This window comes from Paractinoplanes rishiriensis, assembly GCF_016862375.1.
Classification (GTDB): domain Bacteria; phylum Actinomycetota; class Actinomycetes; order Mycobacteriales; family Micromonosporaceae; genus Actinoplanes; species Actinoplanes rishiriensis.
In genome coordinates, this window is record NZ_BOMV01000083.1 from 1 (window position 1) to 113,314 (window position 113,314).

The 113,314-nt window shown below is 71.6% G+C and carries 105 protein-coding genes and 2 pseudogenes (1 of these 107 cut by a window edge); 62 read left to right on the plus strand and 45 right to left on the minus strand.

Annotated features, from left to right (window positions below; all coding sequences use genetic code 11):
• A pseudogene (locus Ari01nite_RS39220) lies at positions 1–477 on the minus strand (IS110 family transposase); the annotation flags it as partial.
• A gap of 64 nt (positions 478–541) precedes the next feature.
• On the opposite strand from Ari01nite_RS39220, the gene Ari01nite_RS39225 reads away from it, so the two are divergent.
• Entirely contained in the window at positions 542–916 is a 375-nt protein-coding gene (locus tag Ari01nite_RS39225; protein WP_275410918.1) for a DUF5372 family protein, read from the plus strand.
• Between the two features lie 47 nt (positions 917–963).
• A complete protein-coding gene (locus tag Ari01nite_RS39230; RefSeq protein ID WP_203788215.1) occupies positions 964–1,254 on the plus strand; it encodes a helix-turn-helix domain-containing protein in 291 nt (96 codons plus the stop codon).
• 91 nt (positions 1,255–1,345) lie between these two features.
• On the opposite strand, the gene Ari01nite_RS39235 is transcribed toward Ari01nite_RS39230, so the two are convergent.
• The 3 genes from Ari01nite_RS39235 to Ari01nite_RS39245 form a co-directional block, all read right to left on the minus strand.
• Entirely contained in the window at positions 1,346–2,131 is a 786-nt protein-coding gene (locus Ari01nite_RS39235; protein ID WP_203788217.1) for a MerR family transcriptional regulator, read from the minus strand.
• 102 nt (positions 2,132–2,233) lie between these two features.
• Positions 2,234–3,748 (minus strand): serine hydrolase domain-containing protein, encoded by a 1,515-nt coding sequence (locus tag Ari01nite_RS39240; protein WP_239163401.1) that lies wholly within the window; start codon positions 3,746–3,748, stop codon positions 2,234–2,236.
• 829 nt (positions 3,749–4,577) lie between these two features.
• Complete coding sequence (locus Ari01nite_RS39245; RefSeq protein ID WP_203788219.1) at positions 4,578–5,645, minus strand: hypothetical protein; 1,068 nt, start codon at positions 5,643–5,645, stop codon at positions 4,578–4,580.
• 68 nt (positions 5,646–5,713) lie between these two features.
• Here Ari01nite_RS39245 and Ari01nite_RS39250 point away from each other — a divergent pair, with 68 nt between their 5' ends.
• Genes Ari01nite_RS39250 through Ari01nite_RS39265 form a run of 4 tightly spaced genes read left to right on the plus strand, consistent with a single transcriptional unit; the run spans position 5,714 to position 8,691 of the window.
• The gene (locus Ari01nite_RS39250) at positions 5,714–6,424 is read left to right on the plus strand and encodes an LppX_LprAFG lipoprotein (protein WP_203788221.1); all 711 of its coding nucleotides are present in this window, start codon (positions 5,714–5,716) and stop codon (positions 6,422–6,424) included.
• The gene (locus tag Ari01nite_RS39255) at positions 6,414–7,988 is read left to right on the plus strand and encodes an MFS transporter (protein WP_203788223.1); all 1,575 of its coding nucleotides are present in this window, start codon (positions 6,414–6,416) and stop codon (positions 7,986–7,988) included. Before Ari01nite_RS39250 ends, Ari01nite_RS39255 begins: the two co-directional genes overlap by 11 nt.
• Positions 7,942–8,310: a DUF2255 family protein gene (locus Ari01nite_RS39260; RefSeq protein ID WP_203788225.1), complete on the plus strand. Its 369-nt coding sequence runs from the start codon at positions 7,942–7,944 to the stop codon at positions 8,308–8,310. The genes Ari01nite_RS39255 and Ari01nite_RS39260 overlap by 47 nt, the downstream gene beginning before the upstream one ends.
• Before the next feature lie 21 nt (positions 8,311–8,331).
• On the plus strand, positions 8,332–8,691 hold the full coding sequence (locus tag Ari01nite_RS39265) for a DUF2203 domain-containing protein (RefSeq protein WP_203788227.1): 360 nt from the start codon (positions 8,332–8,334) through the stop codon (positions 8,689–8,691).
• On the opposite strand, the gene Ari01nite_RS39270 is transcribed toward Ari01nite_RS39265, so the two are convergent.
• From Ari01nite_RS39270 to Ari01nite_RS39280, 3 genes are read right to left on the minus strand one after another with little or no spacing between them, the layout of a single operon-like run.
• On the minus strand, positions 8,688–9,068 hold the full coding sequence (locus tag Ari01nite_RS39270) for a VOC family protein (RefSeq protein WP_203788229.1): 381 nt from the start codon (positions 9,066–9,068) through the stop codon (positions 8,688–8,690). The two genes, Ari01nite_RS39265 and Ari01nite_RS39270, sit on opposite strands and share 4 nt — an antisense overlap.
• 9 nt (positions 9,069–9,077) lie before the next feature.
• On the minus strand, positions 9,078–10,064 hold the full coding sequence (locus Ari01nite_RS39275) for a sialidase family protein (protein WP_203788231.1): 987 nt from the start codon (positions 10,062–10,064) through the stop codon (positions 9,078–9,080).
• Positions 10,065–10,072: 8 nt separating this feature from the next.
• Positions 10,073–10,480, minus strand: coding sequence for a nitroreductase family deazaflavin-dependent oxidoreductase (locus tag Ari01nite_RS39280; RefSeq protein WP_239163402.1), 408 nt, complete (start codon positions 10,478–10,480; stop codon positions 10,073–10,075).
• 164 nt (positions 10,481–10,644) lie between these two features.
• On the opposite strand from Ari01nite_RS39280, the gene Ari01nite_RS39285 reads away from it, so the two are divergent.
• Positions 10,645–11,292 carry a polysaccharide deacetylase family protein gene (locus Ari01nite_RS39285; RefSeq protein WP_203788235.1) on the plus strand — a complete coding sequence of 216 codons (648 nt, stop codon included), beginning with the start codon at positions 10,645–10,647 and terminating at the stop codon, positions 11,290–11,292.
• A gap of 10 nt (positions 11,293–11,302) precedes the next feature.
• Here Ari01nite_RS39285 and Ari01nite_RS39290 read toward each other — a convergent pair whose 3' ends face one another.
• Complete coding sequence (locus Ari01nite_RS39290) at positions 11,303–13,525, minus strand: DUF5005 domain-containing protein (protein WP_203788237.1); 2,223 nt, start codon at positions 13,523–13,525, stop codon at positions 11,303–11,305.
• A 75-nt stretch (positions 13,526–13,600) separates the two neighbouring features.
• Positions 13,601–14,383, minus strand: a complete 783-nt coding sequence (locus Ari01nite_RS39295; RefSeq protein ID WP_203788239.1) for an RNA polymerase sigma factor SigF — start codon at positions 14,381–14,383, stop codon at positions 13,601–13,603.
• 149 nt (positions 14,384–14,532) lie between these two features.
• Between Ari01nite_RS39295 and Ari01nite_RS39300 the strand changes: the two genes are divergently transcribed.
• Positions 14,533–14,931, plus strand: a complete 399-nt coding sequence (locus Ari01nite_RS39300; protein WP_203788241.1) for an ATP-binding protein — start codon at positions 14,533–14,535, stop codon at positions 14,929–14,931.
• A gap of 59 nt (positions 14,932–14,990) precedes the next feature.
• Here Ari01nite_RS39300 and Ari01nite_RS39305 read toward each other — a convergent pair whose 3' ends face one another.
• Both Ari01nite_RS39305 and Ari01nite_RS39310 read right to left on the minus strand, forming a co-directional pair.
• Entirely contained in the window at positions 14,991–15,395 is a 405-nt protein-coding gene (locus Ari01nite_RS39305) for a hypothetical protein (RefSeq protein WP_239163403.1), read from the minus strand.
• Positions 15,392–15,823 (minus strand): DUF1707 SHOCT-like domain-containing protein, encoded by a 432-nt coding sequence (locus Ari01nite_RS39310; protein WP_203788243.1) that lies wholly within the window; start codon positions 15,821–15,823, stop codon positions 15,392–15,394. Before Ari01nite_RS39310 ends, Ari01nite_RS39305 begins: the two co-directional genes overlap by 4 nt.
• A gap of 169 nt (positions 15,824–15,992) precedes the next feature.
• Between Ari01nite_RS39310 and Ari01nite_RS39315 the strand changes: the two genes are divergently transcribed.
• The gene (locus Ari01nite_RS39315) at positions 15,993–17,234 is read left to right on the plus strand and encodes a fibronectin type III domain-containing protein (RefSeq protein WP_203788245.1); all 1,242 of its coding nucleotides are present in this window, start codon (positions 15,993–15,995) and stop codon (positions 17,232–17,234) included.
• 19 nt (positions 17,235–17,253) lie between these two features.
• Here the strand turns inward: Ari01nite_RS39315 and Ari01nite_RS39320 are convergent, their stop codons facing one another.
• Positions 17,254–17,907 (minus strand): response regulator, encoded by a 654-nt coding sequence (locus Ari01nite_RS39320; protein ID WP_203788247.1) that lies wholly within the window; start codon positions 17,905–17,907, stop codon positions 17,254–17,256.
• Entirely contained in the window at positions 17,904–19,046 is a 1,143-nt protein-coding gene (locus Ari01nite_RS39325; RefSeq protein ID WP_203788249.1) for a sensor histidine kinase, read from the minus strand. The genes Ari01nite_RS39320 and Ari01nite_RS39325 overlap by 4 nt, the downstream gene beginning before the upstream one ends.
• Positions 19,047–19,214: 168 nt before the next feature.
• On the opposite strand from Ari01nite_RS39325, the gene Ari01nite_RS39330 reads away from it, so the two are divergent.
• Positions 19,215–19,637 carry a DUF6326 family protein gene (locus Ari01nite_RS39330; RefSeq protein ID WP_203788251.1) on the plus strand — a complete coding sequence of 141 codons (423 nt, stop codon included), beginning with the start codon at positions 19,215–19,217 and terminating at the stop codon, positions 19,635–19,637.
• Position 19,638: 1 nt separating this feature from the next.
• Here the strand turns inward: Ari01nite_RS39330 and Ari01nite_RS39335 are convergent, their stop codons facing one another.
• The gene (locus Ari01nite_RS39335) at positions 19,639–20,202 is read right to left on the minus strand and encodes a GNAT family N-acetyltransferase (protein WP_203788253.1); all 564 of its coding nucleotides are present in this window, start codon (positions 20,200–20,202) and stop codon (positions 19,639–19,641) included.
• 234 nt (positions 20,203–20,436) lie between these two features.
• Between Ari01nite_RS39335 and Ari01nite_RS39340 the strand changes: the two genes are divergently transcribed.
• The 4 genes from Ari01nite_RS39340 (at position 20,437) to Ari01nite_RS39355 (ending at position 25,526) form a co-directional block, all read left to right on the plus strand.
• Entirely contained in the window at positions 20,437–21,282 is an 846-nt protein-coding gene (locus Ari01nite_RS39340; RefSeq protein ID WP_203788255.1) for a trypsin-like serine protease, read from the plus strand.
• A 194-nt stretch (positions 21,283–21,476) separates the two neighbouring features.
• Positions 21,477–21,986, plus strand: coding sequence for an ATP-binding protein (locus Ari01nite_RS51485; protein ID WP_369076780.1), 510 nt, complete (start codon positions 21,477–21,479; stop codon positions 21,984–21,986).
• Entirely contained in the window at positions 21,868–23,967 is a 2,100-nt protein-coding gene (locus Ari01nite_RS39350; RefSeq protein ID WP_203788259.1) for an HSP90 family protein, read from the plus strand. The genes Ari01nite_RS51485 and Ari01nite_RS39350 overlap by 119 nt, the downstream gene beginning before the upstream one ends.
• The gene (locus Ari01nite_RS39355; protein ID WP_203788261.1) at positions 23,964–25,526 is read left to right on the plus strand and encodes a bifunctional nuclease domain-containing protein; all 1,563 of its coding nucleotides are present in this window, start codon (positions 23,964–23,966) and stop codon (positions 25,524–25,526) included. The genes Ari01nite_RS39350 and Ari01nite_RS39355 overlap by 4 nt, the downstream gene beginning before the upstream one ends.
• An 18-nt stretch (positions 25,527–25,544) precedes the next feature.
• On the opposite strand, the gene Ari01nite_RS39360 is transcribed toward Ari01nite_RS39355, so the two are convergent.
• The 3 genes from Ari01nite_RS39360 to Ari01nite_RS39370 are packed head-to-tail and all read right to left on the minus strand — an operon-like array spanning position 25,545 to position 27,961.
• Entirely contained in the window at positions 25,545–26,000 is a 456-nt protein-coding gene (locus Ari01nite_RS39360) for a DUF6232 family protein (protein WP_203788263.1), read from the minus strand.
• The gene (locus Ari01nite_RS39365) at positions 25,976–27,112 is read right to left on the minus strand and encodes a hypothetical protein (RefSeq protein ID WP_203788265.1); all 1,137 of its coding nucleotides are present in this window, start codon (positions 27,110–27,112) and stop codon (positions 25,976–25,978) included. The genes Ari01nite_RS39360 and Ari01nite_RS39365 overlap by 25 nt, the downstream gene beginning before the upstream one ends.
• Positions 27,113–27,163: 51 nt before the next feature.
• Entirely contained in the window at positions 27,164–27,961 is a 798-nt protein-coding gene (locus Ari01nite_RS39370; RefSeq protein WP_203788267.1) for an isocitrate lyase/PEP mutase family protein, read from the minus strand.
• 73 nt (positions 27,962–28,034) lie between these two features.
• Between Ari01nite_RS39370 and Ari01nite_RS39375 the strand changes: the two genes are divergently transcribed.
• The gene (locus Ari01nite_RS39375; protein WP_203788269.1) at positions 28,035–28,367 is read left to right on the plus strand and encodes a TfoX/Sxy family protein; all 333 of its coding nucleotides are present in this window, start codon (positions 28,035–28,037) and stop codon (positions 28,365–28,367) included.
• 684 nt (positions 28,368–29,051) lie between these two features.
• Here the strand turns inward: Ari01nite_RS39375 and Ari01nite_RS39380 are convergent.
• Complete coding sequence (locus Ari01nite_RS39380; protein ID WP_203788271.1) at positions 29,052–29,891, minus strand: hypothetical protein; 840 nt, start codon at positions 29,889–29,891, stop codon at positions 29,052–29,054.
• 354 nt (positions 29,892–30,245) lie between these two features.
• On the opposite strand from Ari01nite_RS39380, the gene Ari01nite_RS39385 reads away from it, so the two are divergent.
• The 10 genes from Ari01nite_RS39385 to Ari01nite_RS39430 all read left to right on the plus strand — a co-directional run bounded on the left by Ari01nite_RS39385 (position 30,246) and on the right by Ari01nite_RS39430 (position 41,898).
• Positions 30,246–31,538, plus strand: a complete 1,293-nt coding sequence (locus Ari01nite_RS39385) for a tetratricopeptide repeat protein (protein ID WP_203788273.1) — start codon at positions 30,246–30,248, stop codon at positions 31,536–31,538.
• A gap of 58 nt (positions 31,539–31,596) precedes the next feature.
• Complete coding sequence (locus Ari01nite_RS39390; protein WP_203788275.1) at positions 31,597–32,601, plus strand: LacI family DNA-binding transcriptional regulator; 1,005 nt, start codon at positions 31,597–31,599, stop codon at positions 32,599–32,601.
• 14 nt (positions 32,602–32,615) lie between these two features.
• Positions 32,616–33,965: an ABC transporter substrate-binding protein gene (locus tag Ari01nite_RS39395; protein ID WP_203788277.1), complete on the plus strand. Its 1,350-nt coding sequence runs from the start codon at positions 32,616–32,618 to the stop codon at positions 33,963–33,965.
• Entirely contained in the window at positions 33,962–34,804 is an 843-nt protein-coding gene (locus Ari01nite_RS39400) for a carbohydrate ABC transporter permease (RefSeq protein ID WP_203788280.1), read from the plus strand. Before Ari01nite_RS39395 ends, Ari01nite_RS39400 begins: the two co-directional genes overlap by 4 nt.
• Entirely contained in the window at positions 34,801–35,655 is an 855-nt protein-coding gene (locus Ari01nite_RS39405; RefSeq protein WP_203788282.1) for a carbohydrate ABC transporter permease, read from the plus strand. The genes Ari01nite_RS39400 and Ari01nite_RS39405 overlap by 4 nt, the downstream gene beginning before the upstream one ends.
• 5 nt (positions 35,656–35,660) lie before the next feature.
• A complete protein-coding gene (locus tag Ari01nite_RS39410; RefSeq protein ID WP_203788284.1) occupies positions 35,661–37,685 on the plus strand; it encodes a beta-galactosidase in 2,025 nt (674 codons plus the stop codon).
• 17 nt (positions 37,686–37,702) lie between these two features.
• Positions 37,703–38,626, plus strand: coding sequence for a LysR family transcriptional regulator (locus tag Ari01nite_RS39415; RefSeq protein ID WP_203788286.1), 924 nt, complete (start codon positions 37,703–37,705; stop codon positions 38,624–38,626).
• Between the two features lie 87 nt (positions 38,627–38,713).
• Positions 38,714–39,952 carry a GAF domain-containing protein gene (locus Ari01nite_RS39420; RefSeq protein ID WP_239163405.1) on the plus strand — a complete coding sequence of 413 codons (1,239 nt, stop codon included), beginning with the start codon at positions 38,714–38,716 and terminating at the stop codon, positions 39,950–39,952.
• A gap of 95 nt (positions 39,953–40,047) precedes the next feature.
• On the plus strand, positions 40,048–40,377 hold the full coding sequence (locus Ari01nite_RS39425) for an STAS domain-containing protein (protein WP_203788290.1): 330 nt from the start codon (positions 40,048–40,050) through the stop codon (positions 40,375–40,377).
• 48 nt (positions 40,378–40,425) lie between these two features.
• The gene (locus Ari01nite_RS39430) at positions 40,426–41,898 is read left to right on the plus strand and encodes a GAF and ANTAR domain-containing protein (RefSeq protein ID WP_203788292.1); all 1,473 of its coding nucleotides are present in this window, start codon (positions 40,426–40,428) and stop codon (positions 41,896–41,898) included.
• A 20-nt stretch (positions 41,899–41,918) separates the two neighbouring features.
• On the opposite strand, the gene Ari01nite_RS39435 is transcribed toward Ari01nite_RS39430, so the two are convergent.
• From Ari01nite_RS39435 to Ari01nite_RS39460, 6 genes are all read right to left on the minus strand, one after another.
• On the minus strand, positions 41,919–44,006 hold the full coding sequence (locus Ari01nite_RS39435; protein WP_203788294.1) for a tetratricopeptide repeat protein: 2,088 nt from the start codon (positions 44,004–44,006) through the stop codon (positions 41,919–41,921).
• Positions 44,007–44,346: 340 nt separating this feature from the next.
• Positions 44,347–44,493, minus strand: coding sequence for a hypothetical protein (locus tag Ari01nite_RS39440; protein WP_203788296.1), 147 nt, complete (start codon positions 44,491–44,493; stop codon positions 44,347–44,349).
• Positions 44,494–45,078: 585 nt separating this feature from the next.
• Positions 45,079–46,200: a glycoside hydrolase family 3 C-terminal domain-containing protein gene (locus tag Ari01nite_RS39445; RefSeq protein WP_203788298.1), complete on the minus strand. Its 1,122-nt coding sequence runs from the start codon at positions 46,198–46,200 to the stop codon at positions 45,079–45,081.
• Positions 46,197–47,114: a glycoside hydrolase family 3 protein gene (locus Ari01nite_RS39450; RefSeq protein WP_203788299.1), complete on the minus strand. Its 918-nt coding sequence runs from the start codon at positions 47,112–47,114 to the stop codon at positions 46,197–46,199. The genes Ari01nite_RS39445 and Ari01nite_RS39450 overlap by 4 nt, the downstream gene beginning before the upstream one ends.
• A complete protein-coding gene (locus Ari01nite_RS39455; RefSeq protein ID WP_203788300.1) occupies positions 47,114–47,785 on the minus strand; it encodes an SDR family NAD(P)-dependent oxidoreductase in 672 nt (223 codons plus the stop codon). The genes Ari01nite_RS39450 and Ari01nite_RS39455 overlap by 1 nt, the downstream gene beginning before the upstream one ends.
• Entirely contained in the window at positions 47,785–49,512 is a 1,728-nt protein-coding gene (locus tag Ari01nite_RS39460) for a dihydroxy-acid dehydratase (RefSeq protein ID WP_239163406.1), read from the minus strand. Before Ari01nite_RS39460 ends, Ari01nite_RS39455 begins: the two co-directional genes overlap by 1 nt.
• Positions 49,513–49,552: 40 nt before the next feature.
• On the opposite strand from Ari01nite_RS39460, the gene Ari01nite_RS39465 reads away from it, so the two are divergent.
• The 6 genes from Ari01nite_RS39465 to Ari01nite_RS39490 are packed head-to-tail and all read left to right on the plus strand — an operon-like array spanning position 49,553 to position 56,478.
• Positions 49,553–50,314, plus strand: coding sequence for an IclR family transcriptional regulator (locus Ari01nite_RS39465; protein ID WP_203788301.1), 762 nt, complete (start codon positions 49,553–49,555; stop codon positions 50,312–50,314).
• On the plus strand, positions 50,311–51,174 hold the full coding sequence (locus Ari01nite_RS39470) for an SMP-30/gluconolactonase/LRE family protein (RefSeq protein ID WP_203788303.1): 864 nt from the start codon (positions 50,311–50,313) through the stop codon (positions 51,172–51,174). The genes Ari01nite_RS39465 and Ari01nite_RS39470 overlap by 4 nt, the downstream gene beginning before the upstream one ends.
• A 24-nt stretch (positions 51,175–51,198) precedes the next feature.
• Positions 51,199–52,050, plus strand: a complete 852-nt coding sequence (locus tag Ari01nite_RS39475) for a fumarylacetoacetate hydrolase family protein (RefSeq protein ID WP_438872278.1) — start codon at positions 51,199–51,201, stop codon at positions 52,048–52,050.
• The gene (locus Ari01nite_RS39480) at positions 52,050–53,042 is read left to right on the plus strand and encodes a zinc-dependent alcohol dehydrogenase (RefSeq protein WP_203788307.1); all 993 of its coding nucleotides are present in this window, start codon (positions 52,050–52,052) and stop codon (positions 53,040–53,042) included. Before Ari01nite_RS39475 ends, Ari01nite_RS39480 begins: the two co-directional genes overlap by 1 nt.
• Positions 53,039–55,732, plus strand: coding sequence for an FAD-binding and (Fe-S)-binding domain-containing protein (locus Ari01nite_RS39485; protein ID WP_203788309.1), 2,694 nt, complete (start codon positions 53,039–53,041; stop codon positions 55,730–55,732). The genes Ari01nite_RS39480 and Ari01nite_RS39485 overlap by 4 nt, the downstream gene beginning before the upstream one ends.
• Positions 55,733–55,734: 2 nt before the next feature.
• Positions 55,735–56,478 carry an SDR family NAD(P)-dependent oxidoreductase gene (locus tag Ari01nite_RS39490; protein ID WP_203788311.1) on the plus strand — a complete coding sequence of 248 codons (744 nt, stop codon included), beginning with the start codon at positions 55,735–55,737 and terminating at the stop codon, positions 56,476–56,478.
• Between the two features lie 10 nt (positions 56,479–56,488).
• Here the strand turns inward: Ari01nite_RS39490 and Ari01nite_RS39495 are convergent, their stop codons facing one another.
• Entirely contained in the window at positions 56,489–56,659 is a 171-nt protein-coding gene (locus tag Ari01nite_RS39495; RefSeq protein WP_203788313.1) for a hypothetical protein, read from the minus strand.
• Between the two features lie 108 nt (positions 56,660–56,767).
• On the opposite strand from Ari01nite_RS39495, the gene Ari01nite_RS39500 reads away from it, so the two are divergent.
• The 6 genes from Ari01nite_RS39500 to Ari01nite_RS39525 all read left to right on the plus strand — a co-directional run bounded on the left by Ari01nite_RS39500 (position 56,768) and on the right by Ari01nite_RS39525 (position 64,890).
• Complete coding sequence (locus tag Ari01nite_RS39500) at positions 56,768–59,089, plus strand: ATP-binding protein (RefSeq protein ID WP_203788315.1); 2,322 nt, start codon at positions 56,768–56,770, stop codon at positions 59,087–59,089.
• A 192-nt stretch (positions 59,090–59,281) separates the two neighbouring features.
• Positions 59,282–60,169 carry a hypothetical protein gene (locus tag Ari01nite_RS39505; protein WP_203788317.1) on the plus strand — a complete coding sequence of 296 codons (888 nt, stop codon included), beginning with the start codon at positions 59,282–59,284 and terminating at the stop codon, positions 60,167–60,169.
• Between the two features lie 5 nt (positions 60,170–60,174).
• The gene (locus tag Ari01nite_RS39510) at positions 60,175–61,371 is read left to right on the plus strand and encodes a serine hydrolase domain-containing protein (protein ID WP_203788320.1); all 1,197 of its coding nucleotides are present in this window, start codon (positions 60,175–60,177) and stop codon (positions 61,369–61,371) included.
• Between the two features lie 73 nt (positions 61,372–61,444).
• Complete coding sequence (locus Ari01nite_RS39515) at positions 61,445–62,548, plus strand: alpha/beta fold hydrolase (protein ID WP_203788322.1); 1,104 nt, start codon at positions 61,445–61,447, stop codon at positions 62,546–62,548.
• 581 nt (positions 62,549–63,129) lie between these two features.
• Positions 63,130–64,155: a hypothetical protein gene (locus tag Ari01nite_RS39520; RefSeq protein ID WP_203788324.1), complete on the plus strand. Its 1,026-nt coding sequence runs from the start codon at positions 63,130–63,132 to the stop codon at positions 64,153–64,155.
• An 87-nt stretch (positions 64,156–64,242) separates the two neighbouring features.
• Complete coding sequence (locus tag Ari01nite_RS39525; RefSeq protein WP_203788326.1) at positions 64,243–64,890, plus strand: G5 domain-containing protein; 648 nt, start codon at positions 64,243–64,245, stop codon at positions 64,888–64,890.
• On the opposite strand, the gene Ari01nite_RS39530 is transcribed toward Ari01nite_RS39525, so the two are convergent.
• A complete protein-coding gene (locus Ari01nite_RS39530; RefSeq protein WP_203788328.1) occupies positions 64,887–65,489 on the minus strand; it encodes a TetR/AcrR family transcriptional regulator in 603 nt (200 codons plus the stop codon). The genes Ari01nite_RS39525 and Ari01nite_RS39530 overlap by 4 nt on opposite strands.
• Before the next feature lie 64 nt (positions 65,490–65,553).
• On the opposite strand from Ari01nite_RS39530, the gene Ari01nite_RS39535 reads away from it, so the two are divergent.
• A complete protein-coding gene (locus tag Ari01nite_RS39535) occupies positions 65,554–66,723 on the plus strand; it encodes an FAD-dependent oxidoreductase (protein WP_203788330.1) in 1,170 nt (389 codons plus the stop codon).
• A gap of 141 nt (positions 66,724–66,864) precedes the next feature.
• Here Ari01nite_RS39535 and Ari01nite_RS39540 read toward each other — a convergent pair whose 3' ends face one another.
• The 5 genes and pseudogenes from Ari01nite_RS39540 to Ari01nite_RS39560 form a co-directional block, all read right to left on the minus strand.
• Positions 66,865–68,316: an alkaline phosphatase PhoX gene (locus Ari01nite_RS39540; protein WP_203788332.1), complete on the minus strand. Its 1,452-nt coding sequence runs from the start codon at positions 68,314–68,316 to the stop codon at positions 66,865–66,867.
• Between the two features lie 437 nt (positions 68,317–68,753).
• A pseudogene (locus tag Ari01nite_RS51320) lies at positions 68,754–68,807 on the minus strand (hypothetical protein); the annotation flags it as partial.
• A 233-nt stretch (positions 68,808–69,040) separates the two neighbouring features.
• Positions 69,041–69,670 carry a hypothetical protein gene (locus tag Ari01nite_RS39550; protein ID WP_203788334.1) on the minus strand — a complete coding sequence of 210 codons (630 nt, stop codon included), beginning with the start codon at positions 69,668–69,670 and terminating at the stop codon, positions 69,041–69,043.
• A 37-nt stretch (positions 69,671–69,707) separates the two neighbouring features.
• Positions 69,708–70,262, minus strand: coding sequence for a hypothetical protein (locus Ari01nite_RS39555; protein ID WP_203788336.1), 555 nt, complete (start codon positions 70,260–70,262; stop codon positions 69,708–69,710).
• Positions 70,263–70,537: 275 nt separating this feature from the next.
• Positions 70,538–70,969 carry a hypothetical protein gene (locus Ari01nite_RS39560; RefSeq protein ID WP_203788338.1) on the minus strand — a complete coding sequence of 144 codons (432 nt, stop codon included), beginning with the start codon at positions 70,967–70,969 and terminating at the stop codon, positions 70,538–70,540.
• 118 nt (positions 70,970–71,087) lie between these two features.
• Between Ari01nite_RS39560 and Ari01nite_RS39565 the strand changes: the two genes are divergently transcribed.
• The gene (locus tag Ari01nite_RS39565; RefSeq protein WP_203788340.1) at positions 71,088–72,149 is read left to right on the plus strand and encodes an ATP-binding protein; all 1,062 of its coding nucleotides are present in this window, start codon (positions 71,088–71,090) and stop codon (positions 72,147–72,149) included.
• Between the two features lie 2 nt (positions 72,150–72,151).
• The gene (locus Ari01nite_RS39570) at positions 72,152–73,924 is read left to right on the plus strand and encodes a vWA domain-containing protein (protein ID WP_203788342.1); all 1,773 of its coding nucleotides are present in this window, start codon (positions 72,152–72,154) and stop codon (positions 73,922–73,924) included.
• Here the strand turns inward: Ari01nite_RS39570 and Ari01nite_RS39575 are convergent.
• Positions 73,916–74,143 carry a hypothetical protein gene (locus Ari01nite_RS39575; protein ID WP_203788344.1) on the minus strand — a complete coding sequence of 76 codons (228 nt, stop codon included), beginning with the start codon at positions 74,141–74,143 and terminating at the stop codon, positions 73,916–73,918. The two genes, Ari01nite_RS39570 and Ari01nite_RS39575, sit on opposite strands and share 9 nt — an antisense overlap.
• Positions 74,128–74,664 (minus strand): 2'-5' RNA ligase family protein, encoded by a 537-nt coding sequence (locus Ari01nite_RS39580; protein ID WP_203788346.1) that lies wholly within the window; start codon positions 74,662–74,664, stop codon positions 74,128–74,130. Before Ari01nite_RS39580 ends, Ari01nite_RS39575 begins: the two co-directional genes overlap by 16 nt.
• 352 nt (positions 74,665–75,016) lie before the next feature.
• Between Ari01nite_RS39580 and Ari01nite_RS39585 the strand changes: the two genes are divergently transcribed.
• The 3 genes from Ari01nite_RS39585 to Ari01nite_RS39595 are packed head-to-tail and all read left to right on the plus strand — an operon-like array spanning position 75,017 to position 76,983.
• The gene (locus Ari01nite_RS39585; protein ID WP_203788348.1) at positions 75,017–76,051 is read left to right on the plus strand and encodes an NHL repeat-containing protein; all 1,035 of its coding nucleotides are present in this window, start codon (positions 75,017–75,019) and stop codon (positions 76,049–76,051) included.
• Positions 76,048–76,284, plus strand: a complete 237-nt coding sequence (locus tag Ari01nite_RS39590; protein ID WP_203788350.1) for a hypothetical protein — start codon at positions 76,048–76,050, stop codon at positions 76,282–76,284. The genes Ari01nite_RS39585 and Ari01nite_RS39590 overlap by 4 nt, the downstream gene beginning before the upstream one ends.
• A 9-nt stretch (positions 76,285–76,293) precedes the next feature.
• Positions 76,294–76,983 carry an FHA domain-containing protein gene (locus Ari01nite_RS39595; protein WP_203788352.1) on the plus strand — a complete coding sequence of 230 codons (690 nt, stop codon included), beginning with the start codon at positions 76,294–76,296 and terminating at the stop codon, positions 76,981–76,983.
• On the opposite strand, the gene Ari01nite_RS39600 is transcribed toward Ari01nite_RS39595, so the two are convergent.
• Positions 76,977–77,333, minus strand: a complete 357-nt coding sequence (locus Ari01nite_RS39600) for a VOC family protein (protein ID WP_203788354.1) — start codon at positions 77,331–77,333, stop codon at positions 76,977–76,979. The genes Ari01nite_RS39595 and Ari01nite_RS39600 overlap by 7 nt on opposite strands.
• Before the next feature lie 54 nt (positions 77,334–77,387).
• On the opposite strand from Ari01nite_RS39600, the gene Ari01nite_RS39605 reads away from it, so the two are divergent.
• From Ari01nite_RS39605 to Ari01nite_RS39625, 5 genes are all read left to right on the plus strand, one after another.
• Entirely contained in the window at positions 77,388–77,573 is a 186-nt protein-coding gene (locus tag Ari01nite_RS39605) for a hypothetical protein (protein ID WP_203788356.1), read from the plus strand.
• Between the two features lie 50 nt (positions 77,574–77,623).
• Positions 77,624–79,375, plus strand: coding sequence for a YncE family protein (locus Ari01nite_RS39610; protein WP_203788358.1), 1,752 nt, complete (start codon positions 77,624–77,626; stop codon positions 79,373–79,375).
• Complete coding sequence (locus Ari01nite_RS39615) at positions 79,372–79,854, plus strand: sigma factor-like helix-turn-helix DNA-binding protein (protein WP_203788360.1); 483 nt, start codon at positions 79,372–79,374, stop codon at positions 79,852–79,854. Before Ari01nite_RS39610 ends, Ari01nite_RS39615 begins: the two co-directional genes overlap by 4 nt.
• Positions 79,851–80,519: an anti-sigma factor gene (locus tag Ari01nite_RS39620; protein WP_203788362.1), complete on the plus strand. Its 669-nt coding sequence runs from the start codon at positions 79,851–79,853 to the stop codon at positions 80,517–80,519. The genes Ari01nite_RS39615 and Ari01nite_RS39620 overlap by 4 nt, the downstream gene beginning before the upstream one ends.
• A 65-nt stretch (positions 80,520–80,584) precedes the next feature.
• Complete coding sequence (locus Ari01nite_RS39625) at positions 80,585–81,898, plus strand: hypothetical protein (RefSeq protein ID WP_203788364.1); 1,314 nt, start codon at positions 80,585–80,587, stop codon at positions 81,896–81,898.
• 46 nt (positions 81,899–81,944) lie between these two features.
• Here Ari01nite_RS39625 and Ari01nite_RS39630 read toward each other — a convergent pair whose 3' ends face one another.
• Positions 81,945–83,366, minus strand: coding sequence for a nitroreductase family protein (locus Ari01nite_RS39630; protein WP_239163407.1), 1,422 nt, complete (start codon positions 83,364–83,366; stop codon positions 81,945–81,947).
• Positions 83,367–83,468: 102 nt separating this feature from the next.
• Between Ari01nite_RS39630 and Ari01nite_RS39635 the strand changes: the two genes are divergently transcribed.
• Entirely contained in the window at positions 83,469–85,136 is a 1,668-nt protein-coding gene (locus Ari01nite_RS39635; protein ID WP_203788366.1) for a glycoside hydrolase family 43 protein, read from the plus strand.
• 4 nt (positions 85,137–85,140) lie between these two features.
• Positions 85,141–86,202, plus strand: a complete 1,062-nt coding sequence (locus Ari01nite_RS39640) for an ABC transporter substrate-binding protein (RefSeq protein WP_203788368.1) — start codon at positions 85,141–85,143, stop codon at positions 86,200–86,202.
• A 133-nt stretch (positions 86,203–86,335) separates the two neighbouring features.
• Here Ari01nite_RS39640 and ptsP read toward each other — a convergent pair whose 3' ends face one another.
• From ptsP to dhaK, 3 genes are read right to left on the minus strand one after another with little or no spacing between them, the layout of a single operon-like run.
• The gene (ptsP, locus tag Ari01nite_RS39645) at positions 86,336–88,651 is read right to left on the minus strand and encodes a phosphoenolpyruvate--protein phosphotransferase (protein WP_203788370.1); all 2,316 of its coding nucleotides are present in this window, start codon (positions 88,649–88,651) and stop codon (positions 86,336–86,338) included.
• A 3-nt stretch (positions 88,652–88,654) separates the two neighbouring features.
• Positions 88,655–89,332 carry a dihydroxyacetone kinase subunit DhaL gene (dhaL, locus tag Ari01nite_RS39650; protein WP_239163408.1) on the minus strand — a complete coding sequence of 226 codons (678 nt, stop codon included), beginning with the start codon at positions 89,330–89,332 and terminating at the stop codon, positions 88,655–88,657.
• Positions 89,287–90,273 carry a dihydroxyacetone kinase subunit DhaK gene (dhaK, locus tag Ari01nite_RS39655; RefSeq protein WP_203788372.1) on the minus strand — a complete coding sequence of 329 codons (987 nt, stop codon included), beginning with the start codon at positions 90,271–90,273 and terminating at the stop codon, positions 89,287–89,289. The genes dhaL and dhaK overlap by 46 nt, the downstream gene beginning before the upstream one ends.
• Positions 90,274–90,634: 361 nt before the next feature.
• On the opposite strand from dhaK, the gene Ari01nite_RS39660 reads away from it, so the two are divergent.
• Genes Ari01nite_RS39660 through Ari01nite_RS39680 form a run of 5 tightly spaced genes read left to right on the plus strand, consistent with a single transcriptional unit; the run spans position 90,635 to position 96,872 of the window.
• A complete protein-coding gene (locus tag Ari01nite_RS39660; RefSeq protein WP_239163409.1) occupies positions 90,635–91,762 on the plus strand; it encodes a glycosyltransferase in 1,128 nt (375 codons plus the stop codon).
• Positions 91,749–92,849, plus strand: a complete 1,101-nt coding sequence (locus Ari01nite_RS39665; protein ID WP_203788374.1) for a glycosyltransferase — start codon at positions 91,749–91,751, stop codon at positions 92,847–92,849. The genes Ari01nite_RS39660 and Ari01nite_RS39665 overlap by 14 nt, the downstream gene beginning before the upstream one ends.
• An 11-nt stretch (positions 92,850–92,860) precedes the next feature.
• The gene (locus Ari01nite_RS39670; RefSeq protein ID WP_239163410.1) at positions 92,861–94,027 is read left to right on the plus strand and encodes a glycosyltransferase family 4 protein; all 1,167 of its coding nucleotides are present in this window, start codon (positions 92,861–92,863) and stop codon (positions 94,025–94,027) included.
• Positions 94,024–95,655, plus strand: a complete 1,632-nt coding sequence (locus tag Ari01nite_RS39675) for a hypothetical protein (RefSeq protein WP_203788375.1) — start codon at positions 94,024–94,026, stop codon at positions 95,653–95,655. The genes Ari01nite_RS39670 and Ari01nite_RS39675 overlap by 4 nt, the downstream gene beginning before the upstream one ends.
• Complete coding sequence (locus Ari01nite_RS39680; protein WP_239163411.1) at positions 95,652–96,872, plus strand: hypothetical protein; 1,221 nt, start codon at positions 95,652–95,654, stop codon at positions 96,870–96,872. The genes Ari01nite_RS39675 and Ari01nite_RS39680 overlap by 4 nt, the downstream gene beginning before the upstream one ends.
• A gap of 313 nt (positions 96,873–97,185) precedes the next feature.
• On the opposite strand, the gene Ari01nite_RS39685 is transcribed toward Ari01nite_RS39680, so the two are convergent.
• On the minus strand, positions 97,186–98,904 hold the full coding sequence (locus tag Ari01nite_RS39685; RefSeq protein WP_203788377.1) for a hypothetical protein: 1,719 nt from the start codon (positions 98,902–98,904) through the stop codon (positions 97,186–97,188).
• A 126-nt stretch (positions 98,905–99,030) separates the two neighbouring features.
• On the opposite strand from Ari01nite_RS39685, the gene Ari01nite_RS39690 reads away from it, so the two are divergent.
• The gene (locus Ari01nite_RS39690; RefSeq protein ID WP_203788379.1) at positions 99,031–100,080 is read left to right on the plus strand and encodes a hypothetical protein; all 1,050 of its coding nucleotides are present in this window, start codon (positions 99,031–99,033) and stop codon (positions 100,078–100,080) included.
• A 16-nt stretch (positions 100,081–100,096) separates the two neighbouring features.
• The gene (locus Ari01nite_RS39695) at positions 100,097–101,494 is read left to right on the plus strand and encodes a glycoside hydrolase family 55 protein (RefSeq protein WP_239163412.1); all 1,398 of its coding nucleotides are present in this window, start codon (positions 100,097–100,099) and stop codon (positions 101,492–101,494) included.
• Between the two features lie 10 nt (positions 101,495–101,504).
• Here the strand turns inward: Ari01nite_RS39695 and Ari01nite_RS39700 are convergent, their stop codons facing one another.
• Positions 101,505–102,602: an LCP family protein gene (locus Ari01nite_RS39700; protein ID WP_438872276.1), complete on the minus strand. Its 1,098-nt coding sequence runs from the start codon at positions 102,600–102,602 to the stop codon at positions 101,505–101,507.
• A 515-nt stretch (positions 102,603–103,117) separates the two neighbouring features.
• Between Ari01nite_RS39700 and Ari01nite_RS39705 the strand changes: the two genes are divergently transcribed.
• Together Ari01nite_RS39705 and Ari01nite_RS39710 are read left to right on the plus strand one after the other, a co-directional pair.
• On the plus strand, positions 103,118–104,428 hold the full coding sequence (locus Ari01nite_RS39705; protein ID WP_203788476.1) for a sugar transferase: 1,311 nt from the start codon (positions 103,118–103,120) through the stop codon (positions 104,426–104,428).
• Between the two features lie 15 nt (positions 104,429–104,443).
• Entirely contained in the window at positions 104,444–105,400 is a 957-nt protein-coding gene (locus Ari01nite_RS39710; RefSeq protein ID WP_203788381.1) for an ABC transporter substrate-binding protein, read from the plus strand.
• 2 nt (positions 105,401–105,402) lie between these two features.
• On the opposite strand, the gene Ari01nite_RS39715 is transcribed toward Ari01nite_RS39710, so the two are convergent.
• On the minus strand, positions 105,403–107,166 hold the full coding sequence (locus Ari01nite_RS39715; protein WP_203788383.1) for an FAD-binding dehydrogenase: 1,764 nt from the start codon (positions 107,164–107,166) through the stop codon (positions 105,403–105,405).
• 327 nt (positions 107,167–107,493) lie between these two features.
• Between Ari01nite_RS39715 and Ari01nite_RS39720 the strand changes: the two genes are divergently transcribed.
• On the plus strand, positions 107,494–108,429 hold the full coding sequence (locus Ari01nite_RS39720) for a hypothetical protein (protein ID WP_203788385.1): 936 nt from the start codon (positions 107,494–107,496) through the stop codon (positions 108,427–108,429).
• A 47-nt stretch (positions 108,430–108,476) separates the two neighbouring features.
• Here Ari01nite_RS39720 and Ari01nite_RS39725 read toward each other — a convergent pair whose 3' ends face one another.
• Positions 108,477–108,917 carry a MarR family winged helix-turn-helix transcriptional regulator gene (locus Ari01nite_RS39725; RefSeq protein ID WP_203788387.1) on the minus strand — a complete coding sequence of 147 codons (441 nt, stop codon included), beginning with the start codon at positions 108,915–108,917 and terminating at the stop codon, positions 108,477–108,479.
• A gap of 74 nt (positions 108,918–108,991) precedes the next feature.
• Here Ari01nite_RS39725 and Ari01nite_RS39730 point away from each other — a divergent pair, with 74 nt between their 5' ends.
• Entirely contained in the window at positions 108,992–109,639 is a 648-nt protein-coding gene (locus Ari01nite_RS39730; protein ID WP_203788389.1) for a maleylpyruvate isomerase family mycothiol-dependent enzyme, read from the plus strand.
• A 937-nt stretch (positions 109,640–110,576) separates the two neighbouring features.
• On the opposite strand, the gene Ari01nite_RS39735 is transcribed toward Ari01nite_RS39730, so the two are convergent.
• The 3 genes from Ari01nite_RS39735 to Ari01nite_RS39745 all read right to left on the minus strand — a co-directional run bounded on the left by Ari01nite_RS39735 (position 110,577) and on the right by Ari01nite_RS39745 (position 113,066).
• A complete protein-coding gene (locus Ari01nite_RS39735) occupies positions 110,577–111,023 on the minus strand; it encodes a hypothetical protein (RefSeq protein WP_203788391.1) in 447 nt (148 codons plus the stop codon).
• Between the two features lie 7 nt (positions 111,024–111,030).
• Positions 111,031–112,398: an erythromycin esterase family protein gene (locus tag Ari01nite_RS39740; RefSeq protein WP_203788393.1), complete on the minus strand. Its 1,368-nt coding sequence runs from the start codon at positions 112,396–112,398 to the stop codon at positions 111,031–111,033.
• Positions 112,399–112,628: 230 nt separating this feature from the next.
• Positions 112,629–113,066, minus strand: a complete 438-nt coding sequence (locus Ari01nite_RS39745) for a nitroreductase family deazaflavin-dependent oxidoreductase (protein ID WP_203788395.1) — start codon at positions 113,064–113,066, stop codon at positions 112,629–112,631.
• A 95-nt stretch (positions 113,067–113,161) separates the two neighbouring features.
• Here Ari01nite_RS39745 and Ari01nite_RS39750 point away from each other — a divergent pair, with 95 nt between their 5' ends.
• Positions 113,162–113,314 carry the 5' end (the start) of a nitronate monooxygenase gene (locus Ari01nite_RS39750; protein WP_203788397.1) on the plus strand. 861 nt of this gene lie beyond the right edge of the window, so the window shows 153 of its 1,014 coding nt (coding positions 1–153); it begins with the start codon at positions 113,162–113,164; its stop codon lies off the right edge, out of view.

Here is a 113,314-nt window from a genome sequence, read left to right on the forward strand (position 1 = left end):
GACCTGTCGGGTGGTGCTCAGGCCGCGTAGTTGCTCGCGGAGAGCGTCGTCGGCGGTCAGGACCAGGGATTTGAACAGATTGACGGTAGCGGTGCGGGTGTCGCTGTAGTGACGGCGGACTACGTGCAGGACGCGCAAAGTCTCGCGGTCACCATCGGCGCGGGGTACGGCGAGGTGGTCGGCGGCCAACACGGCACGGGCGGCGTGGACGGCGTCGAGGGCGTCGGACTTACCGCCACGGCGGCGCCTGCCCTTGGCGGGTTTCGGGGCTTCCAGCACTGTCTCACCGGCGTACAGGGTCCGGGACAGGCCCATCCCGTGAGCGCGGGTCCCGTCGATCGCCCAGGCCCGCCGGTCACCGAGCCGTACGGTGTGCCGGTCAGCCCAGGCCAGCAGACCGGCGACGCCTGCCGGGGTGGCCGGCACAGTGACCTCGGCCAGCACAGTACCGACCGGTGTCACCACCACTGCGGTATGCGTGTCAGTGTGGGAACCCGTGCCCTATACGGCTCGTCAGTCAAGGTACTCTTCGGACTCATTGGTGATCACTCACCCTTTCCATCCATTGAAAGGTCAGCGCTTGGCCGTGCTGTTTTCGCAGCGCAAGCGCACTGGACTGTTCTTCGTGTGCGAGGTCGAGGGGAGGTGGCGGGTCACCGTGGCTCAGGAGTGGACCGACCGCGGCGTACCGGCCTCGGCTGATCGCCTCGCGGTGGACGGCTTGACGGCGGCGCGGTCGCTGGTCGATGCGATCGACCCCAGCGCGGCGCCGGTGGAGGCGGACGGTGTCAGAGATAGCGGGGGCGACCGTCGGGAATCGGGAGCAGATGTCGGGGTGGGATCGTCGCCAGGCGGTGATGGCGGTGGCGAACATGGTCGAGTCGTTGCTGCGCGGCAGCGGCCGGGCCGGCGGTGAACCCGACCGCGAAGATCAGCAGCTCTCATCTGTCGAGGCTGGCGATCGTGTATGTGCGGCAGTCGACGGTGGCGCAGGTGCGGTTCAACACCGAGTCGACCCAGCGGCAGTACGGCCTGGTCGGCACCGCCGCGGAGTTCGGCTGGAGCGTCAAACAGGCCGCCGCCGAACTCGGTATCCCCGCCGACGCCGTCTACAACTGGCTGCGACACGGGCAGGTACCCGCCCGCCGCGGCCCCAGCGGACGATGGTGCATCCCCTGGGATCCCGCCACCCGTGAGATCTACCAGGAGAAGGTCGCCCGCTCGTTCCGTCTCAAGCCGATGCCATCTGCGTAGCGGTTCCCGGCTTCTTTTGGATGCCATCGAATGCCAAGCCAAGATCGACGTCTTGTTTCGGCGCCACTTGCTGGACACGGAGGCGGTGCGGTCAGTGGGAGTCTGGTCTGGGGATGTGGATGCCGGCGTCGCGGAGCTTGGTTTCGAAGAGCGCGGTTAGGCGCGCCGCGGCGGGCGTCTGCTGTTCGCCGTGGTGGGCGATCAGCGTGTACCGGGTCGCGGCGTCGGTGCGGGCTTGGAGGCCGGTCACGGTCTTCAGCAGTGCGGGGTTGGCGAGGTAGTGCTCGGCCGCGGCGGTGGCGAGTTCGGCGATGCGGGGGTCGTCCGGTTCCCAGGTCGCGGCTTCGGCTGTGCGCCTGGCCAGGGCTAGGAGCTGGGTGTCTTGCAGGGCGTGTTCGAAATGGGTGAGGTAGTCGTCGAAGCCTTGCGGGACCAGGGCCTTGGCCAGGACCCAGCCGTCCCTGGTGGCGGCCACCTCGTCCGCGGTGTAGCCGAGGTCGGGCATCCGCTCCAGCAGCGCCACGGCGTGGTCGGGCAGCAGGGTCCGGTCGCCGTCGGCGAGGCGGTGCAGCGTGTCCCGTCGCGCGGTCAGCTCGTCGATCCGTTCGGTGAGCTGCCGCTCGACGTCGGCGAGCGCGGTGGCGAATCGCGCGGCATCGGCGTCGAGCATCGGCCTGATCTCGGCCAGTGGTACCCCCGCCTCGGCCAGTGTCCGGATCTGCACGAGCCGCAACAGGTCGGCGGAGCCGTACCGTCGGTAGCCGGAGCTGTCGCGTTCCGGCTCTTCGACCAGGCGGAGCTTGTGGTAGTGCCGCACTGTCTTGACGGTGACGCCGACGAACGCCGCCGCCTGCCCGATCGTGACTCCGTTCCTCATCCGCTTACCCTGCCTTGTGTTCCAGGTCGGCGACCACGCCGGGCTCAACGAGCTCAGCGTGGTCACGGCTCGTGTACGGGTCACAGGTGCTCAGTTCGTCGGCTAGGCCGGATCGGCCTGCCCGCCGCCGAAGACCTCGTTGACGAGCCGTTGTTGGGCGTTCTGGAACGCTGCCCCGATGGTCAGGTTGGCGTCGTCGACGCAGTTCAGTGCGGCGGTCAGGGTCTTGCGGCCGTCGGGTGTGCTGTACATCAGCGCCGCGTGGCCTACGGCGGCTCCGTTGTGGGAGATGACGGTGCCGCCCCCGTCCGTGGTCACCACGAACACTCCAAGGCCGTAGTCCATGTTCGGGATGCCGGTAGGGTGCGGGGTGCACATCTCGGTCAGCAGCGGTGCCGGCAGGAGCTTGCCGCCCAGCAGCGCGGAGATGAACGTGTGCAGGTCCTGGGTGGTCGAGATCATGTCGCCGCCGGTGGAGGTCCAGGACGGGTTCTGGCGGGTGACGTCGACGGTCGTGTCGCCGTGGCGGTAGTAGGCGTGCGCGTGCGGCTCGGGAAGCTCCGGCGAGGCGTCCGGCACAACTGTGCCGGACAACCCGAGCGGCCCCAGGATCAGCCGCTGCATCTCCTCGGCGTACGAGCAGCCGGTGACCTTCTCGATCAGCAGCCGAGCGAGGACATAGTTGGTGTTGGAGTAGCTCCAGCCCGTTCCCGGCTCGAACCGCGCCGGCTTGGCCAACGCCAGCTCCACCAGTTCCTGCGGCCGGTAGGTCTTGAACCGGTTGTCCAGCCATTCTTGGCCCGTGGTGCCGTAGGGGATGGGGATCCCCGGCGCGATCGTCCCGTCCTCGTAGACCTCGCCGGTGAAGTTGAACACCCCGCTGGTGTGCTGCAACAGCATCCGCACCGTGATCCGCTCGTCCAGCCCAAACTCGGGCAGGTGCTTGACGACCGGGTCGTCCAGCCCGAACCTGCCTTCGGCCACCAACTGCAGCACCAGGGTCGCGGTGAACGTCTTGGTGTTGCTGCCGATGCGGTGATGCCCGTTGGTCGGCGGCTTCGCGGCCCCGCCCAGCTCGGCCGTCCCGGCGCTGCCGACCCACTCGCCTCGCTCGTCGTGCACGCGCAGCGAGACCCCGACGAACCCGGAATCGACTATCTCCTCGATCGCCTTCTGCAACTCCGGGCGATCCGGCCCGGCGGCAGCAGCGGCCGGCGCTACCCCGGCATCGAGGGCAGCGGTAATCTTGCGGGCCATCTCGGCCGCGATGGCGTTGGCCTTGTCCGGATGGATCTGAGCCGCTTCGATGGCGAGAAGGATGGTGCCGTGGAAGTTGCCGGCCTCGGCCGGAGCTTGCTCACCGAGCAGCTTCATGGCTGCGGTCAGGGCCGGCAATACCCGGTCGGCGAGTTCGGCGACGGTCTTGCCCTTCAGCTCGATGTCCTTAGCGTTCGCGGCAAGCACATGCCCGACCAGACCGGTCGCCGACCTCAGGGCGATCGCGGCATTCGTGGCGGCCTTCTGGGGCGAGCCCGTAGCGGCGGCCATCAGCGACACCGCGCCGTACGCGGCGGCCCGCAGGGTGCTCTTGTCCTGATCGGAAAGAACGATGGACATGCTGGTTACTCCTTGAGTCAGTGTTATCTGGTCGGCGTCGCGCCGCTGCGACGAGCTTCGACCCTGACCCAAGGTCAACCTCAACCATGACGTAGATCACACCCACCTCGGAGCCTGAGACAGATCCGAGAGCGGTGCGCCCGAACAGCACACCGCGTTCACCGACGCCGAAACAAGCTGCCGATCTCGAGAACCGCTTGGCACGGCCCACCGGGAGGCGACCCTGACTCCGGTCTCAGCCTTTCCTCGCCGCCGCAGCCGTCCCAGCCTCGTACAACCCAAACAACAACCGCAGAGAAGGCAGTATGAAGCGCCCGTCGGTATCCACACCGATGACCGCATCGACGCGGTCAGCCAAACGTTGCCAGGATGGACGACACGGACGGCTCTCCCTTACACGGGACGACGTCCGGACGGCGTCGGCCCGGGAGAAGGTCACCCGGCGGCACATCTGTGATGAGTCACGCGTCAACACGCGGACAGGCTTCTGATCAGGCCAGCAAGGTGGGCCGGGCCGACGCCTGCAACCCACGAGGACAGGTCCGGCAAAGGCACACCACAACAGCGGCCAGATCTTGGCTGTGTACTCACAGATCACCGGCGACGGACCCTACCGGTATCAATCCCTCCCAGAACCGGCCCACCCATAGAAGCGTCTGGCAACGCGACCCCAAGCGGCGCCCAGCTAAGTAGTGCATATCGGATATGTCGCAGGGTGATCTGCGGGGCAGAGGATTTCAGGCCGGAATCGGGCCCGTACCCGGAACGGCCGCCGAACCGTCTCCAATGCGGAGCTGTCCAGGCCGGTGCGTCCGGCGCCTTCGGCCCGCTAGGTGCCCACCGGCCCGTCCGCCGCCGGCCCGCCTGATGCCACCGACCCGCCTGCCGCTGCCGGCCCACCCGATGCCACCGACCCACCCGACACCGTCGGCCCGTCTGGCGGGTCCGGTGGGTCGGGTAGCCGCCGGATTCGCAGCCCGGCCAGGCTCCCGGCGAGCAGCGTCAGGCCGGCCACCAGCATGACGCCGCTGGCGCCCAGCGAACCGTCGGTCACGTCGTAGAGGAACTCCGGCACCACCAGCGTGGCACCGGCGACGCCGCCGGCCAGGACCACCCACTCCCGGATGCGGATGTAGGCGGTGAAGCACGCGGCGGCCACCAGCGTGGTCAGCACGTAGCCGAGGTAGTTCTCGGCGTCGGTGCCGTCGATGATGGTGAACTGGGCGCCGAACAGCGCCAGCACCACCGCGATCGCCAGCGCGAGCCGCCGTTCGGTGACCAGCCTGCGCCACGCCAGCACGGCCCAGACCACGCCGAGCCCCAGCGAGCCGAGCCCGAACGGCACCGTGTCGAAAACGTCAAGGGCTTCAAGCAGGTTTCCGTACGCGACCAGCGCCGCGACGGCGACGCCGAGTTGACCGAGCGCGCTGCGCGACAGGACATATCCCGCCAGCACCACGACCAGTCCGGTCAGCGCGGAGGCCAGCCGGGCAAACGAGTCGTCGGTGTCTCCCTCGAGCAGCGCGAGGACGGCGAACGCGGCGGCCGCTGCCGAGGCGGTCAGCAGTGTGCTGGACAACCTGCGGCGTACATCGTCTCCCGCGGCCTGGCGCAACCGTACCACCAGGCCGGCGCCGAAGAGGACCGCCGCCATGCCGGCGAGGATCGCGACCACGCCGGCCGTGCCTAGGCTGTCCCACTGCTCGCCCAGGAACAGCAGCGTCGCCCCGACCACGAAGGACGCGCCGAGATAGCCGGCGATCTCGCCGAGCAGCCGCCGCGCGCCCTTCGGCGCGGCGGCCGGCGCGGCCATCTCGGCCAGCACGGCACCGGCCTGCCCGCGGTCGAGGACACCCCGCTCCACCAGGCGATCGAGGGCGGCACTCAATGCGTCCATGCCCCGTACCGTAACGGAACAGAGTCGTGTTCCCAGGAATGTCCGAGGCAGGGTCTAGCATCCGCGGTATGTTCCGCATCCGCGCCGCGACGCTCCCCACGATGCTGGCCGGCCTGGCCATGCTGGCCGGCCTGGCCGCCTGCACCGACGACAAACCGGCGGCCGACCAGCCGGCCGCCAACCTGCCGGCCGGGGACGCCCTGCTCAAAGAGTCCGCCGCGGCGATGCGTGAGATCAAGACGACCAAGTTCCTGATCACCGCGGACGGCGCGATCGCCGGGCTCAGCCTGCGCCGCGCCGAGGGCGTCCTGACCAAGGAGGGCAGTGCCGAGGGCACCGCCCAGGTCGAGCAGGCCGGGCAAAATGTCGAGCTGACCTTCGTGATCGTGGGCGACAAGATCTACCTGAAGGGCGCCACCGGCGGCTACCAGGAACTCCCCCTCGCCCTGGCCGCCAGCGTCTACGACCCGTCCGCCATCCTCGACCCCGACCGCGGCATCGCCCAGGTGCTCAATACTGCCGTCGGCGCCAGGACCGAGGCCGCCGAGTCCGTCGAGGGCACCGACACATACCGGGTCGCCGCCACCGCCGCGGGGGCCGACCTCAAGACGATCATCCCGGGCGTCACCGGCGACGTGCCCGGCAAGCTGTGGATCGGCAGCACCGACAAGCGCCTGCACAAGGCCGCCTTCACACTGCCCGCGGCCGGCGGCGCCACCGGCACGGTCACCGTCACGTTCACGGAGTTCGACGCCCCGGCGACGATCAGTGCTCCCTAGTCCCACCGCGGCACCGCCCGTCCCGCGGCGCCGCCTGGCGATCGGCGTCGGCGGAGCCACCGTGCTGCTGGCCGCGCTGGACGCGTACGTCGTGGTCACCGTCCTCACCGAGATCGTCCGCGACGTCAACATCCCGCTGAACCGCCTGGAACGCGCCACCCCGATCGTCACCGGCTTCCTGCTCGGCTACGTGGCCGGCATGCCGCTGCTCGGCTCGCTCTCCGACCGCCTGGGCCGCCGCTGGGTGATCGTCGCCTGCCTGGCCGGTTTCGCCGCCGGCTCGGCCCTGACCGCCGCGTCCGGCGAGTCGCTGTGGCTGCTGGTGGCCGGTCGCGCGGTGCAGGGTCTGGCCGGCGGCGCGCTGCTGCCGGTGACGATGGCGCTGGCCGGCGACCTGTGGCCGGCCGGCCGGAAACGCGGCGTCGCGCTGGGCGCCGTCGGCACCGCGCAGGAGCTGGGCAGCGTCCTCGGTCCGCTGTACGGCGGCGCGGTGGCGGCCCTGATCGGCTGGCGCGGCATCTTCTGGATCAACGTCCCGCTGGCCGTCCTGGCCGCGGTCGCGGTTCTCGCCGCCCTGCCGCCCGCCGCCGTCCCGCGGCCACGCCCGAAGGTCGACGTGGTCGGCGGCGTACTGCTCGCCCTCGGCCTCGGCCTGCTGGTGGTGGGCCTCTACAACCCTGATCCGGAACGGTCCGTCCTGCCCTCGTGGGGCCCGGTCGTGCTTACGCTGGCCGCCGGGGCGCTCGTGCTGTTCGCCCTGTGGGAGCGCCGGGCAAAAACCAAACTGCTAAACCCGGCGGGCGTACGCATGACGCCGTTCCTGGCCGTGCTGGGCGCCAGCTTCTGCGCCGGCGCCGCCCTGATGGTCACCCTGGTCGACATCCAGCTGATCGCCCAGACGATGCTCGGCAAGGACGCGTTCGGCGGCACCCTGCTGCTCTCCCGTTTCCTCATCGCACTGCCGGTCGGCGCCGCCGCCGGCGGCTGGCTCCTCGCCCGCTGGGGCGAGCGGTGGCTCACCCTGACCGGCCTGCTGATCGCCGCTTGCGGGTACGCACTGATCGCGTTCTGGCCCCTGAACGTGCTCGCCGTCCGCTACGCCGGCGTCCTCCCCCGCCTGGACACCGATCTCGCGATCGCCGGCTTCGGCCTGGGCCTGGTGATCGCCCCGCTGGCCGGCGCCGCGCTGCGAGCCACGCCGCCGGCAGAGCACGGCGTCGCTTCGGCCGCGGTCGTGGTGGCCCGGATGGTCGGCATGCTGATCGGCGTCGCGGCCCTGACCGCATGGGGCCTGCACCGCTTCCAGGCGTTGACGGCCAACCTGAACACCCCCCTGCCCTTCGGCGTCGAACCCGCCGAATACGAACGCCGGATGGCCACCTACCAGCTGGCCCTGAAGGCGGCCCTGCAAACCGAGTACCGGGAGATCTTCATCGCCGCCGCCGGTGTCTGCGTGGCGGGCGCGCTCCTCGGCCTGCTGTTGACCGAACGCGAGGAACAGCTGACAGAATCGGGCCATGGCCTGGGATGCGCAGACCCTGGACGGGCTGGCGGACGCTCGTGAGATCGACCTGATCGTGCCGGCGCCGGGACGGCCGGTGGTGCGCGTGCCGGTCTGGGTGGTGGCCGTCGGCGGCGAACTCTACGTGCGGTCCTGGAAGGGCGACGCTGGCCTCTGGTACCGCCGCGCGCGGCGCCACGGCGCCGGGTCGGTCGCCGCGGACGGCCGGGAACACCCGGTGCGCTTCGTCGGGTCCAGCGACCCCGCCCTGGACGCCGCCGTCGACAAGGTCTTTCTCACCAAGTACGCCGACTCCGAGACCGCGGTGGCGATGACCAGGCCGCCGGCGGCCGGCACCACCCTGCGCCTCGAACCGCTGACCTGACCGGGTGGCAGACTGGCCGGCATGGGTTTGTTCACGGTGGACGAGGCCCGGGCCGAGCTGGCCAAGCTGCTGCCCGTGCTGCACGAACTGGTCGAGGTGCGGGCCGACATGGTGGAGCTGACCGCGGCGCTGGCCACCGGTGAAGCGCCCGGCCCGCTCGGCGGGCTGGCCGAGCGCAAGGCGGCCGAGGCCCGGCTCAACGAGCTGATGACGACCGTGCAGGAGACCGGCGCCGAGTTCAAGGGCATCGCACCGCTGCTCGTCGACTTCCCGGCCGAGCTGGGCGGCGTGTCCGTGCTGCTCTGCTGGCTGGAGGGCGAGACCGAGCTCGGCTGGTACCACCGTGCCGAACTGGGGTTCGCCGGCCGGCGCCGGCTCTAGTCCCAGACGCGGGCGAGGCGTTCGAACTCGGTGGGGTCGCTGTGCAGGGGAATCACGCACAGCAGGTGGCCGCCCGGAGCGCGCAGGATGCGGCAGTCCAGCCAGCGGTCGATCTCGAGGGCGCCCAGCGCGATCAGGCGGGCGGTCTCGGCGTCCAGGTCGTCGGTTTCGAAGTCGACGTGGAAGCGGGCCTGGTCATCGACCGCCTGCACGGCCAGGGTGAGGCCGGGCAGGGCGCCGCGCAGCGAGGTGAACTGGGGCTCGTCGGGGACCTGCCTGGCGGGCACGCCGAGGGCCGCGGACCAGAAGGCGGCGACCTCGGCGGCGGCGTCGGTCGGTGCGTCGATCAGGATGGTGGACAACCGGCTTCGATGCATGATCCGAAACTAGCCCGGGTAGTCGGCGCGGGAGCTGAACACGCCGGTCACGGTCGCCGCGCGTACGTCGAAACCCAGGGTGAGAAAGACGCCTGGCCGGACCTCCGCGCTCGACGGGTTGGCCTGGTCGGGGTGACCGGAGTCGTAGAGCTGCACGTCCTGATACCCGTCCCAGGTGTCGTGCGGGCGGCGCACCAGACGGGCCACGGTTTCCCGGAGCTGCGAAAACCTTTCCGACAAATCGCCGTACGCGACCAGGACCTCACCGCTGCTCAGCCGGAGCGCGTGGTGCGAGGACGCCGGCATGTCGGTCGGCTGCGGCGGGCTCCACGTTCGGCCACCGTCGGCGGAGCGGCAGAGGTACGCCTGCGTCGCCGTGCTGCGGATCAGGGCCACCACCTGGTCGTCGAGCACGGTCAGGGTCGGCTCCTGGAAGTGCACGCCGTCGCCGGCCGCCAGCACCACCTCGGTGTCCGCAGGCCAGGTGCGGCCGCCGTCGGTGCTGCGGACGACCGTGGCCCGCTCCCACTCGTCGCCGGACCGCTTGCCGTAGAGCGGCAGCAGCAGGTCACCGGTGGGCAGCGCGGTCGCGGCACCGTGCGAGGCGGCCCAGCCGGACAGCATGGTGCCTACCGCGACCGCCGCCGACCAGGTCTGCCCGCCGTCGTCGCTGCGCCGGACATAGGTGCCGTGCACGGTGTGCCGCGGCCGGGTCGCCCAGTCGATCACGAAGTAGCTGAGCAGCACCGTCCCGTCCGGCAGCACCGCCAGTTTCGGGTCGCGGTCGTCATGGGCGCCGTCGACCGCGACCCGCGGAGCCGTCCAGGTGCGGCCGCCGTCGTCGCTGTCCACCAGGCAGATCCGGCCGTCCGAGCGCACGTGGCCGGCGCCCTCCCGGTAGGCCGCCAGCAGCCGGCCGCCGGGCAACGCGACCAGGTCGGGAAAGTGGGCGAGCAGGCCCGGCCCGGCCCGCGCCACGACGATCGGCTCCGACACGCGACCCCCTACGACCGGCGGTGCAGCACGACCACCGGGATGCGCCGGGTGGTCCCCTTCTGGTACTCACCGTAGCCCGGCTCGATCGCGCTCACCTTGGCGAACATCTCGTCGCGCTCGGCGCCGGACAGGATTTCGGCCGTCGCCTCGTACGTCTCTGTCTTGATCTCGACGGTGACCGCGGGATCCTGGCGGATGTTGTGGTACCAGGCCGGATGGCGGGGCCCGCCGCCGGCCGAGCCGATCACGACGGCCCGCCCGTCGATCTCCAGGTAGCCGAGCGGGACGGTGTGCGGCCGGCCGCTGCGGGCCCCGGTGGTGGTGATCAGGACGAGAGTGGAGCCCTCGAACATGCCGCCGACCCGGCCCTCGTTGTGGCGGAACTCGTCGATGATTGCGGTGTTGAAATCGGACACGCGTTGCACTCCCGGTTGTCGTGAGGAGAACCGGCGGACCGACGAGCACGAAAAAACCCCGGATGCCGTACGCACGTCGATCCGAACCGGATCGGGGAAAGAAAAAACCTCCGTGCGTAGGCCCATACGGGGCGCACCGCCAAAGTAGCACATACCCTTCGGACATGGGCTGGGCTTGGCAGGACCCCGCGGTGCGGGCTGTCGCCCGGCTCATTCCAGGCGACGTGCTCTGGTACGTCCGGACGCCGGAGCCGGTGTTCGCGCTGACCTTCGACGACGGCCCGCATCCGGCCACCACGCCGGGCCTGCTGCCGGTGCTGGCGCGGCACGGTGCCCGGGCGACCTTCTTCCTGATCGGCTCGCGGGTGGCCGCGCATCCGGAGCTGGTGGCCGCGATCGCCGCCGCCGGGCACGAGATCGGCAACCACCTGATGCGCGACGAACCTTCGGTGCGGCTCTCGGACGCCCGGTTCCGATCGGATCTCGCCGAGACCAATGCGCTGCTCGCGCCGTACGGGGAGGTGCGGTGGTTCCGGCCGGGGTCGGGGTGGTTCACGCCGCGGATGCTGCGGGCCGCCGGCGAGATGGGGTTGCGGGCGGTGCTGGGCACGGTTGCGGCGGCGCATCGTGGTGAGCCGTCGGATGCGCAGATCGCGTCGCGGATCGGTGCGACGGTGCGGCCGGGGTCGATCGTGGTCCTCCACGAGGGGACGGAACCTCGGCGCGGAGTGGTGGAGACGGTCGATCAGCTGCTGTCCGCGCTGGCCGGTCGCGGTCTCGCCGCGGTGACGGTGTCCGATCTGGCCCGGTGAGCCGCCCCGATCACCCGGTGACCGTTACGCGCACCGGGGTGGCGCTGCTCCCCTCGCCCGCGGCGTTGGCGGCGCTCACCGTCACCTCGTAGTCGTGGCCGGGCACCAGTCCCGGCTGCAGGGCCGGTGGGCTGATCGTGGGGAAGGCCGCCTTCGTCAGGTCGCGATCGCCGGCGGTCAGGTCGCGGTAGTACACCCAGTAGTGGACGCCCGGACCCAGCGGCTTCCAGGTCAGGGTCAGGGTGCCGGGGGCGGTCGCGGTTGCCTTCAGGTCCGGCGGTGCGGGTGGCCGCGGCGGTGCGGGGGTCGCGCGGACGGTGCCGCTCGGCGGGCCCTCGGCGCCGTGGCGGACCGTGGCCACGCGGAACTCGTACGCGTGCCCGTTTTTGAGCATGCCCACGACGGCCTGCGGGCGGTCGACCAGGAATGCGCCCCGGGTGAAGCGCCGCTCCCCCGCGGTCAGGTCGCGGTGATACACCCAGAAGGCGGCCTCGCCGTTCCCCGCGGACCAGGTCAGCGACACCTGGCCGTCGCCGGGGGTGACCCGCAGGCCGGTGGGTGCGGACGGTGCGGCGTAACGCGCGGTCGCGCGGGCCACGGCGGACGGCCCGGACTCGCCGGCCGGGCCGATCGCGGCGATCCGGAACTCGTACGTGTGCCCGTGCAGCAGCGGCACCGTGGTGAAGCCGCGCGGCCGGTCGATCGGGAAGTCGTGCCGCCGCCACGGTCCGCCGGTGGAGGCGTCGCGCTGGTCGAGCCAGTACCAGAGGTGCGCGCCCGGGTCGGACCAGGTCAGCGCGATCCGGCCGGACGGCAGCGCGCGGGCGGCAAGACCCTCCGGCACCACCGGGCGGGTGCGGGTCGCGGTCACCGCCGGGGACGGCGGCGATTCCGTGCCGGCCCGCTCGGCGGTGACCCGGAACTCGTACGCGTGCCCCTCCTTGAGCAGCCCGGCGTCGGCGCGCGTGCCGCTGACCGGCTCGGGACGCCGCGCCGGATGGGTTTGCCCCGCCGTCACGTCGCGCTCGTGGATCCAGTAGCGGCTCGCCCCCGGCACGGCCTGCCAGCGCAGCGTGGGCTGAGCGTCGTTGACGGCCGCGACCAGCCCGGCCGGCGCCGCGACGTCCACCGTGGCGGGTGCGGGCGGCCAGGGCACCTCGACGAACCGGGGACGATAGATCCGGGCGTCGGCGTACGCGGAGTTCTCGTCCAGGCTGTTGACGTTGTACGAGATCAACAGCTGGCCGGCGCGGGCCAGCGCCGGGTGCAGCCGCGCGTCGTACGACACCCGGCCGGACTCCCCGGTCACCTCGGCCGGCGTGTGCAGGTGCAGCGGCCCGGTCCACGGCCCGGTCGGCGCGGGCCCCGTGTAGGCCACGATCGACGGGTTGAACGGCAGGTTGCCCTCGGTGGTCACCAGCAGGTAGCCGTCGCCGGCCCGCTGGACGGAAAACCCGGTGGCGACTCCGCTGAGCATCCGCGCCGACCGCTGCGCCGCGCCGGTCCACCCCTGGCCGTCCCAGAACTCCCAGGCCCCGGCCAGATCGCGGGCGCGCGCCACGTGCCCGAACCGCAGCGCGTCGGCGGTCCGCTCGGCGCCGTAGACATACGTGTGACCCTGGTCGGACAGGATCGCCGAGCCCCACGCGATCGTGTCCCCGAGCGGCAGGTCGGCAACCTTCCGCAGATCGAGCCCCGGCAGCCCGAAAACGGCCAGCGCGGAACCGGTCAGCGTGAAGTCCCACAGCCCGGTGCCGTCCCGCCGGTAACGGTTGTAGAACACCTGAAGCGTGTCCCCGGCCACTACCCCGTCCTGCGCCCAGTAGTAGACCTTTCCGACCGGCCCGACCAGCGGCTCCGGTCGGCCGGGAGCGCCACCGTGCAGCGTCCGGAGACCGGCGCCGTCCTGCACCACGATCGTGTTGTGCACGAACGGCGCATCCCGCGGCCGGGTGTGGTCGGCCTGCACGGCCCCGAGGTAGGTGTCCGAGAACAGCCACGCCACCCGGCCGTCCGGCAGCGCCACCGACGCCGTGTTGTCGCCGCCGGTCCACTGTCCACCGGTGTCGCCGTACCGCTCGAACATGCCGGTGAGGTCGGCGGCCGCAAGTCGCGGCACCGGGCGGACAGCGGGCGTGGCCGCGTCGCCGTCGCGGTCGGGCAGCGCCACCAGAGCCAGCGCGCCCAGCGCAACCAGCCCGGCCGCCCCCGCGAGCCACCGCCCGGCCCTCATCGGTCCAACCTAGCGCTTGCTAGGGCGCGGTACCAGGCCCCACCACAGCCAGGCGGCGGGTCGGCCGGCGGCGGATCAGGCGGCGTCGATCTGCTTGCGCAGCTTGGCCAGCGCCCGGGTCAGCAGCCGCGACACGTGCATCTGGGAGATGCCGATCTGCTGCGCGATCTCGGACTGGGTCAGGTTGCCGTAGAAACGCAGGCTGATGATCTTCTGCTCGCGCTCGTCCAGGCTGGCCAGCGCGGGCCCGAGGGCGACGCGCAGTTCGGCGATCTCGAAGCCGGCGTCCTCACCGCCGAGCGTGTCGCCGAGGGTGGCGATGCTGTCGTCGCCGGCCGGCACCGACAGGCTGGTGGCGGTGTAGGCGCGGGCGCCCTCCAGTCCCTCGAGGACATCCTCCTCGCTGACCCCGAGGTGCGCGGCGATGTCGGCCACGGTGGGCGAGCGGCCCAGGGTGTGCGTCAGGGTGCTGTTGGCCGCGGTGATGGCCAGCCGGAGTTCCTGGAGCCGGCGGGGCACCCGGATCGACCAGGTGCGGTCCCGGAAGTGCCGCTTCAGCTCGCCGACGATCGTGGGGATCGCGAAGCCGGCGAAGTCCACGCCACGCTCGGCGTCGAACCGGTCCACCGCCTTGATCAGGCCCATCACGGCCACCTGGCACAGGTCGTCGACCGGCTCGCCGCGGCCCGAGTATCGGTTCGCGAGGTGGCGGGCCAGCGGCAGCCACGCCTCGATCGCGCGGTCCCTTAGGTCCGCCCGGGACGGGTGTCCGGCCGGCAGGGCGGACAGCGCCGTGATCAGTTCGCTGGCCGGATCCGAAAGGCCGGTGCTGGAGGGCGAAGAGGCGACGGAGATCATGCGCCTCCTTTGCCCATCGGCACCCGCTGCCTAAACTCACTCGATCGGGCGGTTGGCCGGAGTGGGCGAACGGTGCATAGTCGGGGCGTGGAGCGGGCAATGCGCCCTTCGTGTCACGTCTGGAAGCGTCCTGGCCTCCCCCGAAAACCATGCCCGTGGGGTCCTGGACCCTGGACAGCTACGGGCAGCTGAAACTCCTGCGCGCCGAGTTACGCGCCGCCCTGCTCGGCGAACCGCTGCCGCCCGGCCGCGACCTCGACGAGGTGCCCGAGAAGATGGTCCTGGTCGCCACGGAACTGGCCACCAACGCGCTGACGCACGCGCACCCGCCCACCGTGGTCGAGCTGCGGCGTACCGAGCAGACCTTCATCCTCGACGTCACCGACGACGAGCCGGACACCCCGCCGGAGATCGCCGACTCCCGCCCGCTCGGCGCCGGCGGCCGCGGCCTGAGGATGGCCCGGGAACTGGCCCTCGACATCGGCTGGTACTCCGAACGGGGCGTCAAGCACGTCTGGACGGAGTTCTCGCTACCGCGGCCGAGCTGAGCCGCACCGGTGGCGCCGCCGTGATCCGCCGCTTCAGGGCGGAGTGAGCAGGTATGAGGTCAGCCGGTCGGCGAGTTGTTGCGGGTGGCTGAGCGCAACCGAGTGGCCGCCCTCGATCTCGTCCGGCACGACGCCCGGTCGGCGGCCACCCGGCGCTGGAAGTCCGCGAGGAAGAACTGGTCGTCGCGGGCGACGAGCACCCCGGTGGGCACGTCCGGCCAGGCGTCCGGCGGCCACGGCTCGTTCCACTCTGCGCTGACCTGCTCGCGGCCGTGCGCCGCGGCCTGCGCGACGATCTCGGCCGGCACGCCGTTGTAGAAATGCTGCAACTCGCTGAGTCCCTCCGCGCCCTGGTAACCGGTGTCGTCCCACCAGTCCGCCGACTTTTCGCCCGGCGCACCGGCCACCGTTGCGCGGAACTCGGCAAACCCCGCCGACTTGTCCTCGATCGGCGGCCCTGTCACGCACCCGGCTTGCGCAGATGCTCCCCGTACGCCATCGCCACCGTGGCCACCACCGGAACGGCGAGCGCCCACCAGGCCCCGTACGCGAAGCCCAGCACCACCGCGACCGGCAACCCGAGAGCGAGCGTCAGGCAGCCGGCGACGGCAAGTGGCGGCGGGCTCTCGTCCGCTTCGTCCGCCGGCGGAGCCGCAGCGCTCGGCAGCGACGGATGGGGCAACGGCAGATCCGCGAAGATCTGCAACAGCTCCGACCGGGTGCGCGCCAGCTTCGACGCCTCCACCCGCCGCTCATACTCGGACGGGTCGAGCCGCTTCGCGACGAGGTGCTCCTCCAGCGCTTCCTGCGCCGAGTCACGCTCGGGAGTGCCGACCAGAAAGTCAGGTGCCGAACCGCTGACCTCGGGCTCACCGTCGTCGGAGGCGCTCACGGGCGACAGCCTAGCCATCGACAGCGAGCCCGGCGACCGAGAACCGGCTTATGGCTGGACACGTCGGACCGAACCGTGATCACGCGATTACGCAGATGCTGGCTAAACCTGCGGCCCCCGACCGGCGCTTTGCATTGTTGCCTGTCAATGCGATGTCTATCGTGACGGCATGCGTCGCTTGTGGACACTTCTCGCCTCCGCGCTGCTCGCCGCAGCCGTCCTCACCGTGCCGGGCAGCGCCTCGGCGGCCGTCGTCTTCACGGACGACTTCGAGGGCGGCACGGTCGGCGCATGGCAACTGACCGGCGGGCAATGGGGGTTGTCCACCGACGGCTCGCGGGTGCTGCGCCAGTCCCGCAGCGGCGCCGCCGCGACCCAGGCGACCGGAGGCGACCCGGCGTGGTCCGGCTACACGCTCACCGCCCGGGTCAAGCCCACATCGCTGTCCCGGCCGCAGGCCGCCGCGGGCATCGCCGTCCGCGCCGGCACCGACAGCGGATACCAACTGGTGCTGCGCCCGGGTAACCGGGCGGAACTCGTCCGGGTCTCGGCCGGGCAGCCCACCCGGCTGGCCGAGGCGCTCATCACCGTGCGCCCCAGCCGATGGTACGACCTGCGCCTGCGCGTCGAGGGCGATCAACTCCACGGCACCGTCACCAGCCCCTCCGAGACGGTGACGCTCACCGCCACCGACACCACCCTGAGCACCGGGGCCATCGCGATGGTCACCCAGCAGGCGGCAGCCAGCTTCGACGACGTCACCGTGGACACCGTCGCGCCGGCACCGGACACCCAGCCGCCGTCCGCACCGGGCCGCCCGGAGCTGCTCGAAGTCACCCCGACCACCGCCACGATCACCTGGCCCGCGGCGACCGACAACGTCGGCGTGACAAGCTACCTGATCTACCTCGGCGGGCAGTTCTACGAGGACTACTTCGTACGCCAGGTAACGACCAACGCACCGGTCACCGTCCCGCTCGGCGGCAACACCGGCGCCACGCTGCACGTCTCGGTGCGAGCCGTGGACGCGGCCGGCAACCAGTCCTGGTTCGGCCCGCGGGTGACGTTCGGGCAGCCGCCGAGCTTCCCGAAGGTGCCCGGCGACACCGTGGCCCCGACGCCCCCCGGCGCGCCGGTCATCACCTCCGGCAGCGCCGGCGGCGCGATCATCACCTGGGCACCGGCCACCGACGACACCGGCGTGGTGGAATACCACGTGGTCCACGCGTTCAACATCGACGAGGTCCGGGTGCGGCACAAGGTGCCCGGCAACGTGACCAGCGCCGTCGTGCCGCCCGCGTCGACCCCGAACCGGGTCTGGGTGATCGCGTACGACGCGGCATGGAACGCCTCCTACAGCCCGTCGGTCACGCTCACCAACCCGACACCGCCGCCGACCCCGCCGTCCTGAACCGGCCGCGCCACCGCCGTCAGGTGACGCGGTTGGTCTGGTAAGCCCACAGTGCCAGTTCGACGCGGTTGCGGGCCCCGAGTTTGGTCATGAGACCGGTGAGATGGAACTTGACCGTACTCATGCTGATGTGCAGGTCCCGCGCGATCTCGGCGTTGGTCCGGCCCCGGGCGACCCGGCACAGAACGTCTTCCTCCCGGTCGGTCAGGGCGTCGACCGGCTGGGCCGGTGTGGTGGCCGGGCCGCCGGTGGCGAAGGTGGCGAGCAGCCGGCCGGTGACGGCCGGGTCGATGAGCGCGTCACCCTGCACGGCGGCGTGGATCGCCTGGACCAGCTGGTCCGGTTCGGCGCCCTTGAGCAGGAAACCGCGGGCGCCCGCCTGGAGAGCGCCGTAGATGTACTCGTCGGTGTCGAACGTGGTGATCACGACGACGGCGATCGGATCGGGGATGTCCGGTCCGGCGAGCAGACGCGTGGCCTCGATGCCGTCCAGGACGGGCATCCGGATGTCGAACAGGCACACGTCCGGGCGCAGGCGGCGGGCGAGCACGACGGCCGCACGCCCGTCGGCCGCCTGCCCGACCACCTCGATGCCAGCCTGGCCGTCGAGGATCGTCGACAGTCCCGCCCGGACGATGCCCTGGTCGTCGGCGATGAGGACACGGATGGTCATGTCGCGGCGCCCCGGCGGGGAAGGACGGCCCGGACGATCCAGCCGCGGTCCGGATTCGGCCCGGCGTTGAGCGTGCCACCCAGGAGCGTGATCCGTTCGGTCATGCCGGCCAGACCGAATCCGGGCGGACCGGCGGCAGACGCGATGCGGGCGCCGTCGTCGCTGACCGTCAGCTGGACATCGGTGGCGCTGCCGGTCACCTCGACCCGGACTCGGGTCGCGTGCTGGGCGTGGCGCTGGGCATTCGTGATCGACTCCTGCGTCACGCGGTAGAGGGCACCCTCGACGGCCGGCGGAAGGTCGGTCAGGTCACCGCGCAGCTCGACACCGATGCGCAGCGCCTCGGTGCTGTCGGCGGCGAGACCTTCGATGTCGGCGATGCGACGCTGGGGAACCAACGAGGGCTGCTGCCGGCGGTCGCGCAGTGCGCTGACCATCGCGCGCATCTCCGCCAGCGTCCGGGCTGCCTCACGGTTGATCGTCTCGAGTGCCTCCGTCGCTCCGCTCAGCGACGACGACCGGGCGAGGAACAAGCCTGCCTGCGCCTGGATCGCGATCGCCGAGACGTGGTGAGCCACGGTGTCGTGCAACTCCCGGGCCAGCTGTTCGCGTTCCTGCAGTTTGGCCTGCACGATCAGTTGTCCGCGGGCGATGGTCCGGTAGCGCACGGACGCCCCGAGGGCCGCGGCCAACAGCACCATGGCGATCCCGGCGGTCGTCTCGGCCAGCCCGGGAAAGTCGACGCTGACGATGGCAGTCAGTGCCACCGCCGTGACCGCCATCCCGATGGCCACCTCGCGGCCGGCCCGCCACCGCAGAAGCGCATAGAGCAATACGAGCACCACCCATCCGCTGTGCAGGTCCACCGGTTCGGTGCCCACCACGAACGCGGCGACGTCGAGGACCGCGAACCCTCCGAAGGCGTAAACCACCGCGGCCAGCGGATGGGCCCGCCGGACCAGGACCGCGAGCGCCAGCCCACATCCGAAGGCGACGGCTGCCGGCCGCCAGACCAGGTCGCGGAAGGCCACATCGAACACGAGCACGGTCAGCACCAGCGCGGCGAGGGCCCAGTCGCGCCAGGTGTACGGCAGCGGGCGCCGCGCCGCGGCCCGCAACGTCGTCGCAGCGTTCGGCACGACTGCCACAGTAGCGATCCGGCGTTCGCCACGACCCCGTCGCGCGACCAGTCGCCACCCTGGCCGATGGGCCAGGGAAACGTCGGCCAGAGGACTCGGGCGCCCCGCCGCCGACCCGGCCGAGACTGAGGACCGACCAACGGTACGGGCTACCAGGAGGAGCCGAGCATGAAGCAAACGAGCGACCTTGTTGACAATGCGGTCGACGTCAAGGTCGTGCTGTCCGGCCTATGGGTCACCACGCTGTTCGTGTTCGCCTACGTCGACATCTTCGGCTTCTACCGCGCTGATGTGATCGATGGAGTGCTCGCCGGCGAGGTGTCCGGCACCGGATTCCCGATCGACCAGACGTTCCTGATCCTCACGACGCTGTACATCGTGGTCGCGGCGTTGATGGTGGTGGTCTCCCTGCTCGCCAGGGCACGGGTCAACCGGATCGCCAACATCGTCGTCAGCCTGCTCTACGTGGTCACCGCTTCGGCCACGCTCATCGGTGAGAGCTGGGTCTACTACATCGTCGGGACCCTGATCGAGGTAGCGCTCCTGCTGGTCATCACCCGGATCGCCTGGGTGTGGCCGAAAAGAACCTGAGCTACTGCTCTTCCCACTGCTTCTTGGTGATCTCGTACCGCACACCGCCGTGCTCGGAACCCTCGACCATCAGCATGTCTGGAGGAGTGTCGAGGGTGCCGGCCATCGTCATCCCGAGCTTTTTCATCACCTTCTGGGAACGGTCGTTCATGGACATCGTCTCGGCCCAGACCAGGCGCACGCCAAGCTCCGTGAACGCTTTGCTCAGCACCGCCCTCGAGCCCTCGGTGGCGTACCCCTTGCCCCACTCCGCCTGGCGCAGCCGGTAGCCGAGTTCGACCTCGTCCAGCGGGCCTCCCCGTTCGGGACGCAGGAGGAACCAGCCGACGAACGCACCGCGGTCCTTGTCCTGTGCTGCGAAGAGCCCGAAGTCACCGCCCCACCTCTCGTAGCCGGCGAGGATGTTCGGCAGGATGCGCTGGTGGACGTCCTCCGGTGCGGTGGGCTCACCGCCGGACAGGTAGCGCATGACCGCCGGGTCGCTGTCCAGTTCGATCAACAGGTCAGCGTCGTCGCTGGTGAAGCGGCGCAGGGTCAGGCGTTCGGTGTCCAGGTAAGCGTTCACGAGCGCATCCTGGTCCACCCGGGCGGGAAAGGCCACCGCTTTAACGGCCTGCTGCCCTCGTCGCGGCCGGTCTCGCCTGCGCTGTACCGCGCGGGCGTCCGGATTCGTGCGGACTCCGCCCGAGCCGCGAAGCGCCGCCCGACACTCATGAAATCGCAGCGCTCCGGCAATACACGGGGATGTGCCGGAGCGATCGCCCCAGAGGAGGCTCAGGTGATATCAGCTACCAGAAAGGTGCGGCCCGGCCGACGATTCGGCAGCCGTCAGCTTGTCACAGGTCTGCTCGTCGCCGCGGCGTGCATCGTCGTTCCGGCGGCACCGGCCAACGCCGTCGCCTACAACTATTACGCGGGCCACCCGGCGAACCCTTTGCCCGCGACGTGCACGGGCGGGTACGCCGTCGCCGGCGCGTCCGGTGTCTTCGTTGTCACGGCCGGTCATTGCGCGACCAACGCCGGTGGCGCCGGCGTCACCGGCCGGCGGATCTCCGGCACGGACGAGCAGTTCGGCACGGTCATTCGCAACGACTGGATCGGTGACTTCTACACGACCAACTCGTTCGACGGCGCGTTGATCCGGCTCGATCCCGACGACACTGCTTACCAGATTGTGGAGGATCCGATCACCCACACCCGGCCAGGCAACGGCCGGGTCCGTGGCTGGTACGCGAACTCCGCCCTGTACGCCGGGATGCGGATCGGCAAGATGGGGATCACGACCGGCTGGCGCGAGGGCACCATCACCGAGTGGCGCGACGTCGTGTATCCCAACGGCTGGCGCTTCTACACGTTGTGCAGCACCGCCGACAGCCGGCCCGGCGACAGCGGTGGCCCGGTTTGGCGCAACGATGGCAACGGCCTGATGGCGATCGGTATCTCCATCGGCGGCAATTGGGGGACCGCCTGTTTCATCCCGATCCAGAACGTGCTCAACCGCTTCGGAGCGACCCTACCCGTCTTCACCAGCTTGGCGGCTGGCGCACGCCCCAACCTCGATGTTGACGCCGCGCGGGTGGTGACCGAACGATCAGGCCCACCGATCCCCTACAACCCGGAACCGTTGGTGCTTGACTCCTGGTAGGTATCCGGCAGATTGGCGTTTGCCCATCGCTCAGAACGTCGATTCCCGGCCGGGAACTGGACCGCTACCCTTTTGACGTCGTCGAGAGGAGCCGGGTGGTGGGCGAGGAGCACAGCTTCCAGATCCAACTGGAAGGTCTTATTCAGCTTCTGGCCCAGAATCTGTACGCGGATCCCGACGTGTTCCTGCGCGAGATGATCCAGAACGCGCATGATTCGATCAAGCGCCGGGCCGAGGTGGCACGGGAACGTCTGGAAGCCGAGCTGCCCGCCCCGCGGATTCAGGTGGCGATCAACCGTCCAGCTCGCATGGTGGAGATACTCGACAACGGATCCGGGATGACCCGCGATGAGATCGATGGTTACCTTTCGACGATCGGCCGTTCGGGAACTGACGAGCTTCGGCAGCGCATTCGGGAGGCGGACCGCGGTCGTACGGTTGATCTGATCGGGCAGTTCGGCATCGGCTTGCTCAGCGCATTCATCGTCGCGGAGCGGGTGGTCCTGGTCACCAAGGCGTCCGGCATTGCGGTGGGAGAGCCGGGGTGGGCAGCGATATGTTGTCGAGCCGGCCGAGCGCCAGCTCGTGGGTACGACCGTCACGTTGCACATCGGGCCTGCTCACACCCGCTATCTGGACCGCGACCGGCTCCGGGCGATCATCCGCACCTACGCCGACTTCATCGGCGTGCCCGTCTATCTTGACGACGATGCGGAGCCGGCGAACGCGGTGACTCCCCCGTGGCATCGTGGCTACGTCTCCGAACGGGAACGCCGAGCCGCGTACACCGACTTCTGGCAGCGGAAATTCACTCAGGAGAGCTCTCTGCACGTCTTCGCCGTCGACGAGCCCGTCGAGTGGGACGATATCGCCCAGGCCGACGGGAAAGGGCGCGGCCGGGTGCGCGGCGTCCTGGCGGTGACCGATCGAAGGTCGGACTTCAACGCTCGCGGTGTGGTGGATCTGTACGTGCATCGGATGTTCGTCAATGCCGGCAACCGCGACGTGCTGCCGCCCTGGGCGAAGTTCGTCCAGGGCGTCATCGAATGCAACGACCTGACGCCCAACGCCGCACGGGACAACGTGGTACGCAACACCGCCCTGACCGCCGTACAGCAGGCTCTCGGCTGGTTGATCGTGCGGGAGCTGAGCGACCTTTCCAGCCGCGATCACCAGCGGTTCGTGGAGATCATGCGGTGGCACTCATACGACGTGCTGGCGATGTCGGTGCAGGACGAGTACGAGGATTTCTTCCGAGCCGTCGCCGATCTGATACCGCTGGAAAGCGACCCGGAACCGATCACGGTCGCGGAGTATCTCAAGACTGCGCCGGTCCGCACCGATCACTCCCAGGTGGTCTTCTACATCACCGAACCCGGTTCGGCGAACCAGTACTTCCTGCTGGCCCGGGCGCGCAGTATGCGCGTATTCAACTGCGCAGAGCCGTTCGCCGAGCGGTTCCTGCGGCGGTACGCCGAGACCTGGCCGGAACGGGTGCACCTGAGCCGCCTTGACGTCGCGGGTTCCGAGACGATTTTCGAGCCGCTGCGCAGCGACGAACGGGATCGGTTCGCCCAGCTTGAGACGGCGTACAACGTCTTGTTCCCGGAGCTGCGGGCCCTGCCGCGGATCAGTCGCTTCCGGCCGGTCATGATCCCCGCCGTGCTCACCGAAACCCGGGAAACGAGGACGCGTCGCGAAATGGAGGATGTGACGCAGGACCTGGCGCTGCCCACCTTCATCCGGGACCTGGTAAAAGACTTCCTCAGCGTTGAGAAAGAGCCGCTGACCCTGCACCTGAACGCCGACAACCCCGCTGTTCAACGACTTGCCGACCGGCTCGATCTGCGCGATGAGGTCAGCCAGAACGCACTGGTCGCCCTCCACCACAACGCGTTGATGCTGCTGGCCAGAACCTTGCGGGTCCAGGACGTACAGCTCATGTTCGTGCATTTCAACCAGGTCATCGAGCTGATGCTTGCGCTCGACGCCGAGCGTGCCGACCTGCAACGCGCGCTCGACGCCCGGCACAGCGAGATCGTCGAGCTACGGACTTCGCGGACCGACCGGGAGGAAATCCTGGATCCGTACGTCTCCTGCTTTGTGGCAATGCCTTTCGGGGATCCCCGCGCGGAAGAGATCTACGAGGCCGTGCGCGATGTTCTGGAGGTTCGCCCGTATTACTGGGCAGTGGTCCGGGCCGATGACACCGTTGAGCAGCCGGGCCTATGGGGAAACCTCAAGGCGAAACTGCTGCGAGCGCATTGCTATGTCGCCGTCTTCACCCGGGAACTCAATCCCAACGTGATGATCGAGGTCGGCCGCATGGAGGCGCTCGAACGACCAGTCGTGCTGCTCCGGGACGCGGCCGCACCCGAGCTGCCAGCCGATCTCAGCGGCCGCCTCTACGCCGAACTTTCCGGCACCCGCGAGACGCTCATCCAGGAGATCCGGGAGGCTTTCGCCCGTCAGGAACCGTTCCAAGCCCTCGCCGGCGAGCGATACCTGAGTGAGACGGTGCTGCGCCGGGAGGCCAACCTCAACGAGGAGGTGAGCCGCGAAATCAGTCGCCTGTACCGCACCTGGAGCGCCTTCCTCCAGGCTGATCCCCACGAGGTCGCGCGCCGGATCAACGTCCGGCCCAGACTCATCGAGGCCGCCCAGGAAGCGCTGACGGAGCCGTGACCGAGCCGGCCGTTCGCGCGATCGAGACGCTGATCGAACACGCCCGTGATCTTTTCCACGAGGGGCGGCACCGGCCGGCCGCCGAAGCGGCGGCGCGGGCAGCGCAGGCCGCCGACCAGATCGAGAATCCGGCACTGCTGGTGCGCGCGCTGGAGACCGAGGCAAACGTTCTGCGCATGCAGGGCGAGCACGGGGCAGCACTCACGCGCTACACCCGAGTCCTGGCAGTGGCCGAGGACACCGGCACCCGGATCCGGCTGGAGCAGCCGGCCGCCCTGATGGCGGTGGCCGGGGCATTCTTGGGCTGGGTGACGTGCGCACGGTCTGTTCGCGGTATCCAGACCCGGCAGCTCCTGGACGTGCTGGAAGCCGGGGAGCGATATCTCCATCCGATCGGACGCACCCCGTGGCGTGCCGCGCTGCTGCTCCAGCGGGCATCCATCCACGACGAGCTCGGTGACTTCGACACCGCCGTCGCCCTCGGCGAAGAGGCGCTCGCGGCTCACGAGCCCGGCCCCGGCGGGTACAGCCTGGCCGGCCACCGCCGGGTGCTGGGCCAACTGCTGCGCCGCGCCGGGCGACCGGAAGAGGCAGAGCCGTTGTACCAGGCGGCTCTGGAAGACCACGGGGCGCTCCCGGACGACCGGGTCGCCGCACTGGAAGGCCTGGCCAGGTGCGCCCTTGACCGTGGTGACGCCATCGCTGCGCAACGACATGCCGCCGCGGCGCTGGAGGAGGCCGAACCATTCGGTGACGAGTACGTGCGTACGCCGCTGTCCGCGCTCGTCCAGGCGCACCAGGACGCCGGTGACCTTGACGCTGCTGCGCCTGCTGCCGCGCGATACCTCGATGTGGCCCGCCGGCTTGGCAGTTACGCCGTGCTGTTCAGCGCCATCCGATCGGTGGTCACCGTGGCACTCGACCGCGGTCAAATCGACAACGTCGCGCAACTGCTCAGCGAAATGGCGGAGCACGCCGCCGTTCTTGACCGGAACTCCGATGATTCTTTCCACGCCGAGCAGGTGGTGCGGTACAGCCAGCGGTTCGACAGTCTCCGAGCCGCCGGCCAGATCCAGGCTCTGGGTGTTCCTGCCCTGACCCACCTGAGTCCCGACCTGCCCGATCGGCCCGGACCGGCAACCGCGACCCGCCCTCCGGGCCGGACGATGACGGTTGTCGGTGTCCGGGTTGAGCAGCCGTCAGACGAGCCGATCGTCCTGCTGAAGGAGACAGACGGCAACACGTACCTCCCGATACGGATCGGCGCCACCGAAGCCGCCGCCATCTCCCACGCTCAGCAGGGAACAACGGATGCGGTGTCGCGGACGCACGACCTGCTCTGCGATGTGCTCACGGCAGCCGGCTTACGCCTCGAGATGGCGACCATCGACCACATCGAAGAGAACGCCTTCATTGCTTCCATCACCGTCAACGGAAAGCAGATCGACTCGCGCCCCTCGGACGCGATCGTTCTCACCCTCAAGACGGGCGCACCGCTGATCGTTGCGCAGGACGTCCTCGATACGTGTGGCCTGTCGATCCCCGACGAGGAACCCTGAACCCTCGGGCCGATGTCGCTAGCAGCCGCTCTCCAGGGCCTCCCGCACCGCGTACCAGATCCGGAAGGTTTTTGCTTCGCTGGCGGACTTGTACAGAAGCACCTGGACTCCTCGGTGCACTCCCCTGAGGACATAAACGGTGTCGTCTCGGCGTAGCACAAACGGGATGAAGGTGGCCAGGAAAAGCCCACCGGCGACGGCGATCCCACCGAGGCCGATCCACCAGTTCTTCTCCAGGATGCCGAACGTGGTGCCCAGACAGCCCAGCACGCCGGTTACGGCGGCTATGCCGAAGTAGATTGTGGCGGTGGAATAGAAATCGGATTCCGTGGAGATGTGCAGCTGATCCGGGTCGAGGTCACCCAGGGCGAAGCTCGGCCCGGAAGGTGGATTCACCGTGAGGGAGGCATCGGTGACGACCGCGTCGGGTCCGGAGTAATAGGTCCGCATCAGGTTTTGTCCGCCAGCGCCCACACGTAGTACCACTTGTTCTCGCGCACCACCCGGGTCGAGCCGTCACTCATGGCATTGATGAACCCCCAGATGCCGCCGCTGGCGCCGAGCGCGGTGATGGCCGTGGCCAGGGCCGGGCCGTACACCGCGAGCAGCACCGTGCCGACCGTGCCGAGCACCGCACCGCCGGCGGACAGGGCCCGCTTGCGGTGCGCCTTCAGCATTTCGGCGCGCATCAGGCGTACCTCATCATTGATTTTGAGACCGATCTTGAGCATCTCCCGGTCCGAGTGCACGTCGTCGAGAGCGTCGTCGAGGTTGAGCAGGGTCAGCCGCAGGAAGTCGCGAAAGGCGGTGAAGGAGTTGAACTCCTCGACGGTGATCCGGCTGAAGTCGCGCAGGCTCACGCCCTGCAGGAACGGCAGTTCGGTCTGCAGCACCGGGCGGACGAGCTTGCTCTTGAGCGGATCGGCGCCGGACGCGTCCACCGCCCGGCCGTCCCTGATCAGGTAATCCAGGAGCGGGACGGGCTCCGGGGCGGTGTCGAGCGGGTTGTGCCGGATCCCGTCGACCAGGGTGTAGTCGGTCGAGGAATAGCTGGGCAGATACCAGGAGAGTCCCGAGACGAGCAGCGGTTCGGCATCGAGCAGCCAGGTGCCGAGGGCGCGCAGGTCCGGGCAGTGCATGCCGTGGGCGCGGTTCAGGCTGTTGCGGTTCTCCTGATTCCGGCGGGCCAGGGTCTGCCCGGCGTCGATGCCCGCGACCGAACTCGGATCCATGCCGAGCGGCACCTCGGATGACGGCTCGAAGGTCGTGCCCCGAGCGTGGACGTCGAGCTCGTGATAGCGGGTGCTCCGGTCGTGCGCCAGCAGAAGAGTGTCGGACACGAGGACGGCACGCTTGGTCAGGTCGGCGAAGCTGTGGGCACCGTCCCCGACGGAGAGGCCGACGTAGAACCGCGAGCGCGAGACCTCCTCGGACATGAGTTCGCGCCGGTTCCCGTACATGTACCTGCCGTAGCGGTGAGCCACGTATTCGGGCACTTCCCGGTCGTCGGCGGTCAGGCCGTCGAAGAAGCGGCGCATCGCAGCGGCGACACCCGGATCCTGCACCACCCGCTTCCGAGCGAACATTGACACAGGATAAGAGGCGGGCGCGGACATCGGTCACCGCCTGATCCGGGGTCAGGCGCCGAAGGCGGCGTCGCGTATCGGGCGGGGCAGCGCCCGGTCGAGGTAGGTGCTGGTTCCGGTCTCGCGCAGTTCTGTGGCGGCGTCCGCGAGTGCGCCGTAGGCGGCCCAGGCCAGGCTGCCGCCGGTGGACACCCGGCGCACGCCGGCGCCGGCCAGCTGCGGCACGCTCGGGCCGGTGCGCATCGCCAGCACGTTTACCGGGGCGCCGACCTCGGCGACCACCCGCGCGATGTCACCGAGGTCGGTCAGGCCCGGCGCATAAAGGCAGGACGCGCCGGCCTCCCGGTAGGCGGACAGGCGGGCGATGGTGTCCGGCAGGTCGGCGATGCCGTAGAGGTGGTTTTCCGCGCGGCCGGTGAGCACCAGGCCGTGCTGCCGGCACACGCTCGCCGCGGCGGCAATCCGCTCGGCGGCGGCCTCGACCGGTTCGATGTGCCCGGCGTCGGGGTCGTAATCTTCGATCGACACCCCGCTGGCCCCTGCCTCGGCGAGCAGCCGCACCGTCTCGGCCACGCCCGCCGGGTCGGCGGCGTAACCGCGTTCGGCGTCCACCGAGATCGGCACTCGCACCGCCGCGGCCAGCAGGGCGACGTGCCCGACCAGTTCGTCGCGGGTGACGTGCTGGTCGGCCCGGCCCAGCGAGGCGGCGAAGCCCGAACTGGTCGTCGCCAGGGCGGGGAAGCCGAGGTGCTCCAGCAGCTTGGCCGAGGGCACATCCCAGGGGTTCGGCAGCACGAAAGTGCCGCTGGCATGCAGCCGCCGGAAGGTGCCGCGAATGTCCTCGATCATGCTCCGGAGCCTCACACACGGGTACGACACTTTCGGCCGGACGCGCGCCGGTTGCCGGTGCCACACTGTCGTGGTGGCGTACGACGAAGACCTGGCCGACCGCATCCGGGAGATCGTGCAGGCCGAGGCGGGGCTGACCGAGAAGCGGATGTTCGGCGGGCTGGCGTTCCTGATCAACGGCAACATGGCGGCAAGCGCGAGCAGCAAGGGCGGTCTGCTGCTGCGGGTCGACCCGGCCGACACACCGGGTCTCCTGCAACAGCCCGAGGCCGCCCGGTTCCAGATGCGCGGGCGCGAGATGGACGGCTGGCTACGGGTGGATCCGGCCGGCCTGGCCACGAAACCCCAGCTCGAATCCTGGGTGTCCCGCGGCGTCAGCTATGCCCGGACGCTGCCGGCCAAGTGACCGGCAGGACCCTGCGCAGCGGAAGTCGGCGCGGTAGGTGCGGCTGGGTCAGTCATTACGCGCTGTCAGGTCCCGTTTGTTTTCCGCCGGTGTCCGTCGTGCGGCGAGCGCAACATCGTCCGCGAAGGCGACTTCACCTGCGCCTCCACCACGGCGCCCTCAGGCTTGGGCAACATGTCGCGCTCCCATGTCGTGGGGCAGAACCGCGCGGGGACGGGCCAGCTGTTGCGGTTTCGCCGGCAAGGCTGAGAGTTGACCGGCGACAGGCGTCGCCCGCGATTATGGAGCTGCTGTTGCTCATCCGACACGCCCGTCGTTGAACCGAGCCACCACACACGCCGATCCTGCGCACCTCGCGCAATCGTGGACTGGCAGAACCGGCGAACCGTCCGCCGCCCGCCTCCTGTTGGCCGGCCTGCCGGTGCGGTTCCAGCGAGCCCTTGGCCCGCACCACCGCGAGACGCTGCGAGTCCGCGCCCGCCTAGCACACCGGGTCGCACTCGCATATTGGAACGCCTGCGCCGGACGGCCACGTCGTCCGCCGCGGGCCACATTGCTCGGTAGGTCCGCCGGGCGGACCGCCGCGAAAGCCAACGAGTTGGGCGCCGCCCGCGCAGCACGAACGTGCCAGTCTCGTGCAGCCGGCGGAACGCGGCCCGGGCGTATCGGTCACGCTGCCCGATCCTATTCGCGCACTGGTGGGCGGTCCGGCACGCAGAACTCGACCTCGTAGCCCTCCAGCGACTCGTGTCCGGCCAGGTAGCAGCCCGGCGGGTCGCCGGGGAGAGCGCGCAACTCCCAGACGCCGAAGCCGCGGCCGTCCATCCGCACCGGGTGGGAGGTCAGGTAGTCCACCATCGTGACGCCGCCGGGCTCGTCGCGCGGGTTGCCGTAGATGTGCAGGCGTACCAGCGCGTGCGGCGGAAAACCGCCCACCGCGATGCGGAACCGGCGGCTCCCCTCCGGGAACGTGTCCACGGGCGTTCCGTTCGCGTCCTCGGCGTCCGCGATGAGCCACGGCGAGCGCACCCACCGCAGCCTCGCGGTGGTCGTGGCCGTGCGGCCGCCCTGCACCGCCCGGAATCGGTAGACGCCGGGCTCGTCGTCGGCGAGCCGGCGGAAGAGCAGGTCGATGGGGCCGCGTTCGAGGACACCCTCGGACCAGGTCTGGACGACACGGCCGGAGGGGGCGGTCACGGTCACCCGGACCGGGCTGCCCGGACGCACATCGTACAGGCAGATCACGTTGAAGGCGGGTGCGGCCAGGCCGAGTTTGACCCGATGGTCCTCCACCGAGATGCCGAATCGCGGACGGTCGGCACACGCATCGGGGTCCACCCCGCCCATGAAGTAGGTGAGTTGGGCCTGCACGCCGGCCGGAACGGGGTCCCGGCGGCCCAGGATCCCGGCCCGGGTGCCGTGATCGTCGGGTTCCTCAGCCGGCGGAGGGGCGCTGTGCCGGGTGGGCCACCATCCGTGCGGGCGCGGCGAGCGCCGCGAACCCACGGCGGGAGCCGCCGCCATGGTGGGAGCGGTCCTTTCCGGAACGGTCGTTTCCGGAACGGTCGGGTCGGCGGAGACCACGGGCGACGGGGCCGCGGGCGAGGGCGACGGCGAGGGCGACAGCGAGGGCGACGGCGAGGGCGACGCGAGAACCCCGGGCCGGGACGGCGGCGGTCCCGACGTACAGCCACCGGCGGCAACGGCCAGCACCACGACCATCGTGGCCCGGCACGACGACCGGATACCCACCCTCGTTCTCCCCGCGTTCGTACGAATCTGCCGAGGGCATATCGATTCACCGGCGGCCGCAGTTAGGCCTTTTGTGACGGACGTGGCGAAATCCAGCCCGCCGGGTGACTGCGGGACGCGGCCCGGATGACCGATTCGCCGGAACCCGCCGGCCGGTGGGCGGCGCGCCTGCGGGGGTGGCAGGCACGCTGGTTGGTGGCGCTGACCGCGCTGGCCGTGCTCACCGGCACCATCGGGCTGCAGGCCGACCTGCTGAGCCTGTGGCCGAACCGCCCCTGCTGGCTGCGCGCCGAGAGCGAACTCACGGCTCCCTACAACATCGTGGTCGCGAACCCCGCGGTCGCCGGCCGGGCCGGGCACAACCTGGCCCGGGAGATCCGGCACACCCTGGAACGCCAGATCGCCACGGCCGTCGAGCCGGACGGTGCGCTGGTGCAGGTGGGCGCCCCCTGCCGGGCCGGGGTCTCGGCCGCGGGCGGGGACCGGGCCGCCGAACTCGACCGGGCCAGGCGGAGCCAGAACGGCGACATCGCGGTCTCGTTCGTGTTGTATCCGCGCACCCACCACACGGGCGTCCGCCTGGAGTTCAGCATCGGCGGCCCGCGGCTGCGGGAGGCGGCCGAACTGGCCGGGTACACGGTCTTCGACGAACTGGACATCGGGAACCTCGACGGCGGCACGGCGAGCCGCGACCTGCTCAGCACCGCCGCGGAACAGGCCGGGACGCACGTTCGCCTGCTTCGGGCCGTCGCCCAGTACTCGTCAGACCAGTACCCGGCCGCGGCGCGGACCCTCACCGCGCTGCTGGACGAGTCGCTGGGCCGGCTCACCCGTCGCCTGGTCCTGGTGCTGCTCGGAAACGCGCACGGCCGTCTCGCCGCCGGCCGCGACTTCGCCGCGGCCGAGCGTTACTACCGGGCCGCCCTGCGGGTGGACCCCGGCTATCCGCGGGCCCGGCTCGGCCTCGCCGAAATCGCCTATCAGGCCGGCGCGACGGATTGCCGCCGCCTCGCGCCGGCCGCGCGCCGGGCGCTCACCGACGCCTACCGGGAGTACGAGACGGTCGGCGCCGGCCCGGTCAGCGCGGATCTGCCCGACCTGGAGGCACGCGCCCGGGCCGGACTCGGCCGGGTGGCCACCTGCCGGCTGCTGTCCGGCGATCGGCGCTGGCTCGCCGCCGCGCTGGAGCACCTCCGGTTCGTGGTGGGCCGGTACGAGGCGAACCCGGCTCATCATTGGCTGCGGACCCCCGCATCCGAGGCGTACGGCCAGCTCGGCGCGATCCACGCCTACGTGTTGGGCAACCGCCCCGGCGCCGGCGCCTGTTACCGCCGGGCGGCCGAGATCGCCTTCGCGGACCGTTCGCGGTTGTTCCGCACGATGGCCCACGAATCGCCGGGCGACGACGCCGCCTGTTGACATCCCGTCTGACTACGTAGACAGTGATGGGCATCACCCCGTAAGAAGCGAGGCCAGTGTGACCCGACCGCCCGGCAGCACCGACGTCGCCAAGCTGGCCGGCGTCTCGCAGAAGACGGTGTCGCGGGTCTTCAACGGGGAGCGGTACGTCACGGCCGAGGTCCGGGAACGGGTGCTCGACGCGGCGGCGCGGCTGGGTTACCGGCCCAACCGGGCGGCCCGGGCGCTCAAGCTCGAACGCCACCACCGGATCGGCGTGGTGTCGCTGGGCAGCGCGCTGTTCGGGCCGTCGACGCTGCTGGTGGCGCTGGAGCGGGCGGCCCGCGAAACCGGGTACGCGCTCAGCATCGTGCACACCCTGGAGGGCGCCCGCGGCAGCGTCGCCGAGGCCGTCCAGCGGCTGCTCGCCGAGGGGGTCGACGCGATCGTGCTGTCCGAGCCGATCGACGAGGGCGAGGCGCCGCTGCGGGTGGACGTGCCGGTGCTGACGATCGGGCGGGCCCCGTCCGTCACCGCGCCGGCCGTGCTCACCGTGCTCGAGGAGGAGGGCGGCGACCTGATCGCGCCCGCGGTCCGGCACCTGCTCGCGCTCGGGCACCACACCGTCCACCATGTCGCCGGGCCGCAGCGCTGGTGGGCCGCCCAGCAACGGCTCCGGTCGTGGCGGCAGGCGCTCGAGGCCGCCGGGAGGCCCGTCCCGGAGCCGGTCGAGGGCGACTGGACGCCGGAGTCGGGCTACCGGATCGGTACCCGGCTCGGCGACGACGTGACCGCGGTTCTGGCCGCCAACGACGACATGGCCATCGGGGTGATCCGCGCGCTGGCCGACGCCGGTCGCCGGGTGCCCGAGGACGTCAGCGTGGTGGGTTTCGACGACATCCCGGTGGCGGCCTACGTCTCGCCGCCGCTGACCACCGTGCGCACCGACAACGCGCTGCTCGCGGGCGTGGGCCTGCAGCGGCTCATCGATCACCTGAAGGACCCGCAGGCGACGCCGCGGCCCTTCCCGTCCCCGATGTTCGAGCTGATCGCGCGGGGCTCCAGCGGACCGCCCCGCCGTTGACAGGAGGTTCCGACATGGCCCCCCGAACCGTCCGACTCCTCGCCGTCTGCGTTCTCGCCCTGGCCGCCGGCTGCACGCCCGGCAGCACCAAGACCGCCGAAGCACCGGCCAACACCGCGGTCAGCCAGGCCGACATCGACGCCGCGATGCAGACCCCGACCACCCTGACGTTCTGGACCTGGGTGCCGGACATCGCCAAGGAGGTCGCCGTCTTCCAGCAGAAATACCCGGCGATCAAGGTGAACGTGGTCAACGCCGGCCAGGGCACCCCGGAGTACACGAAGCTGCGTACCGCCCTCAAGGCCGGCACCGGCGCACCCGACGTGGTGCAGATGGAGTTCCAGTACATCCCGACCTTCTCGCTCACCAAGAGCCTGGTCGACCTGCGGCCGTACGGCGCCGGGGCACTCAAGCCGAAGTTCGTCGACTGGACCTGGTCGCAGGTCACCGGCGCGGGCGGCGAGATCTGGGCGATCCCGCAGGACACCGGGCCGATGGGCCTGCTCTACCGGGCCGACATCTTTGACAGGTACGGCATTGCGGTGCCGAAGACCTGGGACGAGTTCGCGGCCGCCGCCGAAAAGCTGCACACCGCCGCGCCCGGCGTCTACCTCACCAACCTGGCCGCCAACCAGGCCGGCACCTGGCACGGCCTGCAATGGCAGGCGGGCGCCAAGCCGTACCGCCTGAACGGGACCACGGTCGGCCTCGCGGTGAACGACGAGGCCTCCAAGAAGCTCTCCGGCTACTGGGGTGATCTCGTGAAGCGCGATCTTGTCTCCACCGATCCCGACTTCACCGACAACTGGTTCCAGGGCCTCAACCGGGGCCGGTACGCCACCTGGATCACCGCCGCCTGGGGCCCGGTCTTCCTGAGTGGCAGCGCCAAGTCGACGGCCGGCAAGTGGCGCGCCGCCCCGCTGCCGCAGTGGACCGCCGGCGCCGAGGTCTCGGGCAACTGGGGCGGCTCGACCACCGCGGTCGTGCAGGGCACCAAGAACCCGATCGCGGCCGCCAAATTCGCCGAGTTCCTCAACACCGACCCGGCCACCACCAAGATGTTCAACACCGAGCAGAACTTCTTCCCGGCCACCAACGACCTGCTCGCCGACCCGTCGTTCACCGGCCGCACCGACCCCTTCTACGGCGGCCAGGAGGTCAACAAGATGTTCGCCGGGATCAGCGCGACGGTCGACACCGGGTTCCAGTGGCCGCCGTTCCTCGACCAGTCGGTGACGGACTGGACCGACACCGTGGGCAAGGCGCTCGCCGACAAGGGCGACGTGGTGGCGGCCAGCGACCAGTGGCAGCAACGGCTCGTGAAGTACGCGAAGGATCAGGGCTTCGAGGTCCAGGGCCAATGAACCACGCGAACCGCGGCTACCTGTTCGTCGCCCCGTTCCTGCTCTGCTTCGCGGTGCTGTTCCTGCTGCCGCTGGTGTACGCCGGTTACCTGAGCCTGTTCAAGGAGCAGCTGGTCGGCGGGGTGGTCTGGGCCGGCCTGGAGAACTACGCCCGCGCGTTCGGCGACGACCGGCTGCTCGGCGGCATCCTGCGGGTGGCCCGGTTCTTCCTGATCCAGGTGCCGGTCATGCTGGCCCTGGCACTGGCCGCCGCGCTGGCCATCGACAGCGGTTTGTTGCGCCTGGCCAAGATGTTCCGGCTGGGGGTCTTTATTCCGTACGCGGTGCCGAGCGTGGTCGCCGCCCTCATGTGGGGTTACCTGTACGGCCCCGCGTACGGACCGCTGGCCGACCTGGCCCCGTTCCTCAGCGCGGAGTGGATGCTCGCGTCGCTGGCGAACATCGTGACCTGGGAGTTCACCGGCTACAACATGATCATCCTGTACGCGGCGCTGCGCGCGGTCCCGCATGAGCTGTACGAGGCGGCCGCGGTCGACGGGGCCGGGCCGTGGCGGATCGCGTGGCGCATCAAGATCCCGGCCCTGCGCCCCGCGCTGCTGCTCTGCCTGCTGTTCTCGGTGATCGGCAGCTTCCAGTTGTTCGCCGAGCCCAACCTGCTCCAGCGCCTCGCCCCGAACGTCATCGACAGCGCCTACACCCCCAACCTGTACGCCTACAGCCTCGCCTTCACCAGCCAGGACGTGAACTACGCGGCAGCCGTGTCGTTCCTGCTCGGACTGGTGATCGTGATCGCCTCGTACGCCGTCCTCTTCGTCTCCGGCCGCAGGCAGAAGTCATGACGGCGCGGCGCAGCAACCTCCTGTTCCTCGGCATGGCGGCCGTGCTCATCTACTTCATGCTGCCGCTCTTCTGGCTGTTCGTGGCCGCCACCAAGACCACCGGCGACCTGTTCGCCACGTTCGGGCTCTGGTTCGGCGACACCTTCGCGCTGTTCGCCAACATCGGCGAGACGTTCGCGCACAACGACGGCGAGTACGGCCGCTGGCTGCTGAACACGCTGGTCTACTCGGTGATCAGCGCGGCCGGCGCGGCGTTCCTGGCGGCCCTGGGCGGCTACGGCTTCGCCAAGTACCCGTTCCGGGGCAACGGCGCCCTGTTCGGGGTGGTGCTCGGCTCGGTCATGGTGCCGACCACCGCGCTGGCCATCCCCACGTACGTGCTCTTCGCCCAGGTCGGCCTGGTCAACACGCCGTGGGCGATCATCCTGCCGTCCCTGGTCAGCCCGTTCGGGCTGTACCTCATGCGGATCTACGCGGCCGACGCGGTGGCGGACAGCCTGATCGAGGCGGCCCGGATCGACGGGGCCGGCGAGTTCCGGATCTTCTTCCGGGTCGCGTTGCGCAGCCTGGCCCCGGGCATCGTCACGGTCCTGCTGTTCACCCTGGTGGCGACGTGGAACAACTACTTCCTCCCGCTGATCATGCTGAACGACCCGCGGCTCTACCCGATCACGGTCGGTCTCAGTGCCTGGTCGGCGCAGGCCGCGGGCGGCGGCAGCGGCTCCAACTCGGACCTGCTCGCGCTCGTCGTCACCGGTTCGCTGCTGTCCGTCGTACCCCTGATCGCTGCTTTTCTGCTTTTGCAGCGGTATTGGCAGTCCGGCCTGACCGCCGGCTCGATCAAGGAGTGAGGATCATGACCGAGCTGCCCCGGCGCGTCCTGTTCGGCGCCGCCTACTACCACGAGTACCAGCCGTACGAGCGCCTGGAAGAAGATCTTGATCTGATGGCCGAGGCCCGGTTCACGGTGATCCGGGTGGGTGAATCGGTGTGGTCCACCTGGGAGCCGGAGAACGGGCAGTTCGCGCTGGACTGGCTGCAACCGGTGCTGGACGGGGCACACGAGCGCGGCATCGCGGTCATCCTCGGCACCCCCACCTATGCGGTGCCGCCCTGGCTGGCCCGGCTCTACCCGGAGATCACCGGCGAGCGGCGCACCGGCGAGCGGATCGGCTGGGGCGCCCGGCAGGAGGTCGACTTCACCCATCCCGCCTTCCGGTTCCACGCCGAGCGGATCGTCCGGCGGATCGCCGGGCGCTACGCCGCGCACCCCGCGGTGATCGGCTTCCAGGTCGACAACGAGCCCGGCAACGAGTTGCTGCACAACCGCGGCGTCTTCCAGCGCTTCACCGACGACCTGCGGCACCGCTACGGCGACGTGGCCACGCTGAACCGGGAGTGGGGCCTGGTCTACTGGTCGCACCGGCTGAGCACCTGGGCCGACCTGTGGACGCCGGACGGCAACGTCCAGCCGCAGTACGACGTCGCGTGGCGCCGCTTCCAGGCCGCGCAGACCACCGAGTTCATCGCCTGGCAGGCCGATCTCATCCGGGAGTACCGCCGGCCCGGGCAGTTCGTGACAACCTGCATCGCGTACGAGCGGCCCGCCGTCGACGACGACCGGCTCACCGACCACCTGGACGTCACCGCCGGCAATCCGTACTACCGCATGCAGGACGCGCTCGAACTGCCCGACCGGCGGTCCGCCGACCAGCACTGGACCAGCAGCGGCGTCTGGGCCCTGCAGCTGAGCGCCGACCGCATGTACGCCTCCCGCCAGGAGCCGTTCCTGGTCACCGAGACCAACGCGGGCAGCATCGGCGGGCCGTGGGACAACCGCCCCGCGTACGACGGCCAGTGGCGCCAGGCCGCCTGGCTGCTGGTGTCCCGCGGCGCCCGCATGATCGAGTACTGGCACTGGCACACCCTGCACTTCGGCACCGAGACCTATTGGGGCGGCGTGCTGCCGCACAGCGGAAAACCCGGCCGCACCTGGCACGAGCTGGCCCGCCTCGGCGCCGAGTTCGACCGGGCCGGCGACCTGGTGGCCGGCCTCACCCCGGATGCCGACGTCACGTTCCTCTTCTCGCTGCCCAGCAAGTGGCTGATGCAGAAGTACCCACCGCTCGCGACGCCGGACGGCGGCCCCGACGCGCGCGCCTACCACGGCCTGTTCGACCCGTTCTACCGGGGCGCTTTCGACGCCGGCCTGCAGTCCCGGATCGTGTCCCGGCCGGCCGACGTCGACACCCCCGTCCTGGTGGTCCCCGGTCTCTACCTGGCCGACGACGACACCCTCGATCAATTGCGGGGGTACGCCGAGGCCGGCGGCCACCTCGTGCTCGGCCCCCGCACCGGATACGCCGACCCGGAGGGCCGCGCCCGCACCGACCGGATGCCCGCGCGGCTCGCCGAGGCGGCCGGCGCCTGGTACGACGAGTTCAGCAACCTGAGCACGGAGGTGCCCGTCGACGGCCTGGACGGCCGGGCGACCCGCTGGGTGGACGGCCTCACGGTCACCGACGCGACCGTGGTGGCCCGCTACGACCACCCGCACTTCGGCCGCTGGCCGGCGATCACCACGCGCCGGGTGGGCGCGGGCCGGATCACCGTGGTCGGCACGGTGCCCGACGTCGACCTGGCGAAGGCCCTGTTCCGGTGGCTGGTCCCGCAGCATGGGGAGGTGCCGCCGAGCGTCACGGTCACCGGGGCCACCGCACCGGACGGCCGGGTCGTGCGATTCGTCCACAACTGGTCGTTCACCCCGGCTGTGGTCCGGCTGGAATCCCACGTCGCCGACGTCCTGGGCGACGACGTCTACCCGGCCGGCGCCGAGATCGCGCTGGGGCCCTGGGACGTCCGGGTCCTCAACGTCACCTGAACCCGTATGGTGGCCGGGTGGCCACCGATCGCCTGCTGGTCAACCTCGACCTGAACCTGCTGGTCACCCTCGACGTGCTGCTGCGCGAGCGCAACGTCACCCGGACCGCCGAACACCTGGGCACCAGCCAGCCCGCGGTGAGCGCCGCCCTGGCCCGCCTGCGCCGGCACTTCGGCGACGAGTTGCTGCACCGCACCGGCAACCGCTACGAGCTGACCCCGCTGGCCACCGAGCTGTCCGCCCGCACCGCACCCGCGCTGGCCGGCGTGCGCCGGGTCTTCGACCTCAGCACCGAGTTCGACCCCGCCTCGGTGGACCGCGAACTGACCATCGTGACCTCCGACTACGCCGCCGCGGTGCTGGGCCCGATCGTCGCGTCGCTGCTGGCCGAGCGGGCCCCCAACGTCCGCCTGCGGCTGCGGCAGACCAGCCCTGACCTGGTCGACCACGCCGTCGACACGCTCCGCACGGTCGACGGCCTGATCCTGCCGCACGGCTTCATCACCGACCTGCCGCACACCGACCTGCACGAGGACCGCTGGGTGTGCATCGTGGACGGCAACACCCGGGGCGACCTGACCCTGCAACGCCTGCGCGAGATGCCGTGGGTCGCGCTCTATCACCTGCCCACCGCGTTCGCCCCGGCCGCCCAGCAACTGCGCATGCTGGGCGTGGAGCCGCGGGTCGAGGTGGTGGTGGACGGATTCCTCGCCATGCCGTTCCTGGTGGCCGGCACCGGCCGGGTGGCGCTGATGCAGGAACACCTGGCCCGCCGGATCGCCGCGGTGGCCGACATCCGGGTGAGCCCGTGCCCGTTCGAGGTGGTGCCCCTGGCCGAGGCGTTCTGGTGGCACCCGATGTATCGCAGCGACCCGGCCCACATCTGGCTGCGGGGCCTGCTGGCCGAGGCGGCCCGCACCCTGACCGCCGGACGCGGATGACCGGCCTGCCGGTGCGGCGGGTAGGCTCCGGCCGATAGTTGCTGGTAGACAACAATGTGGCCGGCGGCAGTGAGAGGTGGTCCATCCATGACGGCGGTACCGGCGGCAGACGAGGATCACCGCGCCCTGTTCGGGCAGTCCACCGCCGTCTTCGCCGCCCTGGCCGGGCCGGACCACCTGGTGGAGACCGCGAACCCGGCATTCTTCACGGCCATCGGCGCGGAAGGCGCGACCACCGGTGTCGCGCTCGCCGGCCTGACCGGTCCGGAGCACATCGACCGGCTGGACCAGGTCTTCCGGACCGGCGAGCCGCAAACCGCCCGCGATGTCCGGGTCGCGATGGGCGCCGGCCCGCAGGCACGGGAGGCGTTCTTCGACTTCACCTACGAGCCGCGCCGCGCCGCCGCCGGCACCGTGCTCGGGACCCACCTGATCGGCGTGGAAACCACCCAGGTCCGGCATGCCCAGCAGCTGATGTCCGAACACCGGGCGCTGCTGGAGCAGATCGCCCGGCAGGCACCCCTGACCGAGGTCCTCGACGGCATGGCCCGCTGCATCGAGAAACTCGCCCCGCACGAGGTTCTCGTCTCCGTACTGCTCGCCGACCCGGACGGGCGCCACCTGCGGCACGGTGCCGCGCCCAGCCTGCCCGACTTCTACAACCAGGCCATCGACGGGATCGCCACCGGTGACGGCGTCGGCTCCTGCGGCACCGCCGCGCACCGGCGCGCACCGGTCATCGTCACCGACATCGCCACCGACCCGTTCTGGACCGACTTCCTGGACCTGGCCGGCCGGGCCGGCCTGGCCGCCTGCTGGTCCACGCCGATCCTGGCCCGCGACGGCGGCCTGCTGGGCACCTTCGCCATGTACCACCGCACCCCGCGGGTGCCGCAGGACGCCGACCTCGCCCTCGCCCGGGTCTTCGCCGGCACCGCGGCCCTGGCCATCGAACGCCACCACGACGAGCAGGCGCGCCGAGCCGCCGAAGCGCGCGCCCGGTCCGCCCACGACGACCTGGCCAAGGTGCTGGCCGCGGAGCGGGAACTCCGCGCCGAAGCCGAGCAGCGGGCCGCCGCCGCCGCGGAACTCGCCGCCCGGATGCGTACCGCCGCGGCCGTGCAGGCCACCGTGCCGCACCCGGACCGCTGCCAGCTCGGCGGCACCGCGGGGTGCACCGCCCCGGCCGAGATCAAGATCGCCGATTCATGGGGGGACGCCGCGTGGGGCTGCTCCGCCCACGTCGAGGAGGCGATCATCAACGTCCGGTCGGTTTTCATCGCCAGTGCGGAACTCGGCGGCCTGGCCGCCTACCTCAGCCGCTGAAACGGACAACGCGCCACCGGCGGATGGCCGGATGACCGGGTGGGTAGTATGGGCGAGGTTGAGGACCCAGCCGATGCTCCTGCGAGGAGGCGGATGTGTCCAAAATTCCTTATTTCGACGCGCAGCCCGCACCCCCGGAAGCGGGCCGTTTCGGCTGGTCGCACCGCCACGTCGGCAACGCCGACGTGATCTGTCTGGCGGGCGAGCTCGATCATGACGCGGCGGCGGAACTGCGCCGGCGGTTGATGAGCGTGGCCGCCTCGAGCGCGGCCGTCACCATCGTGCTGGACCTGGCCGAGGTCAGTTTCATCGATGCCGGCTGCATCCGGGTGATCGTGGAGCTCCGGACGCGCGGTGACAAAAAATTAGAGGTCGACGGGCTGCACGGTATACCGGAGAAGGTCTTCCAGATACTCGGGTTGTAGCCGCTGCTGGCGCGGCAGGCCGAGACCCATGACGGCGGGAGGGGTGCCGTGGCCGAGTCGGACGGACGGGCGGCGTCGCGCGACGACGTGGTGCCGCCGGAGCGCCAGTGGCGAGCAGACCTGTGGGAGTCCGGCGCCGACGAGCGCGAGCGGTTGGCCGACGAGCGGGAACGGCTGGCCGACGAACGGGAGGCACTCGCCGACCAGCGGGAACGCCTGGCCGACCGCCAGGAGCAGACGCTGGACCGGCGAGCAGCCGACCGGGCGACGCGCGCCGCCACAACCGGCGAGGCGGACGACGCCGACGAGGCGGCCGGGAGCGCGGCGGCGGTGCGCCGGGCCGAGGCCGCGGTGCAGCGGGCGGAGGCGGAACTGGCCCGGACACGGCAGGCGGCCGCCCGGGTCGGTGCCCGCGCCGGGGTTCGCGCCGCGCACGCCGAACGCGCCGCGAGGGCCCGGGAGGAGCACGAGTCCGTCGATGCCGGGGAATCGGCGTGGCTGGCCGACCGGCGCGACTTCGTCGCCGTCGAGCGCGACGCCCTGGCCACCGACCGCGATGAGGTCGCTGACGACCGCGACGAGACGGCCGCGCTGCGCGAGCGGCTGGCCGACGAGCGGGAACGCGGGTTGCTGGACCGCGAACCGCGCTTGGCCCGGCCCGTACCCCGGCTCCGGGGCGCCCGGCTCGGCGCCGATCCGGCAGCGGACCCGAAAGCCCGCGCCGCCGGTGAGCGCGAGCGGGCCGCGGCCGCCCGGCGGGCCGCGGCGCACGATCGGGTCCGGGCCGCCGCGGCGTGGGGCCCGCAACCGTACGGCCCGATGCTGCTGGCCGGTTTCGCCCCACTGGCGCGGCAGTTGTTCGACAGCGACGACCTGTCCGCCATGCTCGCACCGGTCCTGAAATTCACCGCGGAGGCGGTGGCGGGATGTCACTGTGCCAGCGTCACGCTGGTCCAGCACGGACGCGTCGCCGACACCGTGACCAGCGACGCGTCCGCCGCCGAACTCGACGAGGTCCAGTTCGCGACCGGCACCGGCCCGGCCCTGGAGGCGATGTACGGCGAGCAGCCGGTGCACGTGCCCGACCTGCCCGCCGCGCGACACTGGCCGGTCCTGGCCGCCACCGCCGCCGAGCTGGGCGTGGCCGGCGCCCTGAGCTACGGCCTGTATGTCCGCCGGCCGGCCCAGTGGTCGGCGCTCGGCGCCTTCACCCTCTACGCGGCGACACCCGATGCGTTCAGCGACGACGACCACGACTTCGGATCCATCCTGGCCGCCTACCTGGCGGTCGCCATCGCCACCGCACGGCGCCAGGACGCGGTGGATCGCCGCGAAGCCGCGCTGCACCGCGCGCTGAGCACCCGCGACATCATCGGGCAGGCCAAGGGAATCCTGATGGAACGCCAGCGCCTGTCCCCCGGCGAAGCCTTCGACCAGCTACGCCGGGCCTCCCAGCGGCTCAACCGCAAACTCATCGACGTCGCCCAGCAGCTGACCGAAACCGGGGAGATACCGGCGTGATCCGCCGGCTCAGCCATCGGTCACCGAAGACTGTTGAACACACGTTTGGCGTGGCGGTCGCCGTTGTCTGCCCGGCGCTTCAGCTCGTCGAGATCACCGGAACCGGCCAGTGCCTTCGCCAGGCGTCGCGCAGCGTGTGAGTCTCCGTTGTCCGCACGCCGGCGCAGCTCACCGATCCGGCCGTACTCGGCGAGGAGAAAAGCAAGGTAGCGCGCTGCTTCCTGGTCTCCCTCGTCCGCTCGCTGGGACAACTCGGCGGTCCGCCCCAGACGGGGCAGCAGGAAGGCGAGTTGGCGGGCCGCCGTCCGGTCGCCGTCGTCGGCCAGCCGCCGCAACTCATCGGTGTCCGGTGGTGCCATGGGCTCCCATTGAGCGGCGACCTCCGTTCCCCGGGATGGCTGGTACTCGGCTGAGAGATACCACGAAGCGGACTGGTCACCGGCGTTGGCCAGAACTTTCAACTCGTCGAACCGGCCGAACTCGGCGAGCACGGCGAACAACTGGCGAGCCGCGGGCCGGTTGCCGGCGTCGACCTCGGCCCGGAGCACCTCGATCGCGTCGTCCACCCGGCCGCGGTCGACGAGCAGGGCGGCGTGCCGGCGGGCGGCATAGCGGTCCCCGGCGACGGCGCGCTCCCGGAGCTCGTCGAGTTGACCGTCCTCGGCGAGCAGCGCGGCCAGACGCCACCTGGCGTGGCTATGACCGGTTCGGGCCAGTCGACGGTAGAGCGATACGGCGTGCTGTTTCTTTCCGTTCCGATCGGCGTGCTCGGCGATCCGGCTGGTGTCTCCGGGCTGGTGGTGATCGACGAGGGCCAGCCAGACAGCGTCCGGCAACGGGCCGGCGCCGAGGACGCCGGCCGCGCGTTGAAACAGATAGTCCGCGGTCACGTATCCGGCGATCTGGCCCATTCCGCCGGCTACCGGGGCGAGACAACTCGCCGCGCCGGATACCGGCATGACGGCGTACCCGAGACCAAGTTCCAGCCAGTTCGCCGGTGCGGTGGCCCGCTGGCCGCTGGTCAGGTAGACAGGTGCCGCCAGACGCAGAAACTCCGTGGTCAACGGCGACTGCGCGCCCATCCGGCGGGCCTCCAGCGCCGCCGTGATGATCGCCTTCCCGTAAGGTTGTTCGGCGAATTCCCAGTGCCGGACGAGTTCCGGGCCGGCCGCCAGTACCTGAGTGACCCCGATGCCGCCATCGGTCTCCAGCGCCACCTGGATGCGCGGGTCCCGGGTGAGCGCTCCGGCACGGCGCCGTTCGCCCGAGGTGAAGGCCGCCGGGACGGAGATGACCTGGGCCATGCTGAGCACTTCGCGGCACGCCGAAGGCCCGGCGTACTCCTCCGGCCACAGTGTTCCCACGACGACGAGCCCGGCGTCGATGAGCCTGCGGACGGTGGCCGCCGCGGACGCGGGCGGGTCGAGGTAACGCCGGAGCTCGTCCAGCCAGACCACCGTCCGGGAAGCGGGTCCCCGGGACAGGCCCTCCAGGACCGACGAGTCCACCGGGTCCAGCAGCCACCAATCCGGAAGAACCGTCCGCACCGCCTCGACGAGGGTCCGGGTCTTGCCCGTTGACGTGCCACCCACCAGGACCAGGAACCCGCCGCCCGCGGCGGCCGAGTGCAGCGCCGCCTGCACAGCGGCGTCCAGGTCACGCGGCACGTAGGTCGGCAGGTCGTCGGCTCCCGGGGCAACCTGGATCGATGCGCGGACGCCGAGGCGCCGCGGTGATGCGTCACGGACCCGGATCGAGCCCACCGGGCGGCGCAGATGGACGGTCTTGACTCTCTCCCACACACCCAGCCATGCGTCCTGGTCCCGTTCGCTGACCCCACAGGCGGCCAGAAAGGTGATCAAGGTTTCGCGGTTGGGCACCGATCTGCCCATCAGCAGATCGCTGATCGTGCTTCGCGGGAGAACCCGGAAGCGGAAGTCGGGATGTGCCCGCGCCCCGCGCGACAGCTCGGTGTAACTCCGCGTTCCGCGCAGCCGGTTGAGGGCGCCGCTCAGCTCGGACAGCGTGGTGACAGCCTCCGGCAGGGGCGTTTCGAAAGCGGCCCGGAAGATCTGATCCGGCCGGGACCCACCCCGTTCGGAAAGCACCTCCGGATCGAACGAAGGGGAAATATCCTCGGAAAGTGGCGTCACCACCCCCGCATCGTGCCGGAAGGATCCCGCCGCAGCCCGCTTGGCAAGCCATTCCTCCGGTGCTGCGCCGCATGCCTGCGCGTAGGCCCGGGTCAGGTCGGCGGAGGGCAGATGCCAACCGTCCGTCGCCTCGGAAATCGACGTTCTCGAGTACGAAAGTTTCTGAGCCAGTTTGGTCACGGTGAATCCGGCCTTGAGGCGCAACCCGACCAGCCCGTTCGCTAATTCCGCGTACGGGCTGGCCGGATCAATATGCCGGGGTGGCCTACCCCTGCTGAGGGGCATGCTCGGCTCGTCAGGAGATACGAGGCTGGTAGACGGGGATCGCCAACCGGCTCAGCATCTCGACGGCTCGGAGCAGGGTCGCCGACGCTCCGGCGAGCACGACCGCCGCCGGCCATCCCTCGTAAGGAAGCCCGCTGACCAGGACCGAAACGATCACGATGACCGTGACGCGAACCCGGACGACACGGGCCGGGACGGTGAGCCGGCATGACCTCCCGGCTGAGCCGGGGGCGTCGTGCTCGATGTGGAGCCGAGCCGGGGTCGAACGAGATCTTCGGGGCACGGTGGGCACCTCTCTATGCGTCATTTAGCCCGGACTACCGCCGGCCTCGCGAATCGGTTTACGACGTTGGCCCGTCCCGATCCTCGGCGCCGAAGCGGTATGGTGCCTAATGTTGCCCGCGAGCACCGCGATGCACCAGACCACTCGACGAAGAGCGAATAACCGAAATAATCGCCGGGTCCACCCGCAAGATTTATTCGCTTGTTCGCCGATCTTCGTCCGGCGCCGCTTGGCGCAACCGGGTGCCGAATAAACGAATAAGTCCGCCCCGCGCAGGCTGAGCTGCACATTCTCCGTCCGGTGCCGTCGGCATCCTCCGGAGTTGTACGGCCCTGCTGCTGGACCCGGCAGTTCCTGCTCTACTCGTTATCAAGTGGCGGCGTCTGTTAGCCCGGACACGCACTTCACGCTGTGTGGAGGGGTCTCTCGTTGGCCCGAGGACCCCTCCGCATGGGCGTCTCAACGCGACGACGGGTCGCGCATGCTGTGCGGGGCCGCCACGAACCGTGGCGAGCCGGGGCGCGGGTGCCAGGTGCGGGTGCCGGGGTCGCGGAACAGGGTCGGGGTGAGGTCGAGGTCGACGTCCACGGTCGTGGCGGCACCGGCGTCCAGTGCGACGCGGCGGAAACCGACCAGTTGCGGCACCTCGCCGACCGCGTAGACCTGCACCACCGTGGAGCCCGGCCGGCCGCCGGTGTTGGCGACGTCCACCGTGGCCACCGCGCCGTGCACCGACACCAGGGACATGTCGAACGTCGTGTAGCCGAGCCCGAAGCCGAACGGGTACGCCGCCGGGTGGCCGTCGCGGTCGAGTTTGCGCTGGCCCCACCAGGCGTCGTACTCGATGCGATCGGCAGCAGCGTCGAAGAACGGCAGGTGGCCGGCGCTGGTGGGGATGGCGAACGGCAGCCGGCCGCCGGGCTCCTCGGCGCCGGTCAGCACGTCGGCCACCGCCCGGCCGCCCTCCATGCCGGGATACCAGGCCATCAGGATCGCCGGGACCTTCGTGCGCCACGCCTCCATCAGGATGGCGCTGCCGCCGATCAGCACCACGATCGTGCGCGGGTGGGCGGCCGCCACGGTCGCGATCAGTTCCTCATCGCGCGGCGACAGGGTGAGCCGGACCCGGTCGCCGCCCCGGCCGAACCGGGTCAGCACCCTCATCAGCCTGCCGACCAGCCAGCGGCCGGGGCGGGTGTTCAGCGGGAAGCCGAGGAAGCTGAGGTCCTCGTTCATGATCCGCTCGCCCTCGTCGTTGTGGCTCATGCCCACGACGACCACCGCGGCGTCGGCCGGCTCGGCCGGGCCGACCAGGGAAACGCCGGGCAGGGCGGAGCGCAGGCCCGCCCGGATCGTGCAGGTGGCGGGCGGATACACCCGGGAGGAGCCGTGGTCGCCCAGGTTCGGCGCGTCGGCCAGCGCCCCGGCCAGCGCCAGCCGGGTGACAGTGGCCGGCAGCGGTAGGGCGGCCTGCTCGTTGCGCAGCAGGACCATCCCCTGCACGGCCGCTCGCCGGGCCAGTTCCCGATGCCCCGCGCAGGCGACGACCGCCCGAGCCGGCTCGACCGGGTCGCGGCTCACCGCGTACCGCAAAATGGTGGTGAGAATGCGCCGCGCCGAGCGCAAGATGATCGCCCGGTTTCCTCGATGGCGCCGGGCAGAGCCCGCGCCCGATGCATCCGCAGCGGCATCTCGATGTCGAGACCCGCCTCGAGGCTGACGATCGGGTCGTGCGTGCCCCACACCCAGTCGCTGGTGACGAAGCCCTGGAAACCCCACTCATCGCGCAGGATGTCGGTGAGCAGCACCCGGTTCTCGTCGGCGTGGAAGCCGTTGACCTTGTTGTAGGACGTCATCACCGAGTCGGCCCCGGCGTCCACGACCGTCTTGAAGTGCGGCAGCCACACCTCGTGCAGAGCGTGCGGCGAGGCCAGCACGTCGATGGTGAAGCGGGCGTTCTCCATCGAGTTGAGCGCGAAATGCTTCACGCAGGCCATCACGTGGTGCCGCAGCCCGCGGGTGAGCGCCGCGCCCATCCGGCCGGTGAGCACCGGGTCCTCGCCGTAACACTCCTGCGCCCGGCCCCAGGCGGGGTGCCGCAGCAGGTTGACGCAGACCGCGCCGGAATAGTTGGCGCCCTGCGCGCGGGCCTCCCGGCCGATCGCCAGGCCCACCTCGAACTCCAGCGACGGGTCCCAGCCGGCCGCCCGCGCCATGGTGACCGGGAACGACGTGGACCGGCCCATGACCACGCCGCGCGGCCCGTCGCTGAACCGGATGCCGGGGATGCCGAGCCGGGGCACCGCTCCCCCGGAGATCGGACCGGCCCGCATCATGGCCGGCAGCCGGGCCACCCGCCAGACCGGGACGTCGCCGTCCAGCAGCCCCAGCAGTTCCGCGTCGGTGAGCTCGCCGATCAGCCGCTCGGCGGCGTCCGCGGCGGTGAGCGAGCCGGCGCGCAGGCCGCGCACGCCGTCGGCGAAGGTGAACGTCATCAGAACGTGGCCCGGCCGCCGCTGATGTCGTACACCGCGCCGGTGGAGAAGCTGACCCGGTCGGACGCCAGCCAGGCGATCAGTTCGGCCACCTCCTCGGCCCGGCCCGGCCGCTTCATCGGGATGAGGCCGGTGATGTGGGCGAGCGCCTCCGGCTCGGTGTCCGCGTTCATCGGCGTGGCGATCACCGCGGGCGCGATCGCGTTGACCAGCACGCCGGTGGTGGCCAGTTCCTTGCCGAGCGACTTGGTGAGCCCGATGACGGCCGCCTTGGAGGCCGAGTACGGCGACATGTTCGGGTTGCCGTCCTTGCCGGCGATGCTGGCCAGGTTGACGATCCGGCCCCAGCCCCGCTCGATCATCGGAGGCAGGAACGCCTGGCAGGTGTGGAAGGTGCCGTGCACGTTGACCGCGAAGGTGCGTTCCCAGCCGGCGAACGGGATCTCCCAGAGCGGCGCGTTCGGCCCGACCACGCCGGCGGAGTTGACCAGGATGTCCACCCGGCCGGCTTCGTCAGCGGCCCGGCGCACCGCCTGCGGGTCGGTGACGTCGGCGACCAGATCCGCGCCATGAGCAACGTCCAGGGTGAGCACCTCGACGCCGTCGGCCCGCAGCCGGGTCGCCGCGGCCGCGCCGATGCCGCTCATCCCGCCGGTAACCACGGCCCGCATCAGTGCGACTCCCGGGCGACCCGGTCGCCGCTCGAGCCGATCAGGAAGTCGCAGTCGGCGCCGGTGTTGGCCTGCAGCACGGTGTCCACGTACAGCTTCTCCCAGCCGCGGCGCGGTGCCGCATAGGCCGCGGCGGCGGCCGGCGAGGGTTCGCGGGCGGCCAGGTCGGCGTCCGGTATGTCGACCGCCAGCAGCCGGCGCTCGACGTCCAGCACGATCATGTCACCCGTGCGGACCTTCGCGAGCGGTCCGCCGGCGGCGGCCTCGGGGGCCACGTGCAACACCACGGTCCCGTACGCGGTGCCGCTCATCCGCCCGTCGCAGATCCGCACCATGTCTCTTACGCCGAGAGCCAGCAGCTTCGCCGGCAGCGGCAGGTTGGACACCTCGGGCATGCCGGGGTAGCCCCGGGGGCCGCAGCCGCGCAGGATCAGCACCGAGTCGGCGGTCACGGGCAGGTCCGGGTCGTCGAGCCTGGCGTGCAGGTCCTCCACCGAGTCGAAGACGACCGCCGGCCCGCGGTGCGACAGCAGTTCCGGCGTGGCGGCGGCCGGTTTGATCACGGCGCCGTCCGGGGCCAGGTTGCCGTACAGCACCGCGATACCGGCCTCGGCCCGCAGCGGCGCGTCGCGGGGCCGGATCACCTCACGGTCATAGATCAAAACCTGGTCCAGGTACGCGACCAGCGGCCGGCCGGTGACCGTCAGCGCGGCCGGGTCGAGCAGGTCCCGGACCTCGGCCAGCACCGCGTGCAGCCCGCCGGCCCGGTACAGGTCGTCCATCAGGAAGCGCCCGGCCGGCTGCAGATCGACCAGCAGCGGCACGCCGGACCCGGCACGGTCGAAGTCGTCCTGGGTCAGGTCGACGCCGAGCCGCCCCGCGATGGCCAGCAGGTGCACCACCGCGTTCGTCGACCCGCCCAGCGCGGCCAGCGCCACGATCGCGTTCAGGAACGAGGCCCGGGTCATCACCGCGCCCGGCCGCAGCCCCGAGTCGGCCAGTTCGACCGCGAGTATGCCGGTGGCGTGCGCGGCCTCCAGCAGCCGGCTGTCCGGTGCCGGGGTGCCCGCGATGCCGGGCAGCGTCATGCCGAGCACCTCGGCCAGCAGCCCCATGGTCGAGGCGGTGCCCATCGTGTTGCAGTGCCCGCGGCTGCGGATCATCGAGGACTCGGAGCGCTGGAACTCGGCCTCGGCCAGCGTGCCGGCCCGCACCTCCTCGCTCAGCTTCCACACGTCGGTGCCGCAGCCCAGCGGCACCCCGCGGAAGGTGCCGGTGAGCATCGGCCCGCCGGGCACCACCACGGCCGGCAGGTCGACCGAGGCGGCCGCCATGAGCAGCGCCGGGATGGTCTTGTCGCAGCCGCCGAGCAGCACCACGGCGTCGATCGGGTTGGCCCGCAGCATCTCCTCGATGGCCATCGCGGCCATGTTGCGCCACAGCATCGCGGTGGGCCGCACCTGCGTCTCGCCGATCGACACCACCGGCAGGTGCAGCGCCACGCCACCGGCCGCGTGCACGCCGTCGGCCACGCTGCGGGCCACCTCGGTCAGGTGGCTGTTGCACGGGGTCAGGTCGGACGCGGTGTTGGCCAGCGCGATGTGCGGGCGGGTGCCGCCGAACGCGTCCGCGGGCAGGCCGCGGCGCATCCAGGCGCGGTGGATGTAGCTGTTGCGGTCGTCGCCGCCGTACCACTGCTGACTACGCCTCGGCTCCATACCGCTCATAGTTTCATCATGGCGGAACTCTGGTCTACGATCCGGAATCATGGAGCTGGAGAGCGAACGGCTGGTCGGCGCCGACCGGGTGCTGGCCGTGCTCGCCGCACTCGCCGGCCGTCCCGAGGGCGTCGGGCTGGAGGAGATGGCCCGCGCCATGGCCAGTCCCAAACCGACCGTGCACCGGGCGCTCGCGGCGCTGCGCCGGGCCGGGTTCGCGAGCCAGGACGGCTACGGGCGCTACGTGCTCGGCGACGAGTTCCTCCGGCTCGCCTTCGCCCACCATGAGGCACGGCCGGATCACGTACGCGTCCTGCCGATCCTGCGGCGGCTGTGCGAGCGCTACGGCGAGACCGTGCACTACGCCACCCTCGACGGCCGCTCGGTCGTCTACCGCTCGAAACTCGATCCGGCCTCCGGCGCCGTCCGGCTCTCCTCGGTGGTCGGCGGCCGCAACCCCGCGCACACCACGGCGGTCGGCAAGCTGCTGCTGTCCGGGTTGCTGCACACCGAGGACGAGGTACGCGCCTGGATCGGCGACGTGCCGCTGAGCGCACCCACCGAACGCTCCATCCGCACCGCCGCCGGCCTGCACACTGAGCTGGTGCGGGTCCGCGAGTGCGGCTTCGGCACCGACGACCAGGAGAGCGAGGCCGGCGTGAACTGTCTGGCCGTACCGGCGTACCTGACCTCACCGAGCGCGCCCAGCGGGGCGATCAGCATCAGCGGGCTGGCCTACCGCACGCCGCTGGCCGCGCTGGTCGCCGACGCGCCCGCCATCCGGGCCATCGTGACGGAGCCGGGCCGGTGACCCGGGAGTACACCGCCACCGCGGTCAGCCCGGAGGCGTACGAGCTCGGCGAGGGCCCCGTCTGGGACCCGGAGAACGAGCGGGTGTACTGGGTCGACATCCCGGCCGGCACCGTCTACGCCGGAAGGCTCGACCCGTTCACCGTCACCGACATCTGGGAGTTCGGCTCGACCGTCGGCGCGGTGGCCGTGGCCGCGGGCGGCGACCTGCTGGTCGCCGAGCGGGAGACCCTGACGCACGTCGACCCGGCCGGCCGGCGCACCGAACTGGCCCGGGTGCTACCGGCCGGCGGCGGCAGCCGGCTCAACGACGGCGCCGTCGACCCGGCCGGCCGGTTCCTGATCGGCAGCATGGCCCTGGACGGCCGCCGCGGCCAGGACCGCCTGGTCCGGCTCGACCGCGACGGCCTCACCACGCTGGACACCGACCTGACGCTGTCCAACGGCCTGGCCTGGACGCCGGACGGCAGCCGGATGTACAGCGTCGACTCGGTGCCCGGCGAGATCCGGGTCCGCGACTACCCGGACGGCGAACGCCACGACCTGTTCCCGGTGCGCGACGGCCTGCCGGACGGCCTCTGTGCGGACGCCGACGGCAACCTGTGGCTGGCCGTCTGGGGCCGCGGCCGGATCGAGTGCCGGTCCCCGGCCGGCGAGCTGCTGGCCACCGTCGCGGTCGCCGCGCCGCACATCACCAGCTGCGCGTTCGCCGGCCCCGGCCGCGACGTGCTGGTCATCACCACCGCCACGGCCGACCTCAGCGCCGACGATCTGGCCGCCCACCCCGACTCGGGCCGCATCTTCACCGCCCAGGTCGAAGCGACCGGCGCGCCCACCCCGTACTGGAATCCCGTCCTCTAGCCCCTCGGAGCTCTCGTGTTGCTCATGCGCATCGGCGCCCCCGGCGCCGAAAAGCCCGTCGTCCGCGTCGACGACACCCGCTACGTCGACGTGTCCGACCTGGTCACCGACTTCGACGAGCGGTTCTTCGCGGCCGGCGGCCCGGCCGCGCTGGCCGCCCCGGTGGCCCAGCGGGTCGCGGCCGGCGAGACCCGGCCGTTCGGCACCGAGCGGATCGGCGCACCGATCGCCCGGCCGCACCAGATCCTGTGCATCGGCCTCAACTACCGCGACCACGCCGCCGAGACCGGCGCCGCGGTGCCGGACGAGCCGATCCTGTTCACCAAGTCGCCGAACACCCTGGTCGGCCCGTTCGACGACATCCGGATCCCGCGCAACTCCACCAAGACCGACTGGGAGGTGGAGCTTGGCATCGTGATCGGCACCCGCACCTCCTATCTGGACTCGCCCGCCGACGCGGCCGCCGCGATCGCCGGGTACGTGCTGGTCAACGACGTCAGCGAGCGCGAGTTCCAGATCGAGCGCGGCGGCCAGTGGAGCAAGGGCAAGTCGGCCGAGACGTTCAACCCGGCCGGGCCCTGGCTGGCCACCCCCGACGAGATCGCCGACGTGCTCGACCTGACCATGACGCTCGACGTCAACGGGGTGCGGCGGCAGACCGGCAACACCAAGACGATGATCTTCGACCCGTACTTCGTCGTGCACTACCTGAGCCAGTTCCTGGTGCTGGAGCCGGGCGACCTGATCAACACGGGCACCCCGCCGGGCGTCGGCATGGGCCACAATCCGCAGATCTGGCTGCAGCCCGGCGACGTCGTCGAGCTCAGCATCGACCGGCTCGGCACGGCCCGGCAGAACGTCGCCGGCCCACGCTGATGCGCGCCCTGGTGCTCACCGGGCCCGGCGCGGCCGAGGTGCAGGAGGTGGACCCGCCGGTTGCGGCCGGCGGGCAGGTCGTGGTGGACGTCGAGCGGGCCGGCTTGTGCGGCACCGATTTCGAGCTGTTCAGCGGCCACATGAGCTACCTGCACACCGGCGCGTCGTCGTACCCGCTGCGCCCCGGGCACGAGTGGTGCGGCGCGGTCCGCGAGATCGGTCCGGGCGTCGACCCGGCCTGGCTCGGCCGCCGCGTCACCGGCGACACCATGATCGGTTGCGGTCACTGCCACCGCTGCCGGCAGGGCCGGCACCACGTCTGCGAACAGCGGCACGAGCTGGGCATCCGGGACGGCCTGCCGGGAGCGCTCGCCGAGCGGGTCGCGTTCCCGGCCGATCACCTGTACGCACTGCCCGACAGGGTGGACGCCACCCGCGGCGCAATGGTCGAACCCGGCGGGAACGCGCTGCGCTGCGTCGAGGCCGCCGGCCTGGCCGCCGGCGAGCGCCTGCTGGTCCTCGGCACCGGCACGATCGGGCTGCTCACCGCCATGTTCGCCCGGGCCCGCGGCGCCGAGGTGCACCTGCTCGGCGAGGACGAGGAGCACCTGTCACTGCCGTGCTCGCTGGGTTTCCCGAACGCCTGGACCCGCGCGACGCTGCCCGGCCTGCCCTGGGACGGGGTCGTCGACGCGTCCGCCGCGGCCGGACTGCCCGCGCTCGCCGCCGAGCTGGTCGAACCGGGCCGCCGGGTGGTGTACATCGGGCTGTCCGGCACGCCGAGCACGGTCGACACCCGCGACCTGGTGCTCAAGGACGTCACCGCGGTCGGCATCCTGGGCGCCTCGGCGGGACTGGCCGGGGCCGTCGCCGCCTACGCGGACGGCTCGGTCGACCCGGCCCCACTGGTCGCCGCCACGGTCGGCCTGGCCGAGGCGCCGGCCGCCCTCGCCGGTGGCGGCCCCAAGGTGCACGTCGATCCCCGGCGGTGAGCGCGGTGCACGCGCGGCTGGTCCGGGCTCTCGAGAACGCCGCGCCCGGCAGCGTCCGGACCCGGGCCACCGACCGGCTCGGGCTGGCGCATGACGCCTCGCACTACCTGCTCGCGCCGCAGGCGGTGCTGGTGCCCCGGGGCGCGACCGAGGTGGCCGCGCTGATCCGGGCGGCCGCGGCGGTCGGCCTCGGTGTCACGTTCCGCTCCGGCGGTACCAGCCTCAGCGGTCAGGCCGGTACAGATCAACTGCTGATGGACGTACGCCGGCACTTCCGGCAGATCGAGGTGCTGGACGGCGGCGCGCGGGTGCGGGTACAGCCGGGTGCGGTGCTGCGCCAGGTCAACGCCCGGCTGGCTCCGCACGGCCGCCGGCTCGGTCCGGACCCGGCCAGCGAGTCGGCCTGCACGGTCGGCGGCGTGATCGCCAACAACTCCAGCGGGATGACCTGCGGGACGCATGCCAACACGTACCAGACCCTGGAATCTTTGACGCTCGTGCTGGCCAGCGGCACCGTGCTGGACACCGGCGCACCGGACGCCGATGCCGTGCTGCGCCATCACGAGCCCTCGCTGGCCGCTGCTTTGCTCTCGCTGCGCGACCGGGTGCGCGGAAACCTCGACTCCGTGCGACGGATCGAGCAGCAGTTCGCCATGAAGAACACCATGGGGTACGGGCTGAACAGCCTGCTCGACCACGACTCGCCCGCGCAGATCCTGGCCCACCTGCTGATCGGCTCGGAGGGCACGCTCGGCTTCGTGGCCTCGGCCGTGTTCCGCACCGTGCCGCTGGCCCGGCACGCCAGCACCGGCCTGGTCGTGTTCCCCACGCTGCGCGAGGCGGTGGCCGCCATGCCGGAACTGGTCGCCGCCGGCCCGGCCGCGGTGGAACTGCTGGACGCGGAGTCGCTGCGGGTTTCCGGCCGCTCTGCGGATATGGAAGCCGCCCTGCTGGTGGAGTGGCAGGAAGAAGACCTCTCATTGCTCGCCGAACGGGAGGCGGCCGCGCACCGGTTGCTCGGAACTTCGCTGAGCCGCGACGCCGCCGGGCGGGCCGCGCTCTGGCACACCCGGAAGGGCTTGTATGCCGCCGTGGCCGGTGCCCGCCCGGCCGGCACGGTGGCGCTGCTCGAGGACGTGGCGGTCCCGGTGCCGGTGCTGGCCGATCTGTGCGACGACCTCACCGCGCTGTTCGACCGGCACGGCTACGAGCGCAGCGTCATTTTCGGCCACGCCAAGGACGGCAACCTGCACTTCATGCTCACCGAGCGGTTCGGCGACGGGGACAGCCGCCGGTATGCCGCATTCACCGAGGACATGGTGGACGCGGTGCTGGGCCGCGGCGGCACGCTCAAGGCCGAGCACGGCACCGGCCGGGTGATGGCCCCGTTCGTCCGCCGGCAGTACGGCGACGAACTGTTCGACGTGATGGTGGCGATCAAGCGGGCCTGCGACCCGGCCGGCACGCTGAACCCCGGTGTGCTGCTCACCGACGACCCGGCGGCGCACCTCAAGCACCTCAAGCCGGTGGTCGCGGTCGAGTCCGAGGTGGACCGGTGCGTCGAGTGCGGCTACTGCGAGCCGGTGTGCCCGAGCCGCGACCTCACCACGACACCCCGGCAGCGCATCGTGCTGCGCCGCGAACTGGCCGCCGCGACGGCGGCCGGTGATCTCCCGCTGGCCGAGGAACTGGCCCGCGAGTACCAGTACGACGCGGTGGACACGTGCGCGGTGGACGGCATGTGCGCGACCGCCTGCCCGGTCCTGATCAACACGGGCGACCTGACGAAGCGGCTGCGCGCTTCCACAGTCTCCCCCGCCCAGCAGCGCGCCTGGGGCAGCGCCGCCCGCCACTGGGACGGGGTTTCCCGCGCCATGAAGCTGGCACTGAACACCGCCGCCGCCGGACCCTTTGTCGCTCGGGCCGCCACCCGTCTCCCCGGTCTGCCGCGGTGGTCGCCCGACCTGCCCCGCGGTGGTGCCCGCCGCCGGCCCGCGCCTGTCTCCTCCCCCGACGCGCTCTACCTGCCGTCCTGCCTCTCCACCCTCTTCGCGCCGGCCGACGGCGGGGCCGGGGTGCCGGCCGCCGTGCGGCGCCTCGCCGCCCGGGCCGGTCTGCGCCTGTCGGTGCCGGCCGGCATCGGCGACCTGTGCTGCGGCACGCCCTGGTCGTCGAAGGGCCTGCCGGACGGCTACGAGATCATGCGGCAGCGGGTGCGGGCCGCGGTCGGCGATCCCGCGGTGCCGGTCATCACCGACGCGGCCTCCTGCACCGAAGGTTTCGAGCGGCTGTTGCCCGGCGTGCCGGTGGTCGACGCGGTGGCCTGGGTGGCCTCGGAGGTGCTCCCCCGGCTGCGGGTCACCCGGCGGCTGCCCTCGCTGGCCCTGCACCCCACCTGCTCGTCCGTGCGGCTCGGCCTGGACGGCGCGATCGCCGCCGTCGCCGGGGCGATCGCCGACCGGGTCGACATCCCGGAGGGCTGGCAGTGCTGCGCGTTCGCCGGTGACCGCGGCCTGCTGCACCCGGAGCTCACCGCGTCCGCGACCCGCGCCGAGGCGGAGTCCGTGCGGCGCGGGGTTTACGCGGCGCACGCCTCGGTCAACCGCACCTGCGAGATCGGCCTGACCCGGTCCACCGGCGAGACGTACCACCACCTGCTCGAACTGCTCGACCAAGCCACGGAGGAATGACCATGTCCGACTTCACCGGTCTGCGCGCGATCGTCACCGGCGGCGCCTCCGGACTCGGCCTGGCGACCGCCACCCTGCTCGCCGAGCGCGGCTGCCGGGTGGCCTGCCTGGACCTCAACCCCGAGGTGGACGCGCCGCTGCTGGGCATCCGCGCGGACGTCACCGACGACGCCTCGGTGCGGGCCGCGGTGGCCGAGACGGTGGCGGCGTTCGGCGGGCTGGACATCCTGGTCAACAACGCCGGGATCGGCGCGCAGGGCACGGTCGAGGACAACGACGACGACGAGTGGCGGCACGTCTTCGACGTGAACGTGCAGGGCATGGTCCGGGCGAGCCGGACCTGCCTGCCGCACCTGCGCGAGTCGCCGGCCGCCGCGATCGTCAACGTCTGTTCGATCGCGGCCACCGCGGGACTGCCGCAGCGGGCGCTCTACGCCGCCACCAAGGGCGCGATCCTGTCGATGACCCTCGCGATGGCCGCCGACCACGTGCGCGAGGGCATCCGGGTCAACTGCGTGAACCCCGGCACCGCGGACACGCCGTGGATCGGCCGGCTGCTGGCCAAGGCCGCCGACCCGGCGGCCGAGCGGGCCGCCCTGGAGGCGCGCCAGCCGACCGGCCGGATGGTCGCCCCGGCCGAGGTGGCCGGGGCGATCGCGTACCTGGCGAGCCCGCTGTCCTCGGCCACCACCGGCACGTCGCTGGCGGTGGACGGCGGCATGCAGGGCCTGCGCATGCGCAAGTAGTTTTGCTTGCCTAGGCCGGTTCGGGCACGCCGTCGGGCTCCGGGGCCGGGTCCGGCACCACCACCGGCTCGACCGGTGGGGGCGGCAGTTTCTCCGGCGCGTCCGGCTCCAACTCACCCGGGTCGTCGGGAATCGGGGCGCCCGGGTCGATCGGCGGGTAACGATCGGGGTCGATCCGCATGACTGTGCTCCTCTCCGATCCTCCAAGATCGCGACTTACCCCGGTGTGCTGTTCGCAAACGGCCACACCCCCGGTACGGTGACCGCGACAACCGGACGGAGGGCGCAGGTGCGACTCGTTCCCACCGCGGTGGCGTCGGTCCTGCTCTCGGTGCTGCTCGCCGTGGCGGTCAACGTGGCCACCGGCGGCACCCTGCCCGGGCCGCTGTCCGGCGTCGCGGGGCTGGCCTGGCCCGCGGTCGCGGTGCTGGCCGTGGTGACCGGGTGGCTGGCGATCCGGCAGCAGCGATCCGGCCCGGCGCCGTCCCCGGTGCCGGCCGAACTGCCCGCCGCACCGGCCGCCTTCGCCGGCCGCGCTGCCGACCTGGCCGCGGTCCGCGACCTGGCCGCCGGCGGCCCGGTGGTGGCCCTGGTCGGCCCGCCCGGTGTCGGCAAGACCGCGCTGGCCCTGCGGTTCGCCCACGACCGCCGGTCCCACTACCCGGACGGCCAGCTGTTCGCCCTGCTGCGCGGCGCCGACCCGGACCCGGTGGCGCCCGGCGCCGTGCTGGCCCGCTTCCTGCGTGTGCTGGGCGTGCCCGACGACGACCGCGGCGGCTCGGTGGACGACCTCGCGGCCCGGCTGCGCTCGGCGCTGGACGGCCGCCGGGTGCTGGTCCTGCTGGACGACGCGCGGGACGCCGGCCAGGTCCGGCCGCTGCTGCCCGGCGGCTCCGGCTGCCTGGTCGTGGTGACCAGCCGCCGGCAGTTGCCCGGCCTGCCCCAGCACGACGTGGGCGCGCTGACCGACGAGGAGAGCCGGGCGCTGCTGAGCGCGGCCGCGCCGCAGCACCTGACGGCCGACCCGCGCGGCACGGCCGACCTGCTGCGCTATTGCGCCGGCTTCCCGCTGGCGCTGGGCATCGCGGCGGCCCGCCTGCGCAGCCGCCCGGCGTGGTCGGTGGCCGAACTGGCCCGGCGCCTCGCCGACGAGCACCGCCGCCTCGACGAGCTGCACCTGGGCGACCTCACCGTCCGGTCCGCGTTCGCCAGCGCCTACGCCGACCTGCCGGTGCCCGACCGGCGGGTGTTCCGGCGGGCCGGCTCGCATCCCGGCCGGCAGTTCGGCACGGCCGACGCGGCGGCGCTGGCCGACGTGTCCGAGGCGGAGGCCGCGGCCGCCCTGGAACGCCTGGTCGACGCCCATCTGGTCGAGTCGCCGGCGGCCGGGCGGTATCGGCTGCACGACCTGCTGCGGCTGTTCGCCACCGAGCGGGTGGCGGCCGAGGAGACGGCGGCCGAGCGCAAGGTCGGCCTGGTGCGCCTGCTCGACCGCATCACAGCGCAGGCGATCACGCACTCGTCGGCAGTGTCCTCGGCCTCCGATTGGCTCTCCAGAGAAAGAGACAACATTCTGGCCGCCGTCCACCAGGGGGTTGCGGCCGGCTCCTACGAGGCCGTCTGGACCGTGGTCGCGACCGTGGGGCCGTTGTTCCGGTCGGCCGGTGACCAGCCCGACCTGCTCGCGCTCTGGACCGACGCGCTCGCCGCCGCCACCGCGCTCGGCGACGACCACCGCCGGGTGCGGGCGCTGCGCCCGGTCTCGCACGGCCAGCTGACGGGCGGCGACACCGCGGCCGCGCTGGCCACCGCCGAGCAGGCGGTGACCGTGGCCCGGCGGCTCGGCGACCCCGCGGCCCTCGCGCACGCCCTCTTCGGCCGCGGGCGGGCGCTGCGCCACCGGTTCCGCTACGCCGAGGCCGAGAGCGACCTCACCGGCGCCCTGGACCGGTTCACCGCCCTCGGCGACACCGAGCAGCAGATCGAGGTGCTGGACACGCTCGGCACCATGTACCAGGTCGCCGGCCGCTACGCCGAGGCCGTGCCGGTGCTGGAACGGGCACTGGCCATGCTGCCCGAGCAGACCGAGCACGCCTGGACCATGCAGGCACTCTCCGCGGCGTACCAGCGCACCGGGCGGACCGCCGAGGCCACCGGTCTCAACCGGCAGGTCCTCGACCTGACCCGCCGCACCGGCGACGACCTCGCCCACGCGTACGCCCTCCAGCAGCGCGGGTGGCTCGCCACCGACGCCAGCCGGCACTCCGACGCGTCCGCCGACATGCGTGCCTCGCTCGCGGTCTTCGAACGCATCCGGAACCCGGGCGGGGTGGCCTCGGCGCACGAGGCGATCGGGATCGTAGCCGTCTCGTTCGGCCGGTTCGCCGACGCGCTGACCGCTTTTGACACCTCGGCGGCCCTGTTCGAGCGGCTGGCCAGCCCGATCGAGGTGGGCCGCAGCCGGCTCTACCGGGCGCACGCGCTGGCCGAACTGGGCCGGCTCGGCGAGGCACGGCGGCAGGCGGCCGACGCGGAACGCCTGATCGGCGACGCGGCCGTGCCGGACCTGGGCTGGGTCCGGGAGCGGCTGACCACATTGACGGCGGGCTAATTCTCCGATTTGCCGGTAGTCATGGATCCGTGGGCGTTTTGTGATCGACAACCCCGGAACCACCCTCTCCGGGCGGTTGAATCCTTACTCAGCGTGACATTCATCCGGCGTGCGGAGTGCATCGCGCACTAGCCTCCGAGTACTACGCACGTGCGCACTTGATGCTGCGCCGAATCGGACAAGAATCACCTCATGACGTACGGCAAGAAAGACCTGCCATACCCCTACAGCCAGGACTTTTCCGGCATCGTCACCCGCGTGAAGGGTGTCCGGGAGTCCACCAGGGCCGCACTCGTCAACTCGCTGAAGGTCGCGTCGTACCTGAAGGCGGGGGCGAATCTCGTCGAGCGCAACCTGGGCGCACCGTCCGAGCCGGCCCCCGGCGCGGACGGTTGCAAGGCGTACTGGTCTGGTTTGAACTTTTTGTCGGAGCGTGCGCTCAGCCGGGAGGTGGCCGAGCTCGAACCGCCCTTCCTGCGTCAGAAGGGCACCGGCCCGTACCGCTCGACCTGGGCCAGCCACGACGACTACCTGAACGACCTGCTCGCCTTCCTGTTCCACGCGATGAACTACGACCCCCAGTACGGCGCCGGCCTGGAGACGCGTGGTGACTGGCTGGTCACCGACCCGAGCTTCGTCGACGCCATCGACCGGGCGGCCTTCCACGAGCTGCAGGCGATCACCCGGATGCCGCTGTTCCGGCTCCAGCTGGTGGTCTGCGCGACGGCCGACCGCAACGACGGCATCCACGACGCGATCGCCAACAACTACGCCGGCGCCCTCGACCCGTGGATGAAGGTCTACGAGGCCACCATCGCGGCCCGGGGTTACCGGCTGCGCAAGGGCATCACCCTGGAACAGTTCACCAACATCCTCGCCGCGATCATGGAGGGTTTCGCCATCCGGCAGCTGGGTGACCCGGCCGTCGGCGTGGTCGGCGAGGACCCGCACAACAACCTGGTCGCGATGGCCGTGCTCGGCATCATGAACAGCTACCTCGAACCTGCGGGTGAACCAAGTGGCCGGAGCCTACGTGAGGAGATCGAGAACGCTTCGCAGCCGATCGAGGACGGCAGGTAACCGACATGACGAGCACGACCCAGCGGCCAGCGACCCTCGCGCCGCCCGCCAAGGCTCCCTCGTGGTGGGACCGGCAGGGCGACCTGATCATGCGACGGCCGTTCAACGAGTGGACCTTCACTCACATGAACTGGCTGATGCCCGTCGAGCGGGTACCCCACGGCGGCATCCACCGGCCCCTTCCGGTGGACCCCTGCCCGCTCGACCTCACCTACCGGTTCGACGGCGGCGACCACACCATCGCCGAGCTCCACCGTCGCACCTTCACCACCGCCTTCGTGGTGCTGCACCACGGCCGGATCGTGCACGAGGCATACCCTGGGGCGTTTGCCGGCCCGCGGACCCGGATGCAGCTGTTCTCCGTGTCCAAGTCGGTCACCTCGATCCTGATCGGGATCGCGCTGGCCGAGGGTGCTATCGGGGACGTGCACGACCGCGTGACCGACTACCGGCCTGACTTCGCCGGCACCGCCTTCCACGAGACCACCATCGCCGAGCTTCTCACCATGACCAGCGGCGTCGGTGACCTCGAGGCCTGGGACGTGCCGGACAGCGGCATCAAACGCTTCGAACAGGCCGTCATGGGAGGAGGTGATGTCACACAGGTGGTCCGGGCGGCGCCGAGGCTGGCCGAGCCGGGCACGCGCTTCAACTATTCGACGTTCGACGCGCAGTTGCTCGGCTGGGTCCTGGAGTCCGCGACCGGTATGTCGCTGGCGGCATACGCGGCCGATCGACTTTGGCGGCACCTCGGCGCCGACCGGGACGCCTACTACTGGCTCACCCGGGCCCACCCGCGCACCGCGATCGGGGCCGGCTCGTTCAACGCCACGGCCCGCGACGTGGCCCGGCTCGGGTTGCTGATGGCCGACAACGGCGTGGTGGCCGGCCGGCAGATCGTGCCGCGGGACTGGGTACGCCTCAGCCGCGGCAACGACGATCCCGCCACCGCGGTCGGTGCGCTCGGCCCAAGCGGGTACGACCACTACGGATACGCCAACCAGTGGTGGACCCTGGGCAGCGCGAGCTTCGACGCGTTCACCGCCCTCGGCGTCCACGGCCAGTACCTCTACATCGACCCGTCCGCGCACGTCGTGATCGTGAAGTGCAGCGCCTGGCCGACGCAGGACGACCCGCGCCGCGACCTGGAAACCATTACCGCGCTGCGCCGCATAGCCGATCATTTCGCCTGCGCCCGCTGATTCTTTTCCCTTTTCCGCATTCTTTCCCGGGTACCGCCATGCCCGGGACCGTCCGACAGAAAGGAAGTCATTAATGTATCCAGCAGTCCGGGGGAAATCCGCTGTGGCCCTGCTCGGCGTGCTGCTCCTTCTGCTCTCGGGCACGCCGGCCGCCGCCGCGGTGACCCCCGGCCTGGTTCTCACCAGCGCGGTCGCCACGCTGCCGGCCGAGTTGTCCGGCCTGGCCACCGCCAAGCGGATCACCTATGTGACCACCGCGGTGGACGGCGCCACGATCACCGCGACCGGCCTGGTCCTCACTCCGAAGAATGGCCGGACTAACCGCACCGTGGTGTGGGGACACGGCACCACCGGGCTCGCCGACAAATGCGCTCCGTCGACCAATCAGTCGGTATTCTGGCCGGAGGCGCGCGCTGCGATCGCCGCGCTTCTCGCCCGCGGCTGGACGGTGACGGCGCCGGACTATCCCGGGCTCGGCACGCTGGCCCCGCACCCCTATCTGATCGGCGCGACTGCGGCCCGCTCGATGATCGACAGCGTCAAGGCGGCCCGCCGCCTCGACGCGGCGCTGACCGCCCAGTACGTGGTCGACGGCCACTCCCAGGGCGGCCAGGGTGCCCTGTTCGCCGGCGAACTCGCCCCCGCCTACGACGGCGCGCTCGACCTGCGCGGCGTGGCCGCCATCGCCCCGGTGTCCAACGCCGACCTGTTCGCGCCGCTGGTGCCCGGCACGCCCGGCCAGGGCTACCTGGTGATGGGCCTGTTCGGCCTGCAGGCGGTGGACCCGGGCGTCAACGCGACCGCCCTGCTGGCCAACCCCGCCAAGCTGCGGCTGCCGGTGCTGCTCTCCGGTTGCCTGTACGAGATCCTGGACGCATACGCCAACCTGACCCCGCAGCAGTTGCTGGCCGGCGGCGCCCTGCCGGACACCGTGGTGGCCAAACTGGCGCAGCACGTGAACCCCGGCCAGTCCCCGCCGAGCGCCCCCATCCTGCTGATCCAGGGCACCGCCGACGAGTCCGTCCCGTACGACCTGACCGCCGGCGCCCTGGTCCCCGAACTCGACGCCTACGACCAGCCGATGCTCTTCGTCCCGGTCGAGGGCGCCAACCCCGACAGCGCGGTAACCGAAACCACCGGCCTGGTGGCCGATTGGATCGCCACCCGCTTCGCCTAGCCCTCTTGCTCGCCCCGACTTTGCTCGCTCACCGCTGCCGGCGGCGTCCCACGTACGCGACCCCCTGCGTGGGATGCCGCCGGCACCTCTCGCCCACCGCCTCGCCGATGAAGCGATGTGACAACGCCCGGCTTTGCCGCGCGACCTCCGCCGATGACGCACCACCATCGCAACCTCGACACCCAACCGCCCAGCAACGAGCCACCCCGCCGCCCGTCGCCCGCCACCCGATGCGCGGCCGGACGTCCGGGCCGCTGAGCGGCCGGGCCAGTGCGCAGCCGGGCCAGGTGGGCGGCCGGTGCGCGGCCGGACCAGAGGCGTCGGTGGCCGACTATTCAGCGGTGCAAATGCATGCGGCATTTCGTCCTTCCTTTTCGGGCTTGGCGCCGCGCTGGTCAATTTCACCGGGATGTGCGGTGCAACCTGCCCGGCCTCGAATTCCGGGCCGGCAAGCCGGACCGGGAGCGCCCTTTCCCGGGTGAGCGGAGCGGCGGGGACGATCGCCGATGACATGGACGGGCGGGTTGTACCATTGCGGGCTCGCGTCAGAGATCATGCGTGGCAACCGAGAGGCTCGCGACGTGGCCGGAGATCAAGAACGATCGGAATTCTTTGCGGAGCTCGACAAGGTTGTCGGGCAGTCCGGGCGGTCGGCGGACGACATCGGCCGGGCCACGCAGATCGCCCGGTCCCGCCTTTCGGAAATGCTCGGCGGGAAACTGACGCGCGTTCCCGCCAAGGCCGTGCTGGCCGCCATTCTGGAGGCCTGCGGCCTCGGCACCACCGAGATCGGCGAATGGGAGGTGCGGCGGCTCGCGCTGGCCGATTTTCCGAGCACGTACGCCGAAGTAGCGCACCTGACCAGAGAACTGGACCGGGCGACCGAAAACCTGGACGCCCGGCGCGCCGACGAGCAGCGGCTGCGGGACCGGCTGGCCGACACCACCGGGCAGCGCGACGGGCTCCGCGCGTCCGCGGCCCCCTCCCCTACTCAGCGCGGCAAACTGGCCGCCGCGGGCCGGCACATCGAGGCGCTCGCCGCCCGCCTGGCCGAGGCCGTCGAGCGCGCCCGGGCCGCCGAGATCGCCGTGGCCGGCCTGCGCTCCGACCTGAGCCGCGCCGAGTTCGACCTGCTCTACGAGGACTGCCGCCGGCCGCCGGAGGCCGACGGTACGCACGGCGACCTCGGCGAGGCGCAGGGCCTGATGGCCGCCGCGCTGAGCCACCTGCGGGGCGCCACCCAGCAGGTGCACGAACAGTTCAGCGGCCGGGCCGGCGGCATTCGGCACGAGGTCGTCGCCTATCTGCATTCGTCGTGTGCGGAATTGGAGAATTCGCTGCGCGCCCTGGACGAATTCACCCTCCGGTCCACTCAGCATCTGCACACCGCCACCGGCGCGATCGCCGTCCTCTCCGAGCGGCTACGGCAAACTTCGGCCGAGATGGCGGAATGCCTGCGGACGCTGACCGATTGCCGGCAGAAAATCGAGGCGCTCGACGACTTCGGCTGCTCCGAACTCGGTGAACTCGCCCACCGGGCCGCCGCCACGTTGGAGAGTTCGCAGGGCACCGCCGCGGCCGCCGCCCGGGCCCTGGAGGACGGCTGACCCGTCCGGGGTCGGTAGGAGGCGTACACCTTTTGAGCCGAACGGCCGTTCTCCCGGCGCAAAGGCCGCATCCAAACTGTCGCGGTGATGAATCAGACACGGGCGGTGTGGGCGCGGCTGTCGACGATCCAGCGGGCCGGCCTGATCGGGGCGGCCCTCGTGCTGCCCTGCTGCGGCGGCGTGGCGGTGGTCGGCGCGCTGTCCGGCGACGTCGAGCCGGCGACGGTGCCGGCCCCCGGGGCCGCGGTCGCCGCCGAGCAACGGGCCGATCCGCCGGCGCCCGAGTCGGGCAGCACGAAGCCCGCTGACCAGGCCGCCGGGACCACGACCAAGACCGTCAAGGTCCGCAAGTCGGTCGGCTACCCGACGCGTACGGTCGACGACGACAGCCTGGCGCAGGGTAGGACGAAGGTCCGCACCCACGGCGAGGCCGGCGAGCGCACCCTCACGTACCGGGTCACCGTAACCGGCGGCAGGGAGACCGGACGGAAGCTGGTCAGCGACGTGGTAACCCGCAAACCGGTGCCCAAGGTCGTGGCGATCGGCACCAGAACCGCAAAGGCACCGGACGCCGGCTGCGACGCCAACTACACGCCGTGCGTCCCGATCGCCCAGGACGTCGACTGCCGTGGCGGCAGCGGCGACGGCCCGGCCTACGTGGACGGCCCGGTCCGGGTGATCGGCAACGACCCGTACGACCTGGACCGCGACGGCGACGGCGTGGCCTGCGACTAACCCGGGCCGAGGCGGGAGATCAGCCGGCTCAGCTGGTCGCGGTAGCGCTCCTGGAACTCGGGTGTGTCGGGTGACAGGCCGGTGAAGTCCTCGGCGAACTGGGCCAGCAGCGTGGGTGCCAGCGCCGCACCGAACAACGCCAGTTGCAGGTAGGCCGGGTCTAGATCGGCAGCGATCTCCCCGGCCTCCTGGCGCTTGCGCAGATCGTCGACCATCGCGCGGCGGTACGCGGCGGCCCCCTCCTCGCGGTCGCCGGCCAAGGCCTGCCAGACGAGCAGGCGTACCCAATAACGCTGTTGATCTCCGACGTTGGCGAACGCCGACACCACCTCCGCCAGCGGCGCGTCCGGACGGTTGAGCGAGCCGCTCATCCGGCGCCAGCGTTCGATCAGCGCGCGGTACAGCCCCTCCTTGCCGTCGAAGTAGTACGAGATCAGCTGCTGGTTGGCCCCGGCCCGGCGGGCGATCGCCCCGATCCGCGCCCCGGCGTAGCCGTGCTCGCCGAACTCCACCAGCGCCGCGTCGAGGATCCGCTCCCGGGTGCGCTCGGCGTCGCGCTTGCGGTCGTCACCGGTCGGGGCACGCCGAGCTGTGGGCATGGCCCGTACGGTATCAATCAAACGTTTGGTTGACAGAGTCATTCATAGGGGTGACAGTGGTGGCATGAAGGTGATGGTTATCGGCGGCGGCATCGGCGGCCTGGCCCTCGCGCAGGGCCTGCGGCACACCGGGATCGCCTGCGACGTCTACGAACGCACCCGGGAACGCGCCGACTGGCTCCAGGGCTACCGCATCCACATCAACCCGGCCGGCGCCGCGGCGCTGCGCAACTGCCTCTCCCCCGCCGGATGGCAGGCGTTCGAGTCCGGCGTGGCGGACGACGACGGCGGCTTCGGCTTTCTCACCGACCAGTGCACCGACCTGCTCGAACTCCCCGCCGCCGAGATCAACGCCGGCGGCGGGCGGCACTACGGGGTGAGCCGCATCCGGCTGCGCGAGGTTCTGCTGGACGGCCTCGGCACGGTGCACCACGGCCGCGAGTTCACCCACTACGCATCCGACGGCGACCGGGTCACCGCGTTCTTCGCCGACGGCACCACCGCCACGGCCGACGTCCTGGTCGGGGCCGACGGCGCCAACTCCCGCGTCCGCGCCCAACTCCTGCCGCACGCCCACCGCGCCGACACCGGCGTGCTGGCGGTGGCGGGCAAGCACCCGCTGCCGGCCACGGCCCTGCCGCCGGTACTCACCACCCGGACCAACCTGGTCGTGCCCCGCGGCCGCGGCTCGCTGTTCACCGCGGTCTGGCCGCCCGACTACGCGCTCTGGGGCTTCCACGACGCCGCCGCGCGCTTCCCGGCCGGGCTCACCGGGATGCCGGGCGACGCCCTCCAGCAGGTCGTCCTGTCCCGGCTGGCCGGCTGGTCGCCCGCCTTCCACCGCCTGGTGTCGGGCAGCGATCCGGCCACCGTCAACGCGATCCGGGTGCGCAGCGCCAGCCCGGTGCGGCCCTGGCCCACCGGGCGCGTCACGCTGCTCGGCGACGCCATCCACAACATGACCCCGATGGCCGGCATCGGCGCCAACACCGCGCTGCGCGATGCCGATCTGCTGCGCGTCCAACTCACCCAGGTGCCACTCATTCCCGCCATTGCCACGTACGAGCGACGCATGCTCGACTATGGATTCGCGGCCGTACGCCAGTCCCTGCGCAACGCCCAGCGGGCCGCCCACTCCAGCGGCTTCGGCCGCGCCGCGTTCCGCACCACCCTGCGCCTGACCGCCGCCGTCCCGCCGATACGCCGCGCGATGGCCCGCGGCCTGGGCCGCTAGATTCTCAGCCCCCTTGGGTCAGGACACCTGCGCCGTTGTCCCCCGCTGGGGGCGGCGGACGGTCGCACAGGTGGGCGGGCGGTTGAGTGTCGGCAGGCTTGAGTCCGCCGGAACCCGAAGCTCCGTAGACCGGCGGCGGGGTCAGCCCAGGTATTTCTCCCACGGGCCGGTGATGGCCAGGGTGAGGCCGGGGTCCTGCATGTTGACGAAGAGCACCTTTCCGTCGTCGGTGAAGACTGGGCCGCAGAACTCCGAGTCGTTGAACTGGTTGCGGGCGATGGCGTAGGTCGGTCCGCCCGGGAAGGCGCTCAGCACGTGCGAGGCACCGGCACCGTCCTCGGCGAGCACCAGGCTTCCCCACGGCGTCACGGTCACGTTGTCCGGGCCGTCGAAGGTCAGGTCGGTGTACTTCGCCGGCGCGCCCTCCTCGGCCGTGGCCTGGTGCGGGAAGTAGGTGACCAGCTGGATGGTCTGCGCCCGGTAGTGGTAGAACCAGACCATGCCGTCGTGCGGGGCCGCGTCCGCCGGCAGTTCACCCTCCTCCCAGGCGTACGAGTTGACCACGTAGACGCCCTCGTCGGTGCCCCACACGCCCTCGAATTTGCGGCCGCGGGTGACCTGGCCGTCGGCGAACTGCTCGCGCACCAGGGTGGTCCGCGCGTCGCGTTCGGGCACCTCGATCCACCGGACCGGGAACGGCCGGCCCAGCTGGGCCGAGGTCAGGTAGGCGACGTCCGGCAGCACCGAGCCGTCGTCCATGATGATCTGCATGGCGGCGAGCACGCCGGCGTCGGCGGCCAGGCGGGTGAGCACGCGCGGGCCGGCCTTGACACCGGCCGGCGCGGTCCATCGGTAGAAGAGGCCGTTCGGCTCGTCGGCGTCCTCGGACAGGTAGATGTGGGTGCGGTCCCGGTCGATCGCCAGGGCCTCGTGCGCGTACCGCCCCAGGCATTTGATCGGCTTCGGGTCGGTGGTGCCGTCCGCCCAGACCTCGAAGACGTAGCCGTGGTCCTTCTGGAAGCGGCCGCTCCGGTCGCCCTCGGTCCACTCGTCGCCGGCCCGGTCCTCGGTCTCCTCGCAGGTCAGCCACGTGCCCCACGGGGTCGGGCCGCCGGCGCAGTTGGCGACGGTGCCGGAGATGGCGACGAACTCGCCGAGGTTGCGGCCGGCCCGGTCGGTTCTGATCACGGTGCAGCCGCCGGCGTCGACCGCACCCGGGTCATAGACGGTGCCCCGGACGTGCGGCACGCCGAACTCGGCACCGGGGTCTATCTCGTGGTTCTGGATCAGCGTGTAACGGCCGGGTCCGGCGCTGAAGGCGGCCATGCCGTCGTGGTCGGCCGGGGTCAGACCCTGGCCGCGGTCGAGCCGGGTGACCCCGGTGCGGGTGACGACGGCGTAGCTGAAGCCGGCCGGCAGCGCCAGGATCCCGTCGGGGTCGTCGACGAGCGGCGGGAACGGCACGTGGCCGCGGCCGGCGGGCCCGTGCGGCCGGCCCGGGTGGGCCTGGGCCAGGGACGGGACGGCGCCGGCGACGGCGAGTCCGACGCCGGCGGCACCGCCGGCCAGGAAGGTACGACGAGAGGCAGGCATCAGGGTCAACTCCTTGGGCGCACGGGGTGGGACGCCGCACAGCCAACCCGCGCGGATCGACGCCGACGCACCGTCCAGCTGATGCGCCGGCGACATCGGTTTGAAGACTTAGCCGAGGCCGTGGCCGACCAGATCGGGATGAGCGGCCGGCTCCAGGACCTCGCCGAGGTAGTTGTGGGCGGCGTCGTGCTGCCCGCGGCCCGGTGTCCGGAGCATGGTGAGGCGGCCGGGGTAGATGCCGCGCAGCGCGAAACCCGCGGCACGTGCAGGATCATCACGGCGTCCGAGCGGATCACGCCGGCCTGGCCCTGCCGCCAGTCCACGCCGATCAGCAGGATGTTAACGCTGACCAGAATCGACGCGAGGCCGGACCGGAGTGCGAGGCGGACCTGCGCGCCCACCACGAAGAACGTGGCGGTCGCCCGGTGCCGCCGGAGTGCGTCGAGGATCCGCGGCGTCCAGAGCGGGTCCGGGCCGTCGTCGAAGGTCAGGGCGACCTACGCGGCGGCAGCCGCTCGGCGACGAGCCGGCGGCCCGCGGGCGCCCGGTGTTTGCGGTGGCGAGGGCTCGCAGCAGCCGGGTGTCGTTCAGTTCGTTCATGATCCATGGTCGTCCGCCGCGATGGTAGCCAGCGGTGCGTGCGGCGGGCTGCCCCATTTCGTGAGACGCGGAGCACGGCCGCGCCGGCCGACCGGGCACAGGTCCGGTCAGCCGGCGCGGCGGGTCACTTGGCGGCGGCGAGGGCGGTCAGGTCGGTGCGCTTCAGCGTGATGCTGTTGCCCGACATGGCCGTCAGGGATCCGTCGGCGCCGACCAGATACTTGCCCTGCTCCGGGCTGAGCAGGGCGGCCGGCGAGTCCGGGAAGGTGGCCAGGAACAGCAGGTACGTCTTGTCAACGGCCATCGAGGTCTGCTTGTCCTCGATGTACTGCACGCCGTCGACGGTGCCGCCCATCTGCTTGACCTCGACCCGGTCACCGGCCTTGGCCGCGCCCTTGTGGACGCCGACCACCTCGGCGGTGAACACCGTCTCGACGAGCGGCGGCGGCGCCGGTGGCGCGTCCTTGCCGGCCGGGGCGCCGGCCTGCGGGTTGGTCTTCGGGTCGCTGCCCTGGTTGACCGGCTCGGCCTCCTTGACCACCCGGGACTCGACGAGCCGGGCCTCGACCACCAGGTTGGCGGTCCGGTAGAGGTCCTTCGCGGTGCCGTACACCGGGTAGTCACCCGCGTAGATCACCGGATTGCCGTGCGCCGTGGTCTTGCCCGCGCCGGTCGCGTCGGTGCCGGCCGCGCAGCCCGCCGCGAGCACCGCGGCGGACAGGACGGCGGCGAACCGGATCGATGCCGTGGTCATCACGTGCCCCTTCGGTCCCCGGAACCGTAATCCGGAACTAGTTGTAGTAGGCATTGACGTCACTCACGTCGTGGGGTTGCGGAGTCACCATCGAATTGCGGTTCCGCCCCTCGTTCATGATGCTGGTCACACCGGACGAGGACGAGAGGTCGGAACAGTTGAACGCGTGCCCGTATTCGTGCACGAGAACGCTGGTGACGAAGTTCGAGAAATTCGTCGCCCTGGCCGAAATGGTCCGCGCGTTCATCCGGATGTAGTAGCAGAAATCCCCGCACCGGGTGTAGTAGCCGAACCAGGTGTTCGAGTAGGACGCGGCGGTGATCGACGAGCCCGAGTTGTTGTACTTCGAGATGTACGCCGGGCTGGCCGTCGCGTTCCAGTTGGCCAGGCCGCGGTCCAGCGCGGGCTGCCACTGGCTGTTGTAGTTGTACGGATAGACCTCGATCCGCGCGATGATCTGGCCCGTTCCGCTGTAGTGTGCCTGCGCCGGCACCGCGGCCGACGCGACGCCGAGCGCCGCCACGCAGGCGACGGCCAGGACGCGGCCCACGGTTCGGCGGCGTTGGTGGTTCAAATCCCCGTAATGAGTCACGCATTCGCTCCGATTCAGTGAATGACACGTAATTCGGCCATGCGGATATGACGCACGAGACGAGCGTCGTCTGGGCGGCGAATGTCAACAGGGCAGCGAGGTGAACCTCGAGCCGAGACCTGTTTGAGTGGGCGAAGTCAGCCGCCCGACATGCAGAAGTGGTCAACCATCGACGATCACTACCCCCGTAGATCAACTTGCGTAGATCATTTCTGCGCATCGATGCCCGGCAATCATTTCATCCACCGGCTGATCGAGCAAGGTCCAGTTTGGATTCACCCGAGGCCGGAAAGCTGGCGGCTCGTACATTTCCCTAGCGCGCCCGGACCGCGCGCGTCCGGGCACTCGCGGTACACCCAGTCCTCGGTGCTGAACCGGTTCGCCGAACGGTCGTCGAAAATCTCCAGGCCCGGCCTGCCGGGCACCGCGCGGTGATAGGCCACCACCCGGGCGCCCTCGTCACTCATTCCGGTGACGACGAGTTCCGCGCCGCGGCCCTGTTGCATCGCCGACACCAGGCAGCCCTCCGCCGCGCTGACCGGGACGACGCCGACCGCCTGCTGCTCGACCTCGCCGCAGCCGGGCAGCGCGGTCCGGCCGGTGAACTCGGCCGGGACGCGGCCGGCGGCCAGGAACCAGAGGCCGGCACCGGCCAGCACCAGCACGACCGCTCCGACCCACAGGAACCGGCGAATCCTGACATTCATACGCTGCCTCCAACGTGGCGGAACGAATGAGACGACAACGGCGGGCGCGCGGTTCCCGGTGCCGCCGGCGGCACGTAATTGGAATGACCACGGAGGCCGGGCACGGGAGACTTCCGGGGTGCACTCGGCGATCACCGTCACCCCGGCTCAGCTGCCCGGCCTGCTGCTCCACGTAGCGGTCGCGCGGCCGGTCTTCGTGTGGGGTGCTCCGGGCATCGGCAAGAGCTCGCTGGTCCGCGACTTCGCCGCCTCGCTCGGCCTGGACTGCGTCACGCTGGTCGGCACCCAGCTGGCCGCCGAGGACCTGATCGGCGTCCCCGAGCTGCGTGACGGGCGCAGCCGGTTCGCGCCGCCCGAGGCGATCGCCCGGGACACCCCGTACTGCCTCTTCCTCGACGAGCTCAACGCGTCCAGCGCCGAGGTACAGAAGGCGTTCTACTCGCTGATCCTGGACCGCCGGATCGGCGACTACGAGCTGCCCGCGGGTTCCATCGTGATCGGCGCCGGCAACCGGTCCAGCGACAACGCGCTCGCCCGGCCGATGGCGTCCGCGCTGGTCAACCGGTTGATCCACGTGCACCTCCGGGCCTCGCACGCGGACTGGCGGGTCTGGGCGGAGAACGCCGGCATCCACCCGTGGATTCTCGGTTACCTCGGCGAGCGCCCCGATCACCTCTGGTCGGCGCCGCCCAAGACCGAGGAGACGTTTTCGACGCCGCGCAGCTGGCACATGCTGTCCGACGCGCTGCACTCCTACGGCGAGGCGATCACCGAGGAGACGCTGCGGTTGCTGGCCGCGGGCACGCTCAGTCCGGTGCACGCCTCGGCGCTGTGCGGATACGTCAAAATCATCAGGCACCGGTACGGGTTGGAAGCCGTCGTCCGGGGCGACGCGTCCTGGCCGGCCGCGCCCGCCGACCGCGACCTGCTCTACTTTCTCGCCGAGGCGTTCCGGGCCCGCCTGGTCAAGGATCTGCCGGCCAGCAAGGAGCACGCGCCGGCTGCCGTGCGGCGGTTCGCGCACCGGGCCAAGGCCCTGCTGGTCGAGCTGTCCGAGCTGTCGCTCGAGTGCGGGCGCCTGGTGATCGCGGCGGACGCCGACGGCGCTCCGGTGCTGCCCGCCTGGTTCCTGGTCGAGGTGGGGCGCGACCTGCCGCGGCTGGTCGCGGCCCGGGCCTGACGATGGCCCGCAAGCGCAAGGCCGTCGAGCCCGACCCGAACGAGGCCGACTTCCTGGCCGCGTGGCGGTGGGTGGCCTGGCACCCGATGTTCGCGCCGATGGTCGGCTCGTGCTGGCCGCTGCCGGCCGCCGATGCCAAGATGGTGACCGACTCGACGATCGGGCTGGCCGTCGTGGGCCCGGACGGCAGGATCCGGGCCAACCGGGGGCGCCGCCTCGACGTGTCCGAGTGGACCTGGGTACTCGCGCACTGCCTGCTGCACCTCGGCTTCGGGCACCTGGCCGCCGGCGCGGCCCGCGATCAGCCGTACCAGGACGTGGCCTGCCTGGTGGTGGCCCGGTTCCAGCGGGCGGTGAAGTTCGGAACGGAGCCGGTGGCGCTGCCCGCCGACCTGCCGACCGCGGACGAGGAGCAGTTGCTGCGGGCGTGGCGGCGCGACGGCGTGCCAGCCGGGCTGGCCGGGTGCGGAGCCGGGCGGCCCGACCTGGCCGACGGTGCGCCGGGGCGGCACGATCCGCAGTGGGAGCAGCGGTTCGCCCTGGGCCTCGCGGCCGCCGCGACGGCCGCCGTCGAGGTGGCCGGCGGCGCCCGCGCCGCCATCGACTCGCCGGCCCGCCGGCGCACGCCGTGGGAGCAGGCGATGAGCTGGTTCGTCGGGTCGTACCCGCTGCTCGGCGCGATCGCGGCCCGGTTCACCCTGGTCGCCGACGCCGGCCTGGCCCGCAGCCGGGACATCGCGGTGGCCGCCGTGTCCAGCGAGGCCGGCGAGATCTACCTGAACCCGCTGCGCAGCATGTCCGAGCTGGAGTGGCGGTTCGTGCTGGCCCACGAGATGCTGCACGCCGCCCTGCGCCACGGTGACCGGGCCGGCTGGCGCGACGCGTACCTCTGGAATGTGGCTTGTGACTTTGTAGTCAACGGCTGGCTGGTCGAGATGGGTGTCGGCGAGATGCCGGACGGCCTGCTGCACGACCCCGCGCTGGCCGGGCTGTCGGCCGAGGACGTGTACGACCGGCTGGCCACCGACCTGCGGCGCAGCCGGAAGCTGAAACCGCTGCGCGACCTGCTGGGCGAACCCCTGCCGTGGCCCGGTTCGAAGGCCGGCGGCGTCGATCTGGACGAGTACTGCCGGGGCGCCCTGATGACCGGTTACGCCTATCACCTCAGCGCCGGGCGTGGCCTGCTGCCGGCCGGGCTGGTGGCCGAGATCCGGGTGCTCGAGCAGCCGCCCCTGCCCTGGGACGTGCGGCTGGCCCGCTGGTTCGACGAGCATGTGCGCTCGCCCGAGAAACAGCGCACCTACGCCCGCCGGTCCCGCCGCCAGGCCGCCAACCCGGACATCCCGCGGCCCGGCCGGCACCTGCCCGAGGAGGTGCTGCGGCGGTGCACGTTCGGCGTGGTGCTGGACACGTCCGGCTCGATGAACCACGAGCTGATGGGCAAGGCGCTGGGCGCGATCGCCTCGTACGCGACCGCGCGCGACGTGCCGGCCGCCCGGGTGGTCTTCTGCGACGCGGCCGCCTACGACGCCGGCTATCTGCCGGTCGACGACATCGCCGGCCGGGTACGCGTGCGCGGCCGCGGCGGCACCGTGCTCCAGCCGGGCGTGGCCGTGCTTGAACGCGCCGCCGACTTCCCGGCCGACGGTCCGATTCTGATCATCACCGACGGCGAGTGCGACGTGCTGCGGGTGCGGCGCGCCCACGCATACCTGATCCCGGTGGGCGCCCGCCTGCCGTTCACGCCGCGCGGCGAGGTGTTCCGGCTACGGTGAGGCGACTCCGGCCATCGCCCGGATGGCCACGGCGGTCCGGACGAACTCGTTGTCGGCCAGGTCACCGATGGTGGCGATGCCGAACGCCAGGCGCAGGCCCTCGGCTTCCTCCTCGCTGACCCCGGACAGTGCCGAGACGGGTGCGTTGACGAGATCGGTCAGGGTGCTGGACTGGTATTCGGGGTCGAGGACCGCGTCGAGATTCACGGTGACGGCCATGACGGTTCCCTTCCGAGTGAGAACTCGTTCACCGTACGCCATGGCGACTGTCCTGTGTGTCCACTGATGAGCCGCACCACGTCGACCGAAGCCCGGACCGGCAACCGCGCGGCCACCTCGCGGGCGGCGGCCTCGAGCACCGGCCGCCCGGCACCGTGCCCGACGGTCAGGTGCGGAACCACCTCGTCGTGCGCACCCGCATAGGGCGGCGCCTCCGGAAACCGCCGCCACAGCGCCATGGTGAGCTCCCGGAACACGTCGTCGGGCCGGGGCGCGACCCAGACGACCTCGTCCCCGAACCACTCCACCCGCTCCAGGACGACGTCGGTACGCGGAAACCCGGCCACGATCGCCCGGACGTCCGCGAGCACCGCCGCATCGATCCGCTCCGGCGCCAGAAACGGGAACAACACGGTCACGTGCGCGGGCACATCCCAGGCGGCGGCCCGGTCCAGCCCGGCCCGGAACCGCCCGACAACCGGCTCGGCCGCCGGCACCGGCACAATCAGCGCGGTCTGCATGCCCCCACAATGCCCAACTTCCCGGCCGGCGACGACCGCGAGCGGCTGGTCAACCCGACCTCCGCGGCCCCGCTCCCCTCCTGGGCCGGCGATCACGGTGACGGTCGCTGCCGACCGCGCGCATTCCCTGCCGGGCTGTCGCAACACGGGCGGCCGGCGGGGTGGTAAATGCGTTGGTCCGGGAATGACGCCGTCGCCGACTTCGATCTCGGGCCTGCGGTGCGGTGCCACCACATGGGGAAACACGGGGGCCGGAAATGGCCAAGTTCAGCACCAAGCCGCGCGAAATTCAGCACACCTTCGAGGGCGGCAAAGGCTTTCCCGTACGCGGTTCCGCAACCTGGTCGCCGCCGTGGCCGTGGCCGAGCCGGAGTGGTTCGGGCGCTTCGTGCTGTGGCTGCGGGTCGGCGCCGTGCTGCGTACCGCCTCGGTGGTGGCCGCCCTGGAGGGCGCTCGCGCCCGGGTCGCCGCCGGCCTGCCGGGCTCGCGCGCGGTGGTCGGCGCGGCACTCCAGCGGGCCGACGAGCCGGGCGAGGCGGTGGCCTACTGGCTGGGCCGGTACGGGCGGCGGATGCCGAAGCCGGTGAAGCGTGGCATCGCCGACGCCGCGGTGCGCCTGTACCACGAGCGCAGCCTGCTCAAGTACGACGCGGACGGGCTCCCGGTGCGGTTCGGCGACGTGCTCGACCTGACCCACCCGGTGGCCCGGGACGCGCGGCAGGGCGACCTGTTCCGGCATGCACTCGACCGGCGGCACGGCCGCGACCACCGGGCGCCGGAGTCGCTGGCGGTGCTGACCGCGCGGGCCGCGCTGATGGCGCTGCCGGTCGAGCGGCGCGCCGAGGTCACCGACCGGGCCGTGCTGGCCGCGGCCGGGATGACCTGGGAGGCGCTGGCCGGCTGGCGGCAGCGGTCCCGGGTGCTGCCGGTAGCCCGGCCCGGCGAGTCGGTGCTGGCGGCGGTGCGGCGCTGCCGCGAGGGCGGCTGGTTCTTCGGCAACGGCACGCTGACCGAGCAGGCGGTCCGCGACAACTACGCGGGCCACGACCGGGTGGTGCTGCTGACCGACGAGCAGGCCCACCTGCACGGCCGCGCCGACGTGACCGCCGCGGTGCCGGCCGACGTGCCGGCCTACACCTGGAACCTGGCCGGATACCGGGTGGGCCACACCCCGCCTGGCCGTTCTGAAATGTATCTGTCCGCTCCTCGCCGGGCTCTTCTCAATGACGAGCCCGGCGAGGAGCGGACATCATGGCGATCAACATCGGCAATCAGAACGCGGGCCAGATCAACAACGTCGAGGGCACCCAGCACATCTCCGGGGGCCAGTACGTCAACGCCGTCTCGACCGGTGAGGCGCAAGCCGCGGCACACGCCCTGCGGGTGACGCTGGAACAACTGAACCTGCCGGCCGTGGCCGACGCCGCAGCCGTCGAGCGGGAACTCGCGGCGGCACACCCCGACGCCGGCCAGGTGGCCGGGAGGCTGGAACGCCTCACCCGGGAACTTAACCGGTGGGGAGCGCTGGCCGGCGCCGGTGCGAGCCTGACCGGACCGCTGCAGACGCTGGGCCGCTGGCTCGGGCCCGCCGGCGCGACGCTGCTCGCGCTGCTGGCCTAGGGCGACACCATGGCCAGCCTGGTAGTCACGACGACGCCTCTCACCGGGACCCGCATCGACCTCGGCGCGGGCCCGACCACCATCGGACGGCAGCCCGACTGCACCGGGGTCCTCGACGAGCCGACGGTGAGCCGACGGCACGCGGTCATCGTGCAGGAGCAGGGCGAACTGGTCCTGCACGACCTGGGATCGAGCAACGGCACCACGGTGAACGGAAGCCCGGTGCACGGCGCGGTGCGGCTGCACTCCGGCGACCGGGTCTCGTTCGGCTCGGTCGGCCTGCGGGTCGAGTTCCCGCCGGGTGCCGGCCTCAGCGTCGGCCGGCAGGACGCCGGTCAGATCAACAACGTCGACGGCAACCAGTACATCCAGCACATCCGCGCGGAGCGGGAGAGTTTCCTGGCGGACATCGCCACCAGCAAGACCAAGGCCCGTCGGCTGATCACCATCGGCTTTCTCTTCGTGGTGACCGGTTTTGCGCTTTTCGGGTACGGGGTGGTGTCGTTCATCCAGGCGGTTCCCGGCATCAACCTCGGCACTCCCCCGTCCGAGGTGCCCACCCCGTTCGGCCCCGACGTGGGCGGGGTGCCGCTCGGGATCATCGGGTTCGCCCTCGGCGCGCTCGGCGGTTTCACGCTGATCGCCGGGATCGTGCTGCACGTCAGCGCGGCCGCGCGGCTGCGGCGGGCCCGCTACTGAACCGGGGCCAGCACGCAGAACTCGTTGCCCTCCGGGTCGGCCAGCACCGACCAGGCGATCTCGCCCTGGCCGATGTCGGCCCGGGTGGCGCCGAGGGCCAGCAGCCGGTCGACCTCGGCGCCGATCGTGCAGCCGGGCTCCGGCCGCAGGTCGAGGTGCAGGCGGTTCTTGACGGTCTTGCGGTCGGGCACCACCAGGAGCACGAGGGCCGGGCCGGAGCCGTCGGCCGGTCCGATCTCGACCTCGTGGTCGTCGGTGCGCAGCGTGCGGTAGCCCAGGGCGGCCGTCCAGAACGCGGCCAGGGCGGCCGGGTCGTGGCAGTCGATGACGATCTCGGTGAGGCGGAGCACGTCCGGAAGCTACCCGCTTGAACCTTTGGGCGCCATCACCACGTACCTCTGTGCATGTGGCAGGATCAGCGGCTGCTCGCCGCCATCGCCGCACTGCCGGCGGAGGCATTCATCGTGGTGGCACCCGACCGGGACTTCGGTTCCGCGGGGTGCCGCGAGGACCAGGCGCCGGGGGCGACGGAGCCCCGGGCCGAAGGACATCGACCCCCACCGACGATCGAGCGGCCGTTGATCTCGTAACACGGGTTACGCTGATCCCCATCGTCACGCTCGATGATCGTGGGGATGCGATGAGTGAACGAGGTTTGCCACCGCAACTACTGACCGAGATCAACAGTCCGGTCCGTGAGTCGCGGCTGTCCGCCGTGGACAAGCTGTCCCGGCTTGCGCACGGCGCCGATCTCACCATGGCCGCCGCCGCCCGGATGGCGCTGCGTCACCTCACCGAGGACGACAGCCGCAGCGTCGCCGCCGCGGCGGCCGCGGCCCTGGAACGCTCGTCGGTCCGGGTCAACCCGGACCGGGTCGAGTTCGGCGAGGTCCCGCCCGAGACGCCACGCCTGATCGCGGACGTCGAGGTCGAGGGCCCGCCGCTGGCCGTGGGCGCCGCGACCGTCACCGCCTCGGGCCCCGGCCTGCGGGCCATGCTGGACGGCCGCCGGCTGCGCATCGTCTGGCTGCCCCGCTCGGAGTGGCTGGACGGCTCGGTGACCGTGCGCGGACCGGCCGGCTGGGCCGACGTCCGGGTCACCGGCCAGGTCTCGTCCGGGCCGATGTCGCGGGCCGCCCTCGAGGCGCGGCTGCGCGCCGCCGCGGGTGTCGTCACCGCCGGTGACCTGCGCACCGCCCAGGTCACGGTGCTGCCGCCCGGGCCGTTGCCGCCTCCGCCGCGGCCGGTCGCGCCGCGCCGCCGCCGGCACCTCGGCACCTCGGTGCTGATCGCCGCGCTGACCGCGCTCGTGCTGCTGGGCGGCGCCGGGGTCACCTGGGCCCTGGTCAACAACCGGCAGCCGGCCCCGCCGACGGTGGCCGCGCCCAGCCTGCCGGTGGCGGCGGCGCCGACCGTCTCGGCGGCCGACTCGGCCCACGAGCACGGCGCCTCGATCACCAAGGTTCCGCTCGCCCAAAAGGTGCGCAGCCTGGCCAGACCCACGGTGGCCGGCACGATCCGGGTGGGCGCCGAGCCGGAGGGCGTCGCCGTCTCCCCCGACGGCCGGACGCTCTACGTTGCCAATCAGGGCTCCAAGATCCTGTCGGTGGTGGACGCCCGCACCCGCAAGGTGTCGTCGTCGGTGACGCTGCGCAACACGCCCCGCTTCGTGACCGTCTCCCGGGACGGCAAGCTGGTCTACGTCTCGATGTACGAGGCCGACAAGTCGGGCAGCGGGGTGGCCGTGCTCGACGTCGGCACCCGCAAGGTCTCGAAACACCTGGCCACCGGTCCGCAGCCGTTCGCGCTGGCGGTGGGCCCGGACAACCGCCTCTGGGTGCCGATACACAGTCACGCCAAGCTGGAGATCTTCACGGCCGGCGAGCAGCACGCGGCCGGCGCGGTCGCCGTGCCGGAAAACCCGCACGCGGTGGCGTTCTCCGGCGACCTGAAGAGGGCGTTCACCGCCAACCACGAGTCCAACGCGGTGGCCGTCATCGACATGCGCACCGATCGCACGCTGCGGTCCGTCCCGGTGAGCCGCTCCCCGCACAGCATCGCGGTGTCCCCCGACGGCCGGCGCGTGCTCGTAGCGGGGTACGAGGCGGACGCGGCCGACCTGATCGACGCGCTGACCCTGAAGCGGACCGGGCCGTTCCGGGTCGGCAGCAAGCCGCAGTCCGTGGCGTTCTCTACCGACGGCGCCCACGGCTACGTGGTCAACGAGGGCGGCAACTCGGTGACGGTCCTGGACGGCCGCACCGGCAAGGTCACCGCCACGGTCAAGGTGGGTCGCAGCCCGCGCACCATCGCGATGTCGCCGGACGGCCGCAGCGCGTACGTGACCAACGGCGCCGACAACACGGTCTCGATACTGCGGGTGGGCGCGTGACCGGCCGGGCGGGCGCCGCCGACGAGGTGCTCGTCCGGCGCCTCTTCGGCGACCACGGCGGCGCCCTGGTCGCGTACGCGATCAGATTGACCGGCGATCGCACTCCCGCCGAGGAGGTCGTCCAGGAGGTGCTGGCCCGGGCCGTACGCGAACCGGAAAGCCTGGCCGGCGACAAGGGTGCGGTCCGCGCCCGGCTGTTCACCGTGACCAGACGCCTGGCCGCGGCCCGCCCGCGCACCGAGGCCACCGAGCCCGAGCCGGCCCCGGCGATCGACTCGGTGGCCGTGCTCAGCGCGCTCGAGGCTCTGCCCCGGGACGAGCGCGAGGTGCTGCGCGCGCTCTACTTCCAGGGCCGCGACGTCGACGAGACCGCGGCCACGCTGGGGGTCGAGGCGGGCGCCGTGAAGTCGCGCACCTACCACGCCCTGCATCGCCTGCGCGAGATGGTGGTGGCGCCGTTGCCGGGAGCGGCCGGATGACCGAGCACCAGACCGAGCTGCTGGGCGCGTACGCCATCGGGGTTCTGGACGGTGCCGAATTTGTCGCGGTCCGCGCCCACCTGGTCGCCTGCACCCTCTGCCAGCGCGAGCTCGACGATCTGCGCGAGATGGAGGCGGCGCTCGGCGAGATCCCGCCGGAGGCCTTCCTGGACGGTCCGCCCCGGGACGGCGACCTCCTGCTGCACCGCACCCTCAAGCAGGTACGCGACGAGCGCACCCGGCACGACCGGCGGCGCCGCCTGCTGCTGTCGGCCGCCGCGGTGCTGGTCGCGGCCGGCATCCTGGCCGGCGGCGCGTTCCTGGGCCGTGCCTACGCCCCCGCACCCGCCCCGGTCGCCACGGCGGCCGGCACGCGCACCGCCGGCGCCACCGATGCCGAGAGCGGCGCCGCCATGCGGGTGTCCGTCGAGCCGGCCGCCGGCTGGGTGCGCGTCCACGCGACCGTCGAGGGCATGCCGCCCGGCGAGCAGTGCCGCCTGTACGTGGTGGCGCGCGACGGTTCCCGCCGCGAGGCCGGCAGCTGGCTGGTCGCCGGGAGCGGGGCCACCACCCTGGACGGCAGCGCACTGACCGCCCTGTCCGACGTGGCGTCGATCGACGTGGAGACCTTCGCAGGCCGGCGCCTGGTCTCCGTTCCCGTCTAGCCCATCAACGGCTATCATCAGGGCGTGACTGCTCAATCGACGCAGCGTGACGACGGAGCGGATCGATGACCACCGCCGGCTGGGTCGCGCTGGGCATGGTCACGTTCGGCGCGTTCTGCTATGCCACCGCCTCGATCCTCCAGGCCGTCGGCGCCCGCCGCAGCACCAGCACGATGCGCACCATGGCCCACCCGCTCTACCTGGCCGGCATCGTCTTCGACATCCTGGCCTGGGTCGGCGCCATCCTGGCGCTGCGCGAGCTGGCCGTGTACGTGGTCGAGTCCATCCTGGCCAGCTCACTGGCGATGACGGTGGTGGCCGCCCGGGTCTTCCTCAAGTCCCGCCTGCGCCGCCGCGACGTGGTGGCGGTGGTCGTCTCGGTGGCCGCCCTGGCGGTGCTGGCGATGTCCGCCGGCGAACAGCACGACGTCCACCCCGACGCCGCCCTCAAACTGGGTTTCGCCGCCACCGCCGCCACGATCATCCTGCTCGGCTGGCTGGCCACCCGGCTCGGCCGTCCCGGTCTGGTGGCGGTGCTGGCCGGCCTGTCGATCGGCTGCGGCTCACTGGCCGGCCGCGCCCTGACCTTCCCCGCCGCCGAAATGACCGGCTTCGCCTCGTCGGCCCTGGCCGTCGTCACCGAGCCGCAGGTGTGGGTGCTGGTCACGTTCGCCGTGACGGGCATGGTCCTGTACGCGAACGCACTGCGCCTGGGCCAGGTCGGCCCGGTGACCTCGGTGCTGTGGATAGCCGAGGTGGTCGCCCCGTCGGCCGCCGCGGTCCTGCTGCTGGGCGACAACGTCCGCGCCGGCTGGGCCCTGCCGGCCGCCCTGGCCGCCCTGGTGATGGTCGGCGCCGCCGCCGTGCTGGCCACCGCCCCCGCCACCGAGGCAACGGCCGCCGAGTCCACCGCCGCAGCGGCCACCCAGCCGGCGCTCCCGGTCGAGGCCGCAGCCCACGCGGCGCAGCCGGCCCTGGCCGCGGCGGAGACCGAACGCCCCGCGCTGCCGTCCGTGCCGCAGCCCGCCCTCGCGGCGCCGGCGCCCACCCACGCCGAGCGGGTCATCTGGTGGGGCCCGTCGCCCATCTGGATCCCGCCCACCCGCACCCTGCCCGCCCTGGCCATGCAGCCGCCCGTGCCCGAGCTGACCTGGAACCCACCGCGCGTGCAGGCCGCCTGGCCCGAGCCCCAGCGCCCCGACGCCGACACGACCGAGCCCGCCCCGGCCCCGGTCCCCCGGCCGGTGGCTCGCCGCCCCTGGCCCGAGTACTACCCGCCCGAGCCGGTCCCGGCCGCCGCCTCCCCGGCAACCGCCTCCCCGGCAACCGCCGAACAACCATGGCCGTGGAACGACATCCAGCCGGGCGCCGACCGATAACCGCACGCGGCCGCCGCCGGGGCCGAGGCGTAGCAGCAGGGCGGGGTCAGCGGGGTTGGATCAGGCCGACCTCGGTGGGGTTGCCGGGGCGGCCACCTCGGGATGCCCGGTAGGCGGGGACGCCTACGCAGGTGAACAGCATGGCCTCCAACGGCTCGCCCAGCAGGCCGGGGATTTCGCTGTCGATGAAAGTCATGCCGGTGGCGCTGGCGCCCAGGGCGTACGCCAGCAGGTGCAGACGCCCCTCCACCAAGCCGGCAGCCAGCTGCGCCTCACGGTAGCCGGCGTCGTCGAGTGCGGGGACGTCGGCGGCGGTGATGACCACGAAGGCGGCGTCGCGGGTCAGCTCCTGGTCGAGGCTGATGCGGAACATCTCCGCGCGCAGGTCGCCGGCCTGGATCGGCTTCTGCAGGTCGGGCCAGCGGTACAGGCCGGGCGCTACGCCGGTGACGTCGTGGACCGCCACGTAGTGCGGCAGGTCGATGCCGCGCAGCGCCACGGACATCGACGTCTGCAGCAGTCCGGACGACAGGCCGCGGGCCGGGTCCATGAGGCGCTGCGAACCCCGGGTCAGCACGACCTCGTCGAGCGGGGTCGCGGGCGGCGAATCGACCTCGACCGGAGCGCCGGACGGCCACGGCCGGCCGAGGGTGTTCGAGCGGCTGGCCTGGCGGGCGGCAGTGACCAGCGGGAACTCTCGCGGGGCGGCGTCGACGGCACCGGGGGCGGCGGCACCCGAGGGGGTCAGCGCGGGCGCACCGCCCAGGGCGACCACCGCCACCGGGAACTCGTGCACGCCGTCCGCGCCGACCAGCCGGGCCACCTCGTCGTCGGGGAAACGCGAGTGGAGCGCCGGGCCGAGACCGGCCGAGCCGGCGGCCGCCAGCAGCTGGGACAGCATGGTGCCCAGGTCCCAGAAGATGTGCCGGTAGCCGCGCTCCCGGTAGCGCCAGCCGGTCCGCCACGGCACGCCGGTAACGACCACGGCCGGCGCGGCGCCGCGCGGCGGCGGGCCGACCTGGACCAGGGCGTGCGCCGACGGGTCGTACCAGTGCACACCGGAGGGCAGCGGGCCGCCGTCGGGGACCGCCACGTAGACCTCGAGCGGGAACCGGCCGCCGGCCGAACCGGCCGCCCGGAACGGGACGCGGCCCCACGGCCGCTGCGAGGTGCGGACCACACCGGCGCACAGGTAGAGGACGCGGGACAGCTGGGCCAGGTCGGGGGCGGCGGCCGGGATCTCGGCGGTGCCGGCCAGCACGTCCAGCGCCGGAACGCCGGCCGCGGGCAGGTCGCGGGGCAGGTCGACGCGGGGCAGGTCGCCGTCGTAGCGCTTGACGAACCAGGGGACCTTGTCCAGCTCGTTGATGGTCAGGTTCTGGAGCACCCGCGGGTCGGCGACGGGTTCGGACCAGTCCCGGGACGGCTCGTAGGAGGTGAGTCGGTGCAGGGTGTGCGCGGTCGTCACAGGGTGACTCTGCCCGACTCGTCTCGTTCGCGCCATCCGCCCGGCCGCTCCGTCGCAAGTTGCGATAGAGTCACGGAACTTACGGCGCCACGGAGGAAACAGATGACGAGCACCGAGGCCACCGCTGCCACCGCAGAGGACGCGGACGGCGCGGCACCGCGGGCGATCCACAACCCCGTGCTTCCCGGATTCCACCCGGATCCGTCGATCCTGCGGGTGGGCACCGACTACTTCATCGCCACGTCGACGTTCGAGTGGTCGCCCGGCGTGCGCCTGCATCACTCCACCAACCTGGTCGACTGGCAACCGCTCGGCGGGCTCCTGGGCGAGCGCCGCCTGCTCGACCTGACCGGCGCGAACGACTCCGGTGGGGTGTGGGCGCCCAATATCTCGTACGCCGACGGGGTCTTTTTTGTTCTTTATGCGAACGTGGCCTCCTTCGCGAGCGGCTACTGGGACCCGCAGAACTACCTGGTCACCGGGCCGACGCCGACGGGACCGTGGTCCGACCCGGTGGTGCTGCACGGGCGGGGCTTCGACGCGTCGCTGTTCCACGACGAGGACGGCACCACCTGGATGCTGTCGATGGTGGCCGACTGGCGGCCGGAGCGGAACCGGTTCGCCGGCATCTCGGCGCAGCGCTACGACCGGGATCGCCGCCGCCTCGACGGGCCCGAGCACCTGATCTTCCAGGGCACCGCGACCGGCCTCGTCGAGGCGCCGCAGCTGTACCGCAAGGACGGCTGGTATTACCTGGTCACGGCCGAGGGCGGCACCAGCTGGACGCATCAGGTGACGGTGGCGCGCTCGCGTGACCTGCTGGGCCCGTACGAGACCGACCCGGCCGGACCGATGCTCAGCTCGGCGGGCCGTCCCGAGCTCGAGTTGCAGAAGGCCGGCCATGGCAGCCTGGTGCAGACGCCGGACGGCCAGTGGTACCTCGCGCACCTGGTGGGCCGCCCCTACACGCCGCTGGGCCGGTGCGTGCTCGGCCGCGAGACCGCCATCCAGGAGGTGCACTGGACCGCCGACGGCTGGCCCCGGGTGCGCGACGGCGTCCCGGCCGAGACGGTTCCGGCACCGGCCGGGGCGATCGTGCCGCCGGCCCGGCCCACGTCGTCCGAGGAGTGCGAGGACGACGACTTCACCGGCCCGGTCCTCGGCGTCAACTGGTCCACGCTGCGCCGGCACGCCACCCCGGACTGGGCCGACCTCAGCGCCCGGCCCTCCTACCTGCGCATCCACGGCGGCCAGTCGCCGGTCGGCCGGCAGCGCCCCAGCCTGGTCGCCCGCCGGGTCACCGCGCGGCGCTGCGAGCTGGAGGCGGTGCTCGAGTTCGACCCGCGCAACTACCGCCAACTGGCCGGAATCACCGCGTACTACAACTCGCGGAACTGGCACTTCCTGCACGTCACCGCGGACGACGACGGCCTGCCGGTGCTCGACCTGCTCACCTGCGACAGCGGCCGGGTCGCGGTGGTGCCGGGGGCGCGGGTCCCGCTCGGCGAGGGGGTGCGGCTGGCTCTGCGCGTACGGCTCGACGGGCCGGACCTCAGCTTCGCGTGGGCGAGGGACGGCGAGGCGCAGTGGCGGGCCGCCGGCCCGGCGCTGGACGCCACCACCCTGTCGGACGAGTATGCGGCGAACGTGGCCGACGGCGAACCGGAGGCGTGGGGCTTCACCGGCGCGTTCGTCGGGCTCTGGGTGCAGGACCTGGGCGCCGAGGGCGGTTACGCGGACTTCGACCGGGCGATCTACCGGGCGCTCTGACCACATGGTCACCTGGTGGCTGGGACGCGGTACCGGCCCCGGCGACTTCAAGCGCAACTTCGCCGATCATCAGCCCGGTCTGCGCGTGGAATACCTCGGGGCGGACTCGCTGGAACGGACCCTCGTGGCGCTGGCCGACGGGACCGCCCCGGACATCGTGATGATCCCCCGCGCCGGCACCGTCGCCGGCCTGGCACGGCAGGGCCGTCTCGCCGACCTGTCCAGCTATGCGTGGACCCGCCGGGTGCTGCCGCTGGCGCGGGCCGTCTGCATGCACGAGGGCCGTCTGTACGGGGTCCCGCGCAGCGTGGAGACGATGGTGCTGTTCTACGACCGGGCGCTGTTCCGGGCCGAGGGCTGGCAGCCGCCGCACTCCCTGCGCGAGCTCGAGGACCTGGCCGCCGCCATGCAGGTCCGCGGAATTGTGCCGTTCGGAGCCGGTACGGCCGACTACCCGCCGTCCGTCGAGCTCTACTTCTCGCTGATCGTCAACCACCATGCCGGACCGGCTAACGTGCGCGCCGCCCTGCTCGGCCGGCTGCCCTGGACCGCGCCGGTCTTCCGGGACGCGGTCGAGCTGCTTCGGAGCTGGTTCGAACGGGGCTGGTTCGGGACGACGTACTTCACCGACGGCTGGGCCGAGGGTTTCGCCCGGATCGCCACCGGCGAGGCCGGCATGTCGCCGAACATGAGCTGGATCTTCGGCGAGATCACCGAGGCGTCCGGTGACGTCGGGGTGGCGCCCTTCCCCACCCTGCGCGACGGCCTGGCGGCCCCGCTGTACATCTTCGGCACGGCCAGTGTGCTCGCCGTCAACGCCGCCTCACCGCGCCGGGATGCCGCGGCGGCCGTGCTCGACCGGCTCTTCACCAATGAGGTACGCCGGGCCTTCAGCCGGGACCTGCCGGGCGACTGGAACCTGCCGCTGACCGACCCGGACGCGGCCGGCCTGGCGCGGGTGACGACACCCGAGTTCGCGGCGACCGCCGTGGCCACCACCGCGGCGGTCCGCGACGCGGCGGCCCTGAGGAGTGGGCCGGCGGCGACGGTCAGCGGCTCGCCGTGACCAAAGCAGGCGATCTCGGCGTCGAGGACGGCCTGGCGGCGGACTGAGTCGGCGGCGCGGACCGGGTCCACGTTGAACACGCCGAGAATCACGGTGCCGTCCGGGGAGTTCGCATGGCCCTCCTCGGCCGGCGTTATCCGAGCGCGCGCCGGACCGCGGCGGCATCCGGCAGATCCAGCAGATCGAGAACGGCGTTCCGGTCCGTTCCGGCTCCGCGCACCGCCTCTTTCACGGCCGGGATCAAAAGCGGAGAAACACTGAGTTCCCGTACGCCCAAGGCCGTGAGCAGAGGCACCGCCCGTTCATCCGCCGCGAGTTCGCCGCAGACCGCAACATTCCGCGAGGCGCGACAAACCGCATCGACGAGCCGCAGCACCCCCGGATCGCACCCGTCGGCGAGCGGGGTCAGCGCCGGATTGCCCCGCTCGGCCGCCATGGCGTACTGAATCAGGTCGTTGGTGCCGATGCTGAGGAAATCGACGTACGGCGCAAAGGCCGCGGCCTTGAGGGCGACCGCCGGCACCTCCACCATGATGCCGACCCGCAGCCCCGCCGGACCTCCCCGCCCGTCGCGCGCGATCGCCGCGTCGAGCAGCGCCCGCGCCCGGATCACCTCGTCGACCGCGCTCACCATCGGGAACATCACGCTGACCGGAAACTCGCGCGCCACCCGGACAATTGCCAGCAGTTGGTCGGCGAGCAGTTCCGGATGCGCCAGGGAGTGCCGGATGCCGCGCACGCCCAGAAAGGGGTTGGCCTCCGCGGCGCGCGGCAGGTAGGGAAGCGGCTTGTCGCCACCCACGTCGAGCGTGCGCAGGGTGACGCGACGCCCGCCCAGCGCATTTCCGATTTCCCGGTACGCGGCTTCCTGCGCATCCACGCCGGGCCGGGCATCCAGAAAAAGAAACTCGGTACGCACGAGCCCCGCCAGGTCCGCACCGTTCGCCGCGGCGGCCCGCGCGTCCGCGACCGACCCGAGGTTCGCACCCACCACGATGGACACGCCGTCGCGCGTGACGGCCTCTTCGAAGGTGACGACCCGCCGCCGCACCCGCCGGCGAAACGATTCCAGCACCGCGTCGGACGGCTCCACCACGATTTCCCCGCTGCCGCCGTCGAACGCCAGCGGCTGACCGTCCGGGATTTCGAGAACGGCCGGCCCGAGCCCCACGATGGCGGGAATCCCCCGCCCCCGGACCAGAATCGCCGCGTGCGAGGTCGGACTCCCGCCGGCCAGCAGCACCCCCGCGGCGTCCAGGGTGGCCGCTTCGGCCGGGGTGAGATCGGCGGCGATCAGAATCCCGTCGACCGGCGCCGGCGCCGGCTCGGTGCCGCCGAGCAGCACGTGCAGCACCTGGTCGGCGACCGCGCGGACGTCGGCGGCCCGCCCGTTGAGGTACGCGTCCGGCAGCGCCGCGAACTCGCCGGCGAGCCGCTCCATCGCCGCGGCCCAGGCGCGGGGCGCACCGGCTCCGTCGTCCACCCGGGCCCGCACGTCGGCCAGCAGGTCGGCGTCCTCGAGTAACAACAGGTGCGCGTCGAAGACCGGCGACGCGGCGCGCAGGCCGGTCAGCTGCTGACGCACGGTGGCCAGCGCGGCCTCCAGCCGGCACCACTCCTCGCCGGCCGCGCCGGGCCGGACGTCGGGAAGCTCGGACCGCACCCGGTCGTGGCGCCGCGCCGGTCCGACAGCGATGCCGGGCGAAATGGGCACGGCACCGGCGGCCGGGGGCGCCTCGGACTCCGGTGCGTCGTCGAACGCCCGGGCGGCCAGCGCCAGCACCGCCTCCACCGCCGGCCGGGCCTGCGGACCGGACGCGCGCACCTCGATCTCGTGACCGCGCAGCGCGCCCAGGGTCGCCACCCGGGACAGGCTGGCCGCCGGCACCCACGGCGAGCCGGTGGTGCGGTTGCGCAGCTCCACCCCGGCGTCGAAGGAACGCGCCACGGTGACCAGCCGGGCCGCCGGACGGGCGTGCAGGCCGTGCGGGTTGGTGACGGTGAGCACCGCGTCTGCCTCCCGCCGGGACTGCGGCTCGGGGCCTGGCGGCGTACCGAAATGGCTTTGTTTGCCGGCCAGGGCGTCCAGCGCCTCCGCCGCCACCTCGTCGCGGGCGGCGCCGCCGGCGGCGGCCACCGCGGCTGCCACCAGGCCCTCCACCAGCGGCGCGGGGCACAGCAGCACCCGGTCCCGCAGCGCCTCGTCGGGGAGGAGTTCCAGGGCCAGCTCGGCCGACAGCACGGCACTGCCCAGGTCCATCAGCAGCACCACGCCGTCGCCCCGGTCGGCGGCGGTGACCGCGGACGCGATGGCTGTCGCGTCGGTGCCGAAGGTGTCCTCGTCCAGGCCCGCGGCCACCTCGATCGGGACCGCGGCCATCTCGGTGGCCAGGGCCACCGCGGCGCGGGCCAGCGCGTGGCTGTGGCTGACCACGACCAGGCCGACCAAGGGTCACGCCTCGCCGGGCAGCGCCGTGGCCGCGGCGGCCAGCAGCAGTGTCACCGAGGCGGCACCGGGATCCTCGTGGCCGGCGCTGCGTTCGCCCAGGTAGCTGGCGCGGCCCTTGCGGGCGACCAGCGGGGCGGTGGCGGCGCGGCCCTGCTCGGCGGCGCGCACCGCCTCCTGGAGCGCGCCGGCCAGGAACTGGCCGGCGGCCAGTTGGGCGTCCAGCGCGTCGACCGCCGGTTGCAGTGCGTCGACCATGGTCTTGTCGCCGGGGGCGGCCTTACCGCGGGCCACCACGCCGTCCAGCGCCGCGCGCAGCGCCTTGGCGAAGGCGGGCGCGTCCACCGACTGCTCCTCGCCCAGCGCGGTGGACATCCGCAGGAACGCGGTGCCGTACAGCGGGCCGCTCGCGCCGCCGACCGTGCTGACCAGGGTCATGCCGGTGCGCTTGAGGACCGCGGCGGGCGTGTCGAACTCCTCGGCGTCGAGGACCTTGACCACCGCCTGCATGCCCCGGTCCAGGTTGGTGCCGTGGTCGGCGTCACCGATGGCCGCGTCGAGTGCGGTGAGCAGGTCTTTGTTGGCGGCCACCAGGCGGGCGAACTCGCGCAGCCAGGCGGCCAGCTCGGGGCCACCCATCAGGCGCCCCAGCGCAGTGCGGGCGTACGTACCGGCGCGTCCCACAGGCTCAGGATCTCGTCGTCGGCGCGCAGCAGGGTGACCGAGCATCCGGCCATGTCGAGGCTGGTGATGTACGGGCCGACCAGCGCGCGGGCCACCGCGACGCCGGCCTTCTCCAGGATGGCGGCGACCTCGTTGAACATCACGTAGAGCTCGATCAACGGGGTGGCGCCCATGCCGTTGACGAACGCGATCACGCCGCCGCCGGTGAAGTCGAGGTCGGCCAGGATGGGCGTCACCAGCATCTCGGCGACCTCGGCGGCGGGAGCCAGCGGGACCCGGCGGCGGCCCGGTTCGCCGTGGATGCCGATGCCCAGTTCCATCTCGCCGCCGGGCAGGTCGAAGGTGGGGCGGCCGGCGGCGGGAACCGTGCACGAGGTGAGCGCCACGCCCATGCTGCGGCCGTTCTCGTTGACCCTGCGGGCCACGGCGGCGACCTCGGTGAGCGGGCGGCCCTGGTCGGCGGCGGCACCGGTGATCTTTTCCAGCAGGACGGTCACGCCCACGCCCCGGCGGCCGGCGGTGTAGAGGCTGTCCTGCACGGCCACGTCGTCGTCGACCACCACCGCGACCACCTCGGTCTCGGCGAGCTCGGCGGCCATCTCGAAGTTCATCACGTCGCCGGTGTAGTTCTTCACGATGTGCAGCACGCCGGCGCCGCCGTCGACGGCCCGGGTGGCGGCCACCATCTGGTCGGGCACCGGGGACGTGAAGATCTCGCCGGCGCAGGCCGCGTCGAGCATGCCGGGGCCGACGAAACCGGCGTGCAGCGGCTCGTGGCCGGAACCGCCGCCGGAGACCAGCCCGACCTTGCCACGCACCGGGGCGTCGCCGCGCACCACCAGGCGTTGCTCGTGGTCGACGCGCAGGTCGGGATGGGCGGCCGCGATGCCGCGCAGCGCGTCGGCCACCACGCCGGCCGGGTCGTTGATGAGCTTGTTCATCGGCGCCTCCTCGCGCTGGCACGGCCTACGGACAACCTACGCCGGGGAGAGCGGGCGTTCCGGGCGGACGCCGCGCGTTCAGCAAGATTTCCGACATCGACCGGGCTGACCTGCGGAGGTAGCGTGAGAGGCGAACCACCCCGCTGGCCGCCATCCAGCGGTTTGCCGAAACGGGCCGTCGCCGCACCCTGCCGGCGGCGGCCCGCGGCACGTCGAGCGCGAATGCGTCTCGGGTTGACAACATCGATGGTCAGCCGACTTAATGGTCCCGCCATCGAGCGAGGGGCGGTCGACCTCGCGCGTCCAGATGCGGGGGAAAAGTGCATTCCGACGAGCCATGCCCAGGTCCGGGTGATGCGGCGTGACCCTCGATTCCACTGCACAGCTTCCCCGGCTGCCGTTGCTGGCCGACCGCAAGGTCGCCATGGTGCACGAGTGGTTCGGTGCCACCGGCGGGTCCGAGGCGGTCTTCCTGGCCATCGCTGACCTGCTCCCGCACGCCGAGCGCCTGGTGCTCTGGGCCGACGAGGGGGTGCCCACCGAGCAGTTGCGGCTGAGCCAGTCCTGGATGTCGCGGACACCGCTGAAGCAGAGCAAGGCGCTGGCGCTGCCGGCCATGCCGCTGGTGTGGCGCACGCTGACCAACCGCAAGTTCGATGTGGTCATCTCGTCCAGCCACGCCTTCGCGCACACCGTCAAGCTGGGTGATCCCGCGCACACCCGGCACCTCAGCTACATCCACTCCCCCGCGCGCTATGTCTGGAGCCCCGACTTCGACGGCCGCGGCTCGCACCCGGCGCTCAAGGTGCCGCGCAAGATGCTCCAGGCGGCCGACCTGCGGCTCAGCCGCCACGTGCACGCGTACGCCGCCAACTCGCGCGAGGTGCAGGGCCGGATCAAGCGGTTCTGGAACCGCGACTCCGTGGTGGTCAACCCGCCGGTCGACACGGCGTACTTCGGCAACGCCCCGCAGGCTGATCAGTATCAGTCGCGGGACTACCTGCTGGGCATCGGGCGCTGGATCCCGTACAAGAACTTCGATCTGATCGTTGAGATCGCCGACGCGGCCGGTCTGCCGCTGGTCATCGCCGGGTCCGGGCCCGAGGAGGAGCGGCTCCGCAAGCTAGCCGCCACCAAGCAGGTTCACATTCATTTCGAGGTACGCCCGGAACGCGACCGCCTGCGCCAGTTGTACTGGGGCGCGCGTGCCCTGCTGTTCCCCGCGCACGAGGACTTCGGCATCATCCCGGTCGAGGCGCAGGCGTGCGGCACCCCGGTGCTCGGCCTGCGCCGCGGCGGCCTGCTGGAAACGGTCGTCGACGGCGAGACCGGCTTCCTGCTGGACGGCCTCGACCCGGCACCGTACGCGGCCGCGCTGCACCGTCTCGGCGAGCTGTCCCGGTACCGCATCCAGCAGCACGCCGGCGGGTTCTCCGCCGACCGGTTCGCCGACCGGATCGCGCGCTGGATCGACCATGCCGCCCGCTGAGCCGGTGCGCACCGTCGTCGACTGCAGCGGCGTCGGTGCCGGCGGCATCACCCGGGTCCTCACCGAACTGGTCCGGTACTGGCCCGCCGGCGACCCGCTGCGGATCGTCGCGGCGCCGGGCGGCTGGACCCCGCCGGACGACCGCCGCGCCGAGGTCACCGTGGTGAGCACCCAGGACGGCGGCCGGGTCGGCACCATCGCGTCCGCCACCGAGGCGCTGCGCCGGGCCACCGGCCGCGGCGCCGAGGGCAGCCGGGTGCTGTCGCTGAGCCCGTCGCTGGCCATCCGTGGCAGCCGGCTGCCGGTCACCACGATGGTCCACGACCTGGCGTTCAAGCTGTGGCCGCACGACCTGCCGGCCGCCGTGAAGCAGTACCGGCGGCTCAGCTACGGCACCGCGATCGGGCGCTCCGAGCAGCTGATCTGCGTGAGCCACCGCACCCGCCACGACCTGCTCGGCATCTACCACGTGCCGTACGAGCGGACCGCGGTGTGGCACCCGGGCAGCGACCTGAGCGTCGAGGCGGGTGCGCTGCCCGCGGCGCTGTCGACCATCCGGTACCAGGGCGGCCGTTACCTGGTGGTCGCCGGGCACGCCCCGCACAAGGGTGTCGAGCTGGCGATCGAGGCGTTGACCGAGCTGAGCTCGTACCACCTCGTGGTTTTGACCGGTGGCCAACCGGCCGAGGAGTTCCGTCAGGTGGCGGCCGCATCCCCGGCGGCGCAGCGGGTCGTCTTCCTGGACCGCCTCGGCGACGCCGAGTACGCGGCCACCGTGGCCGGCGCCGCCGCCTTCCTGATGCCCAGCCACTTCGAGGGGTACGGCCTGCCCGCCGCCGAGGCGCTACGGTTGGGCACACCCACCGTCATCTCGCCGGATCCGGCGCTGCTCGAAGCCACCGGCGGCGCGGCGGTACGGATGACCAGCTGGACGGGCGACGCCATGGTGCGCGCCCTGCGTGAGGTGGAGAGCGGCCGGCTACCGGCCGCCACCGCCGAGCTGGGCGGGCGCTCGTGGCAGGAGGCGACCGGCCATCTGGTCGCGCTGCTCGACGCCGCCGCGGCACACCCCGCCCCGGCGCAGTAGGGAGACTCGTCGTGCGAATCGCCATGGTGCACTCGTCCTTCGCCATCCGGGGCGGCGCCGAGCGCTACGTGCGGGACCTGAGTGCGGGACTGGCCGCCCGCGGCCACGACGTGCGCGTCTTCAGCCGGCCGTCCGAACACGACGACCCCGGTGACCAGCCGGTGGCACAGCGGCTGAGCGACCGGGTCGGCGGCCGCTCGGGCCCGTTGCGCAAGGTGCTCAACCACCTCGGCGACATGGCCGACCCCACCGGGCTGGCGCTGGCCGACCTCGAAGCGTTCGCGCCCGACGTGGTGCACGTGCACAACTGGCAGGGCCTGGGCATACGCCCGGTGCGCCGGCTCGCCGCCGCCTACCCGACCTGTCATTCGGTGCACGACTTCGCGGTGGCCGACCCGGGCAACGCGCTGGGCAACCGCGGCCGGGCCAAGGCACTGGACGCGATGCTGGCCGCCCGGTCCGCCCTGCTGGTGCGCGAGCTGCGCGGGATCACGCTGCTGTTCCCGTCCGAGCGGACGAGGCGGACGCTGCTGCAGCACGTGCCCGCCGCGGCCGGCCTCCCGCAGCGGGTCGTGCTGCTGTCCACGCCGGTGCCGGCGGAGCGGCGTGCGCTGCCCCCGGGCGCCCGGGACACGTTCCTCTACATGGGCGCCCTCAGCCCGCACAAGGGCGTCGGCGACCTGTTGGACGCGTGGACGACGAGCGATCTGCGGCACCGGGGCACGCTGCTGTTCGGTGGCGACGGCCCGATGCGCGCCGAGGTGGAGGCGGCCGCCGCCGCGCACCCGTCGGTCCACTACCTCGGTTACCTCGACGAAGCGGGCAAGACGGACGCGCTGCGCCGCGCCGGCTGGCTGCTCTTCCCCAGCCGGTGGCCCGAGACGTACGGGCTCGTGTGCGCCGAGGCGCTGATCGCCGGCCGGCCCGTGCTGGCCAGCCGGATCGCCGAGCCGGTGATGGCCGCTCCCGGCTCCTGTCTGCTGTTCGACTCCCCGCAGGACCTGCGCGAGCGACTCGAGCAGGCCGCGCAGCTGCCCCCCGCCGAGTACGCCGGCCTGACCGCCTCGGCGCTGGCCGACGGCGCCCGCCTGGACTGGGACACCCACGTCGAGGCGATCGTGGCCAGCTACGAGTCGGTGCGTGCGGACCGGCGCGTGCCCGAGACCGGCCACCGATGACCGAGTTTCTCCGCTCCCCCTCGGTCCGCGGCTGGTGGCAGCAGCGACCACCGGCCGGCCGCCGGAACCTGCTCATCGTCGCGGTGACGCTGGCGCTCGCCGCCGAGGCGGCCTGCCTGTTGACCGGGGCACACCCGGCCCTGCCGCTGGTGGCCGGCTTCCTGGTCTTCGTCTCGCTCCGGCCCTTCCCCGGCGTGGTCTACGCGGCGACCGTCTTCTACGCCCCGCTCGGACTGTGGATGCTCGGCGTCCAGAGACTGTTCGCCGATGCCTTCGGCGGCCGGGACTACGTGCTGAGCCTGTCCGCCTCGGCGGTCGTCTGTGTGCTGCTGCTGGTGACCATGATCCGCCGGCCGCCGTCCCGGCGGCAGGTCGCGGCCGGCGCCGGGGTCGTCGTCCTGGCGGCGGTCTGGGTGCTGATCGGGGTGCTCCAGCAGGACATCCCGCAGACCCTGGTGGGCGCCCGGCTCACCGCCATCCCGGTGATTCTGCTGCTGGTGGTTCTCGGGCTGACCGCCCGCGAGCTGCACCTGCTGATCACCGTCACGGCCGGCCTGGTGATCGCGAACGCGGTGGCCGCGGTGGCCGAGTACGTCATCGGGCCGGCCCGGCTGATCGAGTTCGGCTTCGAACCGGACCGGGCGATCCGGTACATCGGGACGACGTTCCGGGCGCCCGGCCTCACCGAGGTCAACGCGGAGCTGGGCCTGCTCTGCGGCGCGTACCTGCTCGGCTACGCCGCCCTGTGGCTGGTGCGCGACCTGCGACCGAACCGGGTGTGGTGGCACGCCGGAGCCGGCGCCGCCGCCGTCGGCCTGGCGCTGAGCACCAGCCGCACCGGTGCGCTGCTGCTGGCCGGCGGCATGGTAGCGGCCATCGTGCTCAACCGCGGCGGCGGACCGGCTGCCCGCAAGCGGGCCCGGTGGATCGGCGTGGCCGTCGTGGCCTGCGTGACCGCCGGCTTCGCCGCGGTCGGCGCCACCGGCGCCAGCAGCACCTTCGAACGGCTTCAGGTCTGGGGTGACCTGCTGCGGTCCGGTGCGCCGTGGTACGGCCGCGGCGTGGGCTCGGTCGGCGCCGCCACCACCTCGCGGGCCTCCAGTTCACCGCAGGTCTTCGTGGACAACTACTTCGTGAGCATCGCCCTCCAGTTCGGCGTGCCGGTGCTGGTGGCCGTGATCGCGCTGCTCGTCTGGGCCCTGGTCCGGCTGACCCGCGGCTCCCGGCTGCATCCGGAATACGCCGTCCATCTGGCCGTGCTCGCCGGGCTGTCGGCCGGTTGCCTGATGATCGAGGTGTGGGAGTACGCGAACGCGATGCTCTGCCTGGTCACGTTCGTCGCCTATGCGGCGCGGGCGATGCCGCCGCCACCCGATCCTCCACCGCCAGTCGAGCCCGCGGCCCAACCTGCTGCCCAGCCTGCTGCCCAGCCCGCGGCCCAGCCCGCGGCCCAACCTGCGGCCTGGCAGGATCCGGCCGAGACGGCGCGGCTCCATCTCGACCCGGCCGAGACCGTCGTGATGCGACAGCCGTCCGCCGACGAGACGGTCATCCTGGACAAAGTCGACGACACGGTCATCCTGCACCACCCCGTCGTGCCCGAGAACCCGGAGCGCCGCCGCCGATGAACAGCCTGCTCCACATCACGCGCAAGCTGCAGGGCTCCCAGCTGTCGGTGCAGGCGCTGTCCCGGCTCGCCAGCATCTGCCTGTTCCTGCTGGCGTCCTGGGCGGACGGCACCCGGCTGCCGCTGGTGGCGCTGCAGGGCGCGCTGCTGGCCCTGCCGTTCACGCTGATGGAGTCGCTGGTCGGCCGCCCCATCTCGGCCGGCCTGCTGCCGGCGCACTGGGACGTCGAGTCGTGGGCCCGGCGCGCGGCCGCCGCCACCATCGCACCGGTGGCACTGATCGGCTGCGCGTCCGCCGCGGTGGCGCTGCCCGCCGTCACCTGGACCGACCGGCTGCTCATGCTCACCCCGGTGCTGCTGCAACTGCCGCTGGAGGCGATGTTCTGGTCGCGGGCGCGCACCGAGGGCACCGCCCGCGCCAACCTCATCCCACAGGTGGTGGCGGCCGGCACCATCGTCTGCGGCCTGCTGTTCGTGCTAACCGACGTGCGGGTGGACCTGGCCGCGGTCCCCGGCCAGCTACTCGTGCTGTCCTGGTTGCTGCTGCGCCGCCGCCCGCTGGCCGCCGGCACGGTCCGGCCCGGGTACGTGGCCAGCCTGCGCATCGGCGCGGCCTACTTCGTGACCGCCTCCGTAGACCTGACCTATGCGGTGGCGCTGCCGTCGGTGGCCGGCGCTCTGGCCGGCCCGCCCGCGGTCATCGTGCTGCGGGCCATGGAGCTGGCGTTCGGCCCGTTCCACGTGGTGCTGTCCGCGACCACCCGCGAGGACGTGGTGCTGGGCCGCAAAACCCGCTGGCTCACCCCGACCCGCCTGCTGACCGGTGCCGCCTGGGCCGTGGTGTCGGCGATCGTGCTGTTCAGCCCGTGGGTGCGCGGCCTGCTGGCGGACGACCTGCGCAGGCTGGGCTTCGTGGCGCTGGCGGCCTTCTGCGCGTACAAAGGCATTTTGATGTTCTCGACGTGGCTCTCGGTGCGGCACATGATCTGGGCCCAGCCCCGGCGTTACCTGGTGTCCGGCATAGGCTCCCGGGTGATCGCACTGACCGGCCTGGCCGTGGCGGTGACCTGGGTCGACCACATCCCCGAACTGTTCCTGCAACTTCTGATAGGCGAGATCCTGGTGGTCACCTGGTTCGCGTGGCGCATAGCCCGCACACCACACACCCCCACCCCGTCACCCACAGCCCCGGCCACAAACGCAACGGCTCCGGGCTAGCGAGGGTTTCCACCGACCCGAAGTCCACAGAGCCAAACACCGCGCCCCACCGCGCCCACGACCGCGCCCCGCTGCACCGGCGCCCGCCGCACCGGGCCCCACCACCGCGCGCCCGCGGAGGTTCAGCGCGCAGAAGCAGCAGGCCGAAAGCCGAAAGAAGGGGCCGGGCGTTGTGCAACCTATACAAGATCGGCGCGACGCCGGCGGGTGCGCGGCGGGGAAACGGGGGCGGCGGGAACGCGGGCGCAGCCGGGGATGCGGGCGCGGGCCGGGAAACGGTGCGGGCGGGATGCGGGCGGGGCGCGGCCGGGAATTAAGCGGCCAAGCGGAAGATGACCAGGTTCGGGTGCTCCTCGCGGGTCACACCCAGGCCGTCCAGCGGCCTGGTGAACGTCTCGGGGGGCACCTGGTCGTCGCTGTGGCCCTGGCGCAGGGCGATCACCGTGCGGATGCCGCGGTCTCGCAAGTAGGTCACGCTGGCGGCGTCCGGGAAGGACTTGGTGGCGGCACGCAGCTGTTCGAGGCTGGGCGGGATCATGCCGGTGGAGCCGTTGGCCATCGTCGGGAAGCCGTCGGTGGACCAGAGCATCGCCAGTTCGTCGTCGAGTTTGTTGCTTGGCAGGACCAGCAGGGGCTGTTGCACCGATTTCAGCGCGATCGGTGGCCTGGGCACCTCGACGAAGTTGGCGTCCTGGACGCCCTCCAGCAGGACCAGGGCGGTCGGGACCAGCAGGGCCAATGTGACCAGCGAGCGCCTCGCCTTTTCGGCTATCGCGGTCAGCAGGCCGGCCGCCAGCAGGGCCAGCAGCAGCGACACCCAGAGCACCAGGCGGCCGGGGGTACGGATCGCGTTCCAGCCGGGCAGCCAGTGGTGCAGCATCTGGTACGGGTAGTTCTCCGGCGCCCGCATGCCCATGCCGACCCAGGCGAACGCCGCGACGGCCAGCAGGATCAGCAACCGGTGCCGGCACGACCAGGACGACACCAGCAGGCCGATCACGGCCAGGCCGGCCAGGAAGAACCCGGGCAGGCTCCACGACTCGTTGTGGCCCTGGGTGGCCATCACGTCGCGCAGCCCGAAGTTGTTGCCCCACAACCACTGCGGCTCGGGGGCCGTGAGGAACTGGCGGTAGTCGCCGGAGAAGGAGTTGACTTCTTCGAGCGTACGGGCGCTGTTGGGGTATGCCTTGTTGACCTCGAGATAGGGCAACGCCATGAGCACCGTCACGGTCAGGAAAATCACAACGCCGGTGACGTCGAGCCAGAGCAGACGCTTCGGGAACGGCGGGCGGCGCCGCAGCCAGCAGACGAACGCGATCAGGGTGAGTGTGCCCAGCACGTAGCCGAACGGCAGGCCCAGCCCGAAGCCGAGGCTGATCTGCCAGGCCGTCACCAGCCACCCGCACAGGGCCCAGCCGGGACGGACGCGTTGCGGCCGGTAGCCGTGCCGCAGCGAGTAGCCGTGCCCGCGGGCCAGCATGGCCAGGGCCAGCGCGATGCCGCCGATCGACAGGATGTTGAGGTGCGACAGGTGTCCGTAGCGCCACGGCGAGTAGGCGAACGCGGCGCCCGCCACCAGCGCGCCCACCGGCGCCGCGCCCAACTGCCGGGCCAGCAGGTACGCCCCGAACGCGGCGAGCGCGAACACCAGCAGGAACAGGATGTTGTAGCGCAGGACGGCGGCCTCGAAGCCGGATCCGATCAGGCCGGCCGGCAGGTAGCCGAGCAGCGAGTCGGACCAGGCGAAGGACAGCGTCTCGCCGTAGTGGGCGTTGGTCTGCCAGAGCCGGCCCGGGTCGTTGGTGACCGCCCAGGCGCTCCACGCGACCTGCCAGGCCTGCAGCGACGGGTCCCAGAAGTCGGAGGCGAAGTGGCTGGCCGGGTGCTTCATCAGCGGCCAGGTCATGCCGACGGCCAGTGCGACCGAGCCGACCGCGGCGAGCAGGCACTCGACGACGAGCCGCCGCCGGCGCGGTGCGGCCGCCGGGCGCACGGCTGCCGCCGGCCGATCCAGTGTGTCTTGGTTGCCCACGAACTGCTCTCCCCCGTGCCCGTGCCGACAGCGACGGGGATCATACGGTGCCCGATCGCCGAGCCGACAGCGGCCCGGCCGGAGACGGGCTGATGAGCGTCGCTGCCTGCTGCTACCGTGCGCGTCGTGAGTGATGCATCTTCCTCGAATCCGTCGGAACGCAAACAGGACGGCTGGCCCGCGCCCGACGGCAGCCAGCCGTCGCAGGACAGCACGCCCACGGCGGCGTGGAATGCCAACTCGACTCCGCACCAGCAGTGGAATCAGGCGGTCTCCAGCCCGCCGGCCTCCCCCGCGGCGCCGTCGTCGGGCGCCGGTCCGCAGCCGCCGCAGTGGGACACGCCGACCCAGCAGGCGTACTGGAATCAGCCCTCCGGCGCCTGGGCCTCGACGCCCACCTCGGTGCCGCCCGGCGCTCCCCACTCCGGCGCCCCGCACTCCGGCGCCCCGCACTCCGGCGCCGGCTGGGGCCAGCCCACCCAGTTCCCCGGCGAGGTCATCCCGCAGTACCAGCCGCGCATCGAGCCGACCCCGCCCAAGGGCCGCAGCCCGGTGCTGCCGCTGCTGCTGGGCGTGCTGATCGGTGCCGTGGTGGCCGGTGCGGGCGGTTTCTTCCTGGGTTCGGCGACCGGTTCCGGCGAGCCCTCCCCCGAGACCAGCACGGCGCCGGCGGCCGCGGTGCCGCTGTTCGACAGCGTCCAGGCCGCGGCCAACAAGGCCAAGCTCGACGGCGAGCTGGCCGGGCTGGCCGGCCCGTGGCTGACCTCGGCGATGGGCGACTGCGTGTCCAACGTCGACAAGGATGCGCCGGATCTCCCCGGTGACCAGAGCCGCCACGTCACCTGCCGGTACGGCTCGGCCTGGATCCACTTCATGGTCTACCAGGACGCCGACAAGAAGTCGGCCGCCCGCAACTACCGCCAGCAGCTCAACCTCAACTCGGACGAGGTGACGCCGGGCGTGCAGGACCCGAGCCGCACCACCGGCGGGGTCAGCGGGGCGCAGGGCAAGATGATCGAGTATTCGTTCCGCCTGGACGACGGGCGCTCGCTGTGCGGCATCTCGTGGGAGCGCGACGAGGACCCGCTCGCCGCGTTGATGATCGAGGCGCACTGCGAGGAGGCCCTGGGCGGCAAGTGGGAGCCGCTACGGGACCTCTGGCAGCGGCACAGCTGAGCGGGCCGGCGTGCGCGTGACGCCGCTGACGGCCGCCGTCGAGGCGAGCCGGCGGTGGTGGGAGCAACTGCGGGACAAATGGCCCCGCACCGGCGAGGAGGAGCCGCCGTCGATCTCGCGGCGGGCCGTGCTGACCGGCGGCGGTGCCCTGGTGCTCGGTGCGGGCGTCACCGGCGCCGCCACCGGTTACTACGCGGCCGACGGCACCGCGCCGGGCGACGGCTCCACGATCGACGTCCGCCGGTTCGGCGCGGTCGGCGACGGCCGGACCGACGACACCGACGCCCTGCAGGGCGCCCTGGACGCGGCCCGGCCGAACGGCGGTCTGGTCTACCTCCCGGCCGGCACCTACTCGACCCGCAAGCTGCGGTTGTATTCGCGGGTGCACCTGCGTGGCGCCGGCGGCGACGCGACCATCCTCAAGCTGCGCGACGGGGCCAACAGCGCGATCATCGAGTCCGACGGCTTCGACAAGCTCACCGGCACCGACGGCACCGGCGGGGCGAGCGCGTTCAGCATCCGTGACCTCACCCTCGACGGCAACAAGGCCAAAAATCCCGAGGGCGGGTACGGGCTGCGCCTCTACGGCTACGGATACGAGCTGTCCGAGGTGATCATCTTCAACTGCCGGCAGGACGGCCTCTACAGCGAGTGGAGCGGTGCGTCCGGCCTGCCGTACCCGTCGCACCAGATGGAGGCCCGGATCACCGCGATCCGGTCGCACCACAACGACGGCGACGGCCTGAACTTCAACGGCCCGCACGACTCGATGTTCGTGAACTGCCTGGCGTTCGAGAACAAGGGCATCGGCTTCCGGATGGCCGGTGAGAGCCACGGCTCCTCGATGGTCAACTGCCATGGCTGGGGTGTCGCCCAGGTCGTGTCGTTCCACCTGGCCGCGCTCAGCGTGGGCTGCGTGAACTGCTACGCCGACCTGAACGGCGGGGTGGGCGTCCGGATCACCCGCAACGGCTGCCGCTGGGTCGGCGGGATCGTGCTGGGCGCCAACCACGTGGGCAACCGGCGCGAGATCGGCGTCCAGTTCGTGCCCGGCCCGACCAGCGGCGAACCGAGCGGCTGCGTGGTCGACACCAAGATCCAGAATTGCCGGACCGCGGCGATCGACTTCGGCAGCGACGCCGGCCGCTCGCACGTCCGGGCCTACCTGACCCAGCCCGGCGGCAAAGGCTGGATCGGCAAGCCGCACCCCACCACCCGGGTCGAGGTCGTCGAGAGCCTCGCCGACGTCCACAAGAACCTGGTGGTGTCGCCGGCCTTCGAGTTGCGGGCCCAGGAGATCCCGGGCCCGCCCGGCGAGTCGTCGGTACGCGTCTTCGCCCGCACCGTGGACGGCGCCACCCAGCTGGTCGCGCAGTTTCCCAACGGCGACATCAAGGTGCTGGCCGCCGAGTAGGTAGGTCCGGTCAGCCGGCGGCGAGCCGCTTGATGGCCTCGGTGTCGTCCTTGCGGACCGCCTCGTACAGGCTCTTGGCCTTGGTGTTGTCGGGCAGGACGACGCTCTGGTTGCCGATGCGGCCGGTGCCCTTGACCGGGCTGGTGAAGAAGTCGAGGTTTTCGCTGCGCAGGTGGCGCAGGGACATGGCCATGTCGATCATGTTGAGGTTCTTGTCGACGCTGACCGTGTTGGTGGTGGCCTGCAGGAAGCTGTTGAGCTTGGCCGGGCTGGACAGCATGCCGCCGGACGAGGCCTTGTCGAGGATGGCCTTGATCACCTGCTGCTGGTGCCGGATGCGGGCGAAGTCGCCGTCCTTGAAGGCGTAGCGCTCGCGGGCGTAGTCGAGGGCGGCGGCGCCGTCCATCTTCTGCAGGCCCTTCTCGAAGCGCCGGGTGCTGTTGGCGTTCAGCGAGTGGGTCGACGTGAAGCTCGTCTCGACATCGATCTCGACGCCGCCCAGGGCGTCCACGATCTCCTTGAAGCCGGCGAAGTCGACGAGCGCCACGTGGTCGATGCGCACCTTGGTGTATTCCTCGACGGTCTGCACCATCAGCGGCACCCCGCCCCAGGCGAACGACGCGTTGATCTTCGAGTCGACGTTGCCGTGCCGGCCGTCGGCCGACCTGGGGACGTGCACCCAGGTGTCGCGCGGGATCGAGATCAGCTGCGCGGCCGACCGGTCCTTGTTGAGGTGCATCACGATGATCGTGTCGCTGCGCGAGCCGCCGTCGTTCTCCGGGTCGCGGGAGTCGCTGCCGAGCAGCAGGAAGTTGGTGGCCTCGCCGGCCGCCGCCTCCTTCTGCGGGCGGCTCGCCTCGGGCACCTGGGTGAACGCGTCGACGCGTTCGACGTTGCCCTCGACGTTGCGCAGGTAGACGCCGGCCGAGACCAGGCCGATGCCGAGCAGGATCAGCGGTACCAGGACCACGCCCAGCACGATCTTGGCGCGGCGGGACATCTTCTTCTTCCGCTTGGGCGCGGCGTGTGCACCCGGTGTGATCTCGTCGCTGGGCAGGCCGATTACCTCGGTGGCTTCGCGGTCATGAATCGGCTGTCTCGTGCGCATGGCTGAGATGGTAGCGACGGCCGCAACTCGTCATCGACCCGTTTCGTTGCCGCCGGATGTCCAACGTGAAGTTGTGATGAACGGTACGCCGGAGCAACTGTGAGCATACTTTACGAATGCCCGGATTGGGCACGTCGCTAAATCCCTCGATGTATGCAAAACAGTCGGAGAACCGACATAGGTCGATGGACAACTCGACCGTAAGTCCGGTGGTGCTCATTGACGACAGGCTCTAACATTCCGCCTCGATCGCGCTAGATGAGTCGCGTTCACAGCACGGGGGAAACGTGATGGTGCAGACCGGTTCAACCACAGGACGCACGAGCGGCGGCCCGGACAAACAGGGTGACGACCGGGTCGCAAAACCCGCCGTCCCCGCACCGCGACCAGCGCCGGAAGGCAACGCGGAGCCGCCCACCGAGCGGATCCTGATCGAGGGCACCTCGAAGTCCACGGTGGTCCTGCCGTACATTCCGTCGGCCTCCGCGGCCAAGACCCGGCCGCTGCGCGCCTGGATGCTCGCGCTGCCGGTCGACCTGGCCGCCCTGCTTGCACCGATCGCCTGGAGCCAGCAGTACTGGAAGGCCACGGTGGCAGTGGCGTTGCTCACGGTCGGCGCATTCGCCGTCGGCGGGCTCTACCGTGCCCGGCGTCACATGAGCGTGCTCGACGAACTGCCCAGCATCTACTTCCGCTTCCTGGCGGCCACCGCGGCGGTGGCCATCGTGGTCGCGGCGCGGCACGAGTCGTTCAACTACATCGACGGTTTTCTGCGGCTGGCCGCGGTCTCCGCGGTCCTGCTGCTGCCGGCCCGCGCGTTCAGCCGGATCGCCGTGCTGATGGCCCGGCGCCGGCGCTGGGTCGAGCACAGCGCGATCATCGTGGGCGGCGGCCCGATCGCCATCGAGCTGGCCCGGCTGCTGCGCCGCTACCCGCAGTACGGCCTGCGTTTCGCCGGATTCGTCGACGTGCCGTCCACCGCGCACATCGGCCGGGAGAGCTCGCCGCTGGTCGGCCACATCGAGCAGCTCCAGCAGCTGGTCCGCTACACCGAGTGCGACGTGGTGATCATCGCGGACATCGACTGCCCGGAGGACCGCCTGCTGCGGGCGGTGCGCGCGCCCGGCATGGAGAACACCGACCTGTGGATGGTGCCGCGACTGCGCGAGTTCCCCGGCACGGTCGGCTCGCCCGACCACATCGGCGCGATTCCCGTGGTGCCGCTGCGCCGGGCCAACCTTTCCGGTCCGAAGTGGGCGGTCAAGCGTACGTCCGATGTGATTTTTGCTTCTGTTGCTCTTTTCCTGCTCAGCCCGATCCTGCTGGTCTGCGCGGTCGGCACCTTCTTCGAGGGCGGCAAGGGCATCATCTTCCGCCAGCAGCGGATCGGCCGGTACGGCGAGCCGTTCAGCCTGATGAAGTTCCGCTCGATGCGGCCGGTCGACGACACCGAGTCGCAGACCAACTGGAACATCGGGCACGACCCGCGGGTGGGCCCGTTCGGCAAGTTCATGCGGCGGACGTCGCTGGACGAGCTGCCGCAGCTGTGGAACATCCTGCGCGGCGACATGACGGTCGTCGGCCCGCGGCCCGAGCGCCCGTACTTCGTGGACCGCTTCTCGGTGGACTATCCGGAGTACGCGATGCGCCACCGGGTGCCGGTCGGGCTCACCGGCCTGGCCCAGGTCAGCGGCCTGCGCGGGGACACCCCGATCTCGGACCGCGCGCGCTTCGACAACTACTACATCGAGAACTGGTCACTGTGGCTTGATGTAAAGGTTGTGCTGCGGACCGTGAGCGAGGTCTTCCGCGGCGGCGGTCGCTGACATTCACTGTGCCGTATGGCTAAAACACGGCTCATTTCCCTACTACTCGTCGCCGCGCTCGCCGTCACCACGGCGGCGTGCGGCGACGACAACCCTGAGGGGGCCGCACCGGGCGGACCCGACCAGGTCAAGGTCGGCGTCATCCCGATTCTCGACGTGGCGCCCATCTATCTCGGCAAGGAGCAGGGCTTCTTCGCCAAGCAGAACATCGAGCTGACCATGGAACAGGCACAGGGCGGCGCGGCGATCGTGCCCGCGGTGGTCAGCGGCCAATACCAGTTCGGTTTCAGCAACGTGGCCTCGCTGCTGCTCGGCACGGCGCGCAACGTGCCGGTCAAGGTGGTGGCGAACGGGGTGAACTCCACCTCGGACAAGGCCAAGGACTTCGGCATGCTGGTCGTCAAGGACCCGGCGATCACCTCGGCCAAGCAGCTCGAGGGCAAGACGGTGGCCACCAACACGCTGCGGAACATCGTGCACCTCTCGGTCAACGAGATCGTCCGGCAGGCGGGCGGCGACCCGGCCAAGGTGAAGTTCGTCGAGGTGCCCTTCCCGGACATGGCGGCGGCCCTGGAATCGGACCGGGTGCAGGCGATGTTCGTGGTCGAACCGTTCCTGTCGGCCGGCCTGTCCAAGGGCTGGAAGACGATCGGCGCGCTGGCCGACGTGGCGCCGAACCTGTGCGTGGCGGTCTACTTCGCCTCGACGCAGACCATCACCGGCAACCCGGACCTGGTCAAGCGGTTCACCACGGCGATGCAGGAATCGCTCGCGTACGCGAATGCCAATCCCGACGCGGTCCGCACGGCCGTCACGACCTACACCACGATCAAGGCGGAGGCAGCGGCGAAGCTCACCCTGCCGAAGTGGCCCAGTGAGATCGACAGGCCGTCCATCGACCGGACCAACCAGCTGCTGGTTACGGACGGTTTCCTGCCGGCACCGGCCGACACCGGCAAGCTGCTCCCCTAGTTCTACAGCGCGGCCGCCGCGGCGCGGCCGGCCTGGCGTCCGGAGAAGATGCACCCGCCGAGGAAGGTGCCCTCCAGCGAGCGGTAACCGTGCACCCCACCACCGCCGAAACCGGACACCTCGCCGGCCGCGTACAGGCCCGGAATCGCCGCGCCGGCGGCGTTCAGCACCCGGCCCTGCAGGTCGGTCTGCAGGCCACCGAGGGTCTTCCGGGTCAGGATATTGAGCCGTACGGCGACCAGGGGTCCCGCGCTCGGGTCGAGGATCTTGTGGGCCGCGGCCGTCCGGCTGAGCGAGTCACCCGGGTAGGACAGCGCGTTCCGGATGCCCATGACCTGGGCGTCCTTGCTGTACGAGTTGTCCATCTCGCGGTCCCGGGCGTCGATCTGGCGCTTCAGGTCGGCCAGGTTGATCAGGTTGTTCCCGGCGATCCGGTTCATCCCGCTGACCAGCTCGGGCAGTGTGGTGGCCTGGACGAAGTCGGCGCCGTACCGCTGGAACCGCTGCACCGGCTCGGGGGTCTGCCAGATCCGGGTCAGCAGCTTCCACACGTTCTTTTCGGTGAGGTCCGGGTTCTGTTCCGAACCGGACAGCGCGAACTCCTTGTCCACGATCTTCTGGGTACTGACGAACCACGAGTAGTCGTAGCCGGACGCGGTGATCGAGCCCAGCGTGTGCAGGGTGTCGTAGCCCGGCCAGTCCGGGGCGCGGAACCGCTTGCCGGTCGCGTCGAACCACATCGACGACGGCCCGGGCAGGATCCGGATGCCGTGGCCCGGCCAGATCGGCTCGTAGTTGCGCAGGCCCTCGGTGTAGTGCCACATCCGGTCCGGGTTCACGAGGCGGGCGCCGGCCGTCTGGGTGATCCCCAGCATCCGGCCGTCCACGTGCGCCGGCACACCGGTGATCATCGTCCGGGGCGCGGGCCCGAGCCGGGCCGGCCAGTTCTGCCGGATCAGGTCGTGGTTCGCGCCGATCCCGCCCGACGTGACGATCACGACCGGGGCGCTGAGTTCAAAATTCCCGGCGACCGTACGCGAGCTGGGCTTGCCGCGGGCCACCGTGCTGGGCTCGAGGACCGCACCGCGTACGCCGGTCACGGCTCCGCCGGTCTTGACGATCTCGTCGACCCGGTGCCGGAACTTGAGGACGACCTTACCGGCGGCCACACCCTCGCGCACCTTCTTCTCGAACGGCTCGACCACCGCGGGCCCGGTCCCCCAGGTCACGTGGAAGCGCGGCACCGAGTTGCCATGCCCGTCGCCGAGGCCGCCGCCGCGTTCGGCCCACCCCACGAAGGGGAACCACTGCATGCCGAGTCCGGCCAGCCAGGACCTTTTCTCACCCGAGGCAAAATCCACGTACGCCTGGGCCCAGCGGTACGCCCAGTAGTCCTGCCCGCCCGGGGTGTCGATGCCCCGGTCGAACCCGGCGGTGCCGAGCCAGTCCTGCCAGGCCAGGTCGCGCGAGTCCTTGACGCCCATCAGCCGCTGCTCCGCCGAGTCGACGAAGAACAGCCCGCCGAACGACCAGAAGGCCTGCCCGCCGAGGCCGGACTCCGGTTCCTGGTCGAGCAGCACCACGGTCTTGCCGGCGGCCACCAGCTCGGACGTGGCCACCAGTCCCGCCAGCCCGCCGCCGACCACGATCGCATCAGCACCGGCAGCCGCCGCAGCGCCGAAGACCGGAGTGGCAACCTGACTGACAGCCGCACCGGCGGCCGCCGCGGCAAGCGCGGCACGTCGGCTGATCCGTGGCGTTCCCATCCGGCCTCCAAACGTGAGAATTCTTCGCACCGATGCAACCAGAGCGCTTGGTCGCCGCGATAGTCGGCCATCTCCAAACGCCTTCACCCCCGTTGTGCCCGGCAGCCACCACCCCGGCACTCCATCCGCCGCCCGCCACCCCGCTCCTCCACGCCTGCTCCCCGCCGCCCTCACCCACGGCCCTCCACCCCGGCTCCCCCGCCGCCTCACCCCCCACCCTCAACCCCGGCTCCCTGCCGCCTCACCGCCGTCCTTCCCCCTCCCAACCCGTCCCTTTCATCCGCCAGGTGTGATGGCGCGGACATCGCGGGCGCCAAGACTGGCGCCATGTTTCGGGTTTTCTTGCGGGTTGATGCCGTACGCCGTTCGGCGCAGCGCCTGGCCGGGTTGGGTGTCGTGGCCGGGGTGCTGCTGTTTGGTGCGGGCTGCCAGGACGGGGGCGGCGAGGTCGCGCTGCCATCCGAGCGCCCGACGATCGAGCGGACCGTGGCGCCCACCGCGACCGCGACGCCGACCGAGACCGAGACCAGCCGCTCGCCGCGGCCGTCCCGGGAGACACCGACGCGCACGACCGAACCGACCAAGGCCGAGACAACCCGGGCCGAGACCACCCAGCCCGAACCCACCAAGGCCGAACCGACCAAGGCCGAACCCACGCAGCAGCCGACCCAGGCCGAGCCGCCCCGGATCGAGGTGACCAAGGTCGAGGTGACTGTGACGCCCACCGCCGCACCCACCCCGACGCCGACCCCGCAGGAGTCAGCCGTGGCGGCCTCGTCCAGCACCGGTATCGGCAGTGGTTGGTGGCTGCTCATTCTGCTGCTGCTCGTCGGGGCGACGCTCGTGGGCGTGACGGTGGCCAACCGCAACAAGCGCAAGTCCGCCTGGGAGACCGAGTCGTGGGAGCTGGCCGACCGCACCCGGGTCGCCACGTCCGTACGCCTGCCGCCGGTGTTGAGCACGCGGGCCGCCGCCGAACGGGCGCTGGTGTGGCCGCCGCTGCGATCGGACCTGATGGAGCTGGCCGGCCGGTGGGGAGTGCTGGCGGCCGGGGCCGCCGACGAGTACCGGCGGGACGAGACCGTCCGGGTCGGCAACCTGCTCCAGGACCTGGTCGCGGCCGTCGACGCGGAGAGCCAGGCGCTGGCCACCGGCCGCGAATGGCAGTTGCTGCGCCCCCGGGTGATCGACCTGGAGCAGTTGGTGGTCAGTGCGCTGGCCAACTTCCAGCAACCGCAGCCGGCCGCCGACCCGCTGGCCTGAGCATCACCGGCCTGAGCATCACCGGCCTGAGCATCACCGGCCTGAGCTCACCGGTAGGGGTCGGTCAGCTCGCGGAGCCGGGTCAGGTGCTGCCGGAGCTGGGCGATGCGCTGCCGCCCCAGGTGTTCGGCCCACTCGGCCTCGACCTCGGCGACGATGGCCGCGGCGACCGGCGTCGCGGCCGCACCCCGGGACGCCACCCGCACCAGCCGGGCCCGGGCGTCGCTGGGGTCGGCGACCCGCTCCACGTATCCGGCACGTTCCAGCTGGTCGACGAGGAACCCGGCGGACTGCTTGGTGATCTGCGCCTGCTCGGCAAGCTCGGTGATCCGGCTGCCCTCCGGAGCGATGCGCTGGAAAACCCGCGCCTGCGCCGGCGTGAAGTCGTCAAACCCGGCCTCCGCAAGGCCCGCGAAGACCCGGCCCTCCATGGCCCGATACGGGATGAACAGCAGCAAACCCAGGTTGAGCCCCTCGTCACCCGCCACGCGTACCTCCTTGATTTAGTCAGTGTCTCTTACTAGTTTAGTCAGAGACACTGACGATATCAGCGGGAGGCGTCATGAACCGTGAGCAGAGCTGGCAGGCGATCACCGGCCTGCGGCTCACCCTGGCCGACCTGCTGGACGACCTGGACGCCGCAGACTGGGAGACCCCGTCGCTGTGCGAGGGCTGGCGCATCCGCGACGTAGCAGCACACGTCGCCATGGCTCCGCAGCCGCCCGGCGTGGGCACCATGCTGTCCGCCGCGGTTCGAGCCCACGGCCGTTTCCACCGCCTGAACCACCAGTTGGCAGTACGCCACGCCAGCACCCGCTCCCCCGCCCGCTTGGCGGCCGACCTGCGCGACCAGGCAGCGTCACGACGCCTCCCCGTCGTGACCAACCACCGGAACATCCTGCTGGACGTCCAGGTGCACGGCCACGACATAGCCATCCCGCTGGGCCGCAGCTTCCCGGTGCCACCCGAAGCGGCCGTGGCCGCAGCCACCCGGGCATGGACCATGGGCTGGCCGTTCTGGTCCCGCCACCGCCTGCGCGGCCTGCACCTGACAGCAACCGACACCACCTGGACAGCCGGCCACGGCAAACCGGTAACCGGCCCGATCAACGCGTTGGTGCTGCTGCTGACCGGCCGCCCGGAAGCAGCCGCCCCCATGCTGACCGGCTACACACCCCAGCCCCCAACATCAGCCCGAGCCAAGGGCTGACCCACCCTCCTCCTTCCTTCGCCTCCGGAAGCGCAGCCCACGATCCGCAGTTTGCACGCACGAGACCGGCGCCGGGGGCCGCCACAGCCCCGCGAGCGATGCCGTGAGGCGAGCCGCTCCCCACGCGGAGTTGGCGTAAACGGCCCGCTTGCCGCGAGGCCCAGCCTGCCAACACCGGCGGATTCGCCGATTAACGCCCGCCGGGATCGCCGAGCCGGAGTGGACCGTGCGATTTCGGCAGGCCGGGACCGGCGCGACCCTGGTGAATGCTCGCGGCAACCGCCACCGCGGCCCTCGGCCGGTGGTGCCGCTGATCAGTCGGGCCTGCGCCGTCGCCGTGGCTCGCCTATGCGGGGTGGCTCCGCCGCTTCCCGGCTCCTGGTGATGGCATGGTGCATCCGGTCGGAATGGCGGCGCACCAAACCTGCGGCCCGGCGGCGTTCGTGGTCGCGGCGGAATTGCTCGCGCCCGGGAGAATAGTTTCGTGCGGCGGTCCGGTCGCGCATTTTGGACAGTTCAGTGGAGGAAAACAACTGTAGCTGCGGCATGTATTTATTATCGCTCGGGCGACGTGCGACGCGTCAGTAATCGATCATGCCAAATTGTGGATCGATGTCGTCTTCGCGGAGCGGATCGACACTATGTCGATCTGCCCAGCGAGACGAGGCGAGACGAGGCGAGGCCAGGCCAGGCCGGGCCAGGCCAGGCCGGGCCAGGCCGGGCCGGGCCTCAAGGGACGCGGGCCTTGGATAAACGACGCCTTCCGCTTCGGCAGCGAGGGCCGGGGTTTGCGGACGCCAATTCCGGGTTCAGCTGGCCGTGGTGGCCGGGATTCAGCGGGACGGGAAACGCAAATGGTCGCGGAAACCAGAGGATCAGGCACGCTGGGATCGTAGATGTGCAGGTGATAGAAGCGGGTTTCAATGGTGCGGAAGCATTATTGATCGCTCAGCTGATTGCGCAGCTGCTCGATGGCTCGGTCGACCTGGTGTTCGTCGTAGCCGCGCAGGCTGTAGCCGAACTCCGGGTTGCTGAGCGCGTCGCGTGCTGCGGCGCGCTCTGCCGGGTCGTCGCTTTCCAGCGCGGCGGCGGCTCGGGCCATCAGATCGTCGACCTCGGTGCGGAAGTAGCCGCGCAGGACGATCGTGAAGGGCATCGCGGCCACCGAGCCGCCGTCGAGCAGGTGGCGGCGCTGGGCTATCGCGCCGTCGACCTCCTGCCGGTCGTAGCCGCGGAAGGTCACCGCGGGACGGGTGTCGCGGAGCGCGTCGCGAGCCGCGGCTCGCTGGAACTCGCTGTCGCCGGCCAGGGCCTCGTCGGCGCGGGCCAGCAACCCGTCGACCTGTGCCCGGTCATAGCCGCGAAGCACCACCGTGAATGCCATGGGCTGATCATGTCACGGGCGTCACCACCTGCCGGTGGACGAGGACGTCGAACCATTGGCCGGGGCTACCGCCGGCGAGATACGATTCGGCCCCCGCCGCCGGGAGACCGCGCGTACGCGTGGGTCCGGTGAGCCATCGCCGGACCAGGGGCGGGGCACCGGCACGCAGGTCGAGCGTGAACTGGTCGGCGCGCACCTCCGCCATGGGCGCCTCCAGCCAGTCCGGCGCGGCCGGCGGCATGGTCACGACCTGACCGTCCGCCACCACCGCGCCGCGGTCGACGGTGAAGCCGAGTGAGCGGTACCCCGTGCCGTACCAGTCGCGGATGAACGAGCCGACGTTCGCGATCTCCAGTACGGGGTACGGCGGCTGGGTGAGCCGGAGCTGGGGGCCGTCCAGGGTGTGACCGCTCGCTGCCCAATAGGCGACCCGGCCGCCGGTGAACTGCTGTGTCCAGCGTAGGTTCTTCGCGGCGTGGGCATCGCGGTAGGCATACGGGTTCGGATCGGCGAACTGTTCGTAGAAGCCGGCGATCTGGCGCGCGTGGTGCAGGTGCAGTTCGTGCGTCCGGTCGCCGGGGGCATGAGGCACGGCGGCAACCAGCTCGTGGAGTTCGCGGGCGTGTCGCAGATAGAGGGCTTTATCGGTTACGTCCAGCCAGTACCAGCGTACGTGCTCCTGCATGTTGTCGTCTTTGGGCGTCAGCGGCCGCAGATGCGCGCGCGCCTCGTCCAGCCGTGCCGGCGCTCGCGAGGCCACATAGGACTCGACGCGCTGATAGATCAAAGGCCGGGTGCCGTACGCCTCGACGCCGGTGAACGTGACGTCGTCGTCGTCGCGGTGGGTCGCGTTCCAGGCCCGGATCCAGCGCAACACGTCAGTGACCTCGCGCGATCGCCAGGCGGTGCTCATCTGGCTGACGAGGCCGGGCAGGTCGCCCGCGCCGGTCCGCAGATAGTCGTTGATCAGCAGGCCCAGGCTCCAGTCCTCCTCCCAGGCCACCGTCCGGTAGCCCAGGTCCTCCACGAGGAGCCGGAGCACCCGGTGCTTGAGCGTGGTGATCTCCGCGGCGCCGTGCGTGGCCTCGCCGAGCCCGACGATCGCCGCGTCCCCGATCGCCGGCCGGAGGTGCCGCAGATCGGTCAGCGACGCGCGCGGGTCCACCGTGGCCAGCGGCCGGGCGTTGCGCTGCGCCCATCGCGAGACGGATTCGGCGGGCGGCGGCGCCACCCCGGCGGCCACGTCGGCGGGGGGCGGCGCCACCCCGGCAACCGCATCGGCAAGCGGCGGCGCCACCCCGGCAACCGCATCGGCAGGTGGCAACGTCACTCCGGTGACCGCGATTGTTGCTGCCAGCAGGTATTCGGTAATCATGGGCTCGACCCTGCCGAACCGGAGCCGTGCTGGCGTCGGCACAGCGGCGGCTGTTGCCGTACGCCCGCGAACGTATCCGGATCAGATGTCCGCGATCAGGACGGTCGCCCGGGCGTCGTTCCGGCAAGCCGTTCCGCGATGGCGAGATGCGGAGCAACCGCTGCTGGTGGTCGAAGGGCACGAGGTTCTCCCAGGTGGCGGCGCCGCGGAGCTTGCCGAGGAGCCGCGAATCAGTCGGGAACAATACGGAAGACCGGGAAGCCGGGTGCCGCCGCGGCGATGTCGGACTCCGGGGAGTCGGCCTTGAGGCCGTCGAAGAAGGCGCCCGTCTCCCACGCCCATTTGCGCAGGTAAAGACGGATCAGCTGGGGCTTGTCGGCGTCGGCCACCTCGACCGGGGTGAACTTCTCGGTGCGGCGGCCCAGGCGCAGTTCGCCCTCGCCGGCGGCCCGGAGGTTGCGGACCCACTGGGTGTGGCCGCGCGGGGCCAGCAGGTAGCGGCTGCCCTCGTGGGTGAAGACGTTGACCACCGTGGTGCGGACCTCGCCGGACTTGCGGCCGCGGACCGCCAGCACCCGGCTGCCGACCAGGCTGATGCCGCGGGCGGTCAGCCACTTGGCGAACTCGTTGAAGGCGTTGGTGGCGCGCTTGGGAGCCAGGTACCGCATGTGATCCTCCGATCAAAACGAGAGCACTGCTCTCTGTTAGGAACAGTGAACACACTCAACCGCCGTCCGTCAAGGGGGCTCGTTAAGGTCAGGAGATGCGCGAACTTCTGCGGCCGGTGATCGTGGCGCCGATGGCGGGTGGGCCGTCCACGCCGGAGCTGGTGAGCGGGGCGGCCGAGGCGGGAGCGGTCGGGTTCCTCGCGGCCGGCTACCTGGCGCCGGCGACGGTCGAGTCGCAGGTGCGCTCG

What these genes read in the sequence shown, in the direction of transcription:
- Ari01nite_RS39635 (WP_203788366.1), top strand. Translation starts at nt 83,469, where the DNA reads ATGACGAGCACCGAGGCCACCGCTGCCACCGCAGAGGACGCGGACGGC.
- Ari01nite_RS39370 (WP_203788267.1), bottom strand. Translation starts at nt 27,961, where the DNA reads ATGATCGAGGACATTCGCGGCACCTTCCGGCGGCTGCATGCCAGCGGC.
- Ari01nite_RS39450 (WP_203788299.1), bottom strand. Translation starts at nt 47,114, where the DNA reads ATGACGTTCACCTTCGCCGACGGCGTGCGCGGCCTGCGCGCCGGCTCG.
- Ari01nite_RS39490 (WP_203788311.1), top strand. Translation starts at nt 55,735, where the DNA reads ATGTCCGACTTCACCGGTCTGCGCGCGATCGTCACCGGCGGCGCCTCC.
- Ari01nite_RS39265 (WP_203788227.1), top strand. Translation starts at nt 8,332, where the DNA reads ATGGGTTTGTTCACGGTGGACGAGGCCCGGGCCGAGCTGGCCAAGCTG.
- Ari01nite_RS39480 (WP_203788307.1), top strand. Translation starts at nt 52,050, where the DNA reads ATGCGCGCCCTGGTGCTCACCGGGCCCGGCGCGGCCGAGGTGCAGGAG.
- Ari01nite_RS39675 (WP_203788375.1), top strand. Translation starts at nt 94,024, where the DNA reads ATGACCGAGTTTCTCCGCTCCCCCTCGGTCCGCGGCTGGTGGCAGCAG.
- Ari01nite_RS39330 (WP_203788251.1), top strand. Translation starts at nt 19,215, where the DNA reads ATGAAGCAAACGAGCGACCTTGTTGACAATGCGGTCGACGTCAAGGTC.
- Ari01nite_RS39250 (WP_203788221.1), top strand. Translation starts at nt 5,714, where the DNA reads ATGTTCCGCATCCGCGCCGCGACGCTCCCCACGATGCTGGCCGGCCTG.
- Ari01nite_RS39530 (WP_203788328.1), bottom strand. Translation starts at nt 65,489, where the DNA reads ATGCCCACAGCTCGGCGTGCCCCGACCGGTGACGACCGCAAGCGCGAC.
- Ari01nite_RS39715 (WP_203788383.1), bottom strand. Translation starts at nt 107,166, where the DNA reads ATGGGAACGCCACGGATCAGCCGACGTGCCGCGCTTGCCGCGGCGGCC.
- Ari01nite_RS39240 (WP_239163401.1), bottom strand. Translation starts at nt 3,748, where the DNA reads ATGTCCATCGTTCTTTCCGATCAGGACAAGAGCACCCTGCGGGCCGCC.
- Ari01nite_RS39710 (WP_203788381.1), top strand. Translation starts at nt 104,444, where the DNA reads ATGGCTAAAACACGGCTCATTTCCCTACTACTCGTCGCCGCGCTCGCC.
- Ari01nite_RS39460 (WP_239163406.1), bottom strand. Translation starts at nt 49,512, where the DNA reads ATGAGCGGTATGGAGCCGAGGCGTAGTCAGCAGTGGTACGGCGGCGAC.
- Ari01nite_RS39395 (WP_203788277.1), top strand. Translation starts at nt 32,616, where the DNA reads ATGGCCCCCCGAACCGTCCGACTCCTCGCCGTCTGCGTTCTCGCCCTG.
- Ari01nite_RS39455 (WP_203788300.1), bottom strand. Translation starts at nt 47,785, where the DNA reads ATGCGGGCCGTGGTTACCGGCGGGATGAGCGGCATCGGCGCGGCCGCG.
- Ari01nite_RS39740 (WP_203788393.1), bottom strand. Translation starts at nt 112,398, where the DNA reads ATGATTACCGAATACCTGCTGGCAGCAACAATCGCGGTCACCGGAGTG.
- Ari01nite_RS39505 (WP_203788317.1), top strand. Translation starts at nt 59,282, where the DNA reads ATGACGTACGGCAAGAAAGACCTGCCATACCCCTACAGCCAGGACTTT.
- Ari01nite_RS39595 (WP_203788352.1), top strand. Translation starts at nt 76,294, where the DNA reads ATGGCCAGCCTGGTAGTCACGACGACGCCTCTCACCGGGACCCGCATC.
- Ari01nite_RS39575 (WP_203788344.1), bottom strand. Translation starts at nt 74,143, where the DNA reads ATGGCCGTCACCGTGAATCTCGACGCGGTCCTCGACCCCGAATACCAG.
- Ari01nite_RS39525 (WP_203788326.1), top strand. Translation starts at nt 64,243, where the DNA reads ATGAATCAGACACGGGCGGTGTGGGCGCGGCTGTCGACGATCCAGCGG.
- Ari01nite_RS39515 (WP_203788322.1), top strand. Translation starts at nt 61,445, where the DNA reads ATGTATCCAGCAGTCCGGGGGAAATCCGCTGTGGCCCTGCTCGGCGTG.
- Ari01nite_RS39245 (WP_203788219.1), bottom strand. Translation starts at nt 5,645, where the DNA reads ATGGACGCATTGAGTGCCGCCCTCGATCGCCTGGTGGAGCGGGGTGTC.
- Ari01nite_RS39285 (WP_203788235.1), top strand. Translation starts at nt 10,645, where the DNA reads ATGGGCTGGGCTTGGCAGGACCCCGCGGTGCGGGCTGTCGCCCGGCTC.
- Ari01nite_RS39550 (WP_203788334.1), bottom strand. Translation starts at nt 69,670, where the DNA reads ATGACCACGGCATCGATCCGGTTCGCCGCCGTCCTGTCCGCCGCGGTG.
- Ari01nite_RS39420 (WP_239163405.1), top strand. Translation starts at nt 38,714, where the DNA reads ATGACGGCGGTACCGGCGGCAGACGAGGATCACCGCGCCCTGTTCGGG.
- Ari01nite_RS39535 (WP_203788330.1), top strand. Translation starts at nt 65,554, where the DNA reads ATGAAGGTGATGGTTATCGGCGGCGGCATCGGCGGCCTGGCCCTCGCG.
- Ari01nite_RS39700 (WP_438872276.1), bottom strand. Translation starts at nt 102,602, where the DNA reads ATGCGCACGAGACAGCCGATTCATGACCGCGAAGCCACCGAGGTAATC.
- Ari01nite_RS39400 (WP_203788280.1), top strand. Translation starts at nt 33,962, where the DNA reads ATGAACCACGCGAACCGCGGCTACCTGTTCGTCGCCCCGTTCCTGCTC.
- Ari01nite_RS39320 (WP_203788247.1), bottom strand. Translation starts at nt 17,907, where the DNA reads ATGACCATCCGTGTCCTCATCGCCGACGACCAGGGCATCGTCCGGGCG.
- Ari01nite_RS39580 (WP_203788346.1), bottom strand. Translation starts at nt 74,664, where the DNA reads ATGCAGACCGCGCTGATTGTGCCGGTGCCGGCGGCCGAGCCGGTTGTC.
- Ari01nite_RS39640 (WP_203788368.1), top strand. Translation starts at nt 85,141, where the DNA reads ATGGTCACCTGGTGGCTGGGACGCGGTACCGGCCCCGGCGACTTCAAG.
- Ari01nite_RS39610 (WP_203788358.1), top strand. Translation starts at nt 77,624, where the DNA reads ATGAGTGAACGAGGTTTGCCACCGCAACTACTGACCGAGATCAACAGT.
- Ari01nite_RS39300 (WP_203788241.1), top strand. Translation starts at nt 14,533, where the DNA reads ATGCCCGTGGGGTCCTGGACCCTGGACAGCTACGGGCAGCTGAAACTC.
- dhaK (WP_203788372.1), bottom strand. Translation starts at nt 90,273, where the DNA reads ATGAACAAGCTCATCAACGACCCGGCCGGCGTGGTGGCCGACGCGCTG.
- Ari01nite_RS39410 (WP_203788284.1), top strand. Translation starts at nt 35,661, where the DNA reads ATGACCGAGCTGCCCCGGCGCGTCCTGTTCGGCGCCGCCTACTACCAC.
- Ari01nite_RS39260 (WP_203788225.1), top strand. Translation starts at nt 7,942, where the DNA reads ATGGCCTGGGATGCGCAGACCCTGGACGGGCTGGCGGACGCTCGTGAG.
- Ari01nite_RS39380 (WP_203788271.1), bottom strand. Translation starts at nt 29,891, where the DNA reads ATGGCGGCGGCTCCCGCCGTGGGTTCGCGGCGCTCGCCGCGCCCGCAC.
- Ari01nite_RS39560 (WP_203788338.1), bottom strand. Translation starts at nt 70,969, where the DNA reads ATGAATGTCAGGATTCGCCGGTTCCTGTGGGTCGGAGCGGTCGTGCTG.
- Ari01nite_RS39385 (WP_203788273.1), top strand. Translation starts at nt 30,246, where the DNA reads ATGACCGATTCGCCGGAACCCGCCGGCCGGTGGGCGGCGCGCCTGCGG.
- Ari01nite_RS39235 (WP_203788217.1), bottom strand. Translation starts at nt 2,131, where the DNA reads ATGAGGAACGGAGTCACGATCGGGCAGGCGGCGGCGTTCGTCGGCGTC.
- Ari01nite_RS39605 (WP_203788356.1), top strand. Translation starts at nt 77,388, where the DNA reads ATGTGGCAGGATCAGCGGCTGCTCGCCGCCATCGCCGCACTGCCGGCG.
- Ari01nite_RS39295 (WP_203788239.1), bottom strand. Translation starts at nt 14,383, where the DNA reads ATGATCTCCGTCGCCTCTTCGCCCTCCAGCACCGGCCTTTCGGATCCG.
- Ari01nite_RS39730 (WP_203788389.1), top strand. Translation starts at nt 108,992, where the DNA reads ATGAACCGTGAGCAGAGCTGGCAGGCGATCACCGGCCTGCGGCTCACC.
- Ari01nite_RS39270 (WP_203788229.1), bottom strand. Translation starts at nt 9,068, where the DNA reads ATGCATCGAAGCCGGTTGTCCACCATCCTGATCGACGCACCGACCGAC.
- Ari01nite_RS51485 (WP_369076780.1), top strand. Translation starts at nt 21,477, where the DNA reads ATGATCCAGAACGCGCATGATTCGATCAAGCGCCGGGCCGAGGTGGCA.
- Ari01nite_RS39365 (WP_203788265.1), bottom strand. Translation starts at nt 27,112, where the DNA reads ATGTTCGCTCGGAAGCGGGTGGTGCAGGATCCGGGTGTCGCCGCTGCG.
- Ari01nite_RS39475 (WP_438872278.1), top strand. Translation starts at nt 51,199, where the DNA reads ATGCGCATCGGCGCCCCCGGCGCCGAAAAGCCCGTCGTCCGCGTCGAC.
- Ari01nite_RS39540 (WP_203788332.1), bottom strand. Translation starts at nt 68,316, where the DNA reads ATGCCTGCCTCTCGTCGTACCTTCCTGGCCGGCGGTGCCGCCGGCGTC.
- Ari01nite_RS39495 (WP_203788313.1), bottom strand. Translation starts at nt 56,659, where the DNA reads ATGCGGATCGACCCCGATCGTTACCCGCCGATCGACCCGGGCGCCCCG.
- Ari01nite_RS39680 (WP_239163411.1), top strand. Translation starts at nt 95,652, where the DNA reads ATGAACAGCCTGCTCCACATCACGCGCAAGCTGCAGGGCTCCCAGCTG.
- Ari01nite_RS39290 (WP_203788237.1), bottom strand. Translation starts at nt 13,525, where the DNA reads ATGAGGGCCGGGCGGTGGCTCGCGGGGGCGGCCGGGCTGGTTGCGCTG.
- Ari01nite_RS39735 (WP_203788391.1), bottom strand. Translation starts at nt 111,023, where the DNA reads ATGGCATTCACGGTGGTGCTTCGCGGCTATGACCGGGCACAGGTCGAC.
- Ari01nite_RS39625 (WP_203788364.1), top strand. Translation starts at nt 80,585, where the DNA reads ATGACCACCGCCGGCTGGGTCGCGCTGGGCATGGTCACGTTCGGCGCG.
- Ari01nite_RS39665 (WP_203788374.1), top strand. Translation starts at nt 91,749, where the DNA reads ATGCCGCCCGCTGAGCCGGTGCGCACCGTCGTCGACTGCAGCGGCGTC.
- Ari01nite_RS39315 (WP_203788245.1), top strand. Translation starts at nt 15,993, where the DNA reads ATGCGTCGCTTGTGGACACTTCTCGCCTCCGCGCTGCTCGCCGCAGCC.
- Ari01nite_RS39720 (WP_203788385.1), top strand. Translation starts at nt 107,494, where the DNA reads ATGTTTCGGGTTTTCTTGCGGGTTGATGCCGTACGCCGTTCGGCGCAG.
- Ari01nite_RS39570 (WP_203788342.1), top strand. Translation starts at nt 72,152, where the DNA reads ATGGCCCGCAAGCGCAAGGCCGTCGAGCCCGACCCGAACGAGGCCGAC.
- Ari01nite_RS39745 (WP_203788395.1), bottom strand. Translation starts at nt 113,066, where the DNA reads ATGCGGTACCTGGCTCCCAAGCGCGCCACCAACGCCTTCAACGAGTTC.
- Ari01nite_RS39405 (WP_203788282.1), top strand. Translation starts at nt 34,801, where the DNA reads ATGACGGCGCGGCGCAGCAACCTCCTGTTCCTCGGCATGGCGGCCGTG.
- Ari01nite_RS39510 (WP_203788320.1), top strand. Translation starts at nt 60,175, where the DNA reads ATGACGAGCACGACCCAGCGGCCAGCGACCCTCGCGCCGCCCGCCAAG.
- Ari01nite_RS39705 (WP_203788476.1), top strand. Translation starts at nt 103,118, where the DNA reads ATGCTCGCGCTGCCGGTCGACCTGGCCGCCCTGCTTGCACCGATCGCC.
- Ari01nite_RS39465 (WP_203788301.1), top strand. Translation starts at nt 49,553, where the DNA reads ATGGAGCTGGAGAGCGAACGGCTGGTCGGCGCCGACCGGGTGCTGGCC.
- Ari01nite_RS39620 (WP_203788362.1), top strand. Translation starts at nt 79,851, where the DNA reads ATGACCGAGCACCAGACCGAGCTGCTGGGCGCGTACGCCATCGGGGTT.